The organism is Bartonella sp. AA56HLJMS (assembly GCF_042197145.1).
Lineage (GTDB): Bacteria > Pseudomonadota > Alphaproteobacteria > Rhizobiales > Rhizobiaceae > Bartonella.
Genome location: NZ_JBHIRL010000005.1, coordinates 1 through 115,343, shown reverse-complemented (window position 1 = coordinate 115,343; position 115,343 = coordinate 1). Strand labels below are relative to the sequence as shown.

The following is a 115,343-nucleotide window of genomic DNA, read 5'->3' as shown; positions in this document are numbered from 1 at the left end:
GACGACGGACTTGGTACCGTGTTTTCTAGCACCCGGCACTCTTTTAGAGTGTCAATAGAAAACCTCTATTACCAAGGAGTTCACAGTGAACACACTTATAGAAATTAAAGAAAGCACTGCTAATAGTGCTACCACTCAGACTATGTCGAGTCGTGAAATTGCAGAATTATGTGGTAAAGAACATCGGAATGTTATGCGGGATATTCGGCAAATACTCACTGAGCTCAAAATTGAGCTGAGTGAATTTGCAGGATTCTACAGAGATTCAACAGGTCGTACTCTTCCTTGCTACAATCTTCCCAAACGTGAGTGTTTAATTCTTGTTTCGGGTTACAGCACTGCTTTACGAGCAAAGATTATTGACCGCTGGCAAGAATTGGAAAGACAAGTAGCAACACCACAAATAAATCTTGCCAATGCTTTGGAAAATCCTCTTACGATTAAACAGCTCCTTTTAGAGAGTATCAATCAATTAGAAGACTTAAGAAATGAGGTGAGTACACTCAAGCCTAAAGCAGAAGCTTTGGAAGGTTTAAAACGCTCTGATGGTTTATTCGGTCTTATCGAAGCAGCGAAGATGTTGGAGGTGCGCCCAAAGGACTTAACCAATTACTTGCGTAAACATGATTGGGTGTATCGACGGGCTCCAGGGGCGCCTCTGTTACCTTATCAGGATAAAATCAAAAAAGGTTTCATGGACTGTCCTGCTATCACTATCCAAAGACCAGATGGTACAGAAAAGGTACTCCCTTCAACAAAAATTACATCCAGAGGATTGGCTTGTTTGAGAGAACAAATCTTTGGGGGTGTGCAATGAATACCAGTATCGACTTTTTATGTGATTTGTGGATAGCGTTGTCTCAGTTTGTCAATTGTGAATACGTAGATGACAAAGACTGTAGTGACTTGGTTGACATCATGAGCATAGTAGAAAAAGCTTTGATTTTAAAACTTCAAGATGAAATTCCAAATATTACAAAGATTCTAGCAGTTTTAACGGATTTTGGAGATTCAGAGCTGCCCCATAGAATGGATTCTTTGTTGCGAGCTTATGATCCGAGTTTGCAGAAGCCTGTCACGAAAGCGGCTTAGTTTTAAACAATTGATTTCATCTCCTCGTCCTATAGGACGAGGAGGGGATTAAGTAACATAAAAAAGAGAAAGGTAATGAGATGATATTTGATGATGGAGATAGATATGTAACGACACGTGAGTGTGCACAGCTTTTTAGTGTATCCACAACAACGATTCGCAATTGGGTGCTTCAGGGGTTGTTTCCGGAGCCATATAAGCTAGGGAGAGCAGTGAGGTGGAGAAAAAAAGAGATCTTAGCCTTCATTCCAAAGAAAAATAAGGAGCAAATAAGAACAAATTAGATAAAATTATATAAGCTGTAGAAGGTGGTCTAAAAGGTGGTCTGAAAATGGTTATTTAAAGAAAAAATCTATATATTTCAATATGCTAAAAACAAAAAGTGGTGCCCAGACGCGGATTCGAACCACGGACACGCGGATTTTCAGTCCGCTGCTCTACCAACTGAGCTATCTGGGCATGCTTCATAAAAAATATAAAGCGTTTGCGGTTATAACATTAAAATTTTCTCTGTCCAGTCATCAAAAGAAAAATAATTGATTTTTTAATAAGTTTATCTCCCTATTCTAGAGCGTTATCAATGAATCTTTATCATAAAATAAATTTGATAGGTATATTGGACACTTTAGTGTATTGTTATTAGAATGCTGTCTTATCGTGGTGGTAATACGAAAAAAATTAAAAGAATCAATCGAGAAGAATGATTAAGAAAGATTTTTTTATAAAGTTTCCCTAAATTTTAAGCATACGAAATAATAGACAACATTTTTGACTTTTTTCTAAAAAGATTATTGATTAGTCTTTATAATAATTTGTTTTTCTTTATAAAGAAAGAGAAACATCTAAAAGGGGAGAAATAATGATAATGTTACAAAAACCAAGTAATCGTCCCAATAATACTAATTTTTCTTCAGGTCCTTGTAGCAAACGGCCTGGTTGGACTCTTGATGTTCTTAAAAATGCATTAGTTGGGCGTTCACATAGATCTAGAGAAGCAGAATTAAAACTTGCTGAAGTTGTTAATTTAACCCGTGAGATTCTTGAGGTTCCTTCTGATCATCGTATAGGAATTATGCCAGGATCAGATACCGGTGCTGTTGAGGCTGCTCTATGGTCTCTATTAGGTGAGCGTGGCATTGATATGGCAGCGTGGGAAAGTTTTGGGTTTGGGTGGAATAAAGATGTTGTCGAGCAATTAAAGCTTTCTGATGTGCGTCGTTTTGAAGCTCCTTATGGTGAAATACCAGATTTAACACAACTTGACTTTGATCGGGATGTTGTTTTTACATGGAATGGGACAACTTCTGGTGTGCGTATTCCTAATGCGGATTTCATTCCGCATAAGCGGGCTGGATTGACCATTTGTGATGCAACATCGGCAGCTTTTGCGCAATATCTTGATTTTTCAAAATTAGATGTTGTTACTTTTTCATGGCAGAAAGTTTTGGGAGGCGAGGCTGCACATGGTATGGTGATTTTAAGTCCTCGTGCTGTTGAGAGGCTTGAGAATCATGTTCCAGCTTGGCCTATGCCCCAACTTTTCTATATGACAAAAAATGGAAAATTGAACGAAGATATTTTTAAAGGAAAGATCATCAATACACCTTCTATGCTTTGTGTTGAGGATTTCCTTGATGGGTTGAAGTGGGCAAAATCTCTAGGAGGTGCAGCGGCATTAAGAGCACGGGTTGAAAAAAATTTTTCTGTACTTGATGCTTTTGTTCGCAAAACGCCATGGTTAGAATATTTGGCAAAAGATCCTGAAGTGCGTTCTAACACCGCTATTTGTTTAGATATTGTGGATCCAGTGATTACTGCTTTGGATACGGAAAGGCGAGTATCTTTTATAAAAGCGGTTGTGAAGCGTCTTGATGAGGAAGGGGTTGCTTATGATATCGGTTCGTATCGCGATGCTCCTCCTGGGCTTCGAATTTGGGCGGGTATAACAATTGAGGCTTCCGATCTTGAAATTTTAACACAATGGCTTGAGTGGGCGTTCCAAGTTGAAAAAGCACAGCTTTAAATAATTACTGGTGATTTTCACAACGTGTTTTTAAACAAAAAAGGATACGAGAGATTATGATGATCTTTCGTATTCTTGTATCAGATAAACAGCCTCTAAATATTACATGAATTGTAAAAGATTAAGACGGGGAATGAATGCTTTGTCAGGTGTTGGATACGCACAAATTAAAATCTCTAATGTTTTTACTTTTTGTAGCGAAAATGACAGATTTAAAATATTTGGGTATTTGCTTATCTTTATTATCATAAATTTGAAAATTTAATCACTTGAAGATTGAGAAAAATCTGAAATGAGGAGTCGCACTTGCTTTAAGGTTTCGTTATAAAGAAGAGTTTGTTTTTGAATGCTGGTTTTTTTGACCAAACACGACGGAGAAAGTTATGGCCAATGTAGTTGTTGTCGGTACACAATGGGGTGATGAAGGCAAAGGTAAAATTGTAGATTGGTTGTCTGAGCGAGCAGATATCGTGGTGAGATATCAGGGGGGGCATAATGCTGGCCACACATTGGTTGTTGATGGAGTCAGTTATAAATTATCACTTTTACCGTCTGGTTTAGTGCGTGGCAAGTTATCAATTATTGGTAATGGTGTTGTTGTTGACCCTCATCATTTTGTTGCAGAAGTAAAAAAACTATGTAATCAGGGTGTAAAAATCACACCAGAAATTTTGCGTATTGCTGAAAATGCTCCTTTGATTCTTTCTTTGCATCGTGATCTTGATGCAATTCGAGAAAGCGGTTTATCTGGTTTAAAGATTGGTACAACAAAGCGCGGTATTGGACCGGCTTATGAAGATAAGGTGGGACGTCGTGCTATCCGAGTGATGGATTTAGCAGAAAAAGATACACTTATGGCTAAGATTGAGCGGCTTTTGAGGCATCATAATGCTTTGCGTCGTGGGATGGGTGTTTCAGAGATTGATTCTCGAGCACTTTATGATGAATTGATGCAAGTTGCGGATAAAATTTTGCCCTTTATGGATTGTACGTGGCGTCTTTTAGATGAAGGTTATCGAGGAGGGAAACACATTCTTTTTGAAGGTGCGCAAGGTGCTTTATTAGATAATGATTTTGGAACTTATCCTTATGTAACGTCATCTAATACAGTTGCTGGGCAAGCATGTACAGGTTCGGGGATGGGACCTGATGCAATTCATTATGTTTTGGGTATTGCAAAAGCTTATACTACACGCGTTGGAGAAGGGCCGTTCCCGACAGAGCAGATAAATGATATTGGTGAATTTCTAGGAGTGCGTGGACATGAATTTGGTGTTGTAACGGGTCGAAAGCGTCGATGTGGTTGGTTTGATGCTGTCTTAGTACGTCAGATGGTAACAATTTGCGGTGTTCAAGGTATAGCATTGACAAAACTTGATGTTTTAGATGGTTTGGATGAAATAAAAATTTGTATTGGTTATGAGCTTGATGGTAAAAGGATTGATTATTTACCTTCTTCCATGGGAGCTCAGGATCGGGTGAAGCCTATTTATGCAACATTAGAAGGTTGGAAGGAAGAAACAGCACATGCATTGAGGTGGGAAGATTTACCAGTGCAGGCTATTAAATATATACGCTATATTGAAGAACTGATTAATACAAAAGTGGCTTTATTATCCACAAGTCCAGAGCGTGAAGATACTATTCTTATTACGGATCCCTTTGTTAATTGATTATTGTTTTTAGATTTCTATATATGCTCTCTGTTCGTTTTTGTATCTTTTTACAAAAAAGTTTTTAAGAGCACGTAAAAGAAAGGTGCAAAATAGCATTGTTTATTTTTCATATTCATTTTACATTATTGCAATAGTTGTACCAATATTAAATGGCAACCAATTTAGAAGGCTAAAATAAAGTTTTTTGGCTTTACTATTGATTTTTTCTCAGTTTAAGAGAGATTATAGAGGAAATGGTAGATTTCGTTGGAATCTTAAAAAAGACAATTAATGCACAAAATAATATTACACCACAAGTGCGTAAGCGGATTTATAAGCGGGCTACCGAAACACTAGAACATCAATTTGTAACAGCAAAAATACCACAAGCAATAGCGGATGAACAAAGAAAGATTCTTCAAAGTTCTATTGCAACTGTTGAAGGAGAATATTTAGCAGTTGAAAAGAAACGGCTTTCTTCAGTTATTGGGTGGAATCCCACAAATATAAATGAAGATAAGAAATATACAAAAAAAACTATATTACCAAAAAATAATGAATTGTCAGAGGTAAACATAAAAAGAAAGCAAGATTTTGTTACACGTTCAAAGGATAACAAGGTATTTGTTGAGCTTTGTGTATCAGATATACCAGATGCAGAACCTGTTAATATGGAGACTGATGTGCCTTCTCAGCATGTTAATAGCAGTGTGTTAAAGATTTCTCCTTCGCAGGAAGATAATCCGCATATTGTTTCGCACATTTTTTCTCAGGCTTTACGTCGTGCTAATAAATCGTTAGTGCAAAGGCGTATTGTGATAAGTGCTGTTTCTGTTGTTAGTTTTGTTGTTTTACTTGTTGGTATTTTTTTTGTTGGTGAGCGTGTATTTGTATCAAATGATCATCAGTTTTTAGAAGAAAATCTTCAAGCTTCTCACAGAGTACCAAAGGCATTTCCAATTAAGAGAAAGTTAACACAACGCTTATTAGAGGATGGAAGTGAAATTGATGTTGGTTTAAAACAAGCGATAGATTCTTCGGATGAAGAAGTACTCTCAACAGTTGTTGATAGCAATTTGCAATCGCTTGAAAAATCAGGTGAAGCTGTTTTCTATCAAGCACGTACAAATTATGATGCAGAAAAGATAGCAACGGGAAGTGCTCGCTGGACGCTTATAAAAGAGTCTCAAGTGAAGGGGGCTCCAGAAGAAACAACTATACAAGGTGATATAACAATTCCTGATGAAGGGGTATCATTACGGTTAATTTTACGTCGTAATACCGATCAGTCATTTCCTGCTGCATATATTATGGACCTTGTTTTTATTCTTTCTGATAAATTTTCAGGTAAAGCTATAAGCAATGTTCAAGCATTAACCTTTAAAGCAAGTGAACAATCCATTGGACAGGCTTTAACAAGAACCATTGCTGCAAAGATTAACGATGACTTTTTTCTTGTCGCATTGAGTGGAAATCATCCATTTCTTGATCGAAATTTACAATTGATGCGAGAATTAGATTGGATGCGTTTGGTGTTAACGGATAAAAACGGGCGTATAAGTGAATTAACCTTTGCAAAAGGACCAACAGGTAAGTCTATTTTTAATGAAGTTATTGGACAATGGCTTGCACAACAAGATAAGTTAACAGTTCTTGGTCAAAAAAATAAAACATAGATGCAAAAAAATAAACGACTGTGAAGAATTTTCTACGACCGTCTTTATCAATTATATACCAAATATATTAAATAAAGCTTTACATATCAATAACTTAAAGAATTCTATAGGCTGATTTACAAGTATAAAGCCAAGGCATGCTTTTTTTCATTTTCACATTTAAAGAATGTGCAAACCATTGGCTTTATACTTAACTCTAGGTTTTATACTTGACTTTGAGATAAAGTAGAATCTTTGATAGAGTTTTGCACTTTTTCAAATGCACGCATTTCAATTTGTCTTACTCGTTCTCGACTAATATTAAATTCACCAGAGAGTTCTTCTAGGGTTAGTGGTACATCGTTTAAACGACGCGCTTTAAATATACGCTTTTCGCGTTCATTGAGATTGTCCATGGCATTTATGAGCATGGAACGGCGATTTTCTAATTCACTTTTTTCAATTAAAATTTGTTCTTGATCGTTAGATTCATCCACCAACCAATCTTGCAACTCACTGTTTTCCCCTTCTTTTGTTCGAATTGGTGCGTTGAGTGAAGTGTCACCACCAAGCCTACGATTCATTGATACAACTTCATCTTCTGTGACATTCAACTGGATTGCAATTTTTTTCACTTGTTCTGCATTGAGATCGCCACTATCAAGTGCTTGAAGTTTACTTTTTAACTTACGAAGGTTGAAAAACAAACGCTTTTGATTAGCTGTTGTCCCCATTTTCACCAAACTCCAAGAGCGCAATACATATTCTTGGATTGATGCTTTAATCCACCATATTGCATAGGTCGCAAGACGAAAACCCCGCTCTGGTTCGAAACGTTTAACAGCTTGCATGAGTCCAACATTGCCTTCTGAAATGACTTCCCCAATGGGAAGTCCGTAGCCCCGATATCCCATCGCGATTTTAGCTACGAGACGCAAATGGCTGGTTACTAGCTTATGCGCAGCTTTTAGATCATTATGCTCACGGTAACGCTGAGCTAACATATATTCTTCTTTTGGCTCAAGCATTGGAAAACGACGCACTTCTTCCAAGTAACGGTTTAAACCACCATCACCTGTCATTACTGATAATAAATTCATATGGGCCATATAGCACCCTCCTTTTGTTTGAATTCCCTGATAAGGCAAATTCTATATTTTAGATAGCTAACTATCCTCATAACCTCACTCTAGCATATTTTTCAATTTTGTTCAAAAAAAGATATTTTATTGTGAAATCTTGAGAAGGGGAAAAGTTTCAATTCATTTTTTTAAAAAGTTTAATAAGTTTAGCCATATCTTGAGGCAGTGGTGCGGAAAACGACATAACTTTACCGGTAGAAGGATGTTCAAAAGTAAGACTTGCAGCATGGAGTGCATGTCGGTTGAATTGATCGATTGCATTTCTAATAGTGGAGTTGAATGTGTTTGATTTTGTTTTAAAAGCGTTTCCATAAACTGTATCGCCTATGAGTGGATGCCCAATATGAGTCATATGAACACGGATTTGATGGGTGCGTCCAGTTTCCAAGCGACATTCCAGAAGGCTAGCAAAAGATGTTGAGTCTGCATGAGAGCCATATTTTTCAAGCAGAGAAACATGTGTAACAGCATGACGAGCATAAGGGTTTTGGTTATGGATGACAGCTTGCTTTGTCCGGTTATGGGGCGAACGGCCAAGTGATGCATCAATTGTCCAGACATTGCGCTGAGGTGTTCCCCAAATCAAGGCATGGTAGCGTCGATCTAATGCGCAGGTACGTCCATGATCAGAAAATTGAGCACTGAGACTTTTATGAGCTAGATCGTTTTTTGCAACAACCATAACACCGCTTGTATTTTTATCAAGACGATGGACAATACCAGGGCGTTTAACACCACCTATACCAGATAAACTATTCCCACAGTGGTAAATAAGGGCATTAACCAATGTACCGGTCCAATTTCCATTCCCAGGATGAACAACAAGACCAGCTGGTTTGTTAATAACAATGATATGATCATCTTCAAAAAGAATGTCCAATGCAATGGCTTCAGCGCTAGGTTCTGCATCACGAAGGTCCGGCATTTCCAATTCAATTATTTGGTTAGGTTTTAATTTTGTTTTTGGTTCCTTTATGAATTGACCATCAATTTTAAGACAGCCTTCACGGATGAGAGTTTGCAAACGCGAACGTGAGAGCACATCATGATATTGTTTTGCGAGCCACTGATCAAGACGTTGCCCAAGAGCACCTTCATCCGTTATTTTCTGTATTACCATACGATTCCTATTAAGTTTTTAATAAGATTTTACCAGTACGAAATTGCTTTACTATCGAGAAATTCTTTAATTCCCCAATGTCCTCCTTCACGAGCGCGCCCAGAAAATTTTACACCACCAAAGTAGCTTCCACTGGGTAATCCATGTCCATTAACTTCTACCATACCAGAGCGTACTTGTTCCGCAATACGACGACATTTGTTGCGATCTTGCGATTGAATATAGTTTGTAAGACCATACTCAGTCTCATTCGCTAAAGCGACGGCTTCTTCTTCTGTACTAAAAGAAAGAATCGAGAGAACTGGACCAAAGATTTCTTCTTTAAAAATACGCATATGAGGTTTTACATCAGCAAAGACTGTTGGACGGACATAATAACCGCGTTCCATTCCTTTTGGTAAACCAGTCCCGCCTGCAACAAGAGTTGCACCTTCATCAATTCCCGATTGGATAAGATCTTGAATTTTATCATATTGTTTTTTTGAAACAACGGGCCCAATATGATTTCCTTCTTGGCAGTTTGGTCCTACTTTTGTTGTTTCTGCAATATCTTTGGCTATTTTCACGGCTTTGTCATAGATGCTCTGTTCCACAAGCATACGAGTCGGTGCATTACAACTTTGTCCACTATTATAAAAGCAATGTCGTGCACCACGTTGAACAGCATCTGAGTCGGCATCAGCAAAGATAATATTCGCTCCTTTTCCCCCAAGTTCCAGACAGACTCTTTTTAAAGTAGCGCTGGCATTTTTAGAAATATCTTTTCCTGCTCTAGTTGAACCAGTAAAGCTGATCATTTCTAAATCTGGATGTGCAGAGAGGTAAGAGCCGACAGTCGCACCATCACCATTGATTAAATTAAAAACACCGGCTGGAAGTGCGGCTTCATCTAAAAATTCAGCAAAAAGCATAGCAGAAAGAGGCGCAATTTCAGAGGGCTTTAACACCATGGTACAGCCAGCCAAGAGAGCAGGAATAACTTTAAGAGTTACTTGATTCATGGGCCAATTCCATGGCGTAATTAATCCTACGACGCCGATAGGATCGTAGTGAAGGATTGCTTGCTCATTTCCCTTTATTAAAGTTTCTTGGAACGAAAACTCTTTATAAGCTTCGATAAAATTGCGAATATGGGAACTTCCTGTTGCAGTTTGCGCATTAAGCGCCATATCAATCGGTGCTCCCATTTCCATTGAAATGGTTTTTGCCATGTCTTTGGAACGTTTTTCGTAGATCTCTAGAATTTTTTCAACAAATCCAAGACGCTCATTTGGTGATGTTGTTTTCCATTTTTGAAAGGCTTCTTTAGCCGCATTAATTGCTTTATCAGCATCTTTTGTACTTCCAAGGCTAATGACAGCACAAGCCTCCTCTGTTGATGGATTAATGACGTCAAAATCGTGAGGAGTGCTTGGCTCATCCCATAGACCATTGATATAAAATTTCCGTTTATCAAACATAATTCACTCCCTTTTTTCTATTTATATTTATGTAATTATGATTGTCTTAGTCTAAGCCTTTTTAAACGAGGATAACAAGGATAATCTTATAAAAACGTGAGAAATTAGATTATATCGTGATAATTGAGCATGGAGAATTCAATAGAGCAATGCTTATTGTATTATTGAGACTAGTTTCTTTTATGAAAAGGGAGAGAAAGAGAGGCATAGACAATTTTCTTGAAGCTTTTTTATCATGAAGTTTTCTTCAAAACAAATGAAATACGAGCTCTATGACACCATAAACTGGGCAATTTATATCGTAAATATGCAAAAGGCAGATTATGAATATGCATTATGGCATTATTTTTTTCATTAAAAAGTAACCATCAGCAAAAGGTTATTAACCTTCGTATGATAGTTTCTACGAATTCTTTTTGAAAAGGTTATTTTTCTCATTGCTATAAATTTGTTGGGTGCCATGCATAATTCGAAAACAAAATCTATTTCTACGTCTTCTTTTTCTGATGATGGTACAAAAGGTGCATCAAGAGAAGATTTATCTGTTAAGATTACTGAGATATTTCCTTATCCGGAAGTGTGGAAAAAGGCATTTGCTCTCGGAAAAAACGTCCGTTTCACGAGAACCCCAGAAGTTGAGATTTTGCGTCGTCGTATAGAAACAGATCCAGTTTTTGCAAAACAGTTTAAAATTTTTACGAAGCAAGATCAAAAAAAAATTACAGATACAGATATTGTACGTTGTAACAAGAAAACAACAAATATTCTTTCGACAAAAAAAGTCATTAATCCTCAATCAATAGAGAATAAAACATCAGTTTGTCATTCAACGGTTTTGAAGCAGTTGTCACGTCAAACTACTCGTATGCCGTCAGCAAATATTCCACTTGAGGAGGATAAACAAGAACATAAATTACAAGTGGAAAATGTGCTACAAAAAATAAAACCTGCGTTGCATCTTTCTGATGATGCATTTTTTGAGTGTGAATCTTTGATATTTGAACATGTGGAGACTCAAATATCAAAAGAGGATGGAACATCAATTGACACGACAAATGAAATTACACCGGATATTCCCACAGCCTTTGATGAGTCAATAACTGCTCTTTACCGTGTTCTTGAATACCGCTTTCCACAACTCTATGATTCAATTACATCAGAATCTCCAGCGGAAAGGATGCGAGGTGTTGAGAAAATTTCTGATTTAATGCATACAAATAATGATACTACTAAAGAGTGTCATTCTAAGCTTTCTGTTGAAGATTCTGCTCATACGTTAAGTAATACAGGGGCGTTAAGTGATGCAGGGGCTAGTATAGAGACTGAAAATACCAATAATATTGTCGCCAATAATACTGTTGATTGTATAAACAAAGCCGTCAAAAAGAATTCAAAAGATTTTTCTGTGATGCAAGCAAACAGTAAAACTAAAACATTGCAATCTACTCGTATGCCATTAGGTAATTATGATTCTGCTTTTATGCAAAATATTCAATCTATTGACTGTGATGTTTATGAATTTCCTCCGATCAACTTATTACAGGAACCTGTTTTTCATGAAGGTACGATGATTCCTCAAGAAACATTAGAACGTGGTGCTGGACTTTTAGAAAGTGTTTTGGAAGATTTTGGCATTAAGGGTGAAGTTATCCATGTTCATCCAGGGCCAGTGGTAACAATGTATGAATTTGAACCCGCTGCGGGTGTAAAATCATCACGCGTTATTAATCTTTCTGATGATATTGCGCGTTCTATGTCTGCTATTTCTACACGCGTTGCTGTAATTCCTGGACGGAATGTTATCGGGATTGAGTTACCCAATGCGGTTCGTGAAACCGTTTATTTACGGGAATTAATCCAAACACGTTCTTTTCGTGAAAGTGAATTTAAACTTGCTCTTGCTTTGGGGAAGGGGATTAATGGTGAACCGGTCATTGCAGAATTAGCAAAAATGCCTCATTTATTGGTTGCAGGAACAACAGGATCAGGCAAGTCTGTTGCAATTAATACAATGATTTTGTCGATTCTTTATCGTATGACACCAAAGCAGTGTCGTTTGATCATGGTTGATCCTAAAATGTTAGAGCTCTCTGTTTATGATGGCATTCCACATCTTTTAACACCCGTTGTCACAGATCCCAAAAAAGCAGTAACAGCTTTAAAATGGGCGGTTCGTGAAATGGAAGAGCGTTATCGCAAAATGGCTAAGTTGGGTGTGCGTAATATTGATGGTTTTAATGCACGCGTTGCACTTGCCGCTCAAAAAGGCGAAACGATCATGTGTACTGTTCAGTCGGGTTTTGATAAGGAAACAGGGGAAATGCTTTATCATGAAGAAGCCATGGATCTCACGCAGCTTCCTTATATTGTTGTGATTGTTGATGAGATGGCTGATCTTATGATGGTGGCAGGGAAAGAGATAGAGAATGCCATTCAGCGCTTAGCGCAAATGGCGCGTGCGGCAGGTATTCATCTTATTATGGCAACGCAACGTCCTTCTGTTGATGTTATCACAGGTACAATTAAAGCGAACTTTCCTACCCGCATTTCTTTTCAAGTAACATCAAAAATTGATAGTCGTACGATCTTGGGTGAACAAGGTGCTGAAACGCTTTTAGGTCAGGGGGATATGCTTCATATGGCTGGTGGTGGACGCATTGTGCGCGTTCATGGACCTTTTGTTTCTGATGAAGAAGTTGAATCCATCGTTGCACATCTAAAAATGCAAGGTAAACCTGATTATTTAGCAACGGTAACAGATAATGAAGACGATAACAAAGAGGATACTTCTGCTGATTCAGCTGCTGGAAATTCTGAGGAAGAAAATTTTGATGAAGAGGGTGAGGAACTTTATAACCAAGCTGTAAAAATTGTTATGCGTGATAAAAAATGTTCAACATCTTATATTCAGCGCCGACTTTCAATCGGCTATAATAAAGCAGCTTCTCTCGTCGAGCGGATGGAAGAAAAAGGCATTGTTGGAGCCGCTAATCATGTTGGAAAACGTGAAATTCTACTCAATGAAGGAAAATAAACAAACACATTTAAAAATATGCAATTTTTTAAATATCTGACAGTCATTATTTAAATGTGCTTGTTTTATTTTTTATATAATATTAAAAATTTAAATGGAGAGTAATAAAGAAAAAGCGATCTTTTGTATTAAGACTTCTGATAAGGTAAACAAGCTGATATCAAAGGAGATTATGAGATATTTTTAACATTTCTAAATGATCTGGAATATAAAGAAATTAAACAAATCTTTATATGAGGACAGATGATTTGTGTTCTCTTTTTTACAGAGAAATTTTTTAATAAAATAGTGCGGTGGCATATTTTTTGTTTTTTCTTTTGTAGCGATTCTAATGAAAGAAAGATCTTTGGGAGATTATTGAGAGCATCATAAGAAAAATGCCCAATATGCAAGTTCTGTTGCATAGGATACTTTAAAGCGTCACGCTGAATTTATTATCATTTGATATTATTGGCTCAAGAAAGATGTTCTTACGAGAAGCTTTATTTGAAAAAGAGATTTTTATAATGCAGTATATTGATTTATAGTAATTTATCATTATTCACAGTGAATAAAAGTCTCAAACATTGTAAGATTTTCTCATTTCAAATCTGTTTCTGTTGAAACAATTAAAAACATTTTCTTGCGTATCATAATAATGTACGAGTAAAAAAGTTAAAAAATAAAAAGGCTTCTTATGAACGCCTTCAAATGCCGAGAACTATTGGTAACATTAGGGGCTGAAATTAGTATAATGATGGTGCTAACAAGCTCTTTTATAAGCATAAAAATGGTAGTGCACAATGCCTTGATATCCTCTATAGGGACCTTTACATTACACCATTTACGGATACTGTCGTAAAATAAGCTTGCGGATCTTGAGAGATATCTTTTCAAAACAGGCGCATGAATGCGTAAAATAAGTGTATTCTTTTTGAGTACTATTTATGCGAGGGAGATGTTACCATTATTGTAACAAGATTTATTACAATAATGGGTGAATAAGCAACAAGAGCTGGAAGCTTCTTTTTATTCTTGTTTTGTTGATGAAACAGTCAAAATTTTGCTACAGACAATTGATATGAGATATCAAGTTATTTTAACCAGAATAGATAATTGTAAACAAATTAGCATTATTCATTTGAGAGTAAATTCAACACTTTTTAGTTTTAGTTATGCCATTAAAAGCAGATGAGTTAAAGTTAAATACAAATGAATTAAAATGTCAGCAAGAAGCTTTTCGTTTTACACCAGAGCTTTTGCCACGGCCTTTTACGTGGGAAATCGATCACAATGGTTTGTTTTGTGAAGTCTCAAAAGAGCTAGCTGAAGTTGTTGGTCCTCTCTCTTCTTCTATTTTAGGGTGTAGTTTTCATGAGCTTGCTCATCAATTTAATGATGATCGATATCTGGTTCTCAGTCGTTTTATTGAAGCGGCTATGCCTTGGAGTAAAGAGATTGTTCAATGGCCTGTTGATGGTTGCTTACAATGGCTTGATGTTGAATTGTCAGCTTTGCCAATTTTTGATGTTAAAAAGCAGCTTAAGGGGTTTCGTGGCTTTGGTGTTTTAAAAATACAAAAAAAAGTCCAAGAAAAAAGAAATGAAAAGCTAGAAACAGAAATGCCATGTCTTACGGAGATAGAACGCTCAGCTTTTCGTGAAATTGCAGAGCAATTGCGTGATGAATTGAATTCATCGGTAAAAGAAGAAAATTTAGTTGAAGAAACAGCTATTCAGTTACCATATGCACAAACATTGCCGGTAAATGCTATAGAACAAGCTCTCGTAAAAGAGCCCGCTGCAGTTTTATCATTGTTGGATACAGCAACAAATGGTGTTTTATGGTTGGATGAAGAGGGCTTTGTTCAATCAGCGAGTAGGGCAGCCTTAGCATTAATGGGTTATGAAATAAATGAACTACGAGGACAACCATTCTCTTCATTATTTACTTTGCAAAGCCGACTTTTGGTTGAAAAGTATTTTAAATCAATCCGTATGGAGGGAAAAAATCAGGTTTTAAATCGCAGTGAAACCGCTGATTTAATGACAAAAAATCATAAAAATATAACCGTTTTGATAACGATTGTATTTTTGGCAAAGCAAGGCAATTATGCTGTTATGTTGCGTGATAGGACACAAACAGTTCCATCAGGAGAAAAAAAAGCAGAAGAGGATAAAATCGTTGGAGTTGTTCATGAAATACGAACACCTTTGAATGCTCTTATTGGTTTTGCAGAAATTATGAGAGAAGGCCGTTTTGGTTCGATAGAAAATGAGCGCTATCATGGATATTTACGCGATATTATTTCCTCTGGAAAACATATATTATTGCTGATTAATCAATTACTAGAGTGCTCCAAGATAAATTATTCTGGTTCCGATAACCAGATTGATTCTTCCCTTATTTCTGAAACATTTGATGTAATATCTTGTTTACGTGCGACGATAGCTTTTCTTGAAACTCAAGCCAATCAGAATGGCATTATCATGCGTATTGTTGCTCCACCTCACGTTCCATTTATTCCTGTATCACAACAAGTGTTTCGCCAGATTATATGGAATCTTCTTTCCAATGCTATTCGTTTTACACCTTTGGGTGGACAGATTATTGTTCACGTTTCTTATAGAAAAGAACGTGTAAAAATTTCAGTGAGTGATAATGGTATAGGGATGAACGAAGAAGAGATTATACAGGCACTGCAACCTTATGGTCAAGTAGAGCGCAAAGATGGACGATCTGGTGATAGCGCTTTTATGGGAACAGGTTTAGGCCTCCCAATGTGTAAAGCAATGGTGGAAGAAAGAGGGGGACAATTTTTACTGTTCTCAAAACCCAATCATGGAACAACTGTGGAAATGTTTTTTCCTCGTGTTCCATGATGTAAATCTTGCATAAAATTATTTTTTCTTAGCCAAAAGATCTCTAATTTCTGTTAAAAGTTGTTCTTCTGAAGACGTTTTTTTGGGGCTTTCTTCTTCTTTTCTACGAATTTTATTCATAGCCTTAACGAATAAAAAAAGAACCCAAGCAATAATGAGAAAATTGATAAGTAAAGTAATAAAGTGTCCATAGCTAATGGTTGCTCCAGCTGCTTTGGCGGCACTCAATGTTGCTTGTTTTTCGCCAGCAAGTTGAATAAACATATTAGAAAAATCAATCCCACCTGTAATCAGCCCAATGATTGGCATAAAAATATCATTGACAATTGAGTTGACCAAGCTACCAAAAGCACCCCCTATAATCACACCGATAGCAAGATCAATCATATTACCTTTTAGGGCAAATTCTTTGAATTCTTTAAGCATTGCGTTTTCCCCTTTATATAAGCGATATACGGTAATTTACTTACCGCTTTTGATGAAAAAGGAAAGGGCAGATTTTATTTTTAGGATTATATTACGATATTAATATTATTTTCAAAGAACTTTATAAGGTTTAATAAAGAGCTTTAGGGCTCTATTTGAATGTACATAGAATATTTCCTAGAAAAAAGCTTTTTTGATAAAAACTATATCTGCTTTTTCAACAGAAAGTAGAAAACTGTAGCTTAATTTATATAATTTCCTCAAGATCTTTATGATAACATTAAAAAGAGAGATTTTTACACAATACTACAAAATGAGTAGTGTTGAAAGTTGAGCTATCAGAAAGCTTTTCAAATGAAGTGCATATATTAGCATAACATTTTGTCATAAAAAGAGAATTTAGGAATAAAAAATATATTTCAGCACTGATAGAAGAAATAGATAGATGAGGCAGGAGTAAAACTTATAATTTAATTCCTCTTAATTTAGTAAGCGATAATAGCAATTAGGAGGGCATTATGGCTTATCTAAAAGCTATTTGTATTGGGTTACATGAGCTAAAATGGCGATAATTCGGATGGAAGAAACACATTTCATCTGCTGGAAGATTGTATCAGTTTATAAATAGCAGAGCTCTAGGGTTTGCAAGATCATTTTGGTTTGGAAGTCGTTGGTATAATGTTTGAGTTCAATAATCAACTGTCATTACTTAAAATATATGTTAGGCAGAGCACTTAATAGATGCAAAATTGTATTTAATACATCAGAAATGGCAAAGAAAACAACGCAGATTATCAATAGAGTACAAATTGATTGAACAATCTGTTGCTCATAAATAGTGCAACAATAGTATGAACTTAGATGATTTTATGAACCATGTATCCTATAAATGCTAGGAAAAAATAGCTTTATAGAACAAGCTTTGTTTCTATTGAAAACAATATTACACAAAGGAACTTTGGGAATAGAGATAATTTGCCTGCATTTTTAAGAAAATTATGAGCGTGCCTGCATAAGACGTCATAAAACCATGACTATGGTAAGGGCCATTGATGTTTCAATTCATGCTGAATTTTATAAGATTAGGATTCATATTTTAATCTTTAAAAAATGTCGAAAAAGAGAAACATTTTTTAAGAATAAAAAGTTCTTTACATAATATAACCAATATAAACATGTATAACTATTATGTGATGAGTTTTCTTCTAGAAGGGGAATATTATTTGGATAATATGCTTGCTTTGATTGGAAATCTTTTGTGTTAAAAGGTAGAGGTTAGGTGCGATGGATCATTTTTATGTTGTGGAGAAGAATTGATGAGTTTTTTTCGTTGTATTGGCCGTTCTGCCTTATTTATGTTGGATCCAGAGCAAGCACACGGTTTAGCGATTCTTGGGCTGAAAAGTGGATTAAATGGTTGTCAAAAGGTTGTCGATAAACGATTGTGTGTAACTGTTGCTGGTCTTGAGTTTGAAAATTTTATTGGTCTTGCAGCGGGGTTTGATAAAAATGCAGAGGTTGTAGATGGTATTTTTCGGTTAGGATTTGGTTTTACTGAAATTGGGACAGTGACACCAAACCCTCAGATTGGAAATCCTAAACCACGGCTTTTTCGTTTAAAAGAAGATGAAGCGATTATTAATAGAATGGGCTTTAATAATGATGGACATCAAGTTGTTTACAATAGATTGCGTGCGTGTAAAAAAACTGGTGTTATAGGAGTCAACATTGGAGCCAATAAGGATACGGTCGATAAGATTGATGATTATACTGTTGGTATTGCTCATTTTTATGATGTTGCTGATTATTTTACGGTTAATATTTCTTCTCCTAATACACCAGGTTTACGTGATTTACAGGCCCGTGACAGTTTGCATCTTTTGTTGAGTGCAATTTCGCAAGAGCGAAATGAGCAAGAGAACAAGCACGGATTCTCCATTCCCATTTTTTTAAAAATTGCTCCCGATTTATCAGAGAAAGAATTAGATGATGTTGCTGAAGAAATAAAACTTTCTGATTTTAATGGGCTGATTGTTTCTAACACAACTCTTTCACGCCAAGGTCTTAGTAATAGTCACTTCCGTAATGAAGAGGGTGGGCTTTCTGGACGTCCACTCTTTGAGCGTTCTACTATTATGCTTGCAAAAATGCGTCAAAAATTAGGGAAGGAGATTGCAATCATTGGCGTTGGCGGTGTAAAGGATGCACAGACTGCTTTGGAAAAAGTAAAAGCTGGTGCAGATTTGATTCAATTATACAGTGGGATGGTTTATGAAGGTCCAGATCTTGTCATAACTATTCTGCAAGAGATTTTGCAGATGATGCAACAAGATGGAGTTGATAACATAAAAGGCTATCGTGATCATAGTCTTGAGCATTGGGCAAAATTTCCTTTGTAAAAAACGCTTTTTTCTTCACAAAAAATTGCGAGATTTTTTTAAAGGGGCTTGCAAACTTTGTTGATTTTCCTTATGTCACATAAGCATAAGAATAAATGTTTACGAAATCGTGAACAGTTATGATACATTTTCTTTTTATGCGGTTGTAGCTCAGTTGGTTAGAGCGCTGGTTTGTGGCACCAGAGGTCGTAGGTTCAAATCCCACCAACCGTACCAAAAAATTTTATTGAAAATACTGAAAATGGATATACAAGACGAACAAACGGCTCACTGAGGATCTTTTATCAATGACTGTAGTTGCTTGGGGGCATAATATTGTACAAAAAAAACGCATGGCATAAAGTACAGAAAACCAATAAAGGCGCATTGCACTTCTCTTTTAAGAACTGGGCATCTCCTCTTACCTTAATGCGTTCTCATTATGCATCCTTTACACAAGACTTGCGATGGAAAGACTTTACGGAAAAAATCAATGTGTTTTGTTTAAAAGATCCGAGCTTAATATGCCCTTCAATATGGAAGGGTATTTCACAATGTTTGTTGTGATGAAGCAATTGCTCTCTCTTGGCATGCCTCTGGCTGTTGGGTTTATCTCTCAGATGATGATTTCCTTCACAGATGCAGCGCTTGTAGCGCATTTAGGCGTGCAAGCCTTGAGTGGTACAATGTTAGCTCTGAGTATATTTAGTTTTGTTATGTTGTTTGGGCTAGGTATTATTACCGCGGTTGCACCAAAACTTGCGGAAAGTTTTCGTAGACAAGATAGATATGCATTGAAGGCATGGTTTGATCAAGGAATATGGCTTTCCCTTTTGATTGGAATGATGAGTGCGATCATTTTACTCAACACGAGGAATATTTTGTGTTTTCTCGGCCAAGATGGGACAATTGCCAATATAGCGCAGGAATATAATAGTGGTGCTGCTATAGGGGTGGTGTTTTTTTATCTTTATGTGAATAGCCGGGGATTACTGTCAGCAATTGGTAATCCAAAGCCGTTAACCTGGGTTATGCTTGCGGCTATCCTTGTGAATTTTCTTATCTCTTGGCCGCTTATTTTTGGTATAGGTTCTATAAGCGGATTAGGTGTCTTTGGTGCAGGAATTGCGAGCAGTTTGATCCGTATTTTAATTGTTATTGCAGCAGCAATAATTTTGTCCCGCAATTCTGCTTTTCATTCTTTTCGCTTTAATTATTTGAGACAAAAGTTAGAGATTTCACGAATAATAAAATTGCTGCGAGTAGGGCTACCCATTGGTATACGTATTCTTATTGCGGAGGGCTTTCCTTCGTTCATTGCATTCATGATTACGGCTTATGGGGTCGAATCTTTGGCCGCACATACGATAGGGATGCGTCTCGATATGCTTATTTCTGTGGTGGCTTTGGGGATTTCCAGCGCAGCCGCAACAATAGCAGCGTGGTATAGAGCAGATAGGAATAATATGGCTCTAAAACAATTGCGTATGAATGTCACTGTTTTTGCTGTAACTTATGTCTTGTTTTTATCAGGGATTGTTTATCTCTCTTATGGATTCATCCTTACAACCATCTTTAATATTTCTTCAGAACGCGTTGTTGTTTTCTCTTGGAAATTGCTTCCGTTCATTTTATTGTCTTTTGCTTTTGGCACTTTAGGTGCTATGCTCAATGGCATACTTGTGGGCTTGCTTGATACGTTTTGGTCAACAATTGTTGTAGCAATAAGTTATTGGGGGTTAGGCCTATTTGGGGGAGCGCTAATGGCGCATTTTTTTGAATATGGCTTTATTGGCTATTGGTTTGGCATGATTGGTGCAAGCTTAATCGTTTCTATCTTTAATTATATGCGCGTGGGTTATTTAATAAAATGCAATCCTATGTTTGGGGCAGAGTGAGTGTTATAAAAGCGCTTGTAAAGCACTAGCTGTGAAGGCTTAGCTACTCATCGTCCATAGAGGCTGTTTTACTTCTATGGAGATAACAATATAGGTTACAAAACTTGCTTAATATTGAAAAGAAGTGTCTTTGATTGTAGTCTCAATATTATTTGTTGAGTTTTTAAAATAATATGGGTTTATTAAAATCATTCGGCTACAATTTAAGAGTAAGTTCGGTAGATTGGAAGAGTTTAATACCTTAAAAAATGACGAGAAAAAACGTGCTTATATTCATACGCCGTTGAGGAGTCATTTAAAAAGTTATTGTTTTTTAAGTTATTACCATTGCGATGCTAAAGTGTATACATTTGTCAAAACAATCGCAGACGCTGACGATGTTATTCTTGCAAGCCCTGTTTATCACAGGTCTTATTCAGAGACTTTGAAGAACGCTTTTGATAATTTAGATTGTGATGCTTTTTGGGATAAAGTTGTTGGTCTTCTCTCTCATGGCAGTACAGCAAAAAATGCGCTACTGTCATGTAAATATTTGGTACCAGTTGTGCATACGCTTTATAGACAAGCTCTGCAATATCAAGTTGCTTCGGCTAAAGATGATTTTGTGTCTGAGAATGCAGGCCGTACATGGAGATTGAACAGCGAAGATGTACGGGCTCGCTGCGCACATCTTGTTGATGAAATGTATAAATTTTAAAATAATAAGGGTGGAGGATATGATCAAAAATGATAAGAAATACCGTTAGTTAGTCGTTGGTAGTACAGGAATATTGGCGCCCTTTTGCCGGTCATGAGGGCTGAACAACGTGATTATCGCAGCGCGTTTTTATTCTCATCAATCCAAAATTGAGCTATTTCAGACAAGGGCTAAATGTATATTTTGGAGATTATTATAAGCCATAGACACAATTTTTAAAAAGGGTACCACTATGGACGGGCTTGAAATATTGCATATTATGGAGGGCATTCGCCTGCACATGTATTTTTGTGTAGATTGAGATTGAGCGGTTGGCCTTCTTACCGAAGCCTCTGTGTATTGTTCATGTTTTTGGTTCTAATGCAGAGGGTAAAATAATCTCTGGATGTGCGCATCATAATAAGACTGATTCTACATCTGTAAAATTAGGTCGGAAAAGGCGATCATAGGGCCAACGGTGGTCAATGAGAAAAGTGTTTATGATCATGAGATTTGTGAGAGCCGTATTGAGAAAGAGTTTGCGCAAAATCTCGATAATGACTCTGATGTAAGATTGTTTTTTAAACTGCCAAGAAATTTAAAAATAGCCACTCCCATTGGTTCTTATACGCCTGATTGGATGTTTTTTTAGAGTGAGATGGCGCACAAAAGCTTTATTTTGTACTGGAAACAAAAGGAACGAATAGCGAGTTTGATTTGCGCCTTAAAGAAATGCTGAAGATTAAATGCGGCAAGGCGCATTTTACCGCTCTTGAGACTGGTGTGGTGTTTAACGAGGCACCGGTGATGAGTTGGCGCGATTCTAAGCGGGGATGGTGGTAGAGAGAGTGGGGCTGTGGTAAGAGTGGGCGGCACGAATGACGCTGTCTTTAGTTGCGTACCGCCAAGCTAATTTTGTGCTTTGCGAAATTCGCTAAGGCTTTTGGACGTACTGCGTTTACCGCGTAATAAAATCTTATGAATATCATGCAGAAGGCGCGCGCAGAAGGGGGTGATTACGTGACTAGCTTCCCAATGCCGTAATTAAGTACAGCCACATAATGAGATAGCTCTTCAATATCATTAGTCACACTGATACTTTTTCTTTATTTTCAAACAATAATAGGTCAGATGGTAACGGTTATGTCCTTTCTATCTGAGAAAAGAGTAGCACCGCTTGCGTATATGCACGAGTAAAAGTCAATCAACATTGGTCTGAGGTAAAACCGCCAATTATTTCTAATACACCTAAGGATTTCATAGCTTGCTCTAACGGTTTATATAAAGCCGCCCTTTTAAAAGGTGGATTGGGTGGAAAATTTATTGGGATATAGGCTTTATGAATCTCTCGAACTAAGCTTTCTACTATGCAGGCCCTAAGGCGTGATTGCATATATGGTCGCATCTGTTGCTGCGTTGTGTAGGCAAAGATCCTAAACTAGGAAAGGAGGGCTGGTCTTTTAATTACAAAGGAAGAATACGGCGCGTAAGTGCAACAAAATGTATTTTGAGGAGCGGTAAAGGGGTGAGGCATTTGATGTCCAGCGAGTGATGGATGGAGTATAAGGGGGTATTGCTAGGGCGGAGTTTTTAGTTAAGAATCGCGCTCTGTGCGCTATAAGCTCTCTGCATCCTTCATATAGGCGTTGGATCATCGCCCAATGCAACGTAAAGGGGCTGTTTTGTCTTTAGCGCTTGTTTGGCTGCTTCTATAGTGCCGCTGGCTCTATCAGCCATTATGGTGATAATTTTCTCGTCCAAAGAATAGATCAATTGATTGCGTAATAGGGTATGTGTGCCTTTTTTGACCGTGTCTTTTTTAAAAAGCAGCTGTTACCTCGTGGCAGGGTTGGGTGTGTCTATATGATCAGCCTGCCAAAGAAAAGGAAGCGTTATCGCGATAGCCACCAATAGGAGCCCAGCGATAAAGGTGGCAGCAAACTGCAATGATATAAAAGAACCAAGGACGCCGACCAAAAAGCTTCCGACCGGCGTTCCAGCATAGCCGATCACTCGAAAAGCAGAATTAGCTCGCCCGAGAAGTTGCTTTGGTGTGAGGCGCTGCCTGAAGGCGGTAACACCAATAAACCATAAGCTTGCTCCAATGCCAGCGATAAAGGTGACGCCCCATACGACGACAGCACTTTTTGAAAAGGCTGGAATCAGCAACAAGACAACCGTTCCTAAACCGTCAGTGAGAACAGCTAGGCGCACCGGTGCATAACGTATACGCGGTGCAAATAGGGCACCTGCCATTGTTCCAAGCGCGTAGGCTGCAAACATCACGCCATATTGGCTGCTATGTAGGCCCAGATACTGACTGTCGGTAACGAAGAAGATGAATGAGGTTAGGAATGCTCCAAATACCACCGATAGAAAGAATGTGAGTAATGTAAGGGAGGAAAGATGCCGATTTGAAAAAATGAAATGAAAGCCGGCAATGATATAACGGAAAGTGATGTTTTCTTTATCAGGTGTTGGCGATGTCGGAACAGCATGGCGAGCGGTAAAAATCAATGTGATAAAAAGCACGATTAAAAGGCCGAGAAATAGCAGTGTGCTATGCGCTAAAATGCTGCTTGTTATGACAGGGGCAAGAAAATAGGAGACCCCGAAATCTAAGAACAAGACAATAGAGTAGAAGGTCATCAATCGCTCTCCCTCCATGATAAGTGGTGGAATCGTCATTATATAAGCTTCGGCAGAAACGACGATGAATCCAGCAATGGTTGCATAGAAGAAAATTTGTTCGGCTGGAGTAATCTGTATCATAAGTAGTATGAACAGGACAATATGCAGTAGCATGAAGATGAAGAGAGCTGTGGTGGCAAGTTTTATTTTGTCGCAGCGATCAAGTAAAACGCCTGCAAGGATGCCGAAAATTGGCCACGCTAATGAGAAGAGACCTTGCGCCCAACTTACTCCGACTACGCCATATCCAGATTGTCTTGCTAATAGCGGGATGGCAGTGCGCAAAGCACCGCTGAGTAAGGCGAGCAGACTAACGGTTAGGCAAAAATAGCGTATGTTCTTGTTGGCAAAAAGCGTGAACATTCTGTTCTCCTTAAGATGCCACACAGGTTTCCGCTGGTCCATCAAGTACGGCGGTTGTATTCAGCATGTTTGCGACATAGCCGTCCAAGATATTCCTATCTGCCTGAGGTAGAAGAAAATACATAAGGTTGGAATACCATTGCCAACCACGCTGAGTCAGCTGGAGATCGTTATCACTTTCTGCGATGAGACCTGCACCTATGAGCTGTTGTAGGTTATTGTAAACGAAAGAGGGGAGTGCGGTCCAGTCAATTCTTTCTTTTTTGGCATAACCGTTATAAGGTAGCCTCATACACAAAGCCTTGGAGGCTTGTTGCTCTGCTGATACCCAATTGTAGTATACTTTGGATTTGCCTTTAAGTTGTATGTCGGTAATGTATCCGCTTCGACTGGGATTGGCTCGTGTGACGAGTGAGCCGAGAATCGACATTGCTGACGCCCCGAAGCCAACCACATAATCGTCATGATAACCATGCAAATATTTGTGATAGCGGAAATAATTAGCTGAACTCGTTTTAGCGAGCGTTAGAGGAGTGTTATTGGCAATTTTGATATAGGAATGCCCATTACACGGCGCATAGCCGCAGCTGCGCATAACGATGTCGCTAAATAAGCGAAGCATCTGTCGATGCTGTAGGCTGGATGGCTTTAGCCCTTTTTGTGCGTAAGACTTATGCAGTTGCGACGTGATAGCCAGATTGTTAATTGCATAGAGGTTGATGGTTTCAGGGTGAAGCTCGCTGGCTTGCTTCAAATCGTATAATAGTTCTTCGGCTTGCTGGCTGTGCATGCCATATAGTAGGTCTAAACCGACATGTCCAATTATCTCTTGTGACCAAGCTACGGTATTGTTGATTTGTTCACGTGTTGAGGTGAGGTTAAACAATGATCGGAAACGCTCAATGAAACTCTGTATACCGAAGCTGATCCGGTTAACGCCGATCTCACGGGCAGCATAAAGTTTATCACGTGTGACGCTCTTCGGTTCGCTTTCCAGTGTAAATTCGGCTAAGGAAGAGAGCTCAAATTCGGCATGCAATACTTTTCCGATGTGGCGGATATTATCTGCAGACAAAAGCGACGGTGTGCCGCCCCCTATATAGATGCTGCGGATGGGCCCTCTAAGCGAGCGAATGAAATTTCCTTTGTTTCTGATCTCTGTGGTAAGCGCTGACATATAAGATTCGATTTGCTTAACGTGCTTGTAGGCCCCTTTCTGAAAGGGACAGAAGGAACAGATGGTTTCACAAAAGGGAATATGCAAATAAAGAGAAATGGTACGCGCTTGTGGAATCTGCTTACTTTGCGCTAGTTTATTAAAGTCTAGGTAATCGTAAAATTCATTTGAAATAGTGCGAAATAACGGATATGTGAAGTTGTAAATCGGCTTGAGTTGATCGAACTTCACAAAAGGATGATCCACGAGTTGCATAGTTTACCTCCCCCAATTTCTTAACTCGCACTATATTATTGACGGGCGACAGGTGATCCAATCATCCGAGTGTATTACCAAAGATTTTCACGGAACATAATGAATCCTCCTTTTGTAGAAGTTATATGTATTATACATATAACTCATTATATGAACAGATGAGCTTGTTTAAGAGGCAATGTAAAGATAAAAATATAAAAGAACTTTCTCTTGCAGCCTTATGGTCTGATATTGTAATTGGTATCCTGTTTTACGTGGTCGGGCTATGAATGCCTAGGGCGAGAAAAAGCAGGGTATTTTAATGGACGTGCGGGGCATCTTTGTTATGTTGCTGGGATTTGGAATTTGCGTCTGGTTATGAAATATCATTAGCGCAAAAAGATGGTTTTAAAGGTAGATATATATTTTTTAATATCCCTGTAAAACTTCGAGAAGAGATAGAATTATCCTATTAGAAAACATATAAATGTCCAGTGTGATAATATTATCGAATTACATGACATCATCACTCGTGCACGCCATTTTGACATATTACCTAAAATCTCATTGAGATTGTGCCATGTACTGGAAAACGGGGATAGATCGTGTTTTGGTATGACTGCGGCGAAGTTACGTGCCGCATTATCTTTGCTAGAATCCAATAGGATTAGGCTTAATGGGGTGCCTTTGCATGTGGGCTCTAATTTGAATTCGACTGAGTTAATAGTATCCACCTTAACTAAGGCTGGAAAGGATATTTACGCATTGAAGGATCAAAAAAGTTTTATCAGTCTAGGCGGAGGATATCCGACTTCCACAGCGTTCTGCGATGCCATGACGGTCAATGACGAATACCCTCGTAAAATTTATGAGGCATTATCACAATTGGGTTGTGATTTACATAAGCGTACGGTAATTATTGAACCTAGGCGTATTATATCTAAAGATTATGGTTATTTATTTTCAAATATTAGCTCTATAAAAGAGCAGAATGGTACGAACTTAATTATAATCTGGGCTCTGGGGATGTGTGCTCGGTTTGCACAGTATCACGAGATCATAAGTCAAAGTATGTGAAAGCAACTGATACAAAAAAGATTTTACGATGGTGGAAGATCGACGATAAAGGACGTTAGTTCAAAGGAAATTGATATTATTGTGTTCTCATATCCTGATTTTTTGGCTTTTTAGATATAAATAACACACCTCCTAGTGGGCTGGAGACTATCAAATGTTGGATCACGCATGGCGCAATTAGCAAAAATTCCTATCTATTGGATTTAGTATGCTCCACTGGATTCTCAGCTCTAAATATTGTGTGCGAAGTGCAATGTCAAGCGGTGGGAATTGATATAAGTGCAGAGTCTGTACCATCCGCTCAGAACAAGGTTGATAGCTCTGTTATGCAGACGATGGTTAAGTTTCATGTCGGAAATGCTGAGCGTATGTCTTATCCTGAAAATACATTTACGCATATTACGGCGGGGTGAGTATTTGTAAGCACAGCTGTAAAGGCTACTCACCATCCTAGGGTGTTTACTTCTATGTGGATAACAATAGAGTTACAAAACTTGCTTCATATTAAAAGAAAAGTTTCTTTTCTTTTAATTAAGCATTGCTACAACCAAAAGGAAATTAAATATCTCGCCTTTATTATTCTCGCCAATGTTTGCTTATATATGATTATTTGAATCGGAATTAGGTTACGTACAATATGGTATTTCTCGCTGTTTTATATAAGGAGAAGGTTCGCACCGATGTATCGCGTGCAATATCAATTTTTTCACTATGGTGATAGGATAGCTTTTTGAGCGCAAAGTTCTTTTACCTTGATGGATCTTATAGTATTCTTCAAAAATATCAGTTGATAATTTTTTTTCGTGTCGTTTATGCATGGGCTGATACAATAAGAATAGGACTTGATTGTTTTTAAAGTTGGTATGTTATGGCTGTAAAAAATGGTGAACAAACGAAAAGTAAGAATTTTAAACCTGTCTCTCGTTTTCTCAAAAGTTTACGTGGTGTGTGCAATTGGGAACAAGTTTCACAATGGCTTGCTTCCCGTAAGGTAGAGGATATTGAATGTATTACGCCTGATCAAGCAGGGGTACCACGGGGCAAGATGATGCTTTCTAAAAAATTTACATCGGAAACATCATTGGCATTGCCTTCAGCAGTTTTTATGGCAACAATTTCAGGGGATTATCCGGAAGATGGTCATGGTTTTGAATATCCTAAAGCAGATGGTGATTTACGCCTTGAGCCTGATCTTTCTACGTTAAGCATTGTTCCATGGGAAGATGCTCCTACGGCACAGGTGATTTGTGATCTTGTGTATCAAAATGGTCAGGTTGTGGATTACACACCACGCAATGTTTTACGAACAGTGGTTCATTTTTACACAAAAATGGGTTTAAGCCCTGTTGTTGCACCAGAAATTGAGTTTTATTTGGTACAAAAAAATCCCGATCCTGATTATCCGTTAGTTCCACCAGTTGGTCGTTCTGGGCGTTCAATTGGTGGTGGACAGGGGTATTCCATTGCTGGTGTTAATGAATTTGATGATTTGATTGATGATATTTATCAATTTTCAGAGGCACAAGGATTGGAAATTGATACCCTCATTCATGAAGAAGGAGCAGGTCAGTTTGAAATTAATTTACGTCATGGTGATCCTATTGAGTTAGCGGATCAAGTTTTTATGTTTAAACGAACAATTCGTGAAGCAGCACTAAAACATAATATGTATGCGACATTTATGGCAAAACCCATTCAGGGGCAGCCAGGTTCTGCGATGCATATTCACCAATCGGTCGTTGATAAGAAAACGGGTATGAACATTTTTACACAGGAAAATGGTGAAGAAAGTATCTGTTTTCGCCATTTTATTGGTGGATTGCAAAAACATATGCCAGGGGTTCTTGTGATGCTTGCGCCTTACGTGAATTCTTATCGACGTCTTGTACCTGATAATTCGGCTCCTGTTAATTTGCGGTGGGGATATGATAATCGTACTACAGCTTTTCGTGTTCCTCGTTCTGCTCCTCAAGCGCGGCGTGTCGAGAATAGGCTTCCTTCATCAGATGCGAATCCTTATTTAGCTCTTGCAGCTTCTTTAGCGTGTGGTCTCATTGGTTTACAGCAAAAAATTGAGCCAGATGAGCCAACGACAAATAATGTGAATGCTGATAATATTGAGTTACCGCGTGGACTCATTGAGGCAGTTAATTTGTTTGAACAAGATACAGCAATACATGCTATTTTAGGGGATGTGTTTGTCAGTACTTATGCTGCAATCAAACGACAAGAGTTTGAAACTTTTATGGAAGTAATTAGTCCGTGGGAGCGTGAATATCTCCTGCTGAATGTTTAAATTTTATGACGATGATTGATGATAATTCAATTTCTCCAGGAATTTCTTGGTATGAAGATACTTTAAAAGAGCGCCCCTCTTATCCTTCTTTTTGTGAAAACAGACAGTGTGATGTTGCCATTATTGGAGGCGGATTTACGGGTCTTTCGGCTGCTTATCATTTAGCCAAAGCTGGAGTGGATGTTGTTTTGTTTGAAGCATCACGTTTTGGTGATGGCGCTTCAGGGCGCAATGGTGGACAGCTGGGAACAGGGCAACGGCAATGGGTAGAAACATTAGAAAAAAAGTATGGTTTTGAGCGCAGTAAGGCTCTGTTTGATTTGGCAGAAGAAGCTAAAAGAGATATTTTATCTTTATGCGCAATGCCTAATTGTCCTTGTGATTTGATAGGAGGACAGCTTTCTGTAACTCATAAAAGGCGTGAGCTTCTCTCTTATCAACAGCATATTGAGGCGATGCAGCGTTATGGCTATCACGCGCTTACTTTTATGGATAAGGCTGAAACATTTGAGCGACTTGGATCAACTTTTTATTGTGGTGGTATTTATGATGCGGATACCGGTCATATAAATCCCTTAAAATTGATTATTGGGTTGGCAAAAAGAGCACAAGATGCTGGTGCTAAGCTTTATGAGAAGTCACAAGTAACGACCGTAAGGCGCAAGGGAGCACATTGGAAAGTAATAACAGAAAAAGGCAGTGTAACAGCAGAGCATGTTTTACTTGCAACAAATGGGTATAAACTTGGTCTGGAGCGTTTTATTGAAAAAAATATTGTTTCTATTCGCTCTTATATTGGAGCAACGGACCCATTACCAAAGCATAGTTCAATTCTTATAGGGGGGGAATCGGTTGATGATTCCCGTTTTATGGTTCGCTATTTTCGCAAAAGCATTGATAATCGTCTCTTATTTGGTGGTGTAGAAAGTTATGATAATAAGCATCCTCTAAATTTAGATGAACGTATAAAACGGCAAATTGTTGAAATTTATCCTCAATTACATTCTATCAATTTAAGCCATCGGTGGGGAGCAACGGTTGCCATCACAGTTGAGCGCATGCCCTATGTTCGCCAACTTTTCTCAAGGATAACTTATTGTGGTGGTTATTCAGGGCATGGCGTTATGCTGGCTCCTTTCGTGGGAAAATTATACGCAGAATGGTTAACTGGAAAATATGAACGTTTTTCCTATTTCCAAGACTTAAAGATTTCATCTTTTCCGGGGGGACGCGTTTTGCGTTATCCGCTTATATTTTTAGCAATGCGTTGGTTTTCTTTATTGGATCGCCTTTAATGTAAACATTGCTTGAAATGAAGAAAATTAATGGCTTATTTAGTATCTGTCTGCTTTAATGATGAAAGCTTTTATAAGTGATATGGGATTTCATAATCGAATAGAAAAATAAACAAGTTCATGGTGCGTAAAATTATTCCAGTTTCTTCCTTTGATTGTATTGTTTTTGGTGGCAATGGTGATCTGGCGTTGCGCAAGCTTTTGCCGGCTTTGTATCATTGTCAGTGTGCTGGGCAATTCAGTGAGCCAACACGTATTATTGGGGTTTCGCGCACTTCCTTAAGTTGTGAAGAATATCAAAATTTTGTCCGCATTTCTTTAGAAAAACATATCCATCCAAAAGATCTCAATTCAACAGAACTCAATCGTTTTCTTGCACGTTTAACTTACGTTTCTGTTGATGTTACCTCAAATCGAGGGTGGGAGGATTTAGCCCTCCTTCTGTCACAAGATTCAGCGGATATTCGAGCTTTTTATTTGGCTGTTGGTTCGTCACTTTTTGCTGATATTGCGATGAAGTTGGAAAAAAATGATTTGGTGACACCACAAACACGGATTATCATTGAAAAACCAATTGGTTGCGATGTAAAAACAGCGGTTTCACTTAATGATGTATTTGCAAGCGCCTTTAATGAAGAGCAGATCTTTCGCATTGATCATTATCTTGGGAAGGAAACTGTTCAAAATTTAATGGCATTGCGGTTTGTTAATACACTTTATGAACCGCTATGGAACTCCAATTATATTGATCATGTTCAAATAACCGTTGCTGAATCTTTAGGGTTAGAGGGGCGTACAGAATACTATGAAAGCACTGGTGCTCTACGCGATATGGTTCAAAACCATATGCTACAGTTACTTTGTTTGGTTGCGATGGAAATACCATTTACCAACAGTGCTAATGCTGTGCGCGATGAAAAACTTAAAGTTTTACATTCTTTAACACCGCTTGATGTCCATAATGTAGGGCAGCATACTGTACGTGGGCAGTATCTTTCTGGTCTATCAAATGGTATATCGGTAGAGTCTTATTTTGATGATCTAGGAAGAGCGAGTGGGAGTGAAACATTTGTAGCACTTAAGGTTAAGATTGATAACTGGCGTTGGGCTAATACGCCTTTTTATTTACGAACAGGTAAGCGCATGTTCACGCGAATGTCTGAAATTGTTGTGGTTTTTAAACCTATTCCTCATAATATTTTTAATGTGGATTTAGATGAAATTTTTTCTAATCGGCTTGTAATTCGTCTCCAACCTGATGAAGGTGTAAAACAATGGTTGATGATTAAGGATCCAAGTTATGGCGGTATGCGGTTTTGTCACATTCCATTAGACATGAGTTTTGCTTCTGCATTTTCTGAACGTAATCCTGATGCTTATGAACGTTTATTAATGGATGTTATTCGTGGAGATCAAACACTGTTTATGCGTCGTGATGAAGTTGAGGCTGCTTGGCGTTGGATTGATCCAATCATTGAGGGATGGGAAGAAATAAAACAGCCTGTTCATAGTTATAACGCTGGTTCATGGGGGCCGTCTGCTTCGATGAGCCTCATGGAACGTGATGGGCGTATATGGAACAATTTAGTTTAGAGCAATAAGTATGTATAGAATGAATATTGATCGTTTAGACTTTGAAACCCCTCAGACTTTAGCCTTGGCATTAGCAGATCGAGTAGCCGCAGAGCTTAGTGTATCTGTTCTTGAGCGCAAGAGAGCAGTTTTAGCGGTGTCTGGTGGTAAAACACCAGAATTGTTTTTTCATTATTTGTCAAAAGCGGATATTGATTGGCAAAAGATTATTATCACGTTGGTCGATGAACGTTTTGTCCCTGCACACGATGAACGTTCAAATGAACATATGGTACGGTGTCATTTGTTACAAAATTTTGCCGCAAAAGCACGTTTTGTAGGGCTTTATCATAAAGCAATTACTGCTGAACTTGCTGCTTTTTCAGCGGCGAGTCGTGTTAATACTTTGCCTAAACCCTTTGATGTTGTTGTTTTAGGAATGGGGGAGGATGGACATACGGCTTCTTTTTTTCCTGATTCTGATCGTTTAAAGCAAGCGCTTGATTTACGAACACAAGCACTTGTTTTACCCCTTCATGCTAAGAGTGCTGTTGAGCCAAGACTCTCACTAACTTTGCCAGTTATTATGCAATCTCGTTGCGTTATTCTCCATTTCGAGGGTTTTCAGAAACGCGATTGTTTTGAAGAAGCTTGTCAAGACGGGTCTGAAATAGAAATGCCTATTCGGGCAATTTTGCGTAATTCCCCTCATCTCGTTCAGGTTTATTGGTCGCCTGCAGAAAATGAAATAAGTGAATCAAAATATGTGACACAAAGTGAATAAAACGTAATCTCTCTCAATGAATGAGGGGAAGAAACAATGAAAGGGGGAGAGAAATATGGCACTTTCCAAGACAATTGCCACAGTTACACGAAGAATTTATGAACGTTCTCGATCAACACGAGAAATTTACTTAGATCGTATTGCGAAAGCACAAGTTCATCGCCCCAAACGGAGTTTTTTAGGATGTGCCAATCAGGCTCATGGTTTTGCTGCTTGTGGTGCAATAGATAAAGAGCGTTTGAAGGGAAATATCGTTGGGAATATTGGCATTATCACGGCATATAACGATATACTTTCAGCACATCAACCTTTTGAAAAATTTCCTCACTTAATTAAAGAGTCGGCCCGTATGGTTGGTGGTGTTGCACAGGTTGCAGGTGGTGTTCCCGCGATGTGCGATGGTGTTACGCAGGGAAATGCGGGGATGGAGCTTTCCCTTTTTTCACGTGAAGTAATTGCAATGGCAACAGCTATAAGCTTATCACACGATGTCTTTGATGCAGCATTGTATCTTGGGGTGTGTGATAAAATTGTGCCAGGTTTATTGATTGGTGCCCTAACATTTGGTCATTTACCAGGAATTTTTATAGCAGCTGGTCCCATGACAAGTGGTCAAGGTAATGATGAAAAAGCGAAGATACGTCAACTTTACGTGGAAAATAAAATAGATCGCCAAACACTTTTAGCATCAGAAGCACGTTCTTATCATGGGCCAGGAACATGTACATTTTATGGAACAGCTAACTCTAATCAGGTGATACTGGAGATGATGGGGCTTCATATGCCTGGAGCTTCTTTTATTAATGCGAATACACCGTTGCGTGATGCTTTAACAAAAGAAGCTACGAAACGTGTACTTGAAATGACAGATCTTGGTGATCATTATAGTCCACTTGGTATGATCATTGATGAGCGTTCTTTTGTGAATGCCATTGTAGGATTAAATGCAACAGGAGGTTCTACCAATCATGCGATTCATTTGATTGCTATGGCTGCTGTTTGCGGTATTAAATTGACATGGCATGATATTGCAGAAATTTCATCCGTTGTGCCTCTTTTAGCGCGCATTTATCCTAACGGTTTAGCAGATATTAATCATTTTTACGCTGCGGGGGGAATGGGATTTATTATTCGCGAGCTTATCGAGGCAGGCTTGGTCCATGAAGATGTTTCTACGGTTTTTGGTAAAGATCTCAATGCTTATGCAATTGAAGCAAAGCTTTCTGCTGATGGTCATGTGGTGCGTGAAGCGGCTCTTAAGGAGAGTGGTGATCATAAGGTGTTAGCGGGGTGGAGAAAGCCATTTCAGCTTGATGGTGGTCTTCGTGTTTTATCAGGAGATTTGGGAACAGCTATTATAAAAGTTTCCTCTGTTAAACCAGAGTATTGGCAGATTAAAGCACCAGTCTTTGTTTTTAATGATCAAGAGGAACTACAAAAATCTTTTAAATCTGGAGTGTTGCATAATAAAGACTTTATCGCTGTTATTCGCTATCAAGGACCAAAAGCCAATGGTATGCCAGAGCTTCATAAATTAACGACCATTTTAGGCGTTTTACAAGATCGCGGTCAAAAGGTAGCATTGATAACCGATGGGCGTATGTCAGGAGCGTCAGGAAAAATCCCTGCTGCTCTCCATGTGACACCAGAAGCAGTGGATAATGGCCCCATTGCACGTTTGCAGGATGGTGATATTGTTTTTCTTGATGCTCATGAGGGTAAATTAACCATTTTGGAGGATTTAGTAAAATTTAACGCGCGAAAAATCATACCTCCGGATCTTTCAAAAAACGAACATGGTGTTGGACGCGAACTTTTTCATGTTTTTCGTCAATCCGTTAATCGTGCAGATCAAGGGGCATCTGTTTTTATGACATGAAAAATGCAAAAATAAATAAGCTGAATCATATACAATGAAACCATATACAAGGAATTGTTACAATTTTTAGAATTTTGGTATAGGCAGATTGTGTGATCGCGCGGCCGCTTTGAGTGTATTAACCATAAGCATGGCAATTGTCATTGGTCCAACGCCTCCTGGAACAGGGGTGATCGCAGCAGCTTTTTCTTTTACGTTTTCAAAATCGACATCACCAACAAGACGTGTTTTCCCTATACCTTTTTCTGGTGCAGCAACGCGGTTAATACCGACGTCAATAACAATTGCACCATCTTTTATCCAGTCTTTTTTAATCATTTGTGGGCGGCCTACAGCTGCTACTAGAATATCAGCGCTTCGACACACATCATCAAGGTCACGGGTACGACTATGGGCAATTGTCACAGTGGCATTGGCTGCTGTTAAAAGAGCAGCCATAGGTTTTCCAACAATATTAGAGCGTCCAACAACGACAGCATCAAGTCCAGATAAATCTCGTCCACAGTGTTGTTCAATCATCATCATGGCACCAGCTGGAGTGCAGGGAATCATCGCATCTTCAAGTGCGTTTGCCGCGAGTTTTCCTACATTAATATAATGAAAACCATCAACATCTTTTTGGAAAGCAACGGCTTGTGTTATACGATTTGTATTCATATGAGCAGGGAGAGGCAGCTGTACCAAAATACCATGAATTTTGGGATCAGAATTTAATGTTGCAATAAGTTGAAGGAGTTCTTTTTCTTGCGTTTCTTTGGAAACGACATGTTTGATTGAAAGAAACCCACATTCTTCGGCTTTTTTATTTTTTGAGGTGACATATACTTGACTTGCAGGATCATCTCCAACGATAATAACAGCGATACTAGGTTGTATATTATAGTGATGGCGGAGCTTTGCTGTTTCGGCCTTAACTTTCACAATAATCTCTTCAGCAAGTTTTTTTCCGTCGATAATATTATTCATTCAGAGATCCTTTCGGTAAGGCTGTTTGTTTTTTTTGTAAAGCATTTTCTAATAATACGATAGAGTTTTATAGCAATATTCATATGAGAACAGTAAGAATGGTTTTATAATGTTGTGGATTTATAGTTTTGAAGACTTTTAAATAATTGCTTTATAAAGAAGCAGCAACATTGCTGTTTGAATAAATTTTGGATAAAGAACAAAAATAATGAAGATACAAAGTGGATATAGTGAATTATAGGATTATAAAAACTTTTTATGATCATTTAAGTTTGTTTTTAATCTGTTATAGGGGGATAAGTATAGAGGGATAATGTGCGCATCAGAATAATAAAATTTTTGAGCGGAGTTTTTATTACAATTATCTTTTTATTTGGAGTGGGGATTCTCGTTTTACCTTATCTTATTTCTACAGATGCGATTCGTATTCGTTTAGCGCAGGATTTAAGTGCATGGACGGGTTACAATGTACAATTGCGTGATCCACCGCGGTTACATCTTTTTCCTTATCCTAAAGCATTTCTTTCTGGCGTTACTTTAACATCAAAAATGGATGATGTTGCGCCATTAATGGAAGCTGAATCAATAGAAGTTGATCTTTCTGTCGTCGATCTTCTTTGGGGACATATTTCTTTTTCAGAGACGCGGATTATGCGTCCTCAATTTGTTATGGAAAAGCCTGTTAAAACAATAGCAGATTTTTTTGATCGGTTTTCTCGCTCACAAGGTGCATTAGGGGTGGCAATACGTAATACGCGTGAAATATTAAAACATAATCCTGAGCATCCAGAGATAGAGCACCTTTTAAAACAACCTTTTGGCCGGATTGTCATTAAAAATGGTGTTCTTGTGTATCACGATAGTTTTTCAGGAGTAGCAGAAAAAATAACAGGATTAAATGCAACTTTAGATTGGCCGGAATCAACTCAGGAAGTACGGTTAGGTGCAGATGCGCGTTGGCGCGGAGAGTTTACAAAATTATCACTTGATGCTTCTCAAGCATTGCTGCTTCTTGCTGGAGGCAAAAGTCATATTAGGGCAAGTCTCAATTCTGTACGTGGGGGAATAACTTTTACAGGAAAGGCTCGATTATCTGAATATTATATTTTTGACGGAAAAGTGTCAATGCGTTCTCCTGGATGGAATCAGACATTGTCTTGGGTTGGTGGAAATCAGTTTTGGGGACATAAATTAAAAATACCCATTGTATGGGAATCTCATTTTTTAGCGCAGCCAATGCATATCCAAATGAACAATGTTACATTTACGATGGGGAAAGCCAATGCGCGAGGAGCTTTAAAACTCGATTTTCAAGATTATGTACCAAATGTCATGGGCTCTTTAGCCTTTGATAATCTAGACCTTAGCCTCTTGGGTTCAATGTTTTTTTCAGGTAAAAAGAAAAATGCCTGCTTTGACATGAGAATTTTTGATCGTATTGGCGTGGATATACGACTTTCTGCGCCACAAGCTAAAATAGGAAATATTTCACTCACAAATTTAGCTGCTGCAATACAAATAAGAGATAGGCATGGTATTTTTGATCTTGGACATGCGAATATTTTTGGTGGATCCGTGCAAAGTAATATTGAAGTTACGTCAGCTGGACAGAAAGTGCGTATTGGAGGAAATATTTCAGGCGCTTCTATTGATATGCAGGAGACTTTAGAAATTTGGGGATTTATTCCATTTATACAAAGCAAAACGAATTTTACTGCAACGGTACGAACACTTGCTGATTCTTGGCCAGAAATTTTTACGAAAATGCAGGGTGAGTTAACACTGAAGATGTCTTCTGGTCGGCTATTAGGGTATGATCTGAATGAATTACAAACAAGACTTTCAAATAAACAACAATTTCTTTTAATGAATAATGATACTTTTTCAACAACATTTGATTACTGGGATATTCAGACAAGCTTTTCAGAAGGTATGATGAAGGTAACAGAGTCATTAATGCGTACAGCAGACTTGAGCTTATCTATTCAAGGAACCATTGCAACTGCTATTGTGCAAGGGAAGGAAAATGAACTGATATTACAGGCACAACTACGCAAAAACTATAGATCAGAAACTTTATGTAAAGATGTCCAATGTCTTGCTAATAGCCTTGCATGGCCTTTTACTTTTTCTCTAAGCTCTAAAGGACAAAATCATGGTGATTTTTGGGTTACAAAAGATATTGACGCAGATTGAGTATCGTTTTTCATCTGTATAATATTCTATCCTATAATGGTAATTCGTCTTTTTGCAACTTAAAATTGTCTTTTAAATTTAAATCAGAGTTCCCATTATCGGAAGATTCTCTCATTTTAAATCCGTTCGTCGTGAAGCAGTAAAAACCATCCTCACCGTCATAATAAGTGAGGTTGGTATAGATAAATGACTGAAGAGAGGAATAAAAAACCTTCTTATGGAATCTTTCAAATACAAGAGATTCATAATATTGGTGCTAATCTTATAAAAATTGCTAAAAAACATTAAAATTTTAAGGAGGATGTTGGCCAGTGCTTATTGAATCGCAGAAGAAATACCATAGCCATCTTTGGTAATTGTATGCTTCCCGTCGGCTCCAACAGAACCAATTCCCACTGTAATCAAAATAAAGGCTAAGAGGGTTGTAATCGTAATAATTGTAGCTTTTTTAGCAGACATATTTTTCCTCCACGGATGCATCAATGACTGAATGCAAAGATGAATGGTGCATTATTTAAACTTTTATGAAAGCAGAATCACTTAAGGATCTATAAGTTCCTATTATTATCTCATAAAGCTAAAAAACTCTATAATTCTTTAATATATTATAGTTCTATAGATATAATTTTTTCTTTTTGCTATATATTTTTCTTCATTTTCTCGATGACGATAGTGAGCATTGGCAAAATTTTTATGCGCATAAATTATAAACTTAAAAGATTATTTATCCGACAGACATTGGCTTTGAATGAAGAAATAAAGATAGAGGGGGCACAAGCTTCTTATCTTATGCATGTTTTGCGTATGAAAGAAGGAGCAGAAATTTTACTTTTTAATGGACAGGATGGTGAGTGGCTTGCTAAACTTATCACTGTTAAGAAAAAATTTGTTGTGGTTCAGCTTATCCATCAAGAAAGATTACAAACGACGCATTCCAATCTTATTTATTGCTTTGCTCCACTCAAAAATGCGCGGTTGGATTATATGGTGCAGAAAGCTGTTGAAATGGGGGTATCGATTTTGCAGCCTGTTATAACGCATCATACGCAGGTTACGCGTATCAATATGGCGCGTATGGAAGCCAATGTTATTGAAGCTTCTGAACAGTGTGGAATTTTATCTCTTCCTGAATGCGTATCGGCTCTATCATTAGCAGAACTTTTAGCACAGTGGGATGAGACACAGCCTTTATTCTTTTGTGATGAAGAGCATAAATCGCATAATCCATTACCTTCTTTTAAAAAGCGTGACGTTACAACACCTGGTATTCTTATTGGACCGGAAGGTGGCTTTAGTGAAGAAGAGCGGAGCTTTTTAAAAAAACATCCTTTTGTGGTTCCAATATCACTAGGTCCGCGTATTTTACGCGCTGATACTGCCGCTGTTGCTGCTTTGGCTCTTCTTAATGCTACCGTGGGGGATTGGGCAATGGATTGAGAAATCTGTAAAATCATTCTAAACAATTTATTTAAGATGATGATACCAATTATAGGATACGGTAAGTTATGGCGCTTGATATAACTGATGAAAGTGAAATTTATAACTTAGATTCTTTGGTTAGCTATTTCCAAGGGGGGTATAAAGCAGAAGATGATTGGCGCATTGGTACAGAACATGAAAAATTTCCGTTTTATAGAGATGGTTTTCACCCTGTTCCTTATGAAGGAGAGAGGGGAATCCGAGCGCTTTTAGAGAGGATGCAAAGCGCCTTAGGATGGAAACCTATTTTAGATGAAGAGAATATTATTGGGCTCGTAGGATCAGTTGATCAGGGAGCCATTTCTTTGGAACCTGGGGGACAATTTGAATTATCTGGTGCACCATTAAAATCAGTAAGCCATACATATTACGAGTTGATGGAGCATTTAACTCTTCTCAAAAAAATTGCAGAACCATTAGGTATAGGTTTTTTAGGTCTTGGAGCTAGTCCAAAGTGGACTTTAGCTGAAACGCCGCGAATGCCTAAATCACGTTATCAGATTATGACTGATTATATGCCTAAAGTGGGGTATAATGGTCTTAATATGATGTATCGCACATCAACAGTTCAGGTTAATCTTGATTTTTCATCTGAAAGTGATATGCGGCGAAAAATGCAAGTATCCATGAAGTTACAGTCCATTGCAACGGCATTATTTGCAAGTTCGCCCTTTACAGAAGGGCGCCCAAATGGCTTTTTATCGTGGCGTTCTGAAATTTGGCGTAATACGGATAATCAGAGGACAGGCGTTCTGCCCTTTGTATTTTCTGAGCGTTTTGGTTTTGCTGATTATGTTGAATGGGCCCTTGATGTTCCAATGTATTTTGTTGTGCGTGATGGTCGTTATTATGATTGTACACACATAACGTTTCGTCAGTTTATGAATGGAGCATTAAAAGGACAAGTTGCAAATTCAATTCCAAACATGGGAGATTGGATTAATCACTTATCAACGTTATTTCCTGAAGTCCGATTAAAAAGATTTTTAGAAATGAGGGGAGCTGATTGTGGTTCTTGGAAGCGCATTTGTGCGTTGTCAGCTTTTTGGGTTGGGCTTCTTTATGATAGGGAAGCACTTAATGAGGCAGAGGCTTTGACAAAAGATTGGTGTTTTGAAGAAGTTTTAGAGTTGCGCCAACGTGTTCCTAAAGAAGGGTTAAGAACTCCTTTTCGTCAAACTATTCTTTTAGAGTTAGCACGTCAAGCTCTTACTATTGCTCGCAAAGGCTTAAAAAATCGCAAACAGTATGATACGAATGGTTTTGATGAAATAAATTTTCTTAATCCTTTAGAAGAGGTTGTTGCAATGGGACAAACAGATGCTGAAAAATATTTGTCCCATTACTATTCTATTTGGAATGAGTCTGTAGAACCTTTATTTTTAGAATGTGCCTATTAAATTTGAAGCAAAGATACTTCCTATTTTTTTAAAAATACATATCACCGTGGTGGTTCATTCACTCATTTGCTCTAGAGAGCATACCCTATCTTGCTTTTAACATTTCTCATAACGGAAAGGATACAATACAAAAATTTCTTGGGGAGTGTGATTTTTATACCTAATAATATCACGATATTTCCGTAATCATAATGTTGTCCCTTTGTACAAAAGATAGTTCATAAGAGATAAAGCTTATTATCAAACATTTTTTATTCACTTGGCTAAGCCTACTTATGAATAGGTCTGAAAATAATATTTTTTACTTTTAAAAGGGATAAAAAAATATAATTTGCCGTTAATAGTCAATTATTATAATTCAATATACGATGCTTATATGAAAGAGTATTTTATTATACAAAAATTACGATATCAATCTTTCAGTGCGCTAAAAAGAAAGTAGAAAAAATACCGATAGATCGATGTATGTATAACTCAATTTTATTTTTATAAAAAAAGAAATATATTATGTAAATAGATAGAAATAAAGATTATTATATATATATATAATGAATGTGTTAATTACATCATTAAATATTGATAAATAAAAAATATTATCTTCATAGAGTTATATGAAATTATAAGCTATTCATAGATAAGAAATAACTATTTGTATGCAAAGGGGTATTATATTAAAATACTATTATTCTTGATAAAGAGGCACGAGATAAAGAGATTGAATTTGCAACGAATGAGTGTTTGAATACGCACAAAAAGTCAAAAAAGCACAACATTTCTATAGCAGAATAATCTTTATCAGTATGAGCGCAACTTATTATAGGCAATTAATTATCCCCATACATTGTAAATCTACTGTAAGACTGCTTTTAATGCTTTAAACTGTATTATTCATAAAATTTATAATATTTTTATGCTTAAAGCCTCCCATTTTAATCATATATCCTCAGTCTTTTCCATTGTTTTCATTATCTAGAAATTTGTAATCGTCTTTGTTATGCTCTCACTAGGATAAGCAGCTTTAAAATGTGCTCGTCCTTCATCCCTAATGGCATCACGCCTCTGTAAACCAGATGTTTTTCTTTCCTTTATTGAATTTGCAAACAAATGGGATTGTTTTTCATCATGAACAGTTACAGAGATTCAACGTTTTTATAAAGATACCGTGGAAAGCATTGACCTGTATCTATTGCATCTAGATTAGGCAAATTCTTAGCTATCAATACAGAAAAAACGCTTCGTGCTCCTATGCCTGTAATTTGTATCATCCTATTTTCAACTTTTTGTTCTATCAGGACTATACGAGGTATTTGGTAAATTCCATCGTTGAGATTCCGATTATAATAAAACCACTGTTGCGTAAAAGGATGATATGAACTCTGAATGAGGCATGCCTCTTCAAATTCAAAAACCTTTCCTCTTATTAGTTCTTGCGTAACATTATAACTCCAACTTATCTTTTTTATATCTAAAGTGACAAAATTATCTATAGCACGTGCACGTGTTGTTCGATCAGTATATGAATAGGTATCGTTAAAACGTTTTACTGCGCTATTATAAAAAGCAATCATATTATTTATATTTTCTGCTCAAGCTCCGCCCTCCAATGTTGCGGCAGCTCTTGCATTAAGATGTTTCATAAGAGGTCTTTCTACTCCTTTCTTATACATTTTTACTCATACGCCAGCCCTGCTTGTGACGTGCAAGCAAATGATTTTGATTGATTCAAGATAAACAGGTTTGAAATGAGAGAATCTTACGTTATTCGGGACTCTCATTTAATATGCAAAACAGTAAATTATGATTATAAATCAACATGTTGTATTTCAAAGACTTTTTATGACTATAAAAAGAGTTTTGAAAAATAAAAAAGCTTTCATTGAGAGCAAAGAAAGAATATATAAAAAGTATTTTCAATAAAATAATTATATTTGAAGTGCTGATCAAAGCTATTGAGAGTGCAGTCCATAAAATGAGCAGAAGTAGCTTGTTGGTGTATTTTCTAGAAAAATCATGAATGTTCGATTGTTAATTCATCCTTGCTTGGAAAGCTCGCTTCAGTTCAAATAGAAAAAGAGAGAGGTAAGGAGATTTATAGGATAAGATATGCTGGAATTATTCAGTATTAAGATGCAATGAATGCTGCTTATATTTCTCTTTTTTAACTATTTTATGAGAGTGAAAATTTAAATAATAAGAAAATAATTTTATTTATTTTCTTTAAACAGTTATTAGTAGATAAAAAATTCTCTTTTAATCTATAAATTAAAAAAATAATGATTTTGTAAAAGCCTTGTAAGCTTTATAGGTTAATTTTAAATATCATGCATTGATTTTGAATTATGCAGATTATTTATGTCAACCATAATAATAGTGAGCATAGACAATGACATTTAATTTTTTCGTCAATTTATTTCTATTTGTTATTTTTTTATTGTTGGTTTCTCAAAGTAAGAAAATGCAATGGAGTCTTTCACTACGTGTTATGCTATGGCTTATCCTTGGCTTGATTTTTGGAAGTGTTTTGCAGTTTATTTATGGAGAGGGTGAAAGCACTTTATTGAAATCCGTTGAATGGTTTAACATTGTCGGTGAGGGCTATATTTTATTGTTGCAAATGATTGTTATGCCATTGGTTTTTATCTCTATCGTTTCAGCAGTTGCTCATTTACATTCTGTTTATGCTGTTGGAAAGATGAGTATAATAACAATTTCAATATTGCTTTTTACAACGGCTCTTTCAGCATTGGTTGGTGTGCTTGTGGTTAATTTTTTTGGATTAACAACCGATGGTTTGGTGCATGAAGGGCAAAATGTTTCTGCTCTTCTTGAAGGTCATATTTCTAAACTTGGAGATATGAATATACCAAAGATGATTTTGTCTATGATTCCTAAAAATCCATTTGCTGAGTTGAGTGGAGCTAAACGTACGTCAATTATTAGTGTTGTGATTTTTGCGTCATTTTTAGGTGCATCGGTTCTTCTTTTAAAGAAAGATGAGCCAGAAAAAGGAGAAAAAGCGCTTTTATTTATTCAAGTGGCACAAGCTTGGATTATGCGGTTAGTCCGTATTGTGATTGCTTTGACGCCTTATGGTATTTTTGCACTTATGACGAAAGTAGGAGCAATATCGCGTATTACAGATATTTTAAATTTACTGGTTTTTATCATTGCCTCTTATGTCGGTATTATTTTAATTTTTGGAATTCATGGTGTATTGCTTGGTATTTCTGGGATTAATCCCTTTCGTTTTTTCAAAAAGGTTTTACCAGTTTTAACATTTGCTTTTAGCAGTCGTTCAAGTGCTGCAAGTATTCCTTTGAATATTGAAGCGCAAACACAGTGGATAGGTGTACCACAATCCATTGCGAGTTTTGCAGCTTCTTTTGGGGCAACAATTGGACAAAATGGTTGTGCTGGTCTTTATCCAGCAATGCTTGCGACCATGATTGCACCCTCTATGGGCATTAATCCTCTTGATCCCACTTGGATTGCTACGCTTGTTGGTGTTGTAACGTTGAGTTCTATTGGTGTTGCTGGTGTGGGGGGAGGTGCTATTTTCGCTGCATTGATTGTGTTACCAATTATGGGGCTTCCTGTTACTTTGGTTGCTGTACTTATCTCTATTGAACCGCTAATTGATATGGGACGGACTGCTCTAAACGTGAGCGATTCAATGATAGCTGGAACGGTCACTAGTCAAATATTACGGACAACAGATAAAAGTATTTTAAAAAAATAATTTTAGGTTATATTTTTTTGGGCTGTAAAACATCTGTAAGAGATATTTGCGCTGAACCAGGTTGTAGGGGTTTTTGTTGGTTGGGATGAGGAGCCCAACCAGAGAGCCAGATGAAAGAAAAATGTGCACGAATACGTCCATCAGGATCACTAAATTGTTGTGCATAGATTTCAGCTGCGCGGAGAAAAAAACGTTTGGATACAGGGCGTCGTGAACGATTGATGAGTGCATTTTGCATTCCCATAGCTTTAAGATCGTGCATAAGGTCAAACATTGTATTATAACGTATTGTGATATCTTCAACGTCTGCTACAGGCAGGGCAAAGCCAACACGCTGTAAAAGAGCGCCTGCATCACGAATGTCGGCAAAAGGGTAGATTCTAGGGCTTGCTCCACCATAAATTTCACTTTCAGCTTGCAGCAGGCTTTCCCGCAATTCTCTTAATGTACCAGCTCCTGCCATAACAGCAAGAAATAAGCCATCTGGTTTAAGAGTATTTTTTATCTGGCTTAGAACACCAGGGGTATCATTGGTCAATTGTAATGAAAGAAGTGAAACAATAAGGTCACAGTAACTTTGAGGTAAATCAAGAAATTCTCGATGACGTAAATGAAATTTTTTATCATGGCTTTGATAAAGCGTATCGGTCTCAATGCGTTCTATGGAACAAACTTTTCCAGATTTCATTAAAGCTTGCGCAGCAAGGTCTGTATGGCTGTGTAAATCGAGAGCTAATGTAAAGAGGCGATCAACAGTGCTAAGGCGTTTATAGAGATCTTCTGCCATGTGAGAGAGTAAAAAGTCACATCCTTTTTTTGCTTTTTGAAAGGCACGTTTTCGGAATTGTTCAATGCGGTTATGATCAAAAATTAAAGGATGCGACATATTGTAGAACACTTTCGATCTATGAAAGAATATATTTTAAAAAGGTTCATTATTTGTGCAAGCTCTGTCAAGTTTATAATATGAAAGAAAATAAATTTATAGAAGGTAAGAGTTTTTAAAGGAATTAAAATTATAAATTGAGGAAATACAAAGGAACTTTTGTTCTGAGGGAAACTTGTAAAAGCCTAAATTTATAATGTTGTATTTTCGAGAAGCGGCGTTAAATAGCGGAGATATACTAAGTAAGTTCGTTGAACGCTTGAAAACGATGCTTTATCCACCAATTTGTCCTGGATGTAAGCAAAATGTTTCTACTTATGGTACGATTTGCTCCGAATGTTGGAAAGAACTTCAATTTATCACGAAACCTTATTGTCCTGTTATGGGGACTCCTTTTGTTTGTGATATGGGGGATGGTTTTCTTAGTGGTGAAGCACTCCGTAATTCCCATCCTTTTTCACGTGTTCGCTCAGTCATTGTTCATAAAGGGCTTGCACGAACTTTAGTAACGCGCTTAAAATATGGTGATCATATAGAATTGGCATCATTTATGGCCAATTGGATGATGTTTGCTGGACGCGAGGTTATTGATGATTGTGATGTTATTATTCCCATTCCATTGCATTTTCGTCGTTTTTGGGAGAGGCGTTATAATCAATCTGCTGAGCTTGCACGTTATATTGCAGCATCACAAAAAAAGCTTTTAAAACCGAGTTGGCTTGTTCGTTGTCGGCATACCCGTCCGCAGGTTAGTCTTTCTTCGAGAGAGAGAAAACTTAACGTAAAAAATGCTTTTAAGGTTTCGCATAAAGTTAAAAAATATCTCAAAGGATGTTCTGTTTTGCTGATTGATGATGTATTTACAACGGGTGCAACAGTTACAGCAGCAGCTGCTGCATTAAAAGATGCAGGTGCACGACAGGTTGATGTGCTAACATTTTCGCGTGTTCTCAAAGAAGATTCTATTTTTCCCTCTTCTTAAGAGGAATTTAAAATGAATATTATTAAAAAATATTGGAGGATAATACTATGAAAGAGGTAATAATTTATACACGCCCTAACTGTCCTTATTGTACAAAAGCACGTGATTTGCTTAATAAAAAAGGCGTAAAGTATACAGATATTGATGCTTCCACATCCCTTCGCCAAGAAATGGTACAGCGTGCAAATGGACGTAATACATTTCCACAAATTTTCATAGGTGATTATCACGTTGGCGGTTGTGATGATCTTTATGCTTTAGAGGCTGAGGGAAAGCTCAATTCTTTATTACAAGGCATATAATATTTGTAAATTACATATTCTTAAGACCGTTTTGCAAGAAGGAGATAGTTAACGCCCATGTCTTTTGAGCGATTCCAGCTGTCGTTTAATGGGTTATAAGTAATACCTATCTCATCAACGACAGTCAGAGCGTTTTTTGATAAGAAATTTTTAAGTTCTAGAGGTTTTAGGAATTTTTTATAATCATGGGTTCCTTTAGGAAGCCAACGTAGAATATATTCAGCGCCTACAATAGCAAGCCCCCATGCTTTCCATGTGCGGTTGAGTGTTGAGACAAACATCAACCCTTGTGGTTTCAACATTTTTGCTGTAGCTGCTATGAAGAGATTAACGTCAGCGACATGTTCAACAACTTCCATATTAAGGATGATATCAAATTTTTCTCCTTCATTGGCAAGTACTTCTGCTGTCGTTGTGCGGTAATCAATTAAAAGGTCATTTTGAGCTGCATGGGTTTTTGCGACTTCAATATTTGTTTGTGCAGCATCAACGCCTACAACTATAGCACCAAGACGTGCCATTGGTTCAGATAACAAGCCTCCTCCACAGCCAATATCAAGAATTTTCAAATTGTGAAAGGGCGTAAGTGAAGAAGGGTCACGATTAAACTCTAAACAGATTTTTTCTCTGATGTAAGCAAGGCGTGTTGGGTTAAATTGGTGAAGAGGTCGAAATTTTCCTTGTGGATTCCACCATTCTGTAGCAATACGTGAAAAATGATCAATTTCACTTTGATCAATAGTCGTTTGTGTTTCATCGATCATGTTGCCTTCCTTTATTTTTAATGATCAGGTCAAGTAGATTTTATACAAAGTCAAGAGAAATTAATATAATCATAATGAAACTTGCACAAATGATAGATATTCGCTATGTCGAGAAAATGGTTAGTTGATACAGCATCTAATTCTCATTACTGTTTGAGATAAGAGATGTAAAGGTAAGAGTGTTATTAATGGCGCGCATTGTCATGAAATTTGGTGGAACGTCTGTAGCAAACATTGAATGTATTCATAATGTTGCAAGGCATGTCAAAAGAGAGGTTGATGCAGGCAATGAGGTTGCCGTTGTCGTATCTGCGATGGCTGGTAAAACAAATGAACTTGTTCAGTGGACAAGTGATGCTTCCTCTATGCATAGAGATGCTCGTGAATATGATGTTGTGGTTGCTTCTGGTGAACAGGTTACGTCAGGTTTGTTGGCTTTGACACTTCAAGAAATGGGGGTGAATGCACGTTCATGGCTTGGTTGGCAAATTCCTATTCATACAGACAATGCGCATGGCCGTGCACGTATTACTAATATTGATGGATCTTTTTTAATCGAGTGTTTTCAGGAAGGTCAGGTTGCCGTTATTGCTGGTTTTCAGGGGTTATCTCCGGATAACCGGATTTCTACCTTAGGGCGTGGGGGATCAGATACAAGTGCTGTTGCTATAGCCGCTGCTGTACAAGCTGATCGCTGTGATATTTATACGGATGTGGATGGTGTTTATACAACGGATCCACGTATAGAGCCGAAAGCGCGTCGTTTACCAAAAGTAGCTTTTGAAGAAATGCTAGAAATGGCTTCTCTTGGTGCAAAGGTTTTACAGGTTCGTTCTGTTGAATTGGCAATGGTTCATAAGGTTCGTACCTTTGTGCGTTCAAGTTTTGAGGATCCTGATGCTTTAGGCATGGAGGATCCAATGAGTTCTTCTGGAACACTTATTTGCGATGAGGATGAAATTGTGGAACAACAAAATGTTACTGGTATTGCTTTTGCTAAGGATGAAGCACAAATTTCCCTTCGTCGGCTTGCCGATCGTCCAGGGATTTCGGCAGCAATTTTTGGTCCCTTGGCCGAAGAAAGCATTAATGTTGATATGATTGTGCAAAATATTTCTGAAGATGGCTCAAAAACTGATATGACTTTTACTGTACCATCATCAGATGTAGAAAAAGCCGTTACACTTCTTGAAAAGAATCGCAAAGAAATTGGATTTGATGTTCTCCAGTTTGAAAGCGATCTCGCCAAGGTATCTGTGATTGGTATTGGAATGCGTAGCCATGCAGGTGTTGCCGCTACAGCATTTAAGGCTTTGGCTGAAAAGGGTATTAACATTCAAGCAATTACGACCTCAGAAATTAAAATTTCTATTTTGATTGATAGTGCTTACACTGAACTTGCGGTTAGAACATTACATGCTGTTTATGCACTTGATAAGGGATAAGTATTTTTTAGTTTCAACAGAGTTTCAATAACGTAAAGCTTTAATATATATTAATAATTTTTGTTAAGGATATTTATATTTTAACTTAAATGGAATATTTAATACAGCAGGACTCTCTCATTTTAAACTTGTTCATGATGAATTTAAAATGGTCACTTATACATTACAAGAGAAAGATGTTTGGGTAAAAAACGGTTTAAGAAGGGATATAAAATATGCCGTCTATAAACGTTTTAGAGCCTATAGAGTGAGATGGAGAAGACTTTACGATAAGCCTTAATAGAACTAAGGAACAATGCACTGCGTTTATTCAAAGAATGCATGTTACATGAGGGACAGCCTCGTGAATACAGATTTAATATTATAAATCTTAGAGAAATGGGAGCTCATTGGATTAGTGACGGAATTACCAAAATAGAATTGATGATGTATTTTCTAGAGATGTTTAGTTTGTCATCAAATGATTGTTTATGACTTTATGTATATCTTGAAAATTTAATTTTTTCCGTATTACGAGGCAATAAAAAATATATCTCTATAGATAATATTTATGTTGCACTATAAGTTATAAAATTACCATGTCTTATGCGTTTATAGCTTCTTCAGAAGTACTTTTCATAAAATCATGTAAATATAGATCAAAATTAATGATAATGTTACAGTGTGTTGCTTTTATGATTTTATTACTTAAATTTTTTTCATGTCTATTTCTCTTTTTTGAATTATGATTAAGATTTACAAAGTTTTTGATACCTCCATATGTTCTTTAGGTTAACTTTCTTCCCTTAACTACTCTATTATAAGTATTTTCTGTGTCATACTGCCAATCACACATGAAATACATTCTTTCGTTTTTGCAGTATATTGTGCTAGTTTCTTATCATGTTTACATATTTTGCAAATGGTGGTCTTTGTAAGTAAAGCTCTTCTTGTGAGAAATATAGCCATATTATTTTACTCTTCTTGTATTTTATGTGGCGTTGTATAAATTCGAAAGTCTCGGAAACATTGCTTTTTAAATTATCTATGAAGAGTATTTTATGGTATCAAGAAATATAGAGCGACCTCTTTAAACAAAAAGAAAATAAATATCAAATAAGAGCGGAAAAAGGGGAGAACAACGATATATATGCTCTATTTTTCCATCAATCATATGTTTTAGAATAGTCTAAATGACTAGGGGTTTCTTTTTTCCCGCGAGTTAATTACGTAAACTAGAGTGCTCCCTATGGAAGCATGCTTCAAGTTTAATTCTTTCATGGAGTGAGACAAGCGATGTGTCGATGATAAAAAACGGGAATATTTTTCCACTCCATTGTCAATTTAATAGTGATGTTATGACGTTGTTATTCCAAATAAATCTTTTGTTTTTTGTTACCTGTATCAATATCTAATGTCAGAGCAGATGCATATTTGATGGTATATTGAGACGGATAAGGGACCTACGAGCAACTCCTGTTTTTGTATGCCAGATAGGAATAAGGATGTTGCGTATACCTGGTGGGGTAATTTCTGAAATGGAGATAAAACCTAATTGGGTGAGAATATGAAGCCATAAAAGTGAAAACCAACTTCCTTTTAATTCTGCTTTACAATTTTCAAAGGTATTGACAGCAATATCTTTTAAATAATGGATATTACACATTGGTTCACGTTTTTGTTTATTGCGTTATTTAAATCGTATATACCTTTCACGTAAAACAAAACGCTATTATAGTGCCAATTTACGCGCTTGTTTTGAAAAAATATCTCTCAAGTCCCCCAAGTCCATTTCACGGCACCGACCATGAATGGTATAACGGTAAAGCCATTGTGCGCCCCATCTCCTTCTTAGATCAAAGGTGTCAGTTGGCCGTCATCATTTAATTTTTAGTTTTCGTGTTGAACAACTCTTGTATGGATATGGTGAAGCAGTCTTCTTTTTTCAAATAATCCATATTTCTCCTCGGCTTGTGACGTGTAAGAGAATAGTCTTGATTGATTTATCATGTACAGATTTGAAATGAAGAAATCATACGATATTTGAACTCCATTCAAGATTTATAATGATAAATTAAATATTTTTTATCCAAAAATAATGTGCTTTTAAGCAGATAAAAATTAAAGTTATTTAGAATACCGCAATAAAATCAGTAACGAGGAGGGTGGTTTATTGGAAAAAAATAAACCATGGAATTACTTAACTGATTATTGAATTTTGCTTATTCTTATCTGTTTCGTATGATTAAACATAAGATATTGATTCATAATAATTAATTTTTTTATAGTGAATAATAGTCCTGACGAAAGGCAGCTTTTCTGAAACCACGAAGCCTTTTATATTGAAACAATTAAAATCATTTCTGTGCATATCATGAGTGGAGCTGGTGCATGAGTAAAAGAATATTGAAGAAAGAAATAAAAATATCTCTTATAAGTCTTCTTAAGAGTCAAAGGTGTTGTAACATTAGAGGCTCGTAAATAGTATGATGATGTTAGTTTTCTCCTTCATAAGTGTAAAGATGAGGCGAGACAACAGCTTTTACATTAAATATCGTCCGAACCCAACAAATGAGCGAAATCGTTTTTTAAAAGTTCTGCATAAAAATGTATTTTCAGTTAGTTTGTTAGGAACTATGAGAAATTCCTTTATTGCGCTTAATATAAATAAATCCATATCCCAGACCGATAAGGGCAGATAAACCTGAGCCACAAAGGACCCCAATTTTTGCCGCATCAAGCAGAATAATATCTTTAAAAGCGAGCATTGAAACAAAAATAGACATTGTAAAGCCAATTCCTGCTAAAAAACCAATGAGTAAAACGCCTGTCCAGGTCATATGAGGGGGTAGGCGGCATAGCCCTGATTTTACAGCTATATAACTGGCAGTGATAATACCAAGAGGCTTACCGATGAAAAGACCAATGACAACACCCAGAACAATCAAGAATGATTTGTCAGAAGAAAGATCAAAGTTTGCAAAACTTACTCCTGCATTTGCGAAGGCAAAAACTGGCATGATACCGTATGCAACCCATGGATGCAATGCTTTTTGAACACGTGTTACTGGGGCAATCATGGCCCGTTGTCCTTTGCGCATCTTTTTCAATGCTGTTGAAATATGATGCAGATCTGTTTTTGTATTTTTTTCTTGAAGAATTTGCATAGCGTTACTGAGCATGGTGAGTGGCGCTACAAGAGTACGGGTAGGAAGAACGGGAGTCATCATCCCTAAGATTACGCCAGCAAGCGATGGGTGAACACCTGTTACCATTAAACCCCACCAAATGATTGCACCAGGTAAAATGTAAAGCCATGCTGATGCAAGCCCGATCCACTGAAAAAATAGTACCAAAGCAATACCTACTCCTGTAATCATTAAACCGCTAGGATCAATGTTTGTTGAGTAGAAAAAAGCAATAATAAGAACAGCGATAATATCGTCAATAATTGCTAATGATAGAAGAATAATATGAAGATTAGAAGGAATTTTTTTTCCTAGAAGAGCAAGAATACCTAGAGCAAAGGCAATATCTGTTGCTGTTGGCACAGCCCAACCGCGGATATGTCCCTCGTTAAAATTGAAGATAAAGTAAATAATTGCAGGAACACAAACGCCCCCTATTGCAGCAACAATTGGTAAGATTGCTTGTTTAAAATCGGCAAGAGCACCTTCATGAATTTCGCGTCGAATTTCCATTCCTGCGACGAGAAAGAAAATAGTCATAAGGGCATCATTAACCCAGAAATGTAAATCCCATGAAAGAGTGAAATGACCCAAATTAAAGCCAAGAGGTGTATGCCAAAAAGATTCATAGAAAGCAGCATATTTAGAATTGGCAAAAATAAGTGCAGCAGCAGCAGCTAATAAAAGAACAACACCACTAAGAGCTTCAATATGGAGAAAACGCTCGATAGCAGAAAGCGCTTGATTGGTGACACGAGAAGCGCGATTAGGCAGGCGATTTGAAGATAAATCAGACATGAACAACTCCAAGAATCGACAATTTTAGATTCTATATTCTCTGTATAAATGACTCTGTGTGATACCTTCTGTATCATATAAAAGAAAAAAGAGGAATAAAGTTCTTAATTTATAGGTAAGATCATCATGTTTAAAGCACAAAATGTTTAAGGTGATGTTTCATTTTTAATAGTGAGATGTACTTTGCTTAAAGCCTTGGATAGATCATTTTGTAGAGCAGATTCGAGATCAACTATTGCGAGACCTTTATTATCGTTTGCTTTAATTTTAACGATCAATGTTTGTGAATTTTTAGCAAATTCTCCTAAGGATTTTGAAATTTTTTCTGCTTCGTCATGATTTTTTATCAGAATTTTTGGGGTCTGCGTCATCATTAGATAGAAATCGTCATAAAGTTCCTTTTTTAGATCATGTTGGCTGTCATTAAGGTTTTGCGCAAGATAAGAAAAAAGCTTATCAATGAAACCTGCATCCGTATATTGTATATTAATTTCATTGATGCCAAGGTCTTGAGACGCAGCAATCATTATATTTTTCTGACCAGAAAAAAGCTTTTCATCAACATCAATAACCTTAGCAGATATGTTCCCAGATCCAACGTTTTTCATATTGAAAGACATTGTATCAAGAAAGAGCATACGTTTTTTTTCATCGTAAGAAATATCAATTTTTCCTGAAACATTAAAGCGCTCAAGATTGATTTTTTTAAGCAAATTTAAGTCTTTTTCATTCATTTTTTTAGGTAAAACGGAAAGGTTATTGAGAGAAAGAAAAAGCTTTTTAGGGATAGGCTGTTTCCACAAACTTGGTTTGAATTGGAATGATTCGAGCGTTGCTTTCAACTGCGGTATATCAACAGTGATATTATCAACTTTGGCATCCGCTGAGGTAATGGCGAGCAGTATGTTTAGAAGAAGACCATTTTGTGCTACTTTTTCAGCGATTTTATTATTCTCTTTTCTTGCATTAAGATAAGCTTTGATTAATTTTTCAGGAGTTTGTTCAAGCGGTTTCATCTTTAAACCAGATGTTTTAAACTGTCCAAGGAAGAAAGAGCTGTTTTTTTCTGCCTCTTCAAAAATATCGACACTTATATTATTCAAAGAAATGGGGCCAGTAACGGTTTTACCTTGATTGAGAGCATTGTTTTTTCCAAAAATGATAGAGTAGGCATAGTTGATATCGATATCATGGGCTTTTATTGTATCACTTTTAGCCATAAGTTGCATCTGTTTGGCACCATTTGCTACGACCGTTTTAAGATCCATATTTTTGATACTAACTGAATGGATATGGTTATTTCTAAAATCAGAAAGCTGGAAATTCTTGATTTCAACCGTTTCTGTTCGGTTATTTTTATTTTCTATAGAAAGTTGTATATTGGGAGCAATAATTGAGGAAAGCTCAATACGCATCATTGATTGTAAAAGACGTGATGTTATCGTTCTATCCTTTTCTTTTAAGGATACATTCCGAAGAGAAATTTGGGGAATTTGCACATGAATATTATTATGCTTTAAATCAACATTATAAAATGTAAAAGTTCCGGGAATAAAGGAAAGAGGAGGACGGGCAGAAATGGCACCAATTTTAAGTGATGTACCAGCTGGAACAGGTAATGTCACATTCTTCAAATTGATTTTACCTAGAATGCTTACTTCAGATGTTTTGGCTTTTATGGAATGACGGGCTATTTCTTTTCTTACAAAACTGTCAAGATAGGGTTTTGCAATATAAAATCCACCAACAATTATAATTGCCAAGATAGCAACAAATCCAATAATGCAAGTGAGCCAATATCTGAGGTTACTTTGATACCCACTATTAAGATTGACCATTCTTTCTTCTTTCATTTTTACCACTCTTTGAATTGAGAGTGAAGATAAATTCTTTTAAGCAACGACAAAGGTTTAAATATAGCGTGTACCAGTTTCAACAATTATCTACTCTCTATATTAGAGTTATTCTCATCTTTTTTACAATATAGCTTTATCAACTTTTATCAATTTTCTTTGGGTTCAGCACTTTATAGAAAAGCACGCATAATAAGGAGAGGCAAGTTTATGCGCATCATAATTTTTTATCACTTTAAAATTATCCTAAAATATTTCGATGTCTGCTTTTATCTTGCTGCTGTTTATAGGAATATTTAAAACATAAAAAATATGTTCTTGTTCATTATAATTTAATGGGGAGAGGTAAGTGTTATGACAGAAAATCAAATAATGGCTTTTTCGATCATTGGTCTCATGATGGTTGTTTTTATTTGGGATCGATTTCGTTATGATCTTGTTGCTATTTGTACTTTATTAATAGCTTGTGCCCTTGGTCTTGTCAGTCCGAAGGAAGCTTTTAGCGGTTTTAGTAATGATATCGTTATTATCGTGGGGAGTGTGTTTGTTGTCAGTACTGCTGTATCTCGCTCTGGTATAATGGAATTTATTATCCAACGGATATGGCCAGACGTGAAATCGGTGCGTCTTCAATTAGCTTTTTTGGTTCTTTCTGTTGTCGTATTATCAATGTTTGTTAAAAACATTGGTGCTTTGGCGATTATGCTTCCGATAGCTTTTCAGTTTGCACGTCGTTCTCAGGTTTCTCCTTCTGTCTTTTTGATGCCCATGGCCTTTGGTTCTTTGTTGGGGGGGCTTATGACACAGATAGGAACATCTCCCAATGTTGTTATTTCAGCGATGCAAGAACGTTTAGCAGGAACACCTTTTACTATGTTTGATTTTACACCAGTTGGTGCGGTTGTTGCGACGGCTGGTGTTGTATATTTGGTTCTTTTTTATTGGCTTTTGCCTGTGCGTGTGCGTTCAGGTGTATCGTTTGATGATGCCATTGATATTCGTAATTATGTTGCAGAAGTACATATTCCAATAAATTCACCGATTGTGGGAAAAAATATTGTTGATTTGGTTAAGCCATCAAGTGGTGATGTTATGGTGATTCAAATCATCAGAAACAAAGTATCTATTTCACCATTACCAGATTTTGTTTTGTCTGAAAATGATATTATTTTGCTGGAAGGATCACATACAGGGTTAGATAGCGTGATGAACTCTGCTCGTTTAGAGTTTTCTAAGGGGCGAACTATTGTTGCAGGTGATAAGGACAGTGATATTGATATTATTGAAGCAGTCATTACCCATAATTCACCTCTTATCGGTATTAGTGCGAAAGAGTTTTCTTTATTTGATCGCTATAATGTAAATTTGCTTGCGTTAAGTCGTCAACATGAAAGGGTGCGGGGAAGACTTGATGATATTATTTTCCATCTTGGAGATGTGATTGTTTTGCAAGGACAGGATGCAGTTATTCCAAATTTATTAAGAGAATTGAAATGCTTGCCCCTAGCAAAACGAAATATTGTGTTTGGAAATTTACGACATGGTTTCATCTCTTTAGCTGTTTTATTTATAGCAATTATTTTTACAGCTTTTCATATTGTTCCAGTTGCTTTTTCTTTCTTTTCTGCTGCTGCTGCAATGGTGATCTTTCGTGTTTTGCCCGCGCGTGATCTGTATCAGGCATTAGATGGCCCAATATTAGTGCTATTAGCGGCTCTTATTCCAGTGAGTGAAGCGTTAGAGAAAACAGGATGTACTGATCTCATTGGTCAATGGCTGAGCCAATTGGCAATATTTTTCCCGCCATCCGGTGCTTTAGCGCTTATGTTGGTGACAGCTATGTTGGTCACGCCATTTTTGAATAATGCAGCAACAGTGATGATGGTAGCACCAATTGCGTCAAGTTTTGCTCATTCCCTTCATTATAAGCCTGAAGCTTTTTTGATGGCTGTTGCAATTGGTGCGGGCTGTGAGTTTCTTACACCTATTGGACATCAAAGTAATATGCTCGTGATGGCGCCAGGAGGATATCGTTTTAGTGATTATCCACGTTTGGGTGCTCCATTGGCGGTGTTGATCGTTATTATTGCTGTTCCAATGCTTATGTGGGTTTGGCCCTTACAATAGGATATTTTTAGAAACTTTAAGGATCAATTATAAAAGGTTGTTAATCGTATGAAGATAAGTTGAAGGGATATACTTTATATAAAGAGCTTTAACTGAAGATTTGGAATTATACCACACTGTAATCATGGCGATTCGGTATTTTGGATACAGATAAAAATTTATCTATTTGGTTTTAGTAGATATTCATGGAAATTTACTGTTTATTCAAGTTTTTTCAAGAATTGGTTTTTCTATTATAAATTGTATAATCCAATACAACCAACGATTGCGGTTGAAGACTTTAAAAGATTATCCCTCTATATAATGGAGAGAAAGTTCGCTTGAGATGATAGGCAATCATGATAAATATTAAGGCAGTGAATTTTTCATAATATGTAAAAGCTGTAATGTGAACAAACAGGGTGCTTACATCATTTTCGATTAAGACTGTTGCAAAAATCTGATTGAATTGGCTACATGTTGATTTAAAATAAATAAACGAGTAATTTAAAGATTTTTAGTTAATTAGGGCTACCATCTTTATCCATTTATGCGTAAAAGCACAGGTGAAGTAACTTTTTTCAAGGTATGATATATGTCGTATGATAGTTTTATTGCTGAAGTGAATGCAGAATTTCGTCAGGAAAAGGCGCTTGCTTTTTGGAGACGGTATGGTTTTTCAATCATTGGAGCAGCTATTCTTTTTATATTCATGATAGTTGCTTATCAAGTTTATCATCATACACAAATAAAGAAAGCTGGTTATATTGGTGATGCATTTGTAAAGAGTCTTGATCTTGCGGATACACGTGATTTTGATAAAGCGATAAAGCAATTAGAAACTGTTAAAACCTCTCATTTTGGGGGATATCCTTTTCTTGCTCGTTTACGTGAGGCTTCTTTACTCATGGAGAAAGGTGATATTATTAAGTCAGTGGAGATCTTTGATTCTGTTGCAGCGGATGAGAAAGCACCGCAGATTTTGCAGAAAGTTGCAAAAATTCGGGCGGCTTATATTCTGGTTGATACAGGGACATTAGCTGATGTTGAAAAGCGCATTAAAGATATGGCAAGTGATACCGATCCTATGCGTATGTCTGCAAGAGAAGCTTTAGGCTTAGCTGCTTATAAGGCGGATAAAATGGATGAGGCGGTTTATTATTTTAAGAAAATTTCTGAAGAAGGTTCTTTGGGTTTAAAAATAACAGATCGGGCTCGAATGATGCTTGAGCTTATACAAGCTGAGGGCAAGGCAAATAAGGAATAAATCGATGAGCCTTACCATTGCTATCGTTGGTCGTCCCAATGTTGGGAAGTCAACACTATTTAATCGTTTGGTTGGGCAAAAATTGGCTTTGGTTGATGATAAGCCTGGTGTAACACGTGATCGGCGTATTCATGCGGCAAAACTTCAAGATCTACGTTTTGATGTGATTGATACGGCTGGGCTGGAAGAAGCAGGTGATCATACACTTGAGGGGCGTATGCGTTCTCATACAAAAGTTGCAATTGATGAAGCGGATCTTATTTTATTTGTATTTGATGCAAAGAGCGGAATAACACCAAGTGATTTAAATTTTTCTTCATTGGTTCGCAAATCAGGAAAGCCAATTGTGCTTGTTGCCAATAAGTCTGAGTCAAGAGCGGCAACAGGAGGAGAGTATGAGGCGTGGTCATTAGGTTTGGGGGAGCCATGCCCAATATCGGCTGAACATGGTTTGGGACTTAGTGATCTGCGTGATGCAATTATAGATGCTGTTGGGTCAGAGCATGTTTTTGGCAACAACAAAGAAGAAGATAGAATGATACAACCTGCATCTGTTGGTGATGATGTAAAGGATTTGGAAGAAGAGGAGCTTATTTACGATGAAAGTAAGCCCATTAGGATTGCAATTGCGGGGCGTCCCAATACAGGAAAATCCACTCTTATCAATAGTATGTTGAAACAAGAGCGATTGTTAACAGGACCAGAAGCAGGACTCACGCGTGATTCTATTTCTGTAGATTGGGAATGGCGTGGTCGTCATATTAAACTTTTTGATACTGCAGGTTTACGTCGAAAGTCGAGAATTCAAGAAAAATTAGAAAAACTATCTGTTGCAGATACTTTGCGTGCTATTCGTTTTGCAGAAGTGGTGGTCATTGTTTTTGATGCAACGATACCTTTTGAAAAGCAGGATTTACAAATTGCTGATCTTGTGATTCGTGAAGGGCGTGTTCCAGTTATTGCTTTCAATAAGTGGGACCTTATTGAAAACAGTCAGACCACATTGATTGATTTGCATGAAAAATGTGCGCGATTTCTTCCTCAAGTTCGTGGTTTGAGAGCTGTTCCTTTATCAGGACAATATGGTCAAGGGATTGATAAACTGATGGAAAATGTCATGATGATGCACCGTGTATGGAATCGTCGCATTTCGACGGCTAAATTGAACCAATGGCTTGGAACTGTTGTGGCACATCATCCACCTCCTGCGGTTTCTGGACGTCGACTTAAGGTTAAATACATCACACAGGTTAAGACACGTCCTCCTGGATTTATGATTTCCTGCTCGCGCCCCAAAAGTATGCCTCAGTCGTATTTGCGTTATCTTGTCAATGGGTTACGTGAAACATTTGATATGTCTGGTATACCCATTCGCATATCATTACGAGCCTCTGATAATCCTTTTGCGACACGTTCTAAGAAGAAATGATAACTCTTTAATTTTTTAAGTGAATGAAATCTATACTTAAGAATCTTAAAAATAAGTTTTTTCAATGATCTTTCTTTTCATAAAAGAAAAAGTTTTATTTGCTAAAGTTTTAATTTTATTGATAATCATTTCATGAGAAGAGTTTAATAGGGAGTATTTAAGAAAGAGTACATAATCCTCTTAATGGGTTATTAAAGTGCAAGAATAGATGCAATATGAGGGTAGGGGAATGTAATTATGATGCTTGTTTGAAAAGCAGCATTAGATTATCGTTTCATAAAAATAAAGCTTATGAATAAGCGCTTTTGCTTACGATAGTTTGTCTGAATAAAAAGCAAAAATATTTGCTGAATCTACGGATATTCAATTGTAAAGAGCGAAATTCATAAAAGTGGATTAAAATTGTATAAAGTAGTATGGTAATCGTATTTAAATTTTATTGTGTTTTATTGGCTTAATCTATTTGAAATTTTGGATTTATTAATATCTTGTATTTAAAGGACCTTCTCTTAATACCCTCAAGCTCATTTCGTGATGTGGTCTGTAATGGCGGATGTAAAATACTTTGCGAATAGGATCATACAGAAACCATTGATTATTATCATTTTCATAAAATAAAAAGTGCCAGTTTATTCGAATAAAAGGAGAAAACCAACGCTCTCATACTGTTTTTAGCTTTCTATGTTCTCTTTCAAAACTAGGACTGATATAACATTGGGAGTCGGAAAATAAGATGGTATTAGTTTACACCTTTTGTTAAGCGTAAAAATGGTTGTTCTATGAGTTTTATATTATTCACGTGAACTTTTGTTATACATTCACGGGTGCTGTCGTGAAATCGGTTTAGGTGCTTGGAATATCTTTTTAAGAAAGCATGTAAATTGAAAAATACGTTATTTCTGCAATAAAATTTATATGATAACTTGTGATAGATTTCTTTTAGTATCTTGACGAATAAATTCGGGAACAATATGATGCACACGGTTTTATGAAATGTATTCTTATGTTGCTTTTTAATTAAGGAGCCAATGATGGCGATGGGCGAGAAACCCGTTATGAGCCGTAAGGAGGCTGAAGAGGAAAAGCAAGGAGAGTGTCTTCATTCAGAGGATTTGGAATGTCGTAGTAGGAACTTAAGCGTAGCTTTAGTGCGCAAGCAAGCATTAAAGAAGCGGGAGCATAGGAATAAGCGGGAAAAATCACAAGGAAGGATGGCAGGTGCAATTAAGCTTTCCAGTGAGTTTCTGGCAAGTATTATAGTTGGTATTGTTTTGGGGTTGGGGTTTGATAAGTTAGCAGGTTCATGGCCTTGGGGATTGGTATTTTTTCTCTTCTTTGGATTTGCTGCTGGTGTATTGAGTATTCTTCGGTCTGTGGGGTATGTTTCCTCCAGTCAATTAGGAAAAAAAGGCGTATTGCGCCAAGATAAACAAAATAAAGGGGCCAATGAGAGGTCCGATAAATGAGGTTGAAGTGACAGCGCACGCTCCAGATCCTATTCATCAGTTTGAGGTTTTAAGGCTGATTAAGATTTCCATAGGAAATATGGATTTATCGTTTACAAATGTATCATTGTTTACAGTCCTCACGGTTGTTGTAACTTCTATTTTTCTCTTTATTTCATCATCGAGTCGTGGATTGGTTCCAACACGGATGCAGTCTCTTTCGGAAATGGCATATGAATTTGTAGCATCGACTCTGCGGGAATCATCTGGTGTGCAGGGAATGCAGTTTTTTCCTTTAGTTTTTTCTCTGTTTACTTTTATTTTGGTTGCTAACTTTATTGGTCTCTTTCCTTATTTTTATACGGTTACGTCTCAAATCATGATCACGTTTTCGTTAGCAATGGTGGTAATTTTGACGGTGATTGGTTATGGCTTTTATAAGCATGGGGTCAGTTTTTTGAAACTGTTCGTTCCCAGTGGAGTTCCTGTTGTGGTTTTACCTCTGGTGACAATGATTGAGGTTATTTCTTTTCTCTCCCGTCCAATTAGTCTTTCTCTTCGTCTTTTTGCGAATATGCTTGCTGGTCATATTACGCTTAAAGTGTTTTCTGGATTTGTTGTTTCAATGATTGGGGTAGGACTCGTAGGTGTGGGTGGTTCGATTTTACCGCTTATTATGACTGTAGCAATTACTGCTCTTGAGTTTTTGGTCGCATTTCTTCAGGCTTACGTCTTTACGGTTTTAACTTGTATGTATCTTAATGATGCAATTCATCCAGGACATTAATAGAACTGGCGGTTTTCCGTCGAATAATGCAATTTCGCTTTAAAGGAGAATAACATGGAAATGGTGCTTGCAGCAAAATATATTGGCGCTGGTCTTGCTTGCTTTGGTATGGCTGGAACAGCTTTAGGACTTGGTAATATTTTTGGTAGCTATCTTTCTGGTGCATTACGAAATCCATCAGCAGCAGATAGTCAGTTTGGACGTCTCGTCTTTGGTTTTGCTGTAACAGAAGCTTTGGGAATTTTTTCATTGCTCATTGCTTTATTACTTCTTTTTGGGGTTTAATCATCATCAAAAGGGTATGTCTGTTCTTGCATGAGGAAAGATTTACCCTTTTAGCTCTTAACAAGAGAGATGCCAGAAAGGTGTTTGTCAGTTGTCATCGGTTATAGAGTGCTTTAATAAGCTATTTAAAGGATGAAAGAAGATGTTTGTTTCAAGCGCTTATGCACAGAACACTGAAACGTCGATAGAACATATTAAAAAGGTGGCAGAGCATGCAAATCGTGTGTTTCCGCCTTTTGATTTTGTGCATTTTGGTTCGCATTTTTTCTGGTTGGCAATTTCTTTCGGACTTTTTTATCTTTTTATCTCCCGTGTAATTGTACCACGTATTGGCGGTGTTATTGAAACACGGCGAGATCGAATCGCATCTGATTTAGATCAGGCAATGCGCATGAAGCAAGAAGCAGACATTGTTGTTGAAACTTATGAGCGGAAATTAGCAGAAGCGCGTTTGAACGCGCAGGCTATAGCGCAGGTAGCTAGTGAAGAATTAAAAGAAAAGGCAGAGCTTAAACGGAAAGAAATTGAAGAGAGTCTAGAGAAAAAACTCGCAGATGCTGAAAAACAGATAACAAAAATTCGGGATAAAGCGATGCAAAATGTTGGTTCTATCGCTGAAGAAGTAGCTCTTGAAATTGTGAAAAAATTGATTGACGTTGATATCAGCAAAGAGGCTGTTCGTTCAGTTGTTAAAACTGCGGATTATTGAGGAAGACAAAGATGACTGATACTTTTTGGGCATTTGTTGGGTTAGTTCTTTTTTTGGCTCTTTTAGTCTATTTCCAAATTCCACAGAGGGTTATACACCATCTTGATGCGCGTGCGAAACGTATCAAAGATGAACTGGATGAGGCTCTGCGTCTTCGTGAAGAAGCACAAGAAATATTGGCTGAATATCAACGCAAACATGCAGAAGCAGAAAAAGATGCGCAAGAAATTATTGCAGCAGCAAAGCATGAAGTTGAATCTGTTATTGCTGAGGCCCGTGCAAAGGCAGAAGAATATGTAAAAAACCGCAATAAATTGGCAGAACAAAAAATTGCCCAAGCAGAAGCGGATGCAATACGCATGGTTTCTTCATCAGCGATTGATTTGGCAATTTCTACAGCACGTACCCTTATTGCAAGGGAAATAGATTCTAACAAGGCAGATGAACTTATCAAAGAGTCTCTTGAGAAAGAATCATTTATCAAAATGAAAACATATCTTAATTAATGATATTTGAGAGATAAAGAACAGTCTCTTTGGTTGCATAATTTTCTCAATATTAATTAATAAAAGTCATAAAAAAGAAAAAATTATCTTCATTGTTTTTATCAGTTAATAGGGTATTTTGATTTTAAATGACAAGTTTTGAGAAGTCTGCAACCGATTGTGTAACAATGTGAGTGCGTTTGAGAAGAGCAAGACGGTTAGCACGAACATTAGTTTTTTTATCATTCACCAATACTTTTTCAAAAAATATATCAATCAATTTTCCAAGTGGCGCTAGCACACTGAGTGCAAATGATAAATTTGTTGCATTGATGGGAGCAAGAACCTTTCTTTCTACTTCACAGATTGCATGATAGAGCTGCTTTTCTTCTTTCTCGACAAAGAGCTCAGGATTAATTTCATTCGCTATTGTTGTGCTTTTTTGAAATTCATTTTCAAGAATATTGGCAGTACGTTTTACAGAGGCTACAAAGTTCATTCCATCATGGGTATTGATAAAAGCGATAAGCGATTCGACACGACGTGCAACCAATAAAAAATCATCAGAATCTTTATTTAAAACGGCTTCAAGGGCATCGTAACGAGCGCCTTCCTCTTTTAGATAGATTTTCAGACGGTCATGAAAAAAGAATAACAGATCTGATAAAATATATTCTGTTTTTTCTGGAAGCAGATTCTGCAATTGTGAATTTTCTCTTTGAGAGATTTCATATTTATTTTTTTGTTGTAAGAAAAGATTCGTTGCTAACTGGAACAGCGGCATAAGATTGATTTTCCAATCTCGCGAAAGTACAAGCCTAATAATTCCCAATGCTGCTCGTCTTAACGCATAGGGATCTTTTGAGCCCGTTGGTTTTTCATTAATGAGCCAAAAGCCAACGAGCATGTCAATTTTGTCGGAGAGCATAACGGTTATAGCAAGTGGTTCTTTTGGAAGACGATCTATTGGTCCTTGAGGTCTATAATGGTCTTCGATTGCTACAGCTACGCGAGGATCTTCCCCTTGAAGAAGGGCGTATTTTTGCCCCATAACACCTTGTAGTTCAGGAAATTCTCCGACAATTTCTGTTTGCAAATCAGCTTTTGCAAGGATGGCTGCACGTTTTGCTAAAAGAGGATCTGTTTGTATCAAAGGGGCAATTTCTTGTGCGAGTGCAGCAATGCGTTCTACCCTTGCTCCTTGTGTACCTAATTTAGCATGAAAAGTTACATTCAAATGATCAAGTCGCGCCATTCTTTGATCGAGAGGTTTTTTTATATCAAGTTGAAATTTTTTTATAGAAGATTCCAATTGTTGAAGATCAGGCAAATCACGCTGATCGGTTTGCCAAAAATGAAGTGCATCAGAAAGACGGGCACGGACAACCTTACTATTTCCTTTCGAAATTTCTTTGCCTTCATCATTTGCAAGAATATTAGAAACGAGAATAAAATGATGAGAAAGTTTTACTTTTTCTCCTTGTTTGCGGGTGACAAAACATTTTTGATTGGCTCGAATGGTCAAGCGAATAATTTCTGGAGGAATATCAAGGAATGATTTGTCAAAATCACCCATAAGGATAACAGGCCATTCAACAAGACCAGAAACTTCTTCTAGGAGGGCATTATCTTGAACCAGTTCTAAACCGTTTGCAAAGCAAAGATTTTGAGCATCAGCTAAAATAATATTCTTTCGTCTTTCTGCATCCAGAATGACTTTATGGGTTTCAAGTTGAGTAACATAGTCATCAAAGCGGCGCACTTGAAATGGCTCTCCATCACTTAAGAAACGATGACCATAAGTTAAATTATTGCTTTTAAGAGAACCAATTGTAAACGGAATAACATGTGTTTCACCAATTTCTGGTCCGAAGATGCAAAGAATGTTTTGTAAAGGTCTAATCCACTTCAAAGTACCACTTTGTGCTGAATCTTTTCCCCAACGCATAGATTTAGGCCATGGAAAGTTGCGGATAATATCCGGTAAAATATCGGCAATAATTTCTTCTGCAGCTCGACCTTTTTTAACAATTTTAGCAATATAAAAATGACCTTTTTTATCATCATGTCCAATATGCGCTTCAGAAACATCATTTAATCCTGTTGCACGTAGAAAACCATCAATTACATGCTGTGGTGATTTTATACTGGGACCTTTGCGTTCTTCATGGACATCTTTGGAGCGTGTGGAAAGTCCGCGTATGTCCAATGTTAGCCGACGAGATGTCCAATATTCACGAGCAGCTTCATAGATCAATCCAGCATTCACAAGTTGATCTGTAACAGATTTCTTAAGATCAGCAGCAGCTTTTCGTTGCATACGTGCGGGTATTTCTTCACTGAAAAGTTCAAGAAGAAGATCAGACATTAGGCCTCTCCAGTATATATTTGTCCAGCTTCTGTGAGTAAGAAGGCTTCCCCACAACGGCGCGCGAGATTACGAACGCGAAGAATGTAATTTTGTCGTTCGGTTACAGAAATAACGCCACGTGCTTGCAAAAGATTAAAGATATGGCTCGCTTTAATACATTGATCATAGGCAGGAAAAACACAGCGATGGAATACATTTTCTTTATTTGGTTTTCCAGCATCAAGAAGTGCGCTGCATTCGCGTTCTGCATCGATAAAGTGCTGATGGAGCAGTTTTGTATCAGCAAATTCGAAGTTGTAATATGAGTATTCCTGTTCTGTCTGTAAAAAAATATCTCTATAACTTATTTTGTTTTCTCCCTCCAAACCATTAAAGTTAAGGTCATAGACGTTATCAACCCCTTGGATATACATCGCTAGACGCTCAAGACCGTATGTGAGTTCCCCTGAAACAGGAGCGCATTCAATGCCGCACACTTGTTGAAAATAAGTAAATTGAGAGACTTCCATTCCATCGCACCAACATTCCCATCCAAGCCCCCAAGCACCAAGAGTGGGACTTTCCCAATCATCTTCAACAAAGCGAATATCATGCAGTTTTGTATCAAGCCCGATAGCTTGTAGCGACTTTATATAAAGTTCTTGTAGATTGAGCGGAGAGGGTTTGAGAAGCACTTGGAATTGATAATAGTGTTGTAAACGATTTGGATTCTTACCATATCGGCCATCTGTTGGACGTCGAGAGGGTTGGACATAAGCAACTTTCCAAGGGCGTGGCCCTAGAGAGCGTAATGTTGTTGCTGGATGAAAAGTCCCAGCTCCGACTTCCATATCGTAAGGTTGCAAAATTGCACATCCATAGTGTGCCCAATAATTTTGCAAAGTTAAGATTAGTCCCTGAAAAGAACGTTTGGGGTTAAGATGTTCAGGCAGTTTCACGCTTTATACTCTTTATATTGGACTAAACAAAAAAACAAAGTAATTTTAGTTTCTCTATTTATTATTTCATGTGGTTTATGGTTAAGCATCGTTTATTGCAAACCAAATTTCAACTTTTCTTGAATTTGTTCAGAATTTTCTGGTTTTCCGTCAATTGCGTGGTTCCATTGAAAGATTGCTTCACGTTTACGTCCAACTTTCCAATAGGCATCCCCTAAATGATCATTCAGTGTTGGGTCTTCAGGTTGTAATCTGACAGCATTTTCTAATATTTGCACTGCTTTATTATATTCTTTTAGTTTATAATAAGCCCACCCTAAAGAATCGAGAATATGACTGTTGTGAGCTTGTAAAGCAGAGGCTTTTTGTAGCATACGGAGCGATTCTTCAAGCTTCTCACCACGTTCCACAAGGGAATAGGCTAAATAATTAAGAACCTGCGGTTGATTTGGGAAAAATTCAAGTGATTTTCGCAAATCAAGTTCTGCTTTTGGCCATTGCTTTAAACGTTCAAAAGCAATACCACGCTGATAAAAGAGTTTCCAATCGTCCTGCTGAAAGTTTTTTATCTTTGTAATAGCGTAGTCTAGAGTTTTAATGGCCTCAAGAAATTTATTGTCCTGCATATAAAAAGCAACGAGCGTTATCAAAATATTACGATCATTGGGAAATTTTTTATTTAACAATGTGAGTAATTTTATTGCTTCTTTGTAATTGTTGTTATTGGCAAGAAGGAATGCAAGATGAAGTTGTCCATCTTTATAATAAGGAGATTTAGGGGATAAAGCGCGATAAAGTTTAATTGCTTGATGTGGATCGTTCAATTTAGCAGAAATGTGTGCGAGCTGAAACAGTGTTGCGTCATTTTGAGGGTATAAGGCGAAAGATAATTGCTTAAAAATACGTGCAATTCGCCCTGAGTTTTTGTAGTTGAGGGCTGTTCCAAAATTATATAATACCTCGGCTGCTCCTTGTTGAGGTGTTTTAATAACTCTCTCTAAGAAAGAATTTTTTTCAATTTTTTCTTGAAAGTTTTTAAGGACTTCTCGACCTGACAACATTTGTTCGCCATGCTGGATTGTTTGAAGAGCTTGGTTGCGCATATTATGGCGCAATTGGAATGAGGCATAGGCTATGATAATACGCTCATAAGTATTAGGAGCGATAAGAGTTCCTTGTTTGTTACTCAGTGCTTTAATGAAATATTTTTTTGCATCCTTTGGCCGTTCTGCAAGGTCGCTCATAAGTGCTAGATGATAAGATATAAAAAGATCATACCAGACAGGACCTTTGAGTTTCTTAAGATCATCGATTGCCTGAGATTTTTGTCCAGATCCAAATGTAATCCAAGCGCCGATGAGTTCAGGTATTGGATTATTGGACGTAGGAAGTTCCTTTAATTTCAGAAGAGCTTTGGCATTCTTATAATCTTTTTTGATGAGACTTTCTACTGACAAAGTTAAGGAAACAAAGGGAGTTATAACATCGTTCTCTTTGAGTTTTTGGGCTTGTTGGACAGCTTCTTTAAAGTTTCCGACCGAGAGCATAGCTTCAAGGAGCTCTTTTTGTGTTTCAATGTTATCAGGTTGATAAACCAGTGCTTGTTTAAAATAATTGATAGCAAGTTCTGTTTTATTTTCATGATTTGCAACCCTTCCAGCTAAATAAGCACCTGTAAATGAGCTTGTATGAGTTGCTGCACTTATTTTACTGTAGGTGAGGGATGGCATCAGCATGATACCCACGATAAAGAGGGCAAAAAGTCGAGATACCGTTGCAGAGCACATGGAGCTAATCCTTTTCAAGATAATCAATTGATGGTGTTGTTTATAGATCATATCTCATTACTTTGTTGAGAAATACTGCGATTCTTGCAAAGAATTCAGTTTACGCGCGCAATACAAAATTCAACAGTCTCAACGAGAGCATTATAAGCAAGATTTTCATTCATGGGAACAAGAGCATCAATTGCATATTTTCCATAGATGCGTGCTTGTTCTATTGTATCTGTGATACTATCATACTTTTCCATTAAGTGTTGTGCGTGTGCGAAGGATTCATCATTATTATTGCCATCTTCAAGTGCCTTTTTCCAGAAATCTTTTTCTAGCATATTCCCACGCTCATAGGCGAGAATAACAGGCATTGTGATTTTTCCTTCTCTAAAATCATCCCCTATATTTTTTCCTAAGTTTTGAGCACTACCGCTATAGTCAAGTGCATCATCAATTAATTGGAAAGCTAAACCTAAGGATGTTCCATATTCACGTAATGAAGAACGCTCTTTATTTCCATAGCCAGCAATAATGGGTCCTACTTCAGCGGCTGCTGAAAAAAGTGCTGCTGTTTTTGCATCGATGATTTTGAGATATTCTGAAGGGCTGGTTTTTATATTTTTTGCGGCAGAAAGTTGCATAACTTCTCCTTCAGCAATAATTGCAGCAGCGTTGGCTAGGACAGAGAGCGCTTCTATGGAACCGACATCGACCATCATTTTAAAGGCCTGCCCCAATAGGAAATCACCAACAAGTACACTTGCTTGATTCCCCCAAATCATACGTGCTGTAGATTTTCCACGTCGTAAATTACTTTCATCAATCACATCATCGTGTAGTAATGTTGCTGTATGCATAAATTCAACAGCTGTTGCGAGTTTTATATGCCCGTCACTTTGATAACCGAACATATGAGCAGAAGCGAGCGTAATCATTGGGCGTAATCGCTTTCCACCTGATGAAATAAGATGGTTAGAAATTTCAGGGATCATCTCAACCTCTGATTTTGCCATAGAGAGAATAAATTGATTTACGCAATCCATATCTTTTTGAGTAAGATTGACAAGAGATTGAAGAGAAATTTGATTATTTCTTATTTGTTTTGGTTTGATAGCTGCACTCAATGTGTTTACTCCTAGAGTATTGCAATGGACATATATAAAATTTACTTTATTCATTAGCATAAAGGGGGTTTGGTTTTGACTCAAGCTTTTGATGTCGTTTAAAAGTGTTAGCTTGGAATGTTATTGGCAAGAAATGTTCTTTAGCGAGTGTAATCTTATTGTTATAAAATAATAAAAAATTTAAAATAGCAGCTGAATGGCAAAAATGCAGTTTATAAAGGTGAGCATTAGGCTTTTAAATGGATAAAGCAGCGAATCAGAGTGGTGAAACAATTGACAGTTTTCACCGCGGGAAATTTTATTTGGTTCAACCCCATAAATATGGTCATCGTTCTGGAATGGATGCGATGTTATTAGCTAGTTTGGTTCCAAGTGATTTAAAGGGCAAGGTTGTTGATTTAGGTGCTGGTGCTGGAGCTGCAGGGTTAGCTGTTGCTTCGCGTTGTCTGAAAGTTCATGTTACCTTAGTTGAACGTTCGGCTTTTATGATATCTTATGCTCAAAAAACGCTTATGCTAAAACAAAACAAACAATTTGCTGGCCGCATTTGTTTGCTAGAAGCAGATGTTACTTTCAAGGGGAATGAACGTATAAAAGCAGGTTTGATAGATAATAGCTTTGATTTTGCGATTATGAATCCACCTTTTAATAATCCTACTGATCGCAAGACACCTGATCAACAAAAATCTGAAGCACACGTTATGCCTGAAGCGATGTTTGATAATTGGTTGCGGAGTGCAGCAGCGATTGTCAAGCCAGGTGGATACTTAGGGCTCATTGCACGACCACAATCACTAGTAGATATTTTGCGTGCTTTAGAAGGGCGCTTTGGTGGTATTTGCATCGTTCCTGTGCATGCACGTGCAAAGACAGCAGCAATTCGTCTTTTATTTTACGCAAAACGAGGAAGCAGAGCAGCTTTATCTATTTTACCGGCATTGGTTATACATGAAGGTAATGACCATACTTTTTCACCCCGAGTTGATGCAATTAATAATGGATATATAAGCTTGTGGGAACTTTTCTAATAGTATCTTGTGTTTTTTAGTTTATTATTTAAAGTCTACACTTTGTTGTTAGGGAGGTTTGACTTTGGATGAAATTATATTTCTGGTTGTAATGTGGGGATTGATTGGCGCTTTTGGATGGTATCGCGTTCTTCCTTTTTGTTGTCCTTGCCTATTTAATTGTTCTTAATTTATAAGGAGATTTTGTTTTGATGGATTTTATTAAAAGTTTTATTCCACGCCGTTTTTCTTCCGATAAACTTGAAATTCCTGTGGTGCGCCTTCAAGGAGCAATTATGGATTCATCAGCATCTATATCTCGTACCCTTTCCCTCAGTAGGTGTGCAAATCTTTTAGAGAAGGCTTTCGCACACAAAAAGTCACCGGTTGTTGCACTTATTATTAATTCTCCTGGTGGTTCGCCTGTACAATCGCGTTTTATCTTTAAGCGCATTCGTGACTTGGCAGAAGAAAAAAATAAAAAGGTTCTTGTGTTTATTGAAGATATTGCAGCATCTGGTGGTTATATGATTGCTTGTGCAGGGGATGAAATTTTTGCAGATCCTTCTTCAATTGTTGGTTCCATTGGAGTGGTTTCAGCTTCCTTTGGTTTTCCGGAACTTTTGAAGAAAATTGGTATCGAACGGCGTGTCTACACAGCAGGAAAGAACAAAGTTACATTAGATCCATTTCAGCCAGAAAAAAAGGCGGATATTGAGCATTTGAAATCTCTCCAACTTGAAGTGCATCAAACTTTTATCGATTTGGTTAAAGAACGGCGTGCTGAAAAATTATCAGATGATTCGAATCTCTTTACAGGAATGTTTTGGAGTGGAAAACAAAGCGTTGAGCTTGGTCTGGTTGATGGATTGAATGATGTACGTTCTGTTATTAAGGAGCGCTTTGGTAATGATGCAAAACTTCGACTTATTATGCCTCCAAAAAGTTTTTTAGGACCTAAAACGCCTTCAGGAGTGACGGCACATACGGTTTATACAGTCGTTGATAGTGCATTGATGGCAGCAGAAGAGCGAGCGCTTTGGCAGCGTTATGGTTTGTGATGGAAAGGATCATTCAAGCCAGAGAGATTTTATCTAAAAACAGATGCTAGAAGGAAAAAGGCTTACAATGATACGAATGAGAACATGTCGTTTATTTTGTATGAGAACTCTTTATATTTATTGTTTTTTTAGAAAACGATTAAGAATATTCCAAGCTGTTTATAGGGCTCGTGCTAAAAGTATGGGTAAAAGGGGGGAATTTTTAAAAGAACCCTATGTAAGTGAATATTACGTCATATGATATCAAATGTACAAACTTCGTTCCAAAGACATTCCTATTTATTTACACCTATTAAATTGAATTTAGCTTTACATGTTGTGGGGCAACGTGTTGATGGGTATCATTTAATAGAAAGTTTGGTTTATTTTAGTCTTAGTGGTGATTGTCTACACTATGCACCTTGTGAAAATAATCAGTTTGTTTTGACGGGGTTGTTTGCAAAAGGACTTGTTTCTCATTTAGACAATTTGGTTATTCGCGCACGGGACTTTATGCATAAGACTTTTTCGGAATGTGCTCAACCTGCTTTTTTTCGGCTTGTAAAAACATTACCTGTTGCTTCAGGCATTGGTGGCGGCTCAGGTGATGCAGCTGGGGTTATCAGCATGTTGCGACAACAGTGGAATCTTGATTGCCCTTACGAAGAATTAGCAAAAAAGAGCTTAGTTCTTGGTGCTGATGTTCCCATGTGCCTTTGTGCATTAGAATATCAGCAGCCGCTTTTGGTTAAAGGAATTGGTCAAGAGATGATACGACTAAAAGAAGCTTGTTCATTAGCAATGGTATTGGTTAATCATGGACAAGAGATTTCAACACAAGCTGTTTTTAAAGCGTTAGAGAAGCGTCATAATCCTTCTTTAAAAATTAATACAGACGCTTTAAAAAGTGTTGATTCATTGGTTGAAGCTTTACAAGAAACGCGTAATGATCTTTTTTCTCCTGCATTAAAAATAGCACCTCAGTTAGCTGAAGTGTTATCTATATTAGATGAATGTGGGGCTCTTTTTTCCCGTATGTCTGGAACGGGAGCAACTTGCTTTGGCATTTTTAAAAATAAACAAACGGCGCAACAAGCAGCTCTTTTTATCAAATCAATGCACCCAAATTGGTTTGTAAAACCTATCATGACTTTAGGAAATATTTGATAAATAAATATAAAAGCTTTTATTTCATCATGATTTTATTATACATAATGAAAGAGGGTAACCAAAGAAATGTGTTTTTTATTTTTTGTGCAAGAATTCGTGGAATGTTTGAAGAGCCATTTAAAACTGTAATGCTTGCAAAAAATGATCAGGCTACAGAAATAGATGTATGTTTGTTGTATTTGTGATGTATCAAAGATGTTTAATTTGCCGCTTCAACCAAATTTTTCGTGCGAATTTGATTTGCAAAAACAGGGTTTTTTTCATATAGCAGGTGTTGATGAAGTAGGACGGGGGCCTCTCGCTGGACCTGTGGTAACAGCAGCGGTTATCTTGGATAAAGATCGTATTCCTAATGGGTTAAATGATTCAAAAAAACTTTCTTTTCTCCAACGAAATAGACTTTATCATGAAATTTTGCAAAGTGCATTAGCGGTTTCAGTCGCCAGTCTTTGTGCTCGTACAATTGATCAATCCAATATTAGAAAAGCAACTTTAGAAGCAATGCGTCGCTGTATTATAGGATTAGTCATTCCAGTCCACTATGTCCTTGTTGATGGGCGTGATATTCCTTCTGAGTTGTCCTGTCCTGCAATGGCGTTGATTAAGGGCGATCAGCGTTCGGTTTCAATTGCAGCCGCATCCATTATTGCGAAAGTAACGCGTGACCGGATGATGGAATGTGCAGGACAAGTTTATAAAGGGTATGGTTTAGAGAAGCATGTAGGTTATGCAACGCTAGCGCATCGTACAGCTCTTGATAAATATGGACCAGTTATAGGATTACATCGTTATAGTTTTGCACCACTAAAAGAGTGTAAAAAAGGTAATTAAAATCAGTGATTTACTACAAGAGTAAAGGGTTTTATAATTCATTGATTCTATTATGTTTTTTGAGTGTCTATCCCTAACCTTTTTGAAGCTTTTTATCACTTATTCCTATCTATTTTTTCCAGATATAGAATCAGATATTTCTAACATGGGCTTAACTCTTATTTGTTATTAACCGTATAGCAATGATATATGACAAGGGGCGGTAATGGCAATTGTGAGTTTTAAATATAAGGGCTTAAAATTATTTTATACAACAGGTTCCACAAAAGCTATTTGACCAGATCACTTAAAAAATTACGCGTTATCTTAACGGCTTTAACAAGTGCTACTACGCCTGAAATGTTGAGAGCGCCTGCCTTTAAAATACACCCTCTTAAAGGTGAACTTACAGGGTACTATTCTATATGGATGAATGGAAATTGGCGTGTTACTTTTCGCTTTATAGGAACAGATGTGGAGCTTGTTGATTATCAAGATTACCATTGATGAAAGGAACGAAAATAATGATGCATAACCCCGCACATCCGGGCGAAGTTCTAAAAGTAGCTTTCTTAGACGAAATGGGGATAACAATACAAAAGTTAGCTAATCATCTCCATATGACAAGAGCTTCTCTATCAAGAGTGATTAACGGACATGCCTCTATGAGTACCGAACTTGCAGTGAAATTAGAACTAGCTGGTTTTAGTAAAGCGAAATTTTGGCTGGATATGCAAACAAATTATAATTTATGGCAAACAATGCAACAGACACAACCACCTATTTCTCCTCTGGTTTCTGAAGCACATCAAACGTCGCTTTGATTTCGTTTATAATTTTGACGGGGCTTTAGTTTTTTAGCTTCCGCCCGTTGCTCTAACCTTTTTGAAGTTTTTTAATGGCTTCTATTGCAAGGCGTTTTCTATCGGCTGTTTTGGTATAAAGAGATGCCATTTTATCTTCTGTCCAGCCAAAAAGCGCTTTCATTTGCGAAACCGTAGCACCAGCATTGGCAGCACGTTTTGCTGCTAATTTTCGCAATCGGTGCGCTGATTTTTTAATACCCGCCGCATTACATGCTTCACGAAAGAGGTTGCCAAAACTTTCTTTGACAAGCTTATTTCCACCTTTACCACAAATGAATGTTTGATCACCTATGGGACCAATTTTAAGGGTTTCCTCTAGTTCTGGTAAAATAGGAAGAAAAACATCTGTTTTAAATTGGCTCTTTTCTGTTTTGAGATAAATGATATTATCTTTGACGTCTTTCCAGCTGATACGAACGGTGTCATCACGGCGCGCGCGCAAGCCTGTGAAAGAAGAACATCAATCCAGACGCGTTCATGTGTACCGTGTGACCAATGGTGATAATATTTGTCTATGTCCTCTTCTAGACATGGCAGCAATCCCCCACTGTTTAAAGATTTTGGTGCTTTTATATTAAAGGCAGGATTTCTATTTAAAAGGGCATTATCAACCGCCCAATTAAAGAGATTGTTTAAAGAGGTCAAAAAATATTTTGCCGCTGCGAGAGTAGCTCGCCTTCTGTCTACGGCGTCAAGGATGTGGTGCTTTTATGTGCACGATCAGCAATATTTTTAGAAACATTGTTCAGAATTCTATACTTAATTTTTTAGTAGTTTCTAATTGATTATGCCATTGCATGCTTTGTAAATACTGATGCAATAACTAATCGAAAGAGCCTTTTGTAAGTCTGTTTATTTTCTTGGAGATGCCATTTTGCGCTTGTTTAATAGCCAGCGTATATTTGCTCTGATGGAAATCAATGGACTGTCATAAATTTTAGCTTTTCCACTAATAAATGTACCACCGAAAACTTGTGCATTGGCAAAAACACGAGCGTTTCCGTAAACATGTGCATCCCCAAAAACTTTGGCATAACCATAGACTTTTGCATCATCACTTATCCAGCAATTGCCATCATGACCTAGATTGTCTTCTTTTTGTATAAAAGCGCCAAGATCACCTGCCTTTACATCTCCAAAGTCTCTCAAAGCAAGGATGCAGTAAAGTGTAATGTATCCACCAACCTCAATTGTTTCATCAGTCAGTTCATATTTCTTTTCCTTGATTTGCGCAGAATTCACCCGTAGCGTGAATCATGCATCACTTAAAAGTTATTAGGAATGGGTAGGGGGCTGGGAGGCATATGGGCACTCACATTTTTTTAAAATATGCAAATTTATTTTTTTAGATGTGCTTAATTTCATATTTCCAATCAGGCAATGGAATGAGAGCTAATGCGAGTTGTCCTCTATGACACATGCATACATTAGCTTCAAAACAGGTGATTGCAACGCGCTTTTTGTTTAAAAAAATTTGATATAATTTGTTTATTGCACAAGAATTATCCTTGAGAGTTGTATTTTGATAATCTTCAAAAAGGCGATCATAATCTTTTGTGTTTTCAAATTTCTTCGTTTTTCAGAGGCAATTCCAAGTTCAGGCATATGCCATATATTCAATATCAATGTTGTTTACAACTTTCTCTAATTGTCTTTTTGAAAATCCGTATTTTCTGCTTATTGGATTTTTACGAATATCATACAAAAGTTTAATATTATTTTTGATAAGTTGATTGAAATAGTCCTCAAAGGATTTTCTTTCATAGCCAATGGTAAAAAACAAAGCTCTCATCTTTAGCAGGCTGTATGATGATATGTTTGATGTTACACACGTTTAATTTCCTTAGTAAATAGGTGGGGGGCTTTATGAGCGCCTCTTTCCAAAAGGGATAAATCCTCTAGCGATTATCATAGTGTTGTGGAGCAATCAGGTATCAAAGCGGGTGAAGGCGGCTTTAATATCATTGTTAAAGACAAAACGACCCTAACCGGAGGCATCATTGCCAGCACCGCGCCGGCAGATAAAAACAGCCTGACCACAGGAAGCATTAGCACCAGTGATATCAGCAACAGTGCCCATGCTAAAGCCAGCAGCCATGGGTTTAGCCTTTCTGGGAATGACACGATAAAAAACATTGCCAAGAATGTTTTAAATCACGGCAAAGCCAAGGATGCAGCAGAAGGGGAAACCAAATCTGCTATCAGTGATGGGACTATCATCCTTACTGATACAACTGGACAGAGGGCGATGGGGCAAGATGCTGGACAAATCATTGGCTCTCTCAACCGCAACACCGCAGCAGCATACCAGGCAGTAGGACAGCTAGATGTTGCACCGCTTGAGGGAGCAGTGCATAATCGCGTAGATATGATCAATGATTTATCGGATGAAGGATTGGGATACTGGGACAAAATACGCGAATTCGCATATCTCAAAGAGCATCCTGAGGGTGAGGTTTTGCATGATGAAAATGGCAATGTCCTCTATGCAACAGATAAAAATGGAAAACCTATCAAAGACAGTTATGGAAGACAAGTCCCTCTGTATCGTTATTTAACGCCTGAAGAAGAAAAACATTTACAAAAAGGTTCTGATGGCAAGGTTCATATGTTTTACAATGGTATTTTTACCTCACCAGATGATGCTGCGCGTTATACTGTCCAGTTTGTTGACAATGATCATGGTCCCCTTTATTTTACATACTTCCCAGAAGCTGAAGACTGGGAAGTGGAAGTAGGGATAGCGATTTTTCAGAAGTTTCTGGAAGGTAGATTTTTTTTTGGATTGACCAATTCAACCAAGAAATTCTAGGATATAATGTATCTTTATGGCAATACAGGATTGCATGATGATGCCCATAGTCGTGGTACCATAACAGCAGGAAATGGATCATATAATTTAGTAAAGCATGGTGTTCTCGGTATAGCAAAGGAAACAACGGTTAATTTCTTTGGTCCAGCTTATAATACTCAAGACATGGCAGATACGTTATATATCTTAAAGGATGGCAAGCAAACCACTGTCGGCTTGGAAAACCATGCAGATGATTTTGTTGGTGTAGTATTTGGTGGAAATTCCGCTACTTTTTACCAAAGACCCTTTGGTAGTAACGCAGTTAAAGAGGCAAAGAAAGTACTATTTAGTTATCCCAGCCCTCATGTTTGTTATGCAAATGTGGATCGAGCATGTAGACATAATTATGGTTCATCTCACCGTATACAAATTGATTCAATTAATTCATGGAGCAAAAAATGAAACAAACCTTAAAATTATTAAGTGTGATAACTCTATTGAGTATAGCTGGGTGCCAGTTTAATAAACTCCCACATCTTCTATAGGGGCATGGGAAAAACCAGGAGCAGATTTTACAGAGGTAGCAAAAGCATTATTAGAATGTGGTATGCCAATTCCTTATGATAAGGATCCAGAAAGCTCAACTACAATGCAAATGCAACCATTGATGCTTGCATGCTCCAAGCGGGATTTCGCTATAAATATGATGTGGGGGGAGGCTGGTGTGGAAATCATAAAGCCGAAAACTTGCCCATTTGTCGTCCAGGTGCTATCATATCACAGCGCAGTGTCAAGAAGCGCTTAAACAGCCCTTATTGTAAAAAATATAAAAATGCACCTGAATGCAAACCTTAAGTCTTTCTTGTGATGATCAACAATCCGCCATCCTTGCCTTCGCTTGGAATGGCGGGATTATTTACTCAACCAATCATCTCAATATTGTTCACCGTTGTTTTAATGAAGCGATGACAGAAAATATCAGCAGGCTTATGAGCTTTTTATCGTAAATAAATCCATTAAAAGAGGGGAAGAATGAAGAAAATCTTAAAACTGTTGAGTTGTATAGCTCTGTTAAGTATCACTGGATGTGTTAACTCAATTCCCTCACTTTCTCCAGCATTATGGAGAAATAAAATACTTTTAGAATGTGGAGTACCGGACCTTAATAAGGTTGTGGCGCTAGATTTGAATCAATTTGCCAGTATTGAAATGTGTATGGCGCAATCAGGTTTTCGCCCTAGCTTTACAATACAAGATTGGTGTGAGAACCATAAATCAGACAACCTTCCCATATGTCGTCCTGGTGCTGTCATGCCTCAGCGAAGTGTTGAGAGACGCTTAAATAGCCCTTATTGTAAAAAGCATTCAGAACAACTTGAATGCCAGCCTTAAGTCTTGCTTCAGCAGAGAAAGCCTTGTCCGTCCTTACGAAAATTTCGCTTGTAACGTGCAAGCAAGTGATTTTAATTAATACAACATGGAACAGATTTTAAATGATAGAATCCTACAGAATTAGTTTTTTCATTCAACATGAAAACAATAAGTTATCTTTATAAATCAATGTGATGTGGCAGGATGAAGATGTTTATGCAAAGAATCTAAAAGTTTTTTTGCGAGTGTTTGAATAATTTCTTTGTTTTTCTGAATTTTAGATACAAAATACTATTGCTAAAGTACTAAAAGTAGATCATGCTGGTAAATAGATGAAACTTTGATGGCGCTTGGTTTTAAAAAAGGCAATATTTGATTTCACTGTTTGCGCTGGTATTGATTTTGCAATAACAGATAATAGTTTATTGTATGCAGAATACTGTTATTTAGATTTTGGTAAAAGAAATTTATAAAGAATATTATCATTAACAGTTATGCGAAACTTTAATGAAAATGAATCCAACTTTAATACACATAATTTTAGTGTGATTTAGTTTACAAATTCTTATTGAATGCAAAATTAAAAGTTTAAGAAGCCTTATTTGCAAAAATTCTTTATTTTTTTGTGAGTGTGTCATTTTTGCTACAGATCTTTCAGAAAAGATGCTCTATATGAATTTCATTTTGGATATTTGGAGAGATTTTATGAATACAAAACGTTTAATAACAGCGTCTATTTTTTCTTTAATTTCAGCGTCTACAGCACTAGCTGCTGATGTTATGATTCCTCATCAGCCAGCATCATCGACTGCTTCTACCATTGTTGCACCTACTTTTTCATGGACAGGTCTTTATTTAGGTGTCCAAGCTGGTGGTTTTTCAAGCAAAGCTGATATGGCTCTTGTTGGTCAAGAAAAGAGTTTACCACTGGATAAAGAGTTCTCTCCTAAACTTTCAGGGTTTGCAGGTGGTTTTTATGCAGGTTCTAATATTGATCTCGGTGACAACTTTATTTTTGGCATCGATACGGATTTAATGGTATCTGGAAAAAAACACACAAAGACCATTACCATAGGAGCGGCTGATAACACTACAGTAGAAAATGCAGTCGTAAGATCCCGCAGATCCGCAAAACCACAAACATCTCCAACCTCACAAGCAACAGCAGGAGTACAAACGCAAAAAGACACCTCAAGAGCACCTGCAGGTACAGGAACTACAACAGGAGGGACTCCAACAGCAGGATCCACGTCAGAACAATCTGTTGCAGCGCAATCCAGTCAAGCACTAACTAGATCAGTAAATACAGTTCAACAACCACAAACAGGAGCAACACAATCAAATAAAGCAGCAACAACTAGAAGTTCTGGCAATGTCAATTCAACAGCAGAAAAAACAGTGGTAGTGGGAAGGGAAAATTCAGGAGTTTCAACACCACCATTAAAAACGCCATCTGCATCGCCAATACCACAATCAGCATCCTCTAGACAGACGGTGAGTTCAGTGCAATCGCCATCGTCCTCATTGGAAAGATCAGGTACAGGACCGACATTGGTAAGCAGGGTAAATGGATTAAAATCACCTGCACCTAAATCAATATCCTCTACCACAGGAGCAAGCTCACCAGAGCAGTCAACGCTCCTATTGGCAAGATCAGACACAGGAGATCAACCATCAGTAGGAGGAACAAATGGAGTAACTGCGTCTGCAAAATCTGCAGAAACATCATCTGTATCAGCAGGGGCTGTACAAGTGCAAGCTACTCCAATAAAATCGGTTGCTGTAAAACCCGCGCCCTCTATCTCATCAACGGGAACAGAATCAAGTCAGCCAGCAGCAAAAGCACCTGCATCGGAACAATCATCATTAAAAGAAAGAACAGTACCGAGCGGAGGGACATTTGTCCTCGCGAGATCAGGATCATCTTCTGAAACAGCAAAAGCTTCCAATGGAACAAGCGGAGCCCAATACGGAGGTCATCATGGCACCCATGGTAGCGGAAATGCTAATCCACATGCTTCTCGTTCTCATGGTGGACAGAATATGGCTGGACACGGTGCACAAAGTACACAAGCGGTGGATAAGAACGCTTCCAGTGTATATGGTATAGAACAAATAAAAAAGATGGCTTCTGAACTTGGTCTTGATCAAGAGGATGCAGTTGAAACTTTAAGTCATACTTTCAAGCAAAATTGGGGTGGTGCTACACGGGTACGTATTGGTTTTGCTGCTGATCGCTTTATGCCTTATCTTGCTGGTGGTATTGCTTATGGGCAATTCCAAGACACTGTATCAATATCTGTTAAGGATGAGGATGGAAGAGTCGTTTCTTCTAAGAACTTAGCTGATGAAACAAAAACCATGATTGGTTACACACTTGGTGGTGGCGTTGATTTCTCGCTTCTAGATAATGTGATTGTACGTGCAGAATATCGTTACTCTGATTTTGGTAAAAAGAAATTTGCAAAGGAAAAACTTGAAGTTAACTACAAAACCAATGATTTCCGTGTTGGTGTAGCTTATAAATTCTAATTTTTTAAAGAGTAAATTTCTAAGAGGCTCCACTGTCAGTGGAGCCTTTATTTTTTTAAGATCACTTTTTGGTTTCTTTTCTTGTGAATTTCATGATAAAGCCCATAGATTGTGATGATATATTTTCCTGATCGCTGCTTAATACGAATGATAAGCTCGGCTTTCCCTATAGATAAAAACAAGAGTTGCAGGGTTCAGGGAAGTTATACAAAAATGAAATCGTAAAAGTGGACAGGGATATTTCACAATGGCTGTGAAAAATGAAACAATAGATTATTCAAAAACTCTTTATCTCCCACAGACAAATTTTCCTATGCGTGCAGGGCTTCCGCAAAAAGAGCTTGAATTGATGGCGCGTTGGGAAAATATGGGGCTTTATGCGCAATTGCGTCAACAAGCAAAAGATCGTCCATTTTATATTCTTCATGATGGTCCGCCTTATGCAAATGGTCATATTCATATCGGGCATGCTTTAAATAAAGTTCTAAAGGATGTGGTTGTTCGTTCATTCCAAATGCGCGGTTTTAATGCAAATTATGTACCTGGTTGGGATTGCCATGGGCTTCCAATTGAATGGAAAATTGAAGAAAAATATCGAGCACAAGGAAAAAATAAGGATGAGGTACCTCTTAACGAGTTTCGTCAAGAATGCCGTGAATTTGCACAGCATTGGGTAACTATTCAAAGTGAAGAATTTAAACGCCTTGGTGTCGTGGGAGATTTTAACACGCCTTATACTACAATGGCTTTTCATGCAGAAGCACGCATTGCCAGTGAATTGATAAAATTTGCTATGTCAGATCAGATTTATCGTGGTTCCAAGCCAGTGATGTGGTCTGTTGTGGAACGTACGGCTTTGGCAGAGGCTGAGATTGAATATCATGATCATGAATCAGAGGTGCTTTGGGTTAAGTTTCCTGTTTTTGAAGCAAATTCTGATGATTTATATGGTGCTCATGTCGTCATTTGGACAACAACACCGTGGACGATTCCAAGCAATCGTGCAGTGAGTTATTCTTCGCAAATTTCTTATAGTATTTACGAAGTTGAAAGTGCTGAAAATGATTTTGGTCCTCAAGTGGGAGAAAAGCTTCTCTTTGCAGACGCTTTAGCGATGAGTTGTGGAGAAAAAGCCAAACTTGTTTTGAAGCATTTGCGTGTTATTTCTTCTGAAGAGTTGAAAGCTCTTGTTCTTTCTCATCCACTCAAAGGTTTAGCTGGAGGGTATAATTATAAAATTCCATTGCTTGATGGTTCGCACGTAACAGAGAGTGCTGGTACAGGTTTTGTCCATACAGCACCAAGCCATGGGCGTGAGGACTTTGAAATTTGGAATGATTATAAGTCCTTACTGGAGCAAGCGGGGATTGATTCATCTATACCGTTTCCTGTTGATGATGCAGGGTTCTATACGAAAGATGTTCCAGGTTTAGGACCAGATCGTGAAGGAGGACCTGCACGTGTTATTGATGATAATGGAAAAATGGGTGATGCCAATAAAGAGGTCATTAATGCTTTAATTAAAGCAGATCGATTGTTTGCACGGGGGCGTTTAAAGCATTCCTATCCCCATAGTTGGCGTTCAAAAAAACCCGTTATTTTTCGCAATACACCGCAATGGTTTATTTCAATGGATAAAGATTTTGGGGATGGTTCAACTTTACGTAGTCGGGCTTTGGAAGCTGTTTCAAAAACGCGTTTTGTGCCATCTTCTGGACAAAACCGCCTAGCTTCTATGATAGAAGATCGTCCTGATTGGGTTCTTTCTCGTCAGCGTTCTTGGGGTGTTCCTATTTGTATTTTTGCAAATGAGGATGGTGTTATTCTAAAAGATGAAGGTGTGAACGAGCGTATTTTACGGGCTTTTGAAGCAGAAGGGGCAGATGCATGGTTTGCTGAAGGAGCACGTGAACGTTTTTTAGGGGAGCGTGCACATGAGCCTTGGGTACAGGTTTATGATATTTTGGATGTTTGGTTTGATTCTGGAGCAAGCCATAGCTTTGTGTTAGAAGATCGGGTTGATTTGAAATGGCCTGCTGATGTTTATTTTGAAGGTTCAGATCAACATCGCGGATGGTTCCAATCTTCTCTTTTGGAAAGCTGTGGTACGCGTGCTTGTTCTCCCTATAAGTCCGTGATCACACACGGTTTTACTTTGGATGAGAATGGTAAGAAAATGTCTAAATCTTTAGGCAATACGGTTGTTCCGCAAGAGATCATTAAAACATCTGGAGCTGATATTTTTCGTCTCTGGGTTATGACAACCGATTATTGGGAAGATCAGCGTTTAGGCAAAAAAATACTTCAAACAAATGTGGATTCATATCGTAAACTACGCAATGCAATTCGTTGGATGCTAGGAACTTTAGCACATGATGATGGAGAAGAAATATCTTATGGTGCACTGCCGGATCTTGAAAAATTTATATTGCATAGGCTTTTTGAACTTGATCAGTTGATTAATCGCGCTTACGATGAATTTGATTTTAAAAAGATTATGCGTGCATTATTGGATTTTTCAATCATTGAGTTATCGGCATTTTATTTTGATATCCGCAAGGATTCTCTTTATTGTGATGCACCTTCATCAAAAAAACGCAAGGCTTCCTTGCAGGTTGTCCGTGAGATTTTTGAGCATATGGTCACATGGCTTGCTCCAATGTTACCTTTTACGATGGAGGAAGCTTGGTTAGAGCGTTATCCAGAAAGCCAATCGGTGCATTTGGAACAATTTCGCTCTGTACCAGAAGAATGGCAAAACCAATCTTTGGCTGAGCGTTGGAAAAAAATTCGGCAGGTCCGTAAAGTTGTGACAGGTGCTTTAGAGCTTGAACGTGCTAATAAGCGTATTGGATCCTCTTTGGAAGCTGCGCCTATTGTTTTTATTTCCAATCTGGTTTTACGAGAGGCATTAGAAAATGTGGATATGGCGGAGATCTGTATTACCAGTGCACTCACAATTACGCAGGACACGATACCTTCCGATGCTTTTACTTTGAATGATGTTGAAGGTGTTGGTGTATATCCAAAGAGGGCATTAGGAAAAAAATGTGCTCGATCATGGCGTTATACACAAGATGTTGGGAGTGATTTAGCTTATCCGGATGTATCTGCTCGTGATGCAGCTGCTTTGCGGGAACTACAGATTCTTGGTAAGATTTAAAATTTTAAATCAAAGGAAAGAAATGCAAGTATATTTCTCATATTGATGAATATAGTTTTTTGTGGTACAAAGTAAATTCCGTTATTTTGTCTGCAGGGGGGAAATTTGTGTATGGACCGTTCTCTCATAAATAACGGGAATATTAATCAGCCATATACTTAGGAAATGGAATAGGCAGTGAGAAAACGTGAAATAAAAATATTTCCAATAGGAATTTTAGGGATGTGCTTTGTTTTAACGGGATGCAATTTATCCGCTCCTACCTATGGTACCAATAAACCGGTTTCGATACAGTTTTTTGAAGATGTTGCTAATATTACTTCATTAACACCAACAAATAATAGCAGCCAGATTGCTATGAAACCTCATCCAAAACTTGTAATACCAAGCCCTAGTTCACGCAGATTTTTGCCGGTACCACAACAAGATAGATCTGTCAATGAAATGGCAGCATCGAAGCAGCATCGAGAAAGTACTCCTTTTCCTCACAAGCGATCATTAGTTAATGGCGCTGGTTCAGAAAATCCTTCACAGTTGAGTGCGAAGCAACGACAAGAATATTTACGTCGTCAGAGAGCACAAGTTGGAAGTTCAAAATACCGTCGCTATCTCACTGAACCACCTTTAAGTTATCGCCAACCGGCAAAAATTGCACCTATTGGTCGATAAGAAAAAGACAAAATATAAAGTATGTGAGGTATTCTTCTCATTAATTATGACACCAAGTTCTCAGTTCACGCAGAGTTATAATGCTGCTGCAAGCTGGTTGTTATTTCCATGAAATAGCAATATGGCGATAGCATCGAGAGAGTGGTTCAGCGTTGTTTTTTTAACAAGAAATATCTTTTAAGTCCATTTCACAACGTTGTTTGTGTGGATAGTATAACGTGAAAGCCATTGAAAATTAGCAGCTTTATTCTTATGAAGGAGAGAGCTTATACCATCATTTTATTTTCCAGATTTCAATGTTGTGGCAATTTTTGCATTTGAGAGCTTTCATAAGAGACATTTTTAGTCTTTTCTAAAACGTTTTTTATCTAGACAGTAACCTCACTTATGAGTGCCAAGAAAGAGATTTTATTGATTCAACGTCATTTGAAATAAGAGTATATCTACGATATTTTGGACTTTATATTTTATATACAAAATAATGAATTATTCTTTTGAATGAATGTATCATCTAATAGAAACAATATGCAGAATTAAAAGAGAGAAAAAATGCTTCAAAATAGCTTTCGCTATATCAGAAGGATGAATAATCTTTTTTAAGAAATAGGATAGTTTCTAAAGAGTAAAAGTTATGGAAGAAGAATTGTTTTTAGTATCGCTTTTGTACAAAAAAATCTTTAAGTAATTGAACTGCTTCTTTTTCTTTAAAACCAGAATAAATCTCAGGTTTGTGATGACAGGTTGGTTGCTGATAAAAACGTGGACCATTTTCTATAGCACCTCCTTTGGGATCATTTATTGCGTAATAGAGACGTCGTATGCGTGCAAATGAAATGGCAGCGGCACACATAGCACAAGGCTCAAGTGTTACATAAAGATCGCAATCAGGAAGCCTTTCGCTTTGCAATGTTTTGCAAGCCATACGGATTGCGCGTATTTCTGCGTGTCCTGTAGGGTCATATGCAGATTTTATAAAGTTACCAGCGCGTGCAATGATAGCTTTTCCACGTGTAATGACAGCACCTACGGGAACTTCATCTGTTTTTGCAGCCTCTTGTGCTTCTAAAAGGGCTATTTCCATGGGCGTCAAAGTCATAATATTCTTTCTACTGAAGGTATAGAAAATCTAAAGGTTATCTCGATAAGAAATGCTATGGAATGAATAATTTATTATGCTTTTATAATGAAAAGAAGACCTCTATTTTTTAAGAGTTTAAAACAAACTTGCAAGCCGGCAGATATATTATTGTCGTTAAAGTATAGAAAATGATAAATGATTATGCTACTTCATTTTTCAGGATAAGCGGTATGGTGCATGTGAATAATTTTCTGAACATACTTGCAAAGATTGGTTTGAAACGCAAATGAATGAAAATAATGAGAGTGAACGAATTGCTAAAAGGTTAGCGCGTGCTGGTATTGCTTCGCGTCGAGATGCAGAAATGATGATTGTTGCAGGTCGTATTTCTGTGAATGGTAAAGTCGTGACAACGCCTGCTTTTAATGTTAGCCGCTCTGATGTTATTAAAGTTGATGGCAAACCTTTACCTCCTATAGAACGAACGCGTTTATGGCTTTACCATAAGCCAGCAGGTCTTGTCACCACGAACCGTGATCCTGAAGGCAGACCTACAGTATTTAGTAATTTACCAAAAGGAATGCCGCGTGTTCTTTCTGTTGGAAGGCTTGACATTAACACGGAAGGGCTTTTGCTTTTAACCAATGATGGTGGCTTAGCGCGTGTATTAGAGCTTCCTGTAACGGGGTGGGTCCGCAAATATCGTGTCCGTGCTCATGGAAGAGTAAGGCAAAGCGCGTTGGATAACCTTAAAAATGGTATTGCGATTAATGGTATTTTTTATGGTTCGATTGAAGCATCAATTGAACGCGAACAAGGGTCGAATGTATGGCTTTCTGTCGCTTTGCGAGAAGGAAAAAATCGTGAAATAAAGAATGTTTTAGGGGCATTGGGATTATCAGTTAATCGATTAATACGTGTATCTTATGGTCCATTTCATCTCTCTGATTTAGAAGAAGGAGCTGTGCAAGAGTTAAAAGGGCGGATGTTACGAGATCAGTTGGGGGAGCGTTTGATTATGCAAGCCAATGCAGATTTTGATGCTCCTATTCTTAAGCCATTTTCAAATTCTGCAGTTGTTGCAGAAAAGCAAAGCCAGAAAGATCTTTCTATTGCAAATGATGGTTGGGTTTTCTCAAGTGAAAGGGCAATACGACGCCGACCAAGAGATGGTTCTGTTGAACATAGTCGCGCACGATTAAGTACAAAGTCTCATGAGAATGTAAAGAAGGAGAAAAGTGAAGAAGGAAAAGCAGAGCGTTTTCTACCGCGTTCTCGCCGTGCTAATGTTTGGATGGCTCCTGGTGCACGTCCGCAAAGTGCACGTAGAAAGCCTTCTTATAGTGAGGAGAAATCGCATGGTCATAAGAGCGATTTGGATGGTAGAAAATCATTTCATCGAAGCAAGGAAAAACTAAAAGAAAATCCATCACACAAAGAGAAGAGGGAAAGTTTTGTTCAAAAACATGGCAAAATATCTTATGAAGAGACGCATCCCTTTGGTAAGAAAGATCGCTTTTTAAAGGATAAAGAGAAAATGATAAAAGGTGGTCATGATGAGCATTCTTTTGAGAGAAAGGAAAAGGTAAAATCGTTTGGTGGTGCTATGAAAAAATCTAAACCACATAGGGACGGTGCAAAAACTTCGAAGCGATTTGGAGGTCCACGTGCGGATCATAGGCGGTAAATTTGCTGGGCGTATTTTGTTTTCGCCTGTTAATCAGTCGATTCGCCCAACGAGTGATCGTACACGTGAAAGCCTTTTTAATATTCTTTCTAGCCGTGAAGAACAATTTTGGACCAATAAACGCATTCTTGATCTTTTTGCTGGGACTGGGGCTTTAGGCATTGAAGCACTTTCACGTGGAGCAAAGGCTGCTGTTTTTGTTGAAAATTCAGTTGAGGGGCGTGGAGTACTTCAAAAAAATATCGAAGCTTTTGAATTGCAAGGGATTGGACGGATTTTGCGTCGTGATGCAACCAAACTTGGCAATATTGGAACAATGCTTCCATTCGATGTTATCTGCGCTGATCCTCCCTATAGCCGTTGTTTAGGTGAACGTGCTTTTGTAGAAGCTTTGCGAGGAGGGTGGGCAAAAGCTGATACACTCTTCGTGCTCGAAGAAAAGAAAGATACAATGATTGATTTACCTGACGTCTTTTATCTAGACGATGAGCGTTTTTATGGTGAGACAGCAATACGTCTTTATAAATTACGATTGCTTACATCTTGAGAAAGTTTTTGTTTTTATCCGATAGGATAAAAAAATGTTTTTTCACAGTTTTCTTCATTTTATATGGTTTTTAAAAGGTTAAGCAGAAAATCAATAAAAGATTCTAATGTTAAAGGAATTGATGAATTTTTATTAGCTTTAATACAGAAGGATGTTTTTTCTCCAATAGGATATATATTCCTCGATAATAGTTATGATCTTTTTTATCTAATTTCTTTCTGCTATACCTTAATCATCACATTTCATCAGCAGTTGAAAGCTTTAAGCTATGCAGTCTGCATTGATATCTTATATGATGCGTAACTTCTATTTTTGCTATTGTCTAAACTTAAAAAAGATATTTTGTTTAGTATTGAAAATAGTGTTCATTTATCCTGAATATTTGTGTGTTTAGTTTAGTAATATCGCTTGTTGAGTTAATCATTACATATTAAGTAAATCTGAGAGTATTAAGTATCTTATCGTTGTGCAGCTTTAAGGATACTTTTTTATATTATTCTTTATCACTAAAGATAAGTAATTTGTAAAAAAGGGGAGATTGTCGTGTTTAATTGGATATATAGTGAAGAGATTAATACAGAAGCAAGTGCTGAGCAAATTTGGGCTATATGGGAAGATGTGGCATCATGGCCTTGCTGGGATAGTGAACTTGAGTGGGTAGAACTTTCTGGTCCTTTCAAAGAAGGCGCTATAGGACGCATGAAACCTAAAAAGGGACCTACAGTAACTTTTACACTTGATAAAGTTATAAAAAATGTTTGTTTTTCTGATTATGCTAAACTTCCTTTTACACGTATGAGTTTTAATCATGAATATATTTGTTCAACAAAATCGGGTTCTTCAAATAACAAAATTCGTCATACTGTAACCATGTCTGGTTTATTTTCTCCTTTCTTTGGAATGATTATTGGGTCAAAAATTAAGTTACATCTTCGCGATGCAATGATTGAAATGAGCAGACGTGCTCTTACTGAAAACAAAAGCATCTCGTAAGGGGGGGCATTTATAAAGAAGTTAATACCTTAAAAAAGGTGCAGAAATTGTAACTTATTATTAGAACGGAATCAGTTATGAGTATACGGCAAACCAATGAGCTACGGAGCATTTTTTAGTTAGTCGTTGAAATCGTGTCAAATCATCTGAGAAAATTAATTTTGCACCAAAGATCTTATAAAAGCCATTGAATTTTATTCAATATATAAAAGCTTATAAGGCGCGCATTTTTACTGAAAATAAAGAAAGTTGTAGAAGCTTATTTCTGCTCTTGTGAATCTGTAGGTTGATATTGTCATGATATTTGCCAGTTTCTAATGTTGCGATAGTTTTTGATTTGAGAGCATTCATAAAAGACATTTTGACTCCTTCTTAAATAGTTTTTATTCATACGCCCCTTACTTATGATATGCTCGCAAATAGTTGTGATTGATTCAACATGAATAGGTTAGAAACGGAGAAAATTTAATGATATTTGATTCTTTTATGCAAATTACAAAACGATCAATTATGATTATAAATCAAAGTGTTTTTTTGATTAAAAGATGATCACTTTTCTAGAGAGTGGAAGTTCTAAAAGGCTCTAGATGATAAAATAAAACCTCCCTTAATTTTCGTAAAAATTAATCTCGTATCGTTGTATGTATTTGGTTTAAATGTTTAAAAAAGCGATTTTTTAAAATGCGCACAGATATCCCAGTTTCTGCAAATATTTTTGTTTCAGGAAAAAGAAGTTTATTAAGTTATATCTGTTTAATAACAAAGTAACCGATTAAGGATGAGGCATGAAAAAAGATGAGATGCTCTTGATTAGACACATTAGAAACGAGAGAGAATGTTATGATTATAACTTATTTCTGATAAATATAAAAAATGAGTTCTTTGTGATATCACGCCTATGAGAATAAAGAAGCTAATGACTGCTCATTTTGTTGAAGCAATAACGCAAGAAAAAATTTTTTATTCCGTTTATATTTTTTTGTTTACAAGATTGCCATCTTAATTATGAGAGAGTTTATAGAAGCAAAGAAGTATACACAAATATAAGGCATTTTCTTGATTCTTGCTTGGAAATTAAAGAATGCTATAGGAATGAAGGAAGTTATTTGACTATCCAGAGGACATAAGGCCTGTGACTTAAGTCATTTTATACTTTTCTAATTTTTGAGGATTTTGGCTTAAATTCAAATGTTATTGTTAGGCCTTTTGTTAATTGCCAAATTTTCGGTTGATTTGATTGTCAGTACAGATTGGGTTATCTAAAATGATAAGGGCCCATGAGAAATCTTGAAACTAAAGAGATTTTACGGCATATACAGCATATTACGTCTTTTCATAAAGAAGCTAAAAGGGAAATGATTTAATGCATTAAAAGAAAGAATGCATGAAATATGCATAATCTTATGAATAAACACACAAGAGTTATATTCTGATTTGTATAAATTTGTCAGAATGCTTATCAATGTAAATAATAAAATATTTTAGGGAGTCTATGATGACTGACAAAAACCAGATTGAGAAAGCAGTTTCGCTGGTTGAAGCAGCAAGGCGTTCTGGGGCAGATGCTGCTGATGCTGTTATTGTTCATGCTCATTCTACCAGTGTATCAGTTCGTTTTGGGCAAGTTGAATCGACAGAAGCAGCAGAGAGCAATGATTTTACTCTAAGGGTTTTTGTTGGAAAAAAAGTAGCAAGTGTTTCTGCTAATTTAGGATCTTATCCGCAAGAACTTGCGGAACGTGCTGTTGCGATGGCTAAAGCTTCTCCCGATAGTTTATTTGAAGGTTTGGCAGATAAAGAGTGTTTGGTTAAGCATCCTAAAGATCTTGATCTTTTTGATGATTTTGTACCAAGCAGTCATTTTTTAACAGAAGATGCTTTAAAAACGGAGGCAGCAGCTCTTGATATTAAAGGTGTAAGCAATTCTGGTGGCGCTGCAACAGCTTATGGCCGTAGTGGGTTTATTCTTGTGACCAGCGATGGTTTTTGTGGAGCCTATCGCTCAAGTTGTTTTTCACGTTCTTGTAGTGCTCTTGCAGGTGAAGGAACACAGATGGAGCGGGATTATGATTATACAACAGCCTTACATTTTTCTGATTTAGAGGCAGCAGAAACTGTGGGAAAGAATGCAGGGCTTGGTGCTGTTCGACGTTTGGGTGCAGTTCGTGCGGCGACTGGGAGCGTTGATGTTATTTTTAATCCGCGTACGGCTCGTGGAATTGCAGGGCATATCGCATCTATGGTCAATGGAGCCTCTGTGGTTCGAAAAACGAGTCTTTTACAGAATTTCCTAGGCAAGGAAGTGATGAAGCCTAATGTTAATGTAACCGATCAACCTTTGCGATTACGTGGAAATGCTTCTCATCCTTTTGATGGAGAAGGGGTAGAGGGGCAAACACTCAATATTATTGAAAATGGTATTTTAAAAAATTGGCTTCTTTCATCATCTACAGCACGTGAATTGGGACTTAAAACAAATGGACACGGTATGCGTTCGGCATCATTAGTGCAGCCGACCAGTACAAATTTTGCTATTGAACCGGGTTTAGTATCGCCTTGCGATATGATAAAAGATTTGCGAAATGGATTTTATGTGACCGAATTATTCGGTCATGGCATTGATTTTATTACTGGTCAGTATAGTCGTGGGGCTTCCGGTTTTTGGATTGAAAATGGTGAAATTGCTTATCCGGTAAGTGAAGTAACGCTAGGTTCTGATTTGCTTCATATGTTAGCACATTTAACACCTGCCAATGATATTGATCGGCGTTATAGTACAGCTGCTCCAACATTGTTAATTGAAGGGATGACACTTGCAGGAAAATAACACGCATCATTCTTCTGATTTAAATCTTTTGCGTGATGTTTGTCGAGAGGCAGGAGATTTAGCAATGCGGTATTTTGGATGCACGTTGGATGTCTGGATTAAAGAAGGTAATTCCCCAGTTAGTGAAGCAGATTTTGCTGTTGATCATTTCTTGAAAGAGAGGCTTCTTGGAGCTCGTCCAAATTATGGATGGATTTCAGAAGAAACAAAAGATAATCGAGAAAAACAAGATTATTATGAGCGCTCTTTTGTTGTTGATCCTATTGATGGAACGCGTGGTTTTCTTTCTGGCAATCCTTATTGGTGTATTTCGGTTGCCATTATTGAGAATGGGCGTCCTATTGTGGGCGTTCTACAATGTCCGGCTCAAGGAGATGTTTATACAGCTGTAACAGGTGGAGGGGCAACATTAAATGGGATAAAACTTCCTCGTTTAGCCTTTGAGGTTCATCGAAAATATAAAATTTCACTTGATAAATCGCTCGCACAAAAATTACCAGATGATTTTCTCAATCAAGTCAGTCTTTACCATTATCTTCCTTCTCTTGCTTATCGTATTGTTCTTGTTGCTCAAGATGAAATTGATATCGTATTAGTTCGTCCAAATTGTCATGAATGGGATATTGCCGCTGCTGATCTTATTTTGCAGGAGTGTGGAGGGTGTTTTTTATCGCTTGATGCCCCTTTACTATCTTATGGAATTGAACCTTACCAGTATGGACTTTTAATTGCTGGTAAAAATAATTGCTGTCAAGATATGATAGATGTTGTTCGTCAAACAAAGTTAGTTTAATCACGTAAAAGCGCGCTAAGATAATCTAAATGATATGGAGGCACATATGACTGAAACCAAAGAAAAAAAACAATATTTACATCTTGTATTTGGTGGGGAATTAAAAAATCTTAACAGTAATCAATTTAAGAATCCTGATGATTTAGATGTGGTTGGTATTTTCTCAGATTATCAATCCGCTCAAGAAGCATGGCAGGCAAAAGCACAAAGCAGTGTAGATAATGCATTACAACGTTATTACATTGTAGATTTGCATCAGTTTCTTGATGCAGAGTTAGGCGATGCAGAATAAAGCTTGAATATTTGGTCATTATAACCTGTAGATTGCTTCATGCTTTTGTTTAGTCGTCCTTTTCATAGGTACGTTCTTCGGGTAAAATAGAATGCCGTAAAAAAGAATATGCTTGTTGTTTAAAATTCATATGTTTTTTTAAGAAACATCTCCCAAAGCACCCAAGCCCATTTCATAATAGTGTCCTTGCAAGGTATAAAATCCATTATTGCACCACCATCTTTACGCTTAATAAAAATGCAAGACAGTTTCTATCAAACTATTTACAACAGCAATATTATCATGACAGCTATCACTCGAAGTTTATGATTATATTGTGAATAGTCACTCTGCTTTTGAATGGGGTATGAGACACTAATGCGTTAAGATTAATAAAAAGAGTAGCATTATTAATGATAGCAATTATTACTCTGTTGAGATTATTAGCACTCGTTACTTATCTATTGGAATTTTTTCAACGAGTTATTACTATAAGCTTAGAAACCATGAAAGTCGTTAGAAACTTTACCAAAATTAGAAATTTAGAGAAACTGAATAGATTTATGAAGTTAACTTACCTCAGAAGGGTTTCTTGAGTACTCATTTAAAACTAAAATCTATAAGTTAATCATTTTGTGTTGATTATATACAATCTTAAAAGGAATAATATATCATTGCGACCTCCTGAAAAGAGAGGATTTAAAATTTTGAAAACTCTTATTTAAATTGCTTTAAGACTTTTAAGAAATTCTCTATTAAACAAGATTAGATTTTTCTGGATTACCTTTAAGAGATTATATCACAATTTAAAATGAGAACTCTATACTATTCAAAAGTTTTTAAGATTAGTTTGACATATTCATTTTATTGAAATGAAATAATAGAGATTGAGCTTTCTTTTAAACACATTTTATTTGTTGTATTTATATTAGGTTGTAATGTCTATATGGGTTATTTTTTGAAAAATTGACAATACCTAACATATGTAAAAATAAGCTTTTTCTCTAAAATACCAACGTGCAAAATTCAAAGTCTCATTAAAATCATAAGAAGTATTTATTCAGTGAGTTGAAAAAATTGATACAATCTATGTCATAGGTTTATCATTTATATTTTAAAAATTATAATCGACTGAAATGTAGTTTTGTTATTTTTGAGTAAGATTTTTTATAGGGTGCAGAATGAAGTGATAAAATCGATATAAGTTACAAAATTTAATTAAAAGAGATTTAAATAATGTGTATATGTATTGAATTTTCTCATGGATTAAGCTTTTTTTATTTAAGATATCGATGATATTAAAAAATATGGATGCAACCAATAGTGTTGATGAATTTTTTAACAAAATAAGTATATAGATATCTTAAAATAGCTGGATGAGGTGATTTTAAATGGTAGAATTAAAGGCACATACGGCTCTTTTAAGCTATCGGATAATTGGTTTTTGCTTATGTCCTGTTATTCCTTTTTATTTGTTCTTTCGTGCTATTCGTGGAAAAGAAGAGTGGTGTCGCAAAAAAGAGCGTTTAGGTAAAAGTTCTCATGTACGCCCCCAAGGTTCATTAGTTTGGTTGCATGCAGCAAGTGTTGGAGAAACACTTGCACTTTTTCCACTTGTAAATTATATTTTATCATTGAAAATCAATGTATTAATGACAACAGGGACTGTGACCTCTTCTACTCTTGTGAAAAAACATTTTGGTGATAGGTTGATTCATCAATATGCTCCTTTGGATTTAGATTTTGCAGTGCGCCGTTTTATTAGTCATTGGAAGCCTGATCTCGTCTTGATTTGTGAATCAGAAATTTGGCCCCTTCGTATTAAAGAACTTGCAAAAATGCGTATTCCGCAGATTTTGGTTAATGCCCATATGTCTGAACGTTCTTTTAAAGCTTGGCAAAAACGACGCGTTCTTGCCAAACATATTTTTAAGGATATTGATTTGGCGATTGGTCAAAACGAAAGAGATGTAGCTTATTACCATACACTTGGCGTAAAATCTGTTACGTTTTCTGGTAATCTCAAGGCTGATGTTTTTCTGGTTGAAAATCAAGAATTGCTTGCACGTTATCGTAATGCTATCGGCAATCGCCCAGTTTGGGCAGCTGTTTCAACGCATGAAGGGGAAGAGGAGATTGCTTTTGAGGTCCATAAAATTGTTAAAAATTATTTGCCAGATTTATTAACAATTATTGTACCTCGTCATCCTGAACGTTCAGAAGATCTTATCAGAAAATGCGATAATAAGGGGTTAAGTTTTATTCGTAGGAGTAGAGACGTTGTTCCAAACATGAATACCGATATTTTATGGGGAGATACCATTGGAGAAATGGGACTTTTTCTTCGCTTATCGAAAGTTTCTTTCGTTGGTAAATCGTTATGTGGAAATGGTGGACACAATCCATTGGAATTGGCTTTGCTTGGTTCCGCTATTTTGACAGGGCCTCATGTTTCAAATTTTCAAGAGATGTTCAAACAATTTCTAACGCATGATGCAGCATATATGGTTCAAGATACAAAACAGCTTGCTATTCAGGTGTATAAGCTTTTAACAAATGAAACATTGCGGCAAGAAATGGTTGATAAGGCTCATGAAGTGGCGACAGATATGGCAGGTGCATTTGAGCGCACATTAAAGATTTTAGATCCATTTTTACAACCCCTTGTAATACAAACAGGGTTACGTCAGCGTCAGGGTAGATATGCATATTAGCGCCCCTCGTTTTTGGTGGAAAAATAAAAGCTTTTTGCGTTTTGTGTTAGCTCCAGTTTCATGGGGGTATGGTTATTTTTCAAGTCGTTTTATGACAAGACAGCCTCCCGTGATTGATCTGCCAGTTTTGTGTATTGGAAATTTTACATGTGGTGGTGCGGGTAAAACGCCGGTTGTTATTGCTTTTACAAAAGTGGCTAAAGAACTTGGTTTCGTACCTGGTATTATATCTCGTGGTTATGGTGGATCAGTTAAAGGGGTACATCTTGTAAATGAAAAATATGATACTCCATATAGTGTTGGAGATGAGGCACTTTTACTTGCACGGCATGCTTTTGTAGCTGTATCACCTAATCGTTATGCAGCGGCACAACGGCTTAAACAAGAGGGATGTAATCTTATTTTAATGGATGACGGATTTCAAAGTCGCCGTCTTTATATGGATTATGCGTTACTCGTTGTTGATGCGATGCGCGGTTTTGGTAATGGAGCTGTCTTTCCAGCAGGACCTTTGCGTGTACCATTAAAAACGCAGTTTTCTTTTATGGATAGTGTTTTATTGATTGGTCACTCCAATGCGCCTGATAATGTCGCTTTTCTTGTTTCGCGTACTGGAAAGCCTTTATATCGTGCTCATCTTAAAGCTAGTGCCTCTGATGAGGTTTCAGGAAAATCATTTTTGGCATTTGCTGGTATTGGCAATCCAGATAAATTTTTTAAATCTATTAAAGAATTGTCTGGTGATGTGGTGCAAACTTACATATATCCAGACCACTATTTTTTCACAGATAAAAATTTAAAAAGCCTTATACAAAAGGCTAAAATGCACAATTTATGGCTAGCAACAACAGCTAAAGATTATACCCGTATACAGACAATTCACATGCAAAAAGATTTGAAAAATCTTATTATCTTTGATGTGAATGTCGATTTTGTTCAAAAAGACTTCTGTCGTATGGTCCTTGAAGAGGTCATAACCCGCTTTAGAAAACGTTCCCTTGAATTTTCTTGTCTAAAAGGCAAAGGCTAAATTTATAGCTTTCGAGGGGTTATTTTTCTTTTGTTTTTAACAATTGCTTGAGATATGGGTTGCACTCAAGTTCGCGCTGATAGGAGATTTCACAACTAGCATATGCTTCTTGGCGGTGATGATTCCAATATTTTAAATCATCTATAGGGATTTTTTGCCCGCTAACAGCACAAATGGTATAGGTACCATATTCTATAATGTCATATCCGTTATTAGAATAATGAATTTTTGCTTCGCGTTCACCATTGGGAAACATGACAACTCCTTTTTACTTGATACAAGAGATACAAGAAAAGTGCCATAAAATATATTATAAAGTCGAGAGTTAATTTTAAAATATTTTTCTTGTAAAAATGATGAAGGGCTTATTTTCTGCCAAAAAGCCGTTCTATATCTGCCAATTTGAGTTCAATATAAGTAGGGCGTCCATGATTACATGTACTTGTATTAGGTATTGCCTCCATTTGTCGTAATAGTGTGTTCATTTCTTCGGGGCGTAAAAGGCGCCCTGACCGTATTGAGCCGTGACAGGCCATCGTTGCTGCAACATAATCAAGCATTGCTTTTAAATTATTTGTTGTATCATACTCAGCAGCCTCATCTGCGAGATCTTTAATAAGGGCTTGGACGTTGATCTCTCCTAACATGGAAGGTGTTTCACGCACAACAATTGCTCCTGGTCCAAATGATTCTATTCCTAATCCAAATTTTTGCAAAGCATCTTTATGCGTTAAAAGGCATGTTGCATCCTCTTCAGAGAGTTCTACAATTTCAGGAATAAGTAATAACTGTGAAGGAAGCGGTTTGGAATAAAGTGCATTTTTGAGTGCTTCATAAACTAATCGTTCATGAGCTGCATGCTGATCGACAATGATCAAACTATCTTGTGTTTGGGCGATAATATAGTTTTTATGAATTTGTGCTCTGGCCGCTCCTAGTGGATAAGATAACTCTTCTGATGAAGGTATAGTGCTTGGAATGTATGCATCTCCACTTGGTATATTTAAGCCCTCCATAATAGGAGTAGCATCTTCTTTTAAATCAAAAGAGCTAGTAATATCTAGGGGTTTGTGAACCATTGAAGCGCTGGTAAAATGATGAGGCTGTGGGTTATAAGAAGAGAACTGGTGCGTGTTCTTAAAATTGCCTAATGGTTGTTGTGCCAATGGTTGTTGTGTTTGAAATGCAGTAAGCATTGCTTCAGAACGGGTTGAAGTCGGACGAATACCAGATTGCTGCAATGCTTCACGAATAGCTCCAACAATTAAACCACGAATTAATCCTGGATCACGGAATCGTACATCAGCTTTAGCTGGGTGAACATTAACATCTACTTCAGCAGGTGGGAGATCAATAAAAAGAATAGCGACAGGATAACGATCACGGGGCATAACATCAGCATAAGCACCTCGGAGTGCACTCCATAGAAATTTATCACGCACGGGACGCCCATTAACATAAGCAAATTGATGTAGGCTGTTATTTCGGTTAAAAGATGGCAAACAGGCAAAACCTGTTAAGCGCACCGCTTCGCGTTCAGCATTCAGCGCAATGCTATTAGGGGCGAATTCTTTTCCCATAATCTGCGTAATACGTTGTAATTGTCCTTGAATATTATTTTCTGTAGCAGACAATTCCATAGATGTTCTGTCTAGTCCTGAAAGAGAAAAGCGGATATGTGGAAATGCGATAGCAATTCGCTTAATCATATCGCTAATAGCATTTGTTTCAACCCGATCAGTTTTCATAAATTTTAATCGTGCCGGCGTGACAAAGAAAAGATCACGAACTTCAACAATTGTTCCAAGATTCGCAGCAGCTGGTTTGGGTCCTACAATTTTTCCTGCAGTAACGGAAATTTCAGCAGCGCTCTCAGCATCTTTTGTTCGTGAAATGAGTTTAAGTTTAGCAACAGAACCAATAGAAGGGAGGGCTTCTCCTCTAAATCCAAGGAAGCAGATATTGTGTACGTCATCGGTAATCTTTGAGGTACAATGGCGAGAAACTGCTAAAGTTAATTGATCTGCAGGAATTCCATAACCATTATCACTCACCTTTATAAAATTTTTTCCACCATTTGCTGTAATAATTTCAATGCGTGTTGCACCAGCATCAATAGCGTTTTCAACAAGTTCTTTGACAACATTTGCTGGTCGTTCAATAACTTCACCGGCGGCGATTTGATTAATAATATTTTCGCTAAGATGGCGTATAATCATAATAAATTCTAACAGGAATCTTAAGGGTTCTATAGAAAATTATGATAACATCATTTGCGAGACATTCAAGAATAAGAGAACATGAGAGGTATTATTTTTACAATACCTCCTATTTTATTTTATGTTAACAAGTCGGTTGGAAAAAACATAAAAATAGTTTTCATCACTTTAAAATAGCTTGCACCAATTTATCATCTAGGTCAAAAAAGAAACAATGTAAAAAGGGAAGGCAATATATATGGCGCGTATAAGCGGTATTTTAGCAGATAGTGATATACAAGCTTTGATTGAGAATAACTTTCTCAAGGCTCAGTGTCCATTTGATAGATCTCAAATACAACCAGCAAGCCTTGATCTTCGTTTAGGGGAGAAAGCTTATCGTATACGTGCTTCTTTTATGCCGGGACCTGATACAAAAGTTTTGGATAAGCTTGAACGGTTAAAGTTGCATGAGTTTGATTTACGAGGTGGAGCCGTTTTGGAAACGGGGTGTGTTTATATTGTTCCTCTTTTGGAAAGTTTAGCTTTACCAGAATTTTTATCTGCTGTTGCCAATCCCAAAAGTTCTACAGGCCGATTAGATATTTTTACACGTGTCATTACGGATAATGCTCAAGAGTTTGATAAAGTTTGTGCTGGTTATCATGGTCCACTTTATTTGGAAATTAGTCCACGCACATTTCCAATTTTGGTGCATACAGGCTCACATTTATCACAGCTTCGGTTTAGAAAAGGGCAAAGTTATTTAAATGAAATAGAGTTGCACACTTTGCAAAGGCAAGAAACACTGATATCGGATGATTTTCCTAATATTAGTGTTGGTGGTATTGGTCTTTCCATTAATTTAAAGGGAGACGAAAACGGGCTTATAGGTTATCGTGGTAAACATCATACAAGTGTTATTGATATTGATAAACGTGCCGTTGCCCACGTTTTAGATTTTTGGGAACCTCTTTTTGATCGTGGTCAAAGGGAGTTGGTTCTTGATCCTGATGAATTTTACATTTTAGTTTCACGAGAGTCTGTTCATGTGCCTCCGCTTTATGCCGCAGAAATGACACCTTTTGATCCTTTAGTGGGCGAGTTTAGGGTGCATTATGCAGGCTTTTTTGATCCAGGATTTGGGCATAAGGAGGCGGGTGGAAAAGGAGCAAGAGCGGTTTTAGAAGTGCGGAGCCATGAAGTTCCTTTTATCTTAGAGCATGGTCAAATTATTGGCCGTTTGGTCTATGAGCATATGCTTAATCAACCATCAACCCTTTATGGACATGATGTTGGATCACATTATCAAGCACAGGGTTTAAAGTTGTCCAAGCATTTTAAATGAGTTGGGAACCACGAATTTTGATAACATGTATGCAGAAAGCGTATTTTAGATAAAAGAAAATTTTGTGCTTCGCAAAACCGGCGTCATGCATTCTATTTTTAATTTCCAAGGTTATCTCATCTCTTGCATTTGAGAGGGGATGAGAGGCATTTTTACTTCTTTTTTCAAGAGGTTCTATCTATACGAACTCCATTTATGATGTGCAAAAGAATAGTTTTGATTATTTCATCATGACAAAATTTACAATGAAAGAATTTTACTATATTCAATATGTTGTTCATATTTATGATAATAAATCAATAGGTTAATAAAATTCAATATAACAGTAGCTACTCACTTTTCAAAGTAAATATGCGAGATTGGATGCTGCAATTGACTCAATTTTTCTAGAGTGTAATAACCAGTATATTTTATTCCGCATAAAAATTATCCTTAAGCGTTAATAAATAAGTTTCACTCCAGTTTAGTAACAATTATTTTCAATAAACATTGTTCTAATTTTAGTAACTCATTTATAGCCTCAAGATATAATATTGCTAGAAAATTATTCAATTAAATATGAAGGTTTCTATTGGTATGAACATTAAAAGTTTTTATGCTTTATATGAATTAGGCACTATATATTTTTATAAACTTTCATGAATAAGTAACAGATCTCAGTTTTGAATATTGATATAAGAAGATTTCTGCATGTATGCGACAGCTTTATTTCCAGTATTAATAAAGGATTTTTTCATCTTTTGGGGGAGATTATGATTTATACTTAATGACACTCTATATTCTTAATAACTGATAATGTAAGGATCTTTGGAGGGAGAAGCGACTTTAAATTATAACTAATTAAGCTACGGAGCAATCGCTTTCGAAAAGGGATTGCTTTAAAGAGAGTATAACATTTTAATTGCACATGAAGAATATATGAGTAGATACGTTATTAATGATACTTCATACTGTGAGATTTTAAATTTGGATAAGAGCAATAAAGACGTTGTTTTTATCAATTAGTTTTTTTAGAAAGTTGCAGTCTCTGTTGCTTCTATCTATTCAATAGAGTGCTTTGGGAGAATAGCGAATAGGTAGGTACATGGATTCGCTTTTATGCGTTTTAGGATGTTTTCTCTTTTCATTTAGAAACAATGGTGCCATCAATGATTATTTCTTCAACACTTGATTATCGTAAGGCAGCAAAGCGTCGTCTTCCTCCCTTTCTTTTTCACTATATTGATGGTGGGGCTTATGCTGAAGAAACGATGCGACGTAATTGTACAGATCTTCAAGCACTTGCATTGCGTCAAAGGATTCTAAGGCAAGTTGGTGAAGTTGATCTTTCAATCAAGCTTTTTGATCAGACACTTGATTTACCGATTGTACTTGCGCCTGTTGGGCTAACGGGCATGTATGCACGTCGTGGAGAGGTAAAAGCAGCGCGTGCCGCAGCGGCAAAAGGGATTCCTTTTACTCTATCCTCTGTTTCAGTTTGTCCTATTGCGGAAGTGCAAGAAGCGGTTGGAGGTGCATTTTGGTTTCAACTTTATGTTCTCAAAGATCGCGGTTTCATGCGTGATGCACTAGAACGGGCTTGGTTGGCTGGTGTACGCACGTTGGTTTTTACAGTTGATATGCCAATTCCTGGTGCACGTTATCGTGATGCGCATTCGGGAATGTCTGGTCCTTATGCTGGTTTACGTCGTTTTTTACAAGCTTTGACTCATCCATATTGGGCTTGGAACGTTGGTGTTATGGGGCGCCCTCATGATCTTGGAAATGTCTCTGCTTATCTCAAAAAGAAAATTGCATTGGATGATTACGTTGGTTGGCTTGGTGCAAATTTTGATCCATCAATTGGTTGGCATGATCTACAATGGATTCGCGATTTTTGGAAAGGAAAAATGATTTTGAAAGGTATTCTTGATCCAGAAGATGCTCGAGAAGCAGTAAAATTTGGTGCGGATGGTATTGTTGTTTCTAATCACGGCGGACGTCAGCTTGATGGTGTATTATCAACAACACGAGCATTGCCTGCAATTGCGGATGCTGTAAAGGATTATTTGACTATTTTAGTGGACTCAGGTGTTCGTTCTGGTCTTGATGTTATACGCATGATAGCACAAGGTGCGGATGCTGTTATGATTGGCCGTGCTTTTGTTTATGCGCTTGCAGCAGCAGGTAAGAAAGGTGTTATGCATCTCCTTGATCTTTTTGCCAATGAAATGCGGGTAGCTATGACACTGACTGGTACTCAGATAATCAAAGATATTACACGCAAGAGTTTAGTAAATATAGATGTTTTTAAGCAATGAAAGCAATATGTTATACTTCTTTCAGAAAAAGAAGGTCTTTTTATAGAGGAGCATAATTATATATTTTAAAAATATGTTGATAGTTAAAGTTAAATAGAAAAGATCAATAAGCTCCTCTATAAAATCACAGAAAATACTCAGTAACTACAATAATATTAAATATTATTGATAATAATAAACACGAAAAAAAACAATAATAACATTGCATACATATTTTATTTACTTTATTAAAAGCTCATTCTACGGATAAAAAGGAACAAGTGCTGATATTAAAGGTAAAACAACTGTTGATATAGAAAAAATAGCTATAAATAATGCTGTGAGCATTTTTCCCTCCTGTATATAAAAAACATTAAAATATAATATATTAATTACTTCTTTTCCACATTGTCATAAAACGTAAATTTATAAAATCCATTTAGTTTTAATTTAATATAGAATAATATTAATTATTATATATAAATAAAATTATTAAAAATGTCAATATGTATTTATTTTAATCTATAATTATAATAAAAAATGTATCTAATAAATAATATTTATATAATCTATATATTATTTATATTAAGTTCATTGGATAATATATTATATGGATATGATATTGTTTTTATGGAGTACGTTTTTAAGCAATGAAAAAATATCCGTACTATCTTTAAAAAAGCTCGTTTACTGAGAGCAAAACTGCGTGAATTAATGTGCTTTTCTTTCTTATTTTCTTGTATTCTCAATGATTTATGATGTTTTTGAACTGGCGAGCATATTAGGAAGCAGTTGAATATTTTTTGTATAGTATGTCATTTCTAACACTATTTATGCGTTCTCGATTGATTTTATAACTTGTTAAAATATCCAGTTCGTTTTTATTGCAGATGGGGATTGTGGGGGCCTAATGATACAAATTGGCATAGAATGTTTTGTTCCATAAGCGATTTAACAATTGCATCTCCAAGCTTCTCCTTTGATACTATGCTCTTCACAGACAACAACAGATTGGTGAGATTGGCATAACTCTAGCACTGATCTATTATCTCAAAGTTGAATTGTTGGCACACTTGTAAGCGTTGGGATAACTTCATGTTTTTTGAAGCTCTTCAGCAACATCAAGACAAATCTGAACAGTTTCTTCAGTAGCAGGTAAGAGAACATCTTTTTCTTTTTTAAACAGAAGTTTTGCTGATATCAATTTTTGAAGCATTTTTATGAATATTCATAACAGCACGCTTTCCTAAACCTATATAAATGGGTACAAGATTACTTAGAGTAGAAAAAATTACAGTTTCCATTTGATCGAATTACTACTCATAAGTAATTGGATAATATTTACTTTATCGCTGAATAAAAAAGAAAAGTTTTTCTCTCTTTAAATAGAGGATGGATTGTCATCTAGCCAATCGGGATAGTTTGCGAGAAATTTTTTCGATGCAAAACGACTTAACATTGTAGTTACTTTTTATCATTTGAAGCTGTGAAAAGAAGGCTAGATAGATGAAAGAATGTAAAAAATGATGGATACATTTTAAGATAAAAAATTATAATTTTGTTAATTCCACACAAGTTGCTGCTGATATTGGTGAAACAAGAGATTCGATCAAAAAAATATCAAAATTATTTGAGTACATTCCTCATGGCATGTAGAATAAACCTTTTTGTTGGTATGAGTGATATTTTCTTTGAACAGAAATTGATTCTATCCCCTGAAATCAGCAATAATCTCTCAGGTTATGTCGTAAACTTTTTAGGGATGTTACAACGCCACTATCGTCCTTTTATGAAAATGTTAGCATTTCAGATGAGCAGTTGTGAGGGATTTCAACGTTTAATACAGTAAGATCCAGAAACTCTCACGGATTTAGAACGGGCTTCAAGATTTTTATATTTACAGCGATTAAGTTTTAGAGGGAATGTAAATCGTACGATGAGAGTAGAAACCCATCGTAACGCAGGGGCTTAAGCTCTTCCAATTCGAAGGCGTGCTGAAACTTATTTTCCACTGTTTAGCAGGTGTTAGCATTGAACATTTAGACTGGTCTTATTTTATTGTGCGTTATGATCGCCTAAAAATCTTGTTTTATCTTTCACCACTTTAATTGTGGTTTTGAGGGTTATTAAAGAAAAGATTTTTATAAGTGGAAGGATTATCAGCCGATGTCTAAGCTGCTTGTATAAATTAAAAGGGAGTTTTTTGTCTTTAAACAATATGCTAGAAATTCAAAAAACTTTAGTTAACTTCATAAAAGAGGTTACACCATCTTATACAGACTGCTCTGCAAATAACACAATTTCTGGTAAGGAATGGGGCATCACCAATTTTGATTTCTAGAAAAGAAACAATACGTATTAAATAGTCTTTAACTTGCAGACTTTTTGAGAATCCTTTCAGAATCTTTTGAAAAAAGTGAACTGATAGAAGATATTTCTATCAAAATATAAAAACTTTTCTAACAAGTTAGGAATAAATCTAGAAATATATATTAAATATAAAAACAGTGCGATATGCAGGATGTCTGGGCTTTAGAAATAAGAATCAAAGCGTATAAAGATGCATAGAGGTGAGATTGCGACATATCATTTTTATGATTCAATAAAAAATAAAAATTAAAGAAAAAACTCTATATCAAAAATTTAAGGTGGTTTAAAAGGTGGACGGGCAATGCATGGAAGGATGAGTGAGAAGGTGAATTAGGGGAGAGTGATTTATAGATTATCAGTATCTTTATAAAAGTATCTTCTCAAGATAAATATTGGGATGAAATAAGATTGTGGTTGAATGTTCGAAAAGATAATACGCGCTCTTAACTTTTCCGTTATACACATCATAATAAACGCCGTGAAAGAAACGGTCCTATTACAAACTTTCTCTAAAAGCAGTACATGAGTTTGCAAGATATTACAGTAATATTTTAAAAGAAGGATTTTATTTCAGGAAAAAATTATCTTAAAATAGTAAAGCAATATTTTTCAAGAAATTGCTAGGCAACTTTTGAAAGTAAAAAAGCTAAGTTAAAAAATAAAAGCAAAAATGGTTGTTGGTTTTCTCAATTGGAGTTGCATGTCATTTCCCATATAGGGAATTTACCTAAACAGCCAAGATCATTCACAATGTTTTCCCGCCACTTTAGCATGAAAAAGCAGATACAGTGCGAAAGTATTTTCCTTATCGTCAACATCATTATTATAATTAGGAAGCTGAAGCAACGTCATTTACAAATCACATAAAAGCCTTACCATTATGCATTATATAGTTCTATAGATTGCTTTTCTTCAAGCATGCAAGCTTCTAGATGTTATTTTTGTTGAAAACAGAACCTTTGTGTATGGTCAGTTCTTTGAACGACGATAGTAGTGCAATCCATAAAATCTTTTCTCATCTTCTTTTGATAGGATAACAAAGATGCCCATAGAATACATCAATAGACTCAATCATTTTACACAAACATAATCTGTTGAATCCTTTCGCTTCAACTCAGACATCTCCGTTACTCTAATTAAAACTAATCGACCACCAGAGTGTTTTAATCCTTTAAGTGCTTTTACTTTTAATCTGAATGTATCCACCTCTTTCAAATCTTTTCATTGATTGATGTTTCAGAGGAATTATATTTTTATCACTTTATTTTCCGTTTATCTCTCCAACCACATAAACGTTCACCTTGTTCGTTATGTTTTAAAATATCTCTCGCCAAATTTGGACTAATGACATTGATATCTTGTCGATTCAAATAAATTGGCAGCCATCCAATACAAGAAGTTCGTTCATTGGTCGCGCAACCAGCTAGAAAGCTTAGTGCGCACATCAGCATCACTTTTCTTATTAATTTCATTTTCTACCTCAAGCCGTGTTGCCGCTATCTTGAAATCTTCTTTTGTTTGCTTTTGCTTCTCAACTTTTTTCCCAAGAAAAAAGGCTTTGACTAAAGCTATAAGAAAAGCTGCTATGAGCGCTGACGTCATTGTCAGATATTTTTTTATCCATAAAATCATAGGCGGTGTTCCTGAAAACGTTTAGCAATGTATATCATAGCTGTACAAGCGGCTAAAACCATAATGCCTGCTAGAACCCATTGAACAGGACCATTTCCTGCAAAAAGACCTCCAAGCCCTGAAAAAGAACCTATGATTGGTGCAAGAGCTTCTACTTTGCAAATACCTGTTACGCCTTCTGGTTCTACTACATGATAATTGGGGGCAACATGAGCTCCTTTTGCCCATAATCCTGCTTCGGTTGCTCGGCGATTGACAAGACCTTGGATACGTTTTCCTCCCACTCTTGTCCATTTTTGCAATTCGGTTGGTATCGCTTCATATTCACCTTTATTAAGCTTTTTTAAAAGTGTAGAACTGCGAAATGCTGTGATTCCTACATTATAGCAAAATGATACTAATGCCGCGAATTGTTCATCGTTTAAAGGAACGGTAACGGCTTTTTCAACAACAGCTTCATACTCCCTCAAGTCCTGACAAAGGATTTTTTCAGCTTCTTTTTCCGTAATTTGCATATCTTTGTGAACGCTTGGGGCACCAGCAGCACTTGTATGTCCATAACCAATTGTCCAGACACCACCAGAATCTTCATAAGCTGATAAACGCAAGCCTTCCAATTGCTTAATCAATACAAGCCCTTCTTTTGATATTTTTCGCATTATTTTTACCTATAAAAAACTACACAAAGCAGGATATGAATTAAAAACTTACATCTACTCATTTTTAAGAACAGAACAGCGAAAGGGCATAATAAATTCAAAACATCCATAGTGGATTATTTTAAGATCCATATCATTTTTTTGAATAAAGGTTATGCTAAATACTATTCATTTTGCAGCAATTGATCTCCATCTAAAGACAATAACTTTATAATAATTCCATTTATAATCAGATAGATTTCACTCATAAATTCTTACATTTGATCCAGAATGATTTAGAAGAACTTTACTTGAAAAAACTTCAATAATTCCGATGACAAAAAGCATTTTTAACAAAAAATAAGAGACATAATAATTAATGAAATAATTAGGTGTTGATTTTTAAGTAATTTCAAAAGTCATAAATTGCACCACAGAATTTTTTTATAAAAACAAAAAAACATTATAATTTAATATTATATATCTAAAAATTATCTTAGAATCAATAAGACATATACATAACGTGTTATACATATTTAATAAAAAAAATCTATAGTTAAATTAACTATTCTTTGTTTTTTCCCCTAATTGCTTAATTCCATTAAAAAGTACCTTTACGAAGGATTTTAAATAAACTGTTACATAGCAACATAATGGATATTTCCCCTCTCTTACAGTCTGTTTCCAACTGAAACAATATATTAGTGGAGCATATTCAATATATAGACTAATGTTATTTGATAGTTTTTTTAAGAATATTGTACTGTAATAATTTTGAACAAGTAGTTCGGTTTCATATATTTTCTTTTTCATATGAAGCATTTGGTGGGGCGTTTGGGTTTGGGTCCAATGGTGTCATCTTTGTCTGGTGTTGTATTGGCTACGTTTCCAGCAGCCTCTTAAACAAATCAATCAAGCTATTGAAATCTTTTTAGAGGCAATAGCACAAGAGACACAAAAGATTTTGATAAAAAGCTGCTTGAAAATATAGGAAGCTCTCTCCTCATAGCATCCCAGCCCATTTACATAACATAAAAAATAAAAAGGCAATGGATGATATTTGATGATGGCAATAGATATGTAACAATCCGTGAGTGTGCACAGCTTTTTAGTATATCCACAACAACGATTCGCAATTGGATGCTTCAGAGGGGGCCGGAGCCATATAAGCTAGGGTGAGCAGTGAGGTGGAGAAAGAAAGAGGTTTTAGCATTTACTCCAGAGAAAAATACGGAGAAAATAACAACAGATTAGATAAAATTGTATAAATCCTAGAAGGTGGTCTTTAAACAGACAGTTAAATAAAAAATCTATATATTTCAATACGCTAAATACAAAAAGTGGTGCCGCATGCCGGCAAGCAGGGGCTTAGCAACAAGATTCAAAGTATATAAATATGAGCAAGGATGTATTGATGTCTATAGCTTTTTATGATTCAATAAAAAAATTAAGTATTAAAGAAAAAATCTCAAATCAGAAATTAAAGGTGGTCTAAAAGGTGGACCAAAAAAGGTGGACGAGCAATGCTTGAAAAGGTGGACGAGAGGGGACGTTAGGTGAGGGGGATTCATCGGTTATCAGCATCATTCGTAAAGTCGTCTCCGCAGGGTAAATATTGTGACGGGGCAGGGCTATGGTTGAATGTTCGAAAAGACAATACACGCTCTTGGTTTTTTCGCTATACGCACCACAATAAGCGCCGTGAAATGGGTCTTGGTCCTGTTACGAAACTCTCTTTAAAAGAAGCGCGTGAGCTTACAAGATATTATAGTGATATTCTTAAAGAAGGCAATGATCCTATTGTCTTTCGAGAACAGACTATTTTAAAACAGCAAAGCAATATTTTTCAAGAAATTGCAAAAGCGGCTTTTGAAAGCAAAAAAGCAGAGTTGAAAAATGAAGGTAAAAACGGCCGCTGGTTTTCTCCACTAGAGTTGCACGTGATTCCACACATAGGTAATTTACCTATAGAAAAATTAACAGCCAATATCATTCGCAATGTTCTCTCACCCCTTTGGCATGAAAAAGCAGACACAGCGCGAAAAGCACTTAACCGTATCAATATTTGCTTGAAATATGCTGCGGCTCTTGGTTTAGATGTTGATTTACAGGCTTGTATGAAAGCACGCGCGCTTTTAGGAAAACCACGTGCGACATCAACAAATATTCCTGCTATGCCATGGCAAGAAGTTCCGGCATTTTATCAAAGCTTGGATGATAAGATCCTTTCAAATTTAGCACTGAAGTTATTGATTTTGACAGGCGCACGGTCATATCCATTGCGCTATTTGCGCCTTGAACAAATTGACAAAAATATATGGACGATACCAAAAGAAAACATGAAAGGTATTGTAGGGAAAGTTTCAGACTTTCGCGTGCCACTAAGTGATGAAGCTTTGAGAGTTATTGAAAAAACTTTCCCCTTTGAAAAGAATGGTTTTCTCTTTTCTGGTCTTAGAGGCAACCCCATTTCTGATGCCACCATGGCAAAGTATATGACAGTTTGTGGTTTGACTTATCGTCCCCATGGTTTTCGTTCAAGCTTACGGGATTGGATAGCAGAGACAACGTCAACACCATTTGAGATTGCCGAAACTGTTCTTGCACATACAGTTGGGAGTTCAGTGACGAAAGCCTACATGCGAACGGATTTTTTAGAACAGCGACATGTTCTCTTGGAACAGTGGGCTTCATTTATAACAGGATAGAATTTTTACAATTACCTCTGCAGTGTTTTTAGCTATTTTGACGAGAAATTTGATATGTCCAATTCTGTGAAAATAACAGTTTTAAATGTGTAAAGCTATTATTGATAGTCTCCATGAGACGAGCAAATTTAAGAATCCATTTTCTAAAGAATTTCGCGCGTCTCAGAGTATGTTTAGAGTCGGATATTTGGTTTTTGTGTAAAAATACTTACTAATGCATCCATAATACGTGAAAAATCAAGCGCTAATAAGAGTATAATGAGTACAATCCATTTCGTATAACGCGACATCACTTTTATACTTTTGTAGGTCATGATGATTTCTTGAAGGATTTCTTTTTCTGCTTCTGTAAGCTCTGTATCGTCTTGTGTTTTTTTTCTAGCCATGTTTCCACCCACACACGCGTTCACCTAGATTATTGTGCTTTAAGATCTCTCTTGCTAAGTTTGAACTGATGGCGTTCAGATCTTGCCTCTCTAAATAAATTGGCAACCAACCAACACAAGAAGGAGCGTATTTATTTGTCGCGCAACCAGTCAGAGAGAGCAGTACGCACATCAGCATCACTTTTTTGATTAACTTCACTTTCCACCTCCAGACGTGTTGTGGCTGCTTTTAAAGCTTTTTCTGTTTGCTTTTGTTGCTCTGCTTTTTTCCCAAGAGTAAAAGCTCTTGCTAAAATCATAAAAAAAGCAGCTAAAGCCGCGCCTATTAACAGCAGATTTCTTTTCATCCATAAGATCATAGGCGGTGTTCCTGAAAACGTTTGGCAACAAAGAAAATACCAACACATGCGGCTAAAACCATAATGGTTGCCAAAGCCCATTGGATTGGTCCATTTCCTGCTAATAAGCCTCCAAGCCCAGAAAAAGAACCAATAATCGGTGCAAGGGCTTCGGCTTTGAAAATCCCCGTTGGTGCTTGCGTTTCTACTGTTTGATAATTGGAGGAAACAAAAGCCCCTTTCGCCCATAAGCCTGTTTCTGCCGCACGCCGGTGTGCGAGACCTTCAAGACGCTTTCCGCCTGCTTTGGTCCATTTCTGTAGCTCGGCAGGGACAGCTTCATATTCACCTTGATTGAGCTTTTTTAACAGTGTCGAGTTACAAAAGGCTCCTGTTCCTACATTATAGCAAAAGGACACTAACGCCGCGAATTGTTCATCTGTTAATGAAACTGTAACAGCGCGTTCAACAGCATTTTCAAATTGTCTTAAGTCTTGGCAAAGAAGTTCTTCTGCTTGCTTTTCAGTGATTGCCATGCCTTTATGAACAAAAGGTTTTCCAGCATTGTTTGTATGTCCATAACCTATTGTCCACACCCCAATGGCATCTTTATAGGCGTTCAAACGCAAACCTTCCCATTGTTTGATAAGTGCAAGTCCTTCTGATGATATTTTTCGCATATGCTTCTCCATAAAAAAAGCTCCGCAAAAAGCAGAGCTGGATTAAAAAATTGACATCTTTCTCATTCGGAAAGATAGCTTGTTAAAACTCATGTCGCTTTTTCATTGGAACAAAAGAATGTATTTGACATTATCAATTTTGTAGCATATAAACTACAGATGTTTATTGTTAAAAAAACACACTATTTTACAGAGTGGTTAGACTCATTAAAAGACAAACAAGTGCAAAAGAAAATTGCTGCACGTATTTTCCGCCTTGAATATGGGCTTCTAGGAGACGTGAAATATTTCCGTGGTATTGGTGAGTTAAAAATAAATTATGGACCAGGCTATCGGGTTTATTTTGTAAAACAAGGGAAACAAATCATTTTGTTATTAAATGCTGGTGATAAATCCACACAACAAAAAGATATCGAAAAAGCCCTTCAATTAGTAAAGGAAATGAAACATGGAAATTACTAAATTTGATGTAAGTGAATATTTTAACACGCCTGAAGACTTTAAGATTTTATTAGATGATGCTTTAGAAACTAAAAATAGTGGTTATATTGCACATGTATTAGGTATTATTGCACGTAAACAAGGAATGACAGCTGTTTCTCAAGAGACAGGTTTAAATCGCGAGTCCCTCTATCGTTCTTTAAGTGATAAAGGCGACCCACGGCTTTCTACTTTTCTCAGTGTTTTGAATGCTTTAAATTTGCAAATGAGTTTGACACCTATTCAAAAGAATTGTAAGGAGCAGACAACTTTAGAAGAAGCATCTTAACCACCTCCCCATTTTGAGAACGGGGAGGGGCATATTTTTTACTTAAGCAACCTTTTTAATGGGGCTCTCTAAATCTGGTTCGTAAGTTCGCAACAAAGAATCCATGCTATGTGGCAGTTCTGAAGCTCCAAAATCTGTCAAAATTGCCAAGATTTTTGTAATATTGGGCACGTCATTTTGAAGTTTTAAAACTAGAACCTTTTCTATTGCATTCATAGTTTGAACCAGAGCACTACAATCTTTGTCGCTCACATTTTCATCATTAGAAAATTGAGATAATGCTATCCATAAATCGCATAAGAAGTTGGTATCTATCTTCATTGTACACCTCCATGGATTTGTTCTCTCAAACATGCCAATCCTCTCGATGTGATTTTCGTTGAAGGGAGCACCTTTTCTGTACCATCAGGTCTTTGAATGGTAATAGCAGGGCAATCCATGAATCCTTTCTTGATCTTGTCCTGATAAGGTAACAGAGGCGCCCCTGGAGCCCGTCGATAGACCCAATCATTTTTCCGCAAGTAATCTGTTAAATCCTTTGGTCGTACTTCAAGCATCTTTGCTGCTTCTATCAAACCGAACAAACCATCAGAGCGCTTTAAACCTTCCAAAGCTTTTGCTTTTGGTGCTAATTCAGCAATAACATGATCTTTCTGCTCAATTTGACTTTGTAGGTGATTCAAAACACCAAGCAATGCTTCGGGTTTAGAGTAGTCAACTTGTGGTGTGGCTACCTGTTTTTCTAATTCTTGCCAGCGGTCAATGATTTTGGCTCGTAAGGCAGTACTGTAACCAGAAACAAGAATTAAACATTCGCGCTTAGGTAAGTTATAACAAGGGCGGCTTTCACCTTTTGCATCAACGTAAGTACCGATAAAATCAACCAATCCAAATTTGGAGCCGTTAAGTTCTTCAAGCATCTTCTTGATATCACGCATAATATGTGCGTGCTGCTTTTTACACAAATCAGCAATTTCACGACTAGACATAGTTTGATGGATAGCACTATTAGCAGTGTTTCCTTTAATTTTTATAAGAGTGTTCATGATGAACTCCTATTGGTTAGACGTTTTTGATTGACACTTTTATAAATAAAGTGCCGGGTGCTCAAAAACACGGCCAATAGTCCGTCGTTATGCTTTTCCCATCAAGAGTATTGTATAGCATAACCACACCCGACGAGATCATTATATGCATGTAACATACAATGAGTCAAAGCCTTTAATGTGCGGAAAAGAGATTGTTTCGGCAATCTATCCGCTATTGGTTTAAGGTGTTTTTGAGGCACCTGATTCGATTATTCACATTGTCGCCACAATGTCAAGTAGCTTCTAATAATTTTTTGATATTTTTGCTAATTGATATCTTCCTCATCCATATGGATAACGCCTTCACCTTCGTCGCATGCGTCTGGTGGGGCGTTTGGGTCGAGGGTATCATCTTTGTCTGGTGTGGTGTTTGCAACGTTTCTAGCTGTGTCTTCTTGGGCTTCATCAAAAAGCTCGCACTCTATTTTTGTGGTGTAACCACTCGTTTTATCAAGTTTGTGCTTAACGCTCTTGATGCGCCATTCTGCTGGAATATAGGGGCGGAAAGGGGGCTCTTGAACAAGCTTTGCTTCTGCTTGCACAAACGGATCACCACCAATATCACATGAGAAAGAAGATTTGCCACGAGATGATTTGTTGCGATAAGCAGCAATGGCCGCAACAGCTTCTGATTGATTGTGGTAGGTGTATTTGAGTTCATGAAAAGGCTCTTTACCAACCTTGACTTCCTTTTTTTCACCAGTGCGGATATCATGATAGCTTGCGATAACACCGCCTTTTTTCTCTTCTTCTTGCTCTTGATTTTCAGATGTTTTGGCTTCCGTCTCTTCTTTAGGCAAATTGGGGGCGTCACTTTCATCCATATGGATCACATCTTCGCCTTCCTCAATTTCCTCTGGTTCTCGTGCATCAGCGGCGGCTTTTTGATCATCTCCTGCATCTGTCTTTAATCCATTGGCGGCACCTGCTTCATCGCGTGCACTGTATTTAAAATCCCAAGAGGTACATTGTTTTTCATGGATGACAACGACGGGCAGTGTTTCACCGGTAATGGCTTTGCCTTCACCCCGTTTGGCAAGCACCAATTTGCCATCAACGGGTTTTGCTACCGCATCATAGTTTTCTGCAAGGCGCGTGGCAAAAGCCATATCGCTTTCAGAAGTTTGGTCAATGTGACGCACAACAATTTTGGCAAGAGCAGGGTCAACTTTTGGTGTATAGCCATTGCGCTGTGCTATCTCTTGAATAATACTGCCAAGGGTTTGTTGGTGATAGGATTGGCTTTTGGGTGTTCTATAAGACGTGTTCATAGAGGCGGCGCGTCCTGTCACGCTTAAGCTTTGTGGTGGGCTGCTTACAGAGATTTCATCAATCAGATAGGCTCCCATATCGCGATTTTTGCCCCCTTCATAGCCAAGTGTGACAGAAATGATTGTTCCGATGAGAGGAATATCAAGAAAGCCGTTATCACTGTCACGTGCGCGGTCATCAAGCTCTATGGTGATGCGGTCACTTTTGTCTTCTGCTTCATCGGTAATTTCAATCGACAAAACATAGTCCATCAGCATTCTTGTGATGTCCTCTCCATTTGCCATCACTGTGCAAAAAGGTTTCATGATTTGCTACCCCAAATTCTGATTACCGGTGTGGCTTTAGGATAGGGGAGGGTTGGCAAAACGATTGTGATTCCTGCTTTTAAAATGGGTCCATAGTCTGCAAGACCAAAATTTGCTGCATAAACGCGTTCAACAGCAAGGGCTTGTTGACCCTTTGCATAGTATCTCCAGCAAATGGCATCAACCATATCGCCTTCTTTTGTTACGTAAAGATCACTCATAGGTCTTCACCATATTCTCTCAATTTTATTGTAAATTCTTGTTTTTTTGGGGTGCCGTTATGATGAAAAACACTTTGCTTTTCCTCTACGGAAAGAATGACAAACTTACCTAAGATTTTGCCTTGACCGGTCACAAGAATGTGAGGTCCTTCATGTGCCATTTGCCGTAAATATTCGAGCTGTCTGTGACCACCTTTGAAATCTGGATAAATCACACCAGTTAAAGAAAATTCCGCATTTGCAACGGCAGGCAATTGAAGAGC

The 115,343-nt window shown here is 37.0% G+C and carries 94 protein-coding genes, 2 tRNA genes and 5 pseudogenes; 64 read left to right on the top strand and 37 right to left on the bottom strand.

What is annotated here, in order from left to right:
• Positions 1-85: 85 nt before the first annotated feature.
• The 3 genes from ACFINI_RS04280 (at position 86) to ACFINI_RS04270 (ending at position 1,376) form a co-directional block, all read left to right on the top strand.
• Positions 86-817 (top strand): phage antirepressor KilAC domain-containing protein, encoded by a 732-nt coding sequence (locus ACFINI_RS04280; RefSeq protein ID WP_375646218.1) that lies wholly within the window; start codon positions 86-88, stop codon positions 815-817.
• Positions 814-1,092 (top strand): hypothetical protein, encoded by a 279-nt coding sequence (locus ACFINI_RS04275; protein ID WP_375646213.1) that lies wholly within the window; start codon positions 814-816, stop codon positions 1,090-1,092. Before ACFINI_RS04280 ends, ACFINI_RS04275 begins: the two co-directional genes overlap by 4 nt.
• An 80-nt stretch (positions 1,093-1,172) precedes the next feature.
• Positions 1,173-1,376 (top strand): helix-turn-helix transcriptional regulator, encoded by a 204-nt coding sequence (locus ACFINI_RS04270; protein WP_375619679.1) that lies wholly within the window; start codon positions 1,173-1,175, stop codon positions 1,374-1,376.
• 99 nt (positions 1,377-1,475) lie between these two features.
• Here ACFINI_RS04270 and ACFINI_RS04265 read toward each other — a convergent pair.
• A tRNA-Phe gene (locus tag ACFINI_RS04265) sits at positions 1,476-1,551 on the bottom strand.
• Positions 1,552-1,951: 400 nt separating this feature from the next.
• Between ACFINI_RS04265 and ACFINI_RS04260 the strand changes: the two genes are divergently transcribed.
• The 3 genes from ACFINI_RS04260 to ACFINI_RS04250 all read left to right on the top strand — a co-directional run bounded on the left by ACFINI_RS04260 (position 1,952) and on the right by ACFINI_RS04250 (position 6,446).
• Entirely contained in the window at positions 1,952-3,115 is a 1,164-nt protein-coding gene (locus tag ACFINI_RS04260; protein WP_375612053.1) for a phosphoserine transaminase, read from the top strand.
• A 383-nt stretch (positions 3,116-3,498) separates the two neighbouring features.
• On the top strand, positions 3,499-4,788 hold the full coding sequence (locus ACFINI_RS04255; protein ID WP_375612054.1) for an adenylosuccinate synthase: 1,290 nt from the start codon (positions 3,499-3,501) through the stop codon (positions 4,786-4,788).
• A gap of 236 nt (positions 4,789-5,024) precedes the next feature.
• On the top strand, positions 5,025-6,446 hold the full coding sequence (locus tag ACFINI_RS04250) for a hypothetical protein (protein WP_375621123.1): 1,422 nt from the start codon (positions 5,025-5,027) through the stop codon (positions 6,444-6,446).
• 203 nt (positions 6,447-6,649) lie between these two features.
• Here ACFINI_RS04250 and rpoH read toward each other — a convergent pair whose 3' ends face one another.
• From rpoH to ACFINI_RS04235, 3 genes are all read right to left on the bottom strand, one after another.
• Entirely contained in the window at positions 6,650-7,534 is an 885-nt protein-coding gene (gene rpoH, locus ACFINI_RS04245; protein ID WP_375646206.1) for an RNA polymerase sigma factor RpoH, read from the bottom strand.
• A gap of 148 nt (positions 7,535-7,682) precedes the next feature.
• The gene (locus ACFINI_RS04240; protein ID WP_375646199.1) at positions 7,683-8,687 is read right to left on the bottom strand and encodes an RluA family pseudouridine synthase; all 1,005 of its coding nucleotides are present in this window, start codon (positions 8,685-8,687) and stop codon (positions 7,683-7,685) included.
• Between the two features lie 29 nt (positions 8,688-8,716).
• Positions 8,717-10,147 carry an aldehyde dehydrogenase family protein gene (locus ACFINI_RS04235; RefSeq protein ID WP_375646194.1) on the bottom strand — a complete coding sequence of 477 codons (1,431 nt, stop codon included), beginning with the start codon at positions 10,145-10,147 and terminating at the stop codon, positions 8,717-8,719.
• Between the two features lie 460 nt (positions 10,148-10,607).
• On the opposite strand from ACFINI_RS04235, the gene ACFINI_RS04230 reads away from it, so the two are divergent.
• Together ACFINI_RS04230 and ACFINI_RS04225 are read left to right on the top strand one after the other, a co-directional pair.
• A complete protein-coding gene (locus tag ACFINI_RS04230; protein ID WP_375646186.1) occupies positions 10,608-13,181 on the top strand; it encodes a DNA translocase FtsK in 2,574 nt (857 codons plus the stop codon).
• 1,154 nt (positions 13,182-14,335) lie between these two features.
• Positions 14,336-16,042 (top strand): ATP-binding protein, encoded by a 1,707-nt coding sequence (locus tag ACFINI_RS04225; RefSeq protein WP_375629605.1) that lies wholly within the window; start codon positions 14,336-14,338, stop codon positions 16,040-16,042.
• An 18-nt stretch (positions 16,043-16,060) separates the two neighbouring features.
• Here the strand turns inward: ACFINI_RS04225 and mscL are convergent, their stop codons facing one another.
• Positions 16,061-16,468, bottom strand: a complete 408-nt coding sequence (mscL, locus tag ACFINI_RS04220) for a large conductance mechanosensitive channel protein MscL (protein WP_026500234.1) — start codon at positions 16,466-16,468, stop codon at positions 16,061-16,063.
• A 1,316-nt stretch (positions 16,469-17,784) separates the two neighbouring features.
• Between mscL and ACFINI_RS04215 the strand changes: the two genes are divergently transcribed.
• The 6 genes from ACFINI_RS04215 (at position 17,785) to ACFINI_RS04190 (ending at position 22,263) form a co-directional block, all read left to right on the top strand.
• On the top strand, positions 17,785-18,867 hold the full coding sequence (locus ACFINI_RS04215; protein WP_375646180.1) for a quinone-dependent dihydroorotate dehydrogenase: 1,083 nt from the start codon (positions 17,785-17,787) through the stop codon (positions 18,865-18,867).
• Between the two features lie 139 nt (positions 18,868-19,006).
• Positions 19,007-19,083, top strand: a tRNA-His gene (locus ACFINI_RS04210).
• Positions 19,084-19,400: 317 nt separating this feature from the next.
• On the top strand, positions 19,401-20,744 hold the full coding sequence (locus ACFINI_RS04205) for an MATE family efflux transporter (protein ID WP_375621116.1): 1,344 nt from the start codon (positions 19,401-19,403) through the stop codon (positions 20,742-20,744).
• A gap of 223 nt (positions 20,745-20,967) precedes the next feature.
• Complete coding sequence (locus ACFINI_RS04200) at positions 20,968-21,441, top strand: NADPH-dependent FMN reductase (RefSeq protein WP_375646174.1); 474 nt, start codon at positions 20,968-20,970, stop codon at positions 21,439-21,441.
• Between the two features lie 457 nt (positions 21,442-21,898).
• Positions 21,899-22,072 (top strand): hypothetical protein, encoded by a 174-nt coding sequence (locus tag ACFINI_RS04195; protein ID WP_375646168.1) that lies wholly within the window; start codon positions 21,899-21,901, stop codon positions 22,070-22,072.
• Between the two features lie 65 nt (positions 22,073-22,137).
• Positions 22,138-22,263 (top strand): hypothetical protein, encoded by a 126-nt coding sequence (locus ACFINI_RS04190; protein WP_375621113.1) that lies wholly within the window; start codon positions 22,138-22,140, stop codon positions 22,261-22,263.
• A 990-nt stretch (positions 22,264-23,253) separates the two neighbouring features.
• Here ACFINI_RS04190 and ACFINI_RS04185 read toward each other — a convergent pair.
• Positions 23,254-24,474 carry an MFS transporter gene (locus ACFINI_RS04185; protein ID WP_375613548.1) on the bottom strand — a complete coding sequence of 407 codons (1,221 nt, stop codon included), beginning with the start codon at positions 24,472-24,474 and terminating at the stop codon, positions 23,254-23,256.
• A gap of 10 nt (positions 24,475-24,484) precedes the next feature.
• Complete coding sequence (locus ACFINI_RS04180) at positions 24,485-25,906, bottom strand: coproporphyrinogen-III oxidase family protein (RefSeq protein ID WP_375646161.1); 1,422 nt, start codon at positions 25,904-25,906, stop codon at positions 24,485-24,487.
• Positions 25,907-26,356: 450 nt separating this feature from the next.
• On the opposite strand from ACFINI_RS04180, the gene ACFINI_RS04175 reads away from it, so the two are divergent.
• The 7 genes from ACFINI_RS04175 to edd all read left to right on the top strand — a co-directional run bounded on the left by ACFINI_RS04175 (position 26,357) and on the right by edd (position 34,788).
• Entirely contained in the window at positions 26,357-26,962 is a 606-nt protein-coding gene (locus tag ACFINI_RS04175) for a hypothetical protein (protein WP_375646260.1), read from the top strand.
• Between the two features lie 116 nt (positions 26,963-27,078).
• Positions 27,079-27,375 (top strand): class I SAM-dependent methyltransferase, encoded by a 297-nt coding sequence (locus ACFINI_RS04170; RefSeq protein ID WP_375646257.1) that lies wholly within the window; start codon positions 27,079-27,081, stop codon positions 27,373-27,375.
• 455 nt (positions 27,376-27,830) lie between these two features.
• Entirely contained in the window at positions 27,831-29,258 is a 1,428-nt protein-coding gene (locus ACFINI_RS04165) for a glutamine synthetase family protein (RefSeq protein WP_375612069.1), read from the top strand.
• 11 nt (positions 29,259-29,269) lie between these two features.
• The gene (locus ACFINI_RS04160) at positions 29,270-30,553 is read left to right on the top strand and encodes an NAD(P)/FAD-dependent oxidoreductase (protein WP_375646254.1); all 1,284 of its coding nucleotides are present in this window, start codon (positions 29,270-29,272) and stop codon (positions 30,551-30,553) included.
• 120 nt (positions 30,554-30,673) lie between these two features.
• The gene (gene zwf / locus ACFINI_RS04155) at positions 30,674-32,146 is read left to right on the top strand and encodes a glucose-6-phosphate dehydrogenase (protein WP_375646154.1); all 1,473 of its coding nucleotides are present in this window, start codon (positions 30,674-30,676) and stop codon (positions 32,144-32,146) included.
• Between the two features lie 10 nt (positions 32,147-32,156).
• On the top strand, positions 32,157-32,909 hold the full coding sequence (gene pgl / locus ACFINI_RS04150; protein ID WP_375638019.1) for a 6-phosphogluconolactonase: 753 nt from the start codon (positions 32,157-32,159) through the stop codon (positions 32,907-32,909).
• Positions 32,910-32,964: 55 nt separating this feature from the next.
• Complete coding sequence (edd, locus tag ACFINI_RS04145) at positions 32,965-34,788, top strand: phosphogluconate dehydratase (protein WP_375646147.1); 1,824 nt, start codon at positions 32,965-32,967, stop codon at positions 34,786-34,788.
• Between the two features lie 66 nt (positions 34,789-34,854).
• On the opposite strand, the gene folD is transcribed toward edd, so the two are convergent.
• Complete coding sequence (folD, locus tag ACFINI_RS04140) at positions 34,855-35,754, bottom strand: bifunctional methylenetetrahydrofolate dehydrogenase/methenyltetrahydrofolate cyclohydrolase FolD (protein ID WP_375646139.1); 900 nt, start codon at positions 35,752-35,754, stop codon at positions 34,855-34,857.
• A gap of 315 nt (positions 35,755-36,069) precedes the next feature.
• Between folD and ACFINI_RS04135 the strand changes: the two genes are divergently transcribed.
• On the top strand, positions 36,070-37,950 hold the full coding sequence (locus ACFINI_RS04135; RefSeq protein ID WP_375646134.1) for an AsmA family protein: 1,881 nt from the start codon (positions 36,070-36,072) through the stop codon (positions 37,948-37,950).
• Between the two features lie 315 nt (positions 37,951-38,265).
• Here the strand turns inward: ACFINI_RS04135 and ACFINI_RS04130 are convergent, their stop codons facing one another.
• Positions 38,266-38,409: a hypothetical protein gene (locus tag ACFINI_RS04130; RefSeq protein WP_273790383.1), complete on the bottom strand. Its 144-nt coding sequence runs from the start codon at positions 38,407-38,409 to the stop codon at positions 38,266-38,268.
• 234 nt (positions 38,410-38,643) lie between these two features.
• On the opposite strand from ACFINI_RS04130, the gene ACFINI_RS04125 reads away from it, so the two are divergent.
• On the top strand, positions 38,644-39,387 hold the full coding sequence (locus ACFINI_RS04125; protein WP_375613542.1) for a 16S rRNA (uracil(1498)-N(3))-methyltransferase: 744 nt from the start codon (positions 38,644-38,646) through the stop codon (positions 39,385-39,387).
• Positions 39,388-39,455: 68 nt separating this feature from the next.
• Positions 39,456-40,829 carry a glutamate--cysteine ligase gene (locus ACFINI_RS04120; protein ID WP_375646127.1) on the top strand — a complete coding sequence of 458 codons (1,374 nt, stop codon included), beginning with the start codon at positions 39,456-39,458 and terminating at the stop codon, positions 40,827-40,829.
• A 1,130-nt stretch (positions 40,830-41,959) separates the two neighbouring features.
• On the opposite strand, the gene ACFINI_RS04115 is transcribed toward ACFINI_RS04120, so the two are convergent.
• The gene (locus tag ACFINI_RS04115) at positions 41,960-42,397 is read right to left on the bottom strand and encodes a type ISP restriction/modification enzyme (RefSeq protein ID WP_375646121.1); all 438 of its coding nucleotides are present in this window, start codon (positions 42,395-42,397) and stop codon (positions 41,960-41,962) included.
• 815 nt (positions 42,398-43,212) lie between these two features.
• Between ACFINI_RS04115 and ACFINI_RS04110 the strand changes: the two genes are divergently transcribed.
• Complete coding sequence (locus ACFINI_RS04110) at positions 43,213-44,568, top strand: L-cystine transporter (RefSeq protein WP_375621102.1); 1,356 nt, start codon at positions 43,213-43,215, stop codon at positions 44,566-44,568.
• 7 nt (positions 44,569-44,575) lie between these two features.
• Here the strand turns inward: ACFINI_RS04110 and ACFINI_RS04105 are convergent, their stop codons facing one another.
• Positions 44,576-45,454: a methyltransferase gene (locus ACFINI_RS04105; protein ID WP_375646114.1), complete on the bottom strand. Its 879-nt coding sequence runs from the start codon at positions 45,452-45,454 to the stop codon at positions 44,576-44,578.
• A 196-nt stretch (positions 45,455-45,650) separates the two neighbouring features.
• Between ACFINI_RS04105 and ACFINI_RS04100 the strand changes: the two genes are divergently transcribed.
• Positions 45,651-46,436, top strand: a complete 786-nt coding sequence (locus tag ACFINI_RS04100) for a ComF family protein (RefSeq protein ID WP_375646111.1) — start codon at positions 45,651-45,653, stop codon at positions 46,434-46,436.
• 47 nt (positions 46,437-46,483) lie between these two features.
• The gene (grxC, locus tag ACFINI_RS04095) at positions 46,484-46,738 is read left to right on the top strand and encodes a glutaredoxin 3 (RefSeq protein ID WP_375612081.1); all 255 of its coding nucleotides are present in this window, start codon (positions 46,484-46,486) and stop codon (positions 46,736-46,738) included.
• Positions 46,739-46,758: 20 nt separating this feature from the next.
• Here the strand turns inward: grxC and ubiG are convergent, their stop codons facing one another.
• Positions 46,759-47,502: a bifunctional 2-polyprenyl-6-hydroxyphenol methylase/3-demethylubiquinol 3-O-methyltransferase UbiG gene (gene ubiG / locus ACFINI_RS04090; RefSeq protein WP_375629567.1), complete on the bottom strand. Its 744-nt coding sequence runs from the start codon at positions 47,500-47,502 to the stop codon at positions 46,759-46,761.
• Positions 47,503-47,690: 188 nt separating this feature from the next.
• Between ubiG and ACFINI_RS04085 the strand changes: the two genes are divergently transcribed.
• Positions 47,691-48,947, top strand: a complete 1,257-nt coding sequence (locus tag ACFINI_RS04085) for an aspartate kinase (protein WP_375612083.1) — start codon at positions 47,691-47,693, stop codon at positions 48,945-48,947.
• A gap of 1,396 nt (positions 48,948-50,343) precedes the next feature.
• Here the strand turns inward: ACFINI_RS04085 and ACFINI_RS04080 are convergent.
• The 3 genes from ACFINI_RS04080 to ACFINI_RS04070 form a co-directional block, all read right to left on the bottom strand.
• Positions 50,344-50,592, bottom strand: a complete 249-nt coding sequence (locus ACFINI_RS04080; protein WP_375646108.1) for a hypothetical protein — start codon at positions 50,590-50,592, stop codon at positions 50,344-50,346.
• A 961-nt stretch (positions 50,593-51,553) separates the two neighbouring features.
• Positions 51,554-52,912, bottom strand: a complete 1,359-nt coding sequence (gene nhaA / locus ACFINI_RS04075; RefSeq protein WP_375646099.1) for a Na+/H+ antiporter NhaA — start codon at positions 52,910-52,912, stop codon at positions 51,554-51,556.
• Between the two features lie 146 nt (positions 52,913-53,058).
• Positions 53,059-54,765, bottom strand: a complete 1,707-nt coding sequence (locus ACFINI_RS04070; protein WP_375612085.1) for a hypothetical protein — start codon at positions 54,763-54,765, stop codon at positions 53,059-53,061.
• Positions 54,766-55,119: 354 nt separating this feature from the next.
• Here ACFINI_RS04070 and ACFINI_RS04065 point away from each other — a divergent pair, with 354 nt between their 5' ends.
• The 8 genes from ACFINI_RS04065 to ACFINI_RS04030 all read left to right on the top strand — a co-directional run bounded on the left by ACFINI_RS04065 (position 55,120) and on the right by ACFINI_RS04030 (position 63,299).
• On the top strand, positions 55,120-56,892 hold the full coding sequence (locus ACFINI_RS04065; RefSeq protein WP_375621096.1) for an SLC13 family permease: 1,773 nt from the start codon (positions 55,120-55,122) through the stop codon (positions 56,890-56,892).
• Between the two features lie 574 nt (positions 56,893-57,466).
• Entirely contained in the window at positions 57,467-58,138 is a 672-nt protein-coding gene (locus tag ACFINI_RS04060; RefSeq protein WP_375631557.1) for a tetratricopeptide repeat protein, read from the top strand.
• A 4-nt stretch (positions 58,139-58,142) separates the two neighbouring features.
• Complete coding sequence (gene der, locus ACFINI_RS04055) at positions 58,143-59,567, top strand: ribosome biogenesis GTPase Der (protein ID WP_375612088.1); 1,425 nt, start codon at positions 58,143-58,145, stop codon at positions 59,565-59,567.
• 1,031 nt (positions 59,568-60,598) lie between these two features.
• Complete coding sequence (locus ACFINI_RS04050; RefSeq protein ID WP_375612110.1) at positions 60,599-61,033, top strand: AtpZ/AtpI family protein; 435 nt, start codon at positions 60,599-60,601, stop codon at positions 61,031-61,033.
• 7 nt (positions 61,034-61,040) lie between these two features.
• On the top strand, positions 61,041-61,799 hold the full coding sequence (locus ACFINI_RS04045) for a F0F1 ATP synthase subunit A (protein ID WP_375606478.1): 759 nt from the start codon (positions 61,041-61,043) through the stop codon (positions 61,797-61,799).
• A 54-nt stretch (positions 61,800-61,853) separates the two neighbouring features.
• Positions 61,854-62,084 carry a F0F1 ATP synthase subunit C gene (locus ACFINI_RS04040; RefSeq protein WP_005773968.1) on the top strand — a complete coding sequence of 77 codons (231 nt, stop codon included), beginning with the start codon at positions 61,854-61,856 and terminating at the stop codon, positions 62,082-62,084.
• A gap of 142 nt (positions 62,085-62,226) precedes the next feature.
• Positions 62,227-62,793 carry a F0F1 ATP synthase subunit B gene (locus ACFINI_RS04035; protein WP_375646092.1) on the top strand — a complete coding sequence of 189 codons (567 nt, stop codon included), beginning with the start codon at positions 62,227-62,229 and terminating at the stop codon, positions 62,791-62,793.
• 11 nt (positions 62,794-62,804) lie between these two features.
• Positions 62,805-63,299, top strand: a complete 495-nt coding sequence (locus ACFINI_RS04030) for a F0F1 ATP synthase subunit B (protein ID WP_375612090.1) — start codon at positions 62,805-62,807, stop codon at positions 63,297-63,299.
• Positions 63,300-63,423: 124 nt separating this feature from the next.
• On the opposite strand, the gene glyS is transcribed toward ACFINI_RS04030, so the two are convergent.
• The 4 genes from glyS to ACFINI_RS04010 form a co-directional block, all read right to left on the bottom strand.
• Positions 63,424-65,646: a glycine--tRNA ligase subunit beta gene (gene glyS / locus ACFINI_RS04025; protein ID WP_375646085.1), complete on the bottom strand. Its 2,223-nt coding sequence runs from the start codon at positions 65,644-65,646 to the stop codon at positions 63,424-63,426.
• Positions 65,646-66,587 (bottom strand): glycine--tRNA ligase subunit alpha, encoded by a 942-nt coding sequence (locus ACFINI_RS04020; protein ID WP_375646078.1) that lies wholly within the window; start codon positions 66,585-66,587, stop codon positions 65,646-65,648. The genes glyS and ACFINI_RS04020 overlap by 1 nt, the downstream gene beginning before the upstream one ends.
• Positions 66,588-66,679: 92 nt before the next feature.
• Positions 66,680-68,374 carry a tetratricopeptide repeat protein gene (locus ACFINI_RS04015; protein ID WP_375612092.1) on the bottom strand — a complete coding sequence of 565 codons (1,695 nt, stop codon included), beginning with the start codon at positions 68,372-68,374 and terminating at the stop codon, positions 66,680-66,682.
• Between the two features lie 95 nt (positions 68,375-68,469).
• The gene (locus tag ACFINI_RS04010; RefSeq protein WP_375606428.1) at positions 68,470-69,546 is read right to left on the bottom strand and encodes a polyprenyl synthetase family protein; all 1,077 of its coding nucleotides are present in this window, start codon (positions 69,544-69,546) and stop codon (positions 68,470-68,472) included.
• Between the two features lie 179 nt (positions 69,547-69,725).
• Between ACFINI_RS04010 and ACFINI_RS04005 the strand changes: the two genes are divergently transcribed.
• From ACFINI_RS04005 to ACFINI_RS03980, 6 genes and pseudogenes are all read left to right on the top strand, one after another.
• Positions 69,726-70,514 carry a tRNA1(Val) (adenine(37)-N6)-methyltransferase gene (locus tag ACFINI_RS04005; RefSeq protein ID WP_375646072.1) on the top strand — a complete coding sequence of 263 codons (789 nt, stop codon included), beginning with the start codon at positions 69,726-69,728 and terminating at the stop codon, positions 70,512-70,514.
• Between the two features lie 191 nt (positions 70,515-70,705).
• The gene (locus tag ACFINI_RS04000) at positions 70,706-71,554 is read left to right on the top strand and encodes a S49 family peptidase (RefSeq protein WP_375629546.1); all 849 of its coding nucleotides are present in this window, start codon (positions 70,706-70,708) and stop codon (positions 71,552-71,554) included.
• A gap of 237 nt (positions 71,555-71,791) precedes the next feature.
• On the top strand, positions 71,792-72,700 hold the full coding sequence (locus ACFINI_RS03995; protein WP_375646066.1) for a 4-(cytidine 5'-diphospho)-2-C-methyl-D-erythritol kinase: 909 nt from the start codon (positions 71,792-71,794) through the stop codon (positions 72,698-72,700).
• A gap of 198 nt (positions 72,701-72,898) precedes the next feature.
• Positions 72,899-73,534 carry a ribonuclease HII gene (locus ACFINI_RS03990; RefSeq protein WP_375646061.1) on the top strand — a complete coding sequence of 212 codons (636 nt, stop codon included), beginning with the start codon at positions 72,899-72,901 and terminating at the stop codon, positions 73,532-73,534.
• Between the two features lie 205 nt (positions 73,535-73,739).
• A pseudogene (locus tag ACFINI_RS03985) lies at positions 73,740-74,020 on the top strand (type II toxin-antitoxin system RelE/ParE family toxin).
• Positions 74,021-74,037: 17 nt separating this feature from the next.
• Positions 74,038-74,337 carry a HigA family addiction module antitoxin gene (locus tag ACFINI_RS03980; protein WP_183194585.1) on the top strand — a complete coding sequence of 100 codons (300 nt, stop codon included), beginning with the start codon at positions 74,038-74,040 and terminating at the stop codon, positions 74,335-74,337.
• A gap of 52 nt (positions 74,338-74,389) precedes the next feature.
• On the opposite strand, the pseudogene ACFINI_RS03975 reads toward ACFINI_RS03980, so the two are convergent.
• From ACFINI_RS03975 to ACFINI_RS03965, 3 genes and pseudogenes are all read right to left on the bottom strand, one after another.
• Positions 74,390-75,280: pseudogene (locus ACFINI_RS03975) on the bottom strand (tyrosine-type recombinase/integrase); the annotation flags it as partial.
• A complete protein-coding gene (locus ACFINI_RS03970) occupies positions 75,232-75,621 on the bottom strand; it encodes a hypothetical protein (protein ID WP_375612098.1) in 390 nt (129 codons plus the stop codon). The gene ACFINI_RS03970 and the pseudogene ACFINI_RS03975, both read right to left, overlap by 49 nt.
• A 103-nt stretch (positions 75,622-75,724) precedes the next feature.
• Positions 75,725-76,171, bottom strand: a pseudogene (locus tag ACFINI_RS03965) (DUF488 family protein).
• Positions 76,172-76,297: 126 nt separating this feature from the next.
• Between ACFINI_RS03965 and ACFINI_RS03960 the strand changes: the two are divergent.
• The 8 genes and pseudogenes from ACFINI_RS03960 to ACFINI_RS03925 all read left to right on the top strand — a co-directional run bounded on the left by ACFINI_RS03960 (position 76,298) and on the right by ACFINI_RS03925 (position 84,908).
• A complete protein-coding gene (locus tag ACFINI_RS03960; RefSeq protein WP_375646054.1) occupies positions 76,298-77,191 on the top strand; it encodes a hypothetical protein in 894 nt (297 codons plus the stop codon).
• 6 nt (positions 77,192-77,197) lie between these two features.
• Complete coding sequence (locus tag ACFINI_RS03955; protein ID WP_375646049.1) at positions 77,198-77,635, top strand: hypothetical protein; 438 nt, start codon at positions 77,198-77,200, stop codon at positions 77,633-77,635.
• Positions 77,632-78,028, top strand: a pseudogene (locus ACFINI_RS03950) (hypothetical protein). The gene ACFINI_RS03955 and the pseudogene ACFINI_RS03950 overlap by 4 nt, the downstream one beginning before the upstream one ends.
• Complete coding sequence (locus ACFINI_RS03945; protein ID WP_375612101.1) at positions 78,016-78,180, top strand: hypothetical protein; 165 nt, start codon at positions 78,016-78,018, stop codon at positions 78,178-78,180. The pseudogene ACFINI_RS03950 and the gene ACFINI_RS03945 overlap by 13 nt, the downstream one beginning before the upstream one ends.
• A gap of 25 nt (positions 78,181-78,205) precedes the next feature.
• Entirely contained in the window at positions 78,206-78,565 is a 360-nt protein-coding gene (locus ACFINI_RS03940) for a hypothetical protein (protein ID WP_273724680.1), read from the top strand.
• A gap of 684 nt (positions 78,566-79,249) precedes the next feature.
• Positions 79,250-81,076, top strand: a complete 1,827-nt coding sequence (locus ACFINI_RS03935) for an outer membrane beta-barrel protein (protein ID WP_375646042.1) — start codon at positions 79,250-79,252, stop codon at positions 81,074-81,076.
• 247 nt (positions 81,077-81,323) lie between these two features.
• Positions 81,324-84,239 (top strand): isoleucine--tRNA ligase, encoded by a 2,916-nt coding sequence (gene ileS / locus ACFINI_RS03930; RefSeq protein WP_375646035.1) that lies wholly within the window; start codon positions 81,324-81,326, stop codon positions 84,237-84,239.
• A gap of 177 nt (positions 84,240-84,416) precedes the next feature.
• A complete protein-coding gene (locus tag ACFINI_RS03925; RefSeq protein ID WP_375646029.1) occupies positions 84,417-84,908 on the top strand; it encodes a hypothetical protein in 492 nt (163 codons plus the stop codon).
• A gap of 649 nt (positions 84,909-85,557) precedes the next feature.
• On the opposite strand, the gene ACFINI_RS03920 is transcribed toward ACFINI_RS03925, so the two are convergent.
• Positions 85,558-86,004, bottom strand: coding sequence for a nucleoside deaminase (locus tag ACFINI_RS03920; protein ID WP_375646023.1), 447 nt, complete (start codon positions 86,002-86,004; stop codon positions 85,558-85,560).
• Positions 86,005-86,272: 268 nt separating this feature from the next.
• On the opposite strand from ACFINI_RS03920, the gene ACFINI_RS03915 reads away from it, so the two are divergent.
• The 3 genes from ACFINI_RS03915 (at position 86,273) to ACFINI_RS03905 (ending at position 89,213) form a co-directional block, all read left to right on the top strand.
• Positions 86,273-87,673 (top strand): pseudouridine synthase, encoded by a 1,401-nt coding sequence (locus ACFINI_RS03915; protein WP_375646017.1) that lies wholly within the window; start codon positions 86,273-86,275, stop codon positions 87,671-87,673.
• Positions 87,654-88,220 carry a 16S rRNA (guanine(966)-N(2))-methyltransferase RsmD gene (rsmD, locus tag ACFINI_RS03910; RefSeq protein WP_375646012.1) on the top strand — a complete coding sequence of 189 codons (567 nt, stop codon included), beginning with the start codon at positions 87,654-87,656 and terminating at the stop codon, positions 88,218-88,220. Before ACFINI_RS03915 ends, rsmD begins: the two co-directional genes overlap by 20 nt.
• Positions 88,221-88,763: 543 nt before the next feature.
• Positions 88,764-89,213: a hypothetical protein gene (locus ACFINI_RS03905; RefSeq protein WP_375631032.1), complete on the top strand. Its 450-nt coding sequence runs from the start codon at positions 88,764-88,766 to the stop codon at positions 89,211-89,213.
• 213 nt (positions 89,214-89,426) lie between these two features.
• Here ACFINI_RS03905 and ACFINI_RS03900 read toward each other — a convergent pair whose 3' ends face one another.
• Positions 89,427-89,573, bottom strand: a complete 147-nt coding sequence (locus tag ACFINI_RS03900; RefSeq protein WP_273790420.1) for a hypothetical protein — start codon at positions 89,571-89,573, stop codon at positions 89,427-89,429.
• Between the two features lie 1,135 nt (positions 89,574-90,708).
• On the opposite strand from ACFINI_RS03900, the gene ACFINI_RS03895 reads away from it, so the two are divergent.
• The 5 genes from ACFINI_RS03895 to lpxK all read left to right on the top strand — a co-directional run bounded on the left by ACFINI_RS03895 (position 90,709) and on the right by lpxK (position 96,848).
• A complete protein-coding gene (locus tag ACFINI_RS03895; protein ID WP_375645998.1) occupies positions 90,709-92,040 on the top strand; it encodes a TldD/PmbA family protein in 1,332 nt (443 codons plus the stop codon).
• Positions 92,027-92,833: a 3'(2'),5'-bisphosphate nucleotidase CysQ gene (locus ACFINI_RS03890; RefSeq protein ID WP_375612376.1), complete on the top strand. Its 807-nt coding sequence runs from the start codon at positions 92,027-92,029 to the stop codon at positions 92,831-92,833. Before ACFINI_RS03895 ends, ACFINI_RS03890 begins: the two co-directional genes overlap by 14 nt.
• A 46-nt stretch (positions 92,834-92,879) precedes the next feature.
• On the top strand, positions 92,880-93,125 hold the full coding sequence (locus ACFINI_RS03885) for a DUF4170 domain-containing protein (protein ID WP_375621070.1): 246 nt from the start codon (positions 92,880-92,882) through the stop codon (positions 93,123-93,125).
• Between the two features lie 1,370 nt (positions 93,126-94,495).
• The gene (waaA, locus tag ACFINI_RS03880; protein ID WP_375630305.1) at positions 94,496-95,818 is read left to right on the top strand and encodes a lipid IV(A) 3-deoxy-D-manno-octulosonic acid transferase; all 1,323 of its coding nucleotides are present in this window, start codon (positions 94,496-94,498) and stop codon (positions 95,816-95,818) included.
• Positions 95,808-96,848 (top strand): tetraacyldisaccharide 4'-kinase, encoded by a 1,041-nt coding sequence (gene lpxK, locus ACFINI_RS03875; RefSeq protein ID WP_375612379.1) that lies wholly within the window; start codon positions 95,808-95,810, stop codon positions 96,846-96,848. Before waaA ends, lpxK begins: the two co-directional genes overlap by 11 nt.
• Positions 96,849-96,867: 19 nt before the next feature.
• Here lpxK and ACFINI_RS03870 read toward each other — a convergent pair whose 3' ends face one another.
• Both ACFINI_RS03870 and mutL read right to left on the bottom strand, forming a co-directional pair.
• Positions 96,868-97,104, bottom strand: a complete 237-nt coding sequence (locus ACFINI_RS03870) for a DUF2093 domain-containing protein (protein WP_375608064.1) — start codon at positions 97,102-97,104, stop codon at positions 96,868-96,870.
• Positions 97,105-97,213: 109 nt separating this feature from the next.
• A complete protein-coding gene (gene mutL / locus ACFINI_RS03865) occupies positions 97,214-99,067 on the bottom strand; it encodes a DNA mismatch repair endonuclease MutL (protein WP_375645990.1) in 1,854 nt (617 codons plus the stop codon).
• Between the two features lie 238 nt (positions 99,068-99,305).
• Between mutL and ACFINI_RS03860 the strand changes: the two genes are divergently transcribed.
• Together ACFINI_RS03860 and lldD are read left to right on the top strand one after the other, a co-directional pair.
• Entirely contained in the window at positions 99,306-100,394 is a 1,089-nt protein-coding gene (locus ACFINI_RS03860) for a 2'-deoxycytidine 5'-triphosphate deaminase (RefSeq protein WP_375645986.1), read from the top strand.
• A gap of 1,148 nt (positions 100,395-101,542) precedes the next feature.
• Complete coding sequence (lldD, locus tag ACFINI_RS03855; RefSeq protein WP_375612383.1) at positions 101,543-102,694, top strand: FMN-dependent L-lactate dehydrogenase LldD; 1,152 nt, start codon at positions 101,543-101,545, stop codon at positions 102,692-102,694.
• A 1,072-nt stretch (positions 102,695-103,766) separates the two neighbouring features.
• On the opposite strand, the gene ACFINI_RS03850 is transcribed toward lldD, so the two are convergent.
• From ACFINI_RS03850 to ACFINI_RS03840, 3 genes are all read right to left on the bottom strand, one after another.
• On the bottom strand, positions 103,767-103,889 hold the full coding sequence (locus tag ACFINI_RS03850) for a hypothetical protein (RefSeq protein WP_375645982.1): 123 nt from the start codon (positions 103,887-103,889) through the stop codon (positions 103,767-103,769).
• A 2,558-nt stretch (positions 103,890-106,447) separates the two neighbouring features.
• Positions 106,448-106,675 carry a hypothetical protein gene (locus ACFINI_RS03845; RefSeq protein WP_375645978.1) on the bottom strand — a complete coding sequence of 76 codons (228 nt, stop codon included), beginning with the start codon at positions 106,673-106,675 and terminating at the stop codon, positions 106,448-106,450.
• Positions 106,672-107,334 carry a lysozyme gene (locus tag ACFINI_RS03840; protein WP_375612387.1) on the bottom strand — a complete coding sequence of 221 codons (663 nt, stop codon included), beginning with the start codon at positions 107,332-107,334 and terminating at the stop codon, positions 106,672-106,674. Before ACFINI_RS03840 ends, ACFINI_RS03845 begins: the two co-directional genes overlap by 4 nt.
• 1,032 nt (positions 107,335-108,366) lie before the next feature.
• Here ACFINI_RS03840 and ACFINI_RS03835 point away from each other — a divergent pair.
• Together ACFINI_RS03835 and ACFINI_RS03830 are read left to right on the top strand one after the other, a co-directional pair.
• Positions 108,367-108,567 (top strand): annotated as a pseudogene (locus ACFINI_RS03835) (helix-turn-helix transcriptional regulator).
• A gap of 302 nt (positions 108,568-108,869) precedes the next feature.
• Positions 108,870-110,021, top strand: a complete 1,152-nt coding sequence (locus tag ACFINI_RS03830; protein WP_375645974.1) for a tyrosine-type recombinase/integrase — start codon at positions 108,870-108,872, stop codon at positions 110,019-110,021.
• A gap of 173 nt (positions 110,022-110,194) precedes the next feature.
• Here the strand turns inward: ACFINI_RS03830 and ACFINI_RS03825 are convergent, their stop codons facing one another.
• The 3 genes from ACFINI_RS03825 to ACFINI_RS03815 form a co-directional block, all read right to left on the bottom strand.
• Positions 110,195-110,407 carry a hypothetical protein gene (locus ACFINI_RS03825; RefSeq protein ID WP_375616725.1) on the bottom strand — a complete coding sequence of 71 codons (213 nt, stop codon included), beginning with the start codon at positions 110,405-110,407 and terminating at the stop codon, positions 110,195-110,197.
• 131 nt (positions 110,408-110,538) lie between these two features.
• Positions 110,539-110,766, bottom strand: a complete 228-nt coding sequence (locus tag ACFINI_RS03820; RefSeq protein WP_375627820.1) for a hypothetical protein — start codon at positions 110,764-110,766, stop codon at positions 110,539-110,541.
• On the bottom strand, positions 110,763-111,425 hold the full coding sequence (locus tag ACFINI_RS03815) for a lysozyme (protein ID WP_375645970.1): 663 nt from the start codon (positions 111,423-111,425) through the stop codon (positions 110,763-110,765). The genes ACFINI_RS03820 and ACFINI_RS03815 overlap by 4 nt, the downstream gene beginning before the upstream one ends.
• Before the next feature lie 159 nt (positions 111,426-111,584).
• Here ACFINI_RS03815 and ACFINI_RS03810 point away from each other — a divergent pair, with 159 nt between their 5' ends.
• Together ACFINI_RS03810 and ACFINI_RS03805 are read left to right on the top strand one after the other, a co-directional pair.
• Positions 111,585-111,887 (top strand): type II toxin-antitoxin system RelE/ParE family toxin, encoded by a 303-nt coding sequence (locus tag ACFINI_RS03810; protein WP_317994005.1) that lies wholly within the window; start codon positions 111,585-111,587, stop codon positions 111,885-111,887.
• A complete protein-coding gene (locus ACFINI_RS03805; RefSeq protein WP_375621863.1) occupies positions 111,874-112,194 on the top strand; it encodes an addiction module antidote protein in 321 nt (106 codons plus the stop codon). The genes ACFINI_RS03810 and ACFINI_RS03805 overlap by 14 nt, the downstream gene beginning before the upstream one ends.
• Positions 112,195-112,236: 42 nt before the next feature.
• Here ACFINI_RS03805 and ACFINI_RS03800 read toward each other — a convergent pair whose 3' ends face one another.
• From ACFINI_RS03800 to ACFINI_RS03780, 5 genes are all read right to left on the bottom strand, one after another.
• Positions 112,237-112,515, bottom strand: coding sequence for a hypothetical protein (locus ACFINI_RS03800; RefSeq protein WP_375645966.1), 279 nt, complete (start codon positions 112,513-112,515; stop codon positions 112,237-112,239).
• A complete protein-coding gene (locus ACFINI_RS03795) occupies positions 112,512-113,240 on the bottom strand; it encodes a Rha family transcriptional regulator (protein ID WP_375645964.1) in 729 nt (242 codons plus the stop codon). The genes ACFINI_RS03800 and ACFINI_RS03795 overlap by 4 nt, the downstream gene beginning before the upstream one ends.
• Positions 113,241-113,548: 308 nt before the next feature.
• The gene (locus ACFINI_RS03790) at positions 113,549-114,859 is read right to left on the bottom strand and encodes a contractile injection system protein, VgrG/Pvc8 family (protein ID WP_375645959.1); all 1,311 of its coding nucleotides are present in this window, start codon (positions 114,857-114,859) and stop codon (positions 113,549-113,551) included.
• The gene (locus ACFINI_RS03785; protein WP_375637136.1) at positions 114,856-115,080 is read right to left on the bottom strand and encodes a tail protein X; all 225 of its coding nucleotides are present in this window, start codon (positions 115,078-115,080) and stop codon (positions 114,856-114,858) included. The genes ACFINI_RS03790 and ACFINI_RS03785 overlap by 4 nt, the downstream gene beginning before the upstream one ends.
• Positions 115,077-115,343 (bottom strand): phage tail protein (locus ACFINI_RS03780; protein ID WP_375645955.1); only part of this gene is annotated, 267 nt, incomplete at its 5' end. The genes ACFINI_RS03785 and ACFINI_RS03780, both read right to left, overlap by 4 nt.

Bases quoted from the DNA above. Each gene is read 5' to 3' on its own strand.
- ACFINI_RS04050 (WP_375612110.1), top strand. From the start codon at position 60,599: ATGGCGATGGGCGAGAAACCCGTTATGAGCCGTAAGGAGGCTGAAGAG.
- ACFINI_RS04070 (WP_375612085.1), bottom strand. From the start codon at position 54,765: ATGAAAGAAGAAAGAATGGTCAATCTTAATAGTGGGTATCAAAGTAAC.
- ACFINI_RS04225 (WP_375629605.1), top strand. From the start codon at position 14,336: ATGCCATTAAAAGCAGATGAGTTAAAGTTAAATACAAATGAATTAAAA.
- ACFINI_RS03805 (WP_375621863.1), top strand. From the start codon at position 111,874: ATGGAAATTACTAAATTTGATGTAAGTGAATATTTTAACACGCCTGAA.
- ACFINI_RS04205 (WP_375621116.1), top strand. From the start codon at position 19,401: ATGTTTGTTGTGATGAAGCAATTGCTCTCTCTTGGCATGCCTCTGGCT.
- mscL (WP_026500234.1), bottom strand. From the start codon at position 16,468: ATGCTTAAAGAATTCAAAGAATTTGCCCTAAAAGGTAATATGATTGAT.
- ACFINI_RS04250 (WP_375621123.1), top strand. From the start codon at position 5,025: ATGGTAGATTTCGTTGGAATCTTAAAAAAGACAATTAATGCACAAAAT.
- ACFINI_RS03820 (WP_375627820.1), bottom strand. From the start codon at position 110,766: ATGATCTTATGGATGAAAAGAAATCTGCTGTTAATAGGCGCGGCTTTA.
- ubiG (WP_375629567.1), bottom strand. From the start codon at position 47,502: ATGATCGATGAAACACAAACGACTATTGATCAAAGTGAAATTGATCAT.
- ACFINI_RS04000 (WP_375629546.1), top strand. From the start codon at position 70,706: ATGGATTTTATTAAAAGTTTTATTCCACGCCGTTTTTCTTCCGATAAA.
- ACFINI_RS03870 (WP_375608064.1), bottom strand. From the start codon at position 97,104: ATGTTTCCCAATGGTGAACGCGAAGCAAAAATTCATTATTCTAATAAC.
- ACFINI_RS03990 (WP_375646061.1), top strand. From the start codon at position 72,899: ATGTTTAATTTGCCGCTTCAACCAAATTTTTCGTGCGAATTTGATTTG.
- pgl (WP_375638019.1), top strand. From the start codon at position 32,157: ATGTATAGAATGAATATTGATCGTTTAGACTTTGAAACCCCTCAGACT.
- mutL (WP_375645990.1), bottom strand. From the start codon at position 99,067: ATGATTATACGCCATCTTAGCGAAAATATTATTAATCAAATCGCCGCC.
- ACFINI_RS04180 (WP_375646161.1), bottom strand. From the start codon at position 25,906: ATGCAACTCGTGGATCATCCTTTTGTGAAGTTCGATCAACTCAAGCCG.
- waaA (WP_375630305.1), top strand. From the start codon at position 94,496: ATGGTAGAATTAAAGGCACATACGGCTCTTTTAAGCTATCGGATAATT.
- nhaA (WP_375646099.1), bottom strand. From the start codon at position 52,912: ATGTCTGATTTATCTTCAAATCGCCTGCCTAATCGCGCTTCTCGTGTC.
- ACFINI_RS03790 (WP_375645959.1), bottom strand. From the start codon at position 114,859: ATGAAACCTTTTTGCACAGTGATGGCAAATGGAGAGGACATCACAAGA.
- ACFINI_RS04255 (WP_375612054.1), top strand. From the start codon at position 3,499: ATGGCCAATGTAGTTGTTGTCGGTACACAATGGGGTGATGAAGGCAAA.
- ACFINI_RS04125 (WP_375613542.1), top strand. From the start codon at position 38,644: ATGCGCATAAATTATAAACTTAAAAGATTATTTATCCGACAGACATTG.
- ACFINI_RS04015 (WP_375612092.1), bottom strand. From the start codon at position 68,374: ATGTGCTCTGCAACGGTATCTCGACTTTTTGCCCTCTTTATCGTGGGT.
- ACFINI_RS03900 (WP_273790420.1), bottom strand. From the start codon at position 89,573: ATGTCTTTTATGAATGCTCTCAAATCAAAAACTATCGCAACATTAGAA.
- ACFINI_RS03815 (WP_375645970.1), bottom strand. From the start codon at position 111,425: ATGCGAAAAATATCATCAGAAGGACTTGCACTTATCAAACAATGGGAA.
- ACFINI_RS04030 (WP_375612090.1), top strand. From the start codon at position 62,805: ATGACTGATACTTTTTGGGCATTTGTTGGGTTAGTTCTTTTTTTGGCT.
- ACFINI_RS03915 (WP_375646017.1), top strand. From the start codon at position 86,273: ATGAATGAAAATAATGAGAGTGAACGAATTGCTAAAAGGTTAGCGCGT.
- ACFINI_RS03895 (WP_375645998.1), top strand. From the start codon at position 90,709: ATGACTGACAAAAACCAGATTGAGAAAGCAGTTTCGCTGGTTGAAGCA.
- ACFINI_RS03955 (WP_375646049.1), top strand. From the start codon at position 77,198: ATGTATCTTTATGGCAATACAGGATTGCATGATGATGCCCATAGTCGT.
- edd (WP_375646147.1), top strand. From the start codon at position 32,965: ATGGCACTTTCCAAGACAATTGCCACAGTTACACGAAGAATTTATGAA.
- ACFINI_RS04115 (WP_375646121.1), bottom strand. From the start codon at position 42,397: ATGATTGCTTTTTATAATAGCGCAGTAAAACGTTTTAACGATACCTAT.
- ACFINI_RS04235 (WP_375646194.1), bottom strand. From the start codon at position 10,147: ATGTTTGATAAACGGAAATTTTATATCAATGGTCTATGGGATGAGCCA.
- ACFINI_RS04105 (WP_375646114.1), bottom strand. From the start codon at position 45,454: ATGTCGCATCCTTTAATTTTTGATCATAACCGCATTGAACAATTCCGA.
- ACFINI_RS04060 (WP_375631557.1), top strand. From the start codon at position 57,467: ATGTCGTATGATAGTTTTATTGCTGAAGTGAATGCAGAATTTCGTCAG.
- ACFINI_RS04040 (WP_005773968.1), top strand. From the start codon at position 61,854: ATGGAAATGGTGCTTGCAGCAAAATATATTGGCGCTGGTCTTGCTTGC.
- ACFINI_RS04215 (WP_375646180.1), top strand. From the start codon at position 17,785: ATGAGTTTTTTTCGTTGTATTGGCCGTTCTGCCTTATTTATGTTGGAT.
- ACFINI_RS04085 (WP_375612083.1), top strand. From the start codon at position 47,691: ATGGCGCGCATTGTCATGAAATTTGGTGGAACGTCTGTAGCAAACATT.
- ACFINI_RS04080 (WP_375646108.1), bottom strand. From the start codon at position 50,592: ATGTGTAATATCCATTATTTAAAAGATATTGCTGTCAATACCTTTGAA.
- ACFINI_RS03845 (WP_375645978.1), bottom strand. From the start codon at position 106,675: ATGATTTTATGGATAAAAAAATATCTGACAATGACGTCAGCGCTCATA.
- ACFINI_RS04035 (WP_375646092.1), top strand. From the start codon at position 62,227: ATGTTTGTTTCAAGCGCTTATGCACAGAACACTGAAACGTCGATAGAA.
- ACFINI_RS04260 (WP_375612053.1), top strand. From the start codon at position 1,952: ATGATAATGTTACAAAAACCAAGTAATCGTCCCAATAATACTAATTTT.
- lpxK (WP_375612379.1), top strand. From the start codon at position 95,808: ATGCATATTAGCGCCCCTCGTTTTTGGTGGAAAAATAAAAGCTTTTTG.
- ileS (WP_375646035.1), top strand. From the start codon at position 81,324: ATGGCTGTGAAAAATGAAACAATAGATTATTCAAAAACTCTTTATCTC.
- ACFINI_RS03840 (WP_375612387.1), bottom strand. From the start codon at position 107,334: ATGCGAAAAATATCAAAAGAAGGGCTTGTATTGATTAAGCAATTGGAA.
- ACFINI_RS03785 (WP_375637136.1), bottom strand. From the start codon at position 115,080: ATGAGTGATCTTTACGTAACAAAAGAAGGCGATATGGTTGATGCCATT.
- ACFINI_RS03935 (WP_375646042.1), top strand. From the start codon at position 79,250: ATGAATACAAAACGTTTAATAACAGCGTCTATTTTTTCTTTAATTTCA.
- ACFINI_RS03945 (WP_375612101.1), top strand. From the start codon at position 78,016: ATGCAAACCTTAAGTCTTTCTTGTGATGATCAACAATCCGCCATCCTT.
- ACFINI_RS03980 (WP_183194585.1), top strand. From the start codon at position 74,038: ATGATGCATAACCCCGCACATCCGGGCGAAGTTCTAAAAGTAGCTTTC.
- ACFINI_RS03860 (WP_375645986.1), top strand. From the start codon at position 99,306: ATGGCGCGTATAAGCGGTATTTTAGCAGATAGTGATATACAAGCTTTG.
- ACFINI_RS03940 (WP_273724680.1), top strand. From the start codon at position 78,206: ATGAAGAAAATCTTAAAACTGTTGAGTTGTATAGCTCTGTTAAGTATC.
- ACFINI_RS03850 (WP_375645982.1), bottom strand. From the start codon at position 103,889: ATGCTTCAAAAATTGATATCAGCAAAACTTCTGTTTAAAAAAGAAAAA.
- ACFINI_RS04160 (WP_375646254.1), top strand. From the start codon at position 29,270: ATGATTGATGATAATTCAATTTCTCCAGGAATTTCTTGGTATGAAGAT.
- ACFINI_RS04005 (WP_375646072.1), top strand. From the start codon at position 69,726: ATGGATAAAGCAGCGAATCAGAGTGGTGAAACAATTGACAGTTTTCAC.
- ACFINI_RS03885 (WP_375621070.1), top strand. From the start codon at position 92,880: ATGACTGAAACCAAAGAAAAAAAACAATATTTACATCTTGTATTTGGT.
- ACFINI_RS03800 (WP_375645966.1), bottom strand. From the start codon at position 112,515: ATGAAGATAGATACCAACTTCTTATGCGATTTATGGATAGCATTATCT.
- glyS (WP_375646085.1), bottom strand. From the start codon at position 65,646: ATGTCTGATCTTCTTCTTGAACTTTTCAGTGAAGAAATACCCGCACGT.
- folD (WP_375646139.1), bottom strand. From the start codon at position 35,754: ATGAATAATATTATCGACGGAAAAAAACTTGCTGAAGAGATTATTGTG.
- zwf (WP_375646154.1), top strand. From the start codon at position 30,674: ATGGTGCGTAAAATTATTCCAGTTTCTTCCTTTGATTGTATTGTTTTT.
- ACFINI_RS03920 (WP_375646023.1), bottom strand. From the start codon at position 86,004: ATGACTTTGACGCCCATGGAAATAGCCCTTTTAGAAGCACAAGAGGCT.
- ACFINI_RS04120 (WP_375646127.1), top strand. From the start codon at position 39,456: ATGGCGCTTGATATAACTGATGAAAGTGAAATTTATAACTTAGATTCT.
- ACFINI_RS03995 (WP_375646066.1), top strand. From the start codon at position 71,792: ATGATATCAAATGTACAAACTTCGTTCCAAAGACATTCCTATTTATTT.
- ACFINI_RS03825 (WP_375616725.1), bottom strand. From the start codon at position 110,407: ATGGCTAGAAAAAAAACACAAGACGATACAGAGCTTACAGAAGCAGAA.
- ACFINI_RS04185 (WP_375613548.1), bottom strand. From the start codon at position 24,474: ATGTTCACGCTTTTTGCCAACAAGAACATACGCTATTTTTGCCTAACC.
- ACFINI_RS04165 (WP_375612069.1), top strand. From the start codon at position 27,831: ATGGCTGTAAAAAATGGTGAACAAACGAAAAGTAAGAATTTTAAACCT.
- rpoH (WP_375646206.1), bottom strand. From the start codon at position 7,534: ATGGCCCATATGAATTTATTATCAGTAATGACAGGTGATGGTGGTTTA.
- grxC (WP_375612081.1), top strand. From the start codon at position 46,484: ATGAAAGAGGTAATAATTTATACACGCCCTAACTGTCCTTATTGTACA.
- ACFINI_RS04010 (WP_375606428.1), bottom strand. From the start codon at position 69,546: ATGCTAATGAATAAAGTAAATTTTATATATGTCCATTGCAATACTCTA.
- ACFINI_RS03810 (WP_317994005.1), top strand. From the start codon at position 111,585: ATGTTTATTGTTAAAAAAACACACTATTTTACAGAGTGGTTAGACTCA.
- der (WP_375612088.1), top strand. From the start codon at position 58,143: ATGAGCCTTACCATTGCTATCGTTGGTCGTCCCAATGTTGGGAAGTCA.
- ACFINI_RS04110 (WP_375621102.1), top strand. From the start codon at position 43,213: ATGACATTTAATTTTTTCGTCAATTTATTTCTATTTGTTATTTTTTTA.
- ACFINI_RS04275 (WP_375646213.1), top strand. From the start codon at position 814: ATGAATACCAGTATCGACTTTTTATGTGATTTGTGGATAGCGTTGTCT.
- ACFINI_RS04240 (WP_375646199.1), bottom strand. From the start codon at position 8,687: ATGGTAATACAGAAAATAACGGATGAAGGTGCTCTTGGGCAACGTCTT.
- ACFINI_RS03795 (WP_375645964.1), bottom strand. From the start codon at position 113,240: ATGAACACTCTTATAAAAATTAAAGGAAACACTGCTAATAGTGCTATC.
- ACFINI_RS04270 (WP_375619679.1), top strand. From the start codon at position 1,173: ATGATATTTGATGATGGAGATAGATATGTAACGACACGTGAGTGTGCA.
- lldD (WP_375612383.1), top strand. From the start codon at position 101,543: ATGATTATTTCTTCAACACTTGATTATCGTAAGGCAGCAAAGCGTCGT.
- ACFINI_RS04100 (WP_375646111.1), top strand. From the start codon at position 45,651: ATGTTGTATTTTCGAGAAGCGGCGTTAAATAGCGGAGATATACTAAGT.
- ACFINI_RS04065 (WP_375621096.1), top strand. From the start codon at position 55,120: ATGACAGAAAATCAAATAATGGCTTTTTCGATCATTGGTCTCATGATG.
- ACFINI_RS04230 (WP_375646186.1), top strand. From the start codon at position 10,608: ATGCATAATTCGAAAACAAAATCTATTTCTACGTCTTCTTTTTCTGAT.
- ACFINI_RS04130 (WP_273790383.1), bottom strand. From the start codon at position 38,409: ATGTCTGCTAAAAAAGCTACAATTATTACGATTACAACCCTCTTAGCC.